The sequence below is a fragment of the Burkholderia sp. RF4-BP95 genome, assembly GCF_001521985.1.
Classification (GTDB): domain Bacteria; phylum Pseudomonadota; class Gammaproteobacteria; order Burkholderiales; family Burkholderiaceae; genus Burkholderia; species Burkholderia diffusa.
Genome location: NZ_LOSX01000092.1, coordinates 170,727 through 280,575 on the forward strand (window position 1 = coordinate 170,727; position 109,849 = coordinate 280,575).

125 protein-coding genes, 1 tRNA gene and 2 pseudogenes (2 of these 128 only partly in view) are annotated in these 109,849 nt (G+C 63.6%); 42 read left to right on the forward strand and 86 right to left on the reverse strand.

Annotation, left to right across the window (positions count from 1 at the left end; translation table 11 throughout):
• The 23 genes from WS46_RS32035 to WS46_RS32145 form a co-directional block, all read right to left on the reverse strand.
• On the reverse strand, positions 1 to 560 hold the 5' portion of the coding sequence (locus WS46_RS32035; protein WP_059693389.1) for a hypothetical protein. Its footprint begins 325 nt before the window's first position; 560 of the gene's 885 nt are visible here — the first part of the coding sequence; its start codon is at positions 558 to 560; the stop codon falls past the left edge of the window.
• A gap of 162 nt (positions 561 to 722) precedes the next feature.
• On the reverse strand, positions 723 to 1,010 hold the full coding sequence (locus tag WS46_RS32040; protein WP_059693391.1) for a cupin domain-containing protein: 288 nt from the start codon (positions 1,008 to 1,010) through the stop codon (positions 723 to 725).
• On the reverse strand, positions 1,007 to 1,570 hold the full coding sequence (locus WS46_RS32045; protein WP_059693393.1) for an aspartyl/asparaginyl beta-hydroxylase domain-containing protein: 564 nt from the start codon (positions 1,568 to 1,570) through the stop codon (positions 1,007 to 1,009). The genes WS46_RS32040 and WS46_RS32045 overlap by 4 nt, the downstream gene beginning before the upstream one ends.
• The gene (locus WS46_RS32050) at positions 1,567 to 2,010 is read right to left on the reverse strand and encodes a 3TM-type holin (RefSeq protein WP_082725434.1); all 444 of its coding nucleotides are present in this window, start codon (positions 2,008 to 2,010) and stop codon (positions 1,567 to 1,569) included. The genes WS46_RS32045 and WS46_RS32050 overlap by 4 nt, the downstream gene beginning before the upstream one ends.
• Positions 1,965 to 2,447: a glycoside hydrolase family 108 protein gene (locus WS46_RS32055; RefSeq protein WP_059693398.1), complete on the reverse strand. Its 483-nt coding sequence runs from the start codon at positions 2,445 to 2,447 to the stop codon at positions 1,965 to 1,967. Before WS46_RS32055 ends, WS46_RS32050 begins: the two co-directional genes overlap by 46 nt.
• Complete coding sequence (locus WS46_RS32060; RefSeq protein WP_156443209.1) at positions 2,444 to 2,662, reverse strand: hypothetical protein; 219 nt, start codon at positions 2,660 to 2,662, stop codon at positions 2,444 to 2,446. The genes WS46_RS32055 and WS46_RS32060 overlap by 4 nt, the downstream gene beginning before the upstream one ends.
• 9 nt (positions 2,663 to 2,671) lie before the next feature.
• Positions 2,672 to 2,860 carry a hypothetical protein gene (locus WS46_RS32065; RefSeq protein WP_059549433.1) on the reverse strand — a complete coding sequence of 63 codons (189 nt, stop codon included), beginning with the start codon at positions 2,858 to 2,860 and terminating at the stop codon, positions 2,672 to 2,674.
• Positions 2,861 to 2,908: 48 nt separating this feature from the next.
• Positions 2,909 to 3,379 (reverse strand): hypothetical protein, encoded by a 471-nt coding sequence (locus WS46_RS32070; protein ID WP_156443210.1) that lies wholly within the window; start codon positions 3,377 to 3,379, stop codon positions 2,909 to 2,911.
• Positions 3,376 to 4,029: a tail fiber domain-containing protein gene (locus tag WS46_RS32075; RefSeq protein ID WP_059693407.1), complete on the reverse strand. Its 654-nt coding sequence runs from the start codon at positions 4,027 to 4,029 to the stop codon at positions 3,376 to 3,378. The genes WS46_RS32070 and WS46_RS32075 overlap by 4 nt, the downstream gene beginning before the upstream one ends.
• Positions 4,030 to 4,032: 3 nt before the next feature.
• Positions 4,033 to 5,649, reverse strand: coding sequence for a hypothetical protein (locus WS46_RS32080; RefSeq protein WP_059693409.1), 1,617 nt, complete (start codon positions 5,647 to 5,649; stop codon positions 4,033 to 4,035).
• A gap of 3 nt (positions 5,650 to 5,652) precedes the next feature.
• Complete coding sequence (locus WS46_RS32085) at positions 5,653 to 6,357, reverse strand: hypothetical protein (RefSeq protein WP_059693411.1); 705 nt, start codon at positions 6,355 to 6,357, stop codon at positions 5,653 to 5,655.
• A 1-nt stretch (position 6,358) separates the two neighbouring features.
• Positions 6,359 to 6,781, reverse strand: a complete 423-nt coding sequence (locus tag WS46_RS32090) for a hypothetical protein (RefSeq protein ID WP_156443211.1) — start codon at positions 6,779 to 6,781, stop codon at positions 6,359 to 6,361.
• 23 nt (positions 6,782 to 6,804) lie between these two features.
• On the reverse strand, positions 6,805 to 7,320 hold the full coding sequence (locus tag WS46_RS32095) for a hypothetical protein (protein ID WP_059693415.1): 516 nt from the start codon (positions 7,318 to 7,320) through the stop codon (positions 6,805 to 6,807).
• 10 nt (positions 7,321 to 7,330) lie between these two features.
• Entirely contained in the window at positions 7,331 to 8,746 is a 1,416-nt protein-coding gene (locus WS46_RS32100; RefSeq protein WP_059693417.1) for a N4-gp56 family major capsid protein, read from the reverse strand.
• Between the two features lie 16 nt (positions 8,747 to 8,762).
• Complete coding sequence (locus WS46_RS32105) at positions 8,763 to 9,518, reverse strand: hypothetical protein (protein ID WP_059693419.1); 756 nt, start codon at positions 9,516 to 9,518, stop codon at positions 8,763 to 8,765.
• Between the two features lie 8 nt (positions 9,519 to 9,526).
• Positions 9,527 to 10,045, reverse strand: a complete 519-nt coding sequence (locus tag WS46_RS32110; RefSeq protein ID WP_156443212.1) for a hypothetical protein — start codon at positions 10,043 to 10,045, stop codon at positions 9,527 to 9,529.
• Positions 10,046 to 10,333: 288 nt separating this feature from the next.
• A complete protein-coding gene (locus WS46_RS35810) occupies positions 10,334 to 11,434 on the reverse strand; it encodes a hypothetical protein (RefSeq protein WP_156443213.1) in 1,101 nt (366 codons plus the stop codon).
• Positions 11,435 to 11,442: 8 nt separating this feature from the next.
• Positions 11,443 to 11,691 (reverse strand): hypothetical protein, encoded by a 249-nt coding sequence (locus WS46_RS32125; RefSeq protein WP_059693427.1) that lies wholly within the window; start codon positions 11,689 to 11,691, stop codon positions 11,443 to 11,445.
• On the reverse strand, positions 11,684 to 12,028 hold the full coding sequence (locus tag WS46_RS32130) for a M48 family metalloprotease (RefSeq protein ID WP_059693429.1): 345 nt from the start codon (positions 12,026 to 12,028) through the stop codon (positions 11,684 to 11,686). Before WS46_RS32130 ends, WS46_RS32125 begins: the two co-directional genes overlap by 8 nt.
• A complete protein-coding gene (locus WS46_RS32135) occupies positions 12,025 to 14,214 on the reverse strand; it encodes a hypothetical protein (protein ID WP_059693431.1) in 2,190 nt (729 codons plus the stop codon). The genes WS46_RS32130 and WS46_RS32135 overlap by 4 nt, the downstream gene beginning before the upstream one ends.
• 7 nt (positions 14,215 to 14,221) lie before the next feature.
• On the reverse strand, positions 14,222 to 14,404 hold the full coding sequence (locus WS46_RS32140) for a hypothetical protein (protein ID WP_059693433.1): 183 nt from the start codon (positions 14,402 to 14,404) through the stop codon (positions 14,222 to 14,224).
• Entirely contained in the window at positions 14,401 to 14,562 is a 162-nt protein-coding gene (locus tag WS46_RS35815) for a hypothetical protein (protein ID WP_156443215.1), read from the reverse strand. Before WS46_RS35815 ends, WS46_RS32140 begins: the two co-directional genes overlap by 4 nt.
• Before the next feature lie 2 nt (positions 14,563 to 14,564).
• Positions 14,565 to 16,568, reverse strand: a complete 2,004-nt coding sequence (locus WS46_RS32145; RefSeq protein ID WP_156443216.1) for a hypothetical protein — start codon at positions 16,566 to 16,568, stop codon at positions 14,565 to 14,567.
• A 569-nt stretch (positions 16,569 to 17,137) separates the two neighbouring features.
• Between WS46_RS32145 and WS46_RS32150 the strand changes: the two genes are divergently transcribed.
• Positions 17,138 to 17,635, forward strand: a complete 498-nt coding sequence (locus WS46_RS32150; protein ID WP_059693437.1) for a hypothetical protein — start codon at positions 17,138 to 17,140, stop codon at positions 17,633 to 17,635.
• Positions 17,636 to 17,640: 5 nt separating this feature from the next.
• Here WS46_RS32150 and WS46_RS35820 read toward each other — a convergent pair whose 3' ends face one another.
• The 3 genes from WS46_RS35820 to WS46_RS35825 form a co-directional block, all read right to left on the reverse strand.
• Positions 17,641 to 17,940 (reverse strand): hypothetical protein, encoded by a 300-nt coding sequence (locus tag WS46_RS35820; RefSeq protein ID WP_156443217.1) that lies wholly within the window; start codon positions 17,938 to 17,940, stop codon positions 17,641 to 17,643.
• A gap of 322 nt (positions 17,941 to 18,262) precedes the next feature.
• Positions 18,263 to 18,616 (reverse strand): hypothetical protein, encoded by a 354-nt coding sequence (locus WS46_RS32160; RefSeq protein ID WP_059693441.1) that lies wholly within the window; start codon positions 18,614 to 18,616, stop codon positions 18,263 to 18,265.
• A complete protein-coding gene (locus WS46_RS35825; RefSeq protein ID WP_156443218.1) occupies positions 18,613 to 18,966 on the reverse strand; it encodes a MarR family transcriptional regulator in 354 nt (117 codons plus the stop codon). The genes WS46_RS32160 and WS46_RS35825 overlap by 4 nt, the downstream gene beginning before the upstream one ends.
• Positions 18,967 to 19,046: 80 nt before the next feature.
• Here WS46_RS35825 and WS46_RS32165 point away from each other — a divergent pair, with 80 nt between their 5' ends.
• Positions 19,047 to 19,313, forward strand: coding sequence for a hypothetical protein (locus tag WS46_RS32165; RefSeq protein WP_156443219.1), 267 nt, complete (start codon positions 19,047 to 19,049; stop codon positions 19,311 to 19,313).
• Positions 19,314 to 19,321: 8 nt separating this feature from the next.
• On the opposite strand, the gene WS46_RS32170 is transcribed toward WS46_RS32165, so the two are convergent.
• The 10 genes and pseudogenes from WS46_RS32170 to WS46_RS32215 all read right to left on the reverse strand — a co-directional run bounded on the left by WS46_RS32170 (position 19,322) and on the right by WS46_RS32215 (position 25,948).
• A complete protein-coding gene (locus WS46_RS32170; protein ID WP_257130101.1) occupies positions 19,322 to 21,217 on the reverse strand; it encodes a toprim domain-containing protein in 1,896 nt (631 codons plus the stop codon).
• Positions 21,106 to 21,936 carry a helix-turn-helix domain-containing protein gene (locus WS46_RS32175; RefSeq protein ID WP_059693447.1) on the reverse strand — a complete coding sequence of 277 codons (831 nt, stop codon included), beginning with the start codon at positions 21,934 to 21,936 and terminating at the stop codon, positions 21,106 to 21,108. The genes WS46_RS32170 and WS46_RS32175 overlap by 112 nt, the downstream gene beginning before the upstream one ends.
• Positions 21,933 to 22,256 carry a hypothetical protein gene (locus tag WS46_RS32180; RefSeq protein WP_156443220.1) on the reverse strand — a complete coding sequence of 108 codons (324 nt, stop codon included), beginning with the start codon at positions 22,254 to 22,256 and terminating at the stop codon, positions 21,933 to 21,935. Before WS46_RS32180 ends, WS46_RS32175 begins: the two co-directional genes overlap by 4 nt.
• A gap of 349 nt (positions 22,257 to 22,605) precedes the next feature.
• Positions 22,606 to 22,710: pseudogene (locus WS46_RS36685) on the reverse strand (hypothetical protein); the annotation flags it as partial.
• A 109-nt stretch (positions 22,711 to 22,819) separates the two neighbouring features.
• Positions 22,820 to 23,083 carry a hypothetical protein gene (locus tag WS46_RS36690; RefSeq protein WP_059693453.1) on the reverse strand — a complete coding sequence of 88 codons (264 nt, stop codon included), beginning with the start codon at positions 23,081 to 23,083 and terminating at the stop codon, positions 22,820 to 22,822.
• 187 nt (positions 23,084 to 23,270) lie between these two features.
• Complete coding sequence (locus WS46_RS32195; RefSeq protein WP_059693455.1) at positions 23,271 to 24,380, reverse strand: hypothetical protein; 1,110 nt, start codon at positions 24,378 to 24,380, stop codon at positions 23,271 to 23,273.
• A gap of 131 nt (positions 24,381 to 24,511) precedes the next feature.
• Positions 24,512 to 24,796: a hypothetical protein gene (locus tag WS46_RS32200; RefSeq protein ID WP_156443221.1), complete on the reverse strand. Its 285-nt coding sequence runs from the start codon at positions 24,794 to 24,796 to the stop codon at positions 24,512 to 24,514.
• Entirely contained in the window at positions 24,789 to 25,304 is a 516-nt protein-coding gene (locus WS46_RS35830) for a hypothetical protein (protein WP_156443222.1), read from the reverse strand. Before WS46_RS35830 ends, WS46_RS32200 begins: the two co-directional genes overlap by 8 nt.
• Positions 25,297 to 25,584: a hypothetical protein gene (locus WS46_RS32210; protein WP_059693461.1), complete on the reverse strand. Its 288-nt coding sequence runs from the start codon at positions 25,582 to 25,584 to the stop codon at positions 25,297 to 25,299. Before WS46_RS32210 ends, WS46_RS35830 begins: the two co-directional genes overlap by 8 nt.
• On the reverse strand, positions 25,577 to 25,948 hold the full coding sequence (locus WS46_RS32215) for a hypothetical protein (RefSeq protein ID WP_156443223.1): 372 nt from the start codon (positions 25,946 to 25,948) through the stop codon (positions 25,577 to 25,579). Before WS46_RS32215 ends, WS46_RS32210 begins: the two co-directional genes overlap by 8 nt.
• Positions 25,949 to 26,282: 334 nt before the next feature.
• Between WS46_RS32215 and WS46_RS32220 the strand changes: the two genes are divergently transcribed.
• Both WS46_RS32220 and WS46_RS32225 read left to right on the forward strand, forming a co-directional pair.
• Positions 26,283 to 26,810 carry an excisionase gene (locus tag WS46_RS32220; protein ID WP_059693465.1) on the forward strand — a complete coding sequence of 176 codons (528 nt, stop codon included), beginning with the start codon at positions 26,283 to 26,285 and terminating at the stop codon, positions 26,808 to 26,810.
• Between the two features lie 27 nt (positions 26,811 to 26,837).
• Positions 26,838 to 27,167, forward strand: coding sequence for a helix-turn-helix domain-containing protein (locus tag WS46_RS32225; protein ID WP_257130102.1), 330 nt, complete (start codon positions 26,838 to 26,840; stop codon positions 27,165 to 27,167).
• On the opposite strand, the gene WS46_RS32230 is transcribed toward WS46_RS32225, so the two are convergent.
• From WS46_RS32230 to WS46_RS32245, 5 genes are all read right to left on the reverse strand, one after another.
• Positions 27,168 to 27,374 (reverse strand): DUF4224 domain-containing protein, encoded by a 207-nt coding sequence (locus tag WS46_RS32230; RefSeq protein WP_059693467.1) that lies wholly within the window; start codon positions 27,372 to 27,374, stop codon positions 27,168 to 27,170.
• Positions 27,375 to 27,379: 5 nt separating this feature from the next.
• Positions 27,380 to 27,553: a hypothetical protein gene (locus tag WS46_RS35835; protein ID WP_156443224.1), complete on the reverse strand. Its 174-nt coding sequence runs from the start codon at positions 27,551 to 27,553 to the stop codon at positions 27,380 to 27,382.
• Positions 27,554 to 27,574: 21 nt separating this feature from the next.
• Positions 27,575 to 27,907 carry a hypothetical protein gene (locus WS46_RS32235; protein ID WP_156443225.1) on the reverse strand — a complete coding sequence of 111 codons (333 nt, stop codon included), beginning with the start codon at positions 27,905 to 27,907 and terminating at the stop codon, positions 27,575 to 27,577.
• 212 nt (positions 27,908 to 28,119) lie between these two features.
• Positions 28,120 to 28,377, reverse strand: a complete 258-nt coding sequence (locus WS46_RS32240) for a hypothetical protein (RefSeq protein WP_059693470.1) — start codon at positions 28,375 to 28,377, stop codon at positions 28,120 to 28,122.
• Positions 28,377 to 29,066: an SOS response-associated peptidase family protein gene (locus tag WS46_RS32245; protein WP_059693472.1), complete on the reverse strand. Its 690-nt coding sequence runs from the start codon at positions 29,064 to 29,066 to the stop codon at positions 28,377 to 28,379. Before WS46_RS32245 ends, WS46_RS32240 begins: the two co-directional genes overlap by 1 nt.
• A 54-nt stretch (positions 29,067 to 29,120) precedes the next feature.
• On the opposite strand from WS46_RS32245, the gene WS46_RS32250 reads away from it, so the two are divergent.
• Positions 29,121 to 29,612: a hypothetical protein gene (locus WS46_RS32250; protein WP_059693475.1), complete on the forward strand. Its 492-nt coding sequence runs from the start codon at positions 29,121 to 29,123 to the stop codon at positions 29,610 to 29,612.
• Positions 29,613 to 29,711: 99 nt separating this feature from the next.
• Here WS46_RS32250 and WS46_RS34875 read toward each other — a convergent pair whose 3' ends face one another.
• From WS46_RS34875 to WS46_RS32265, 4 genes are all read right to left on the reverse strand, one after another.
• Positions 29,712 to 30,122, reverse strand: a complete 411-nt coding sequence (locus tag WS46_RS34875) for an aspartyl protease family protein (RefSeq protein WP_082725435.1) — start codon at positions 30,120 to 30,122, stop codon at positions 29,712 to 29,714.
• 17 nt (positions 30,123 to 30,139) lie between these two features.
• Positions 30,140 to 30,385 (reverse strand): hypothetical protein, encoded by a 246-nt coding sequence (locus WS46_RS32255; protein WP_059693476.1) that lies wholly within the window; start codon positions 30,383 to 30,385, stop codon positions 30,140 to 30,142.
• A gap of 217 nt (positions 30,386 to 30,602) precedes the next feature.
• A complete protein-coding gene (locus WS46_RS32260) occupies positions 30,603 to 31,811 on the reverse strand; it encodes an integrase arm-type DNA-binding domain-containing protein (RefSeq protein WP_059693478.1) in 1,209 nt (402 codons plus the stop codon).
• Between the two features lie 173 nt (positions 31,812 to 31,984).
• Positions 31,985 to 32,071 (reverse strand) — tRNA-Leu (locus WS46_RS32265).
• Positions 32,072 to 32,307: 236 nt separating this feature from the next.
• On the opposite strand from WS46_RS32265, the gene hpnD reads away from it, so the two are divergent.
• Complete coding sequence (gene hpnD, locus WS46_RS32270; protein WP_059693480.1) at positions 32,308 to 33,141, forward strand: presqualene diphosphate synthase HpnD; 834 nt, start codon at positions 32,308 to 32,310, stop codon at positions 33,139 to 33,141.
• Between the two features lie 24 nt (positions 33,142 to 33,165).
• Here hpnD and WS46_RS32275 read toward each other — a convergent pair whose 3' ends face one another.
• The 3 genes from WS46_RS32275 to WS46_RS32285 form a co-directional block, all read right to left on the reverse strand.
• Entirely contained in the window at positions 33,166 to 34,389 is a 1,224-nt protein-coding gene (locus tag WS46_RS32275) for a DUF1501 domain-containing protein (RefSeq protein WP_059693483.1), read from the reverse strand.
• Positions 34,390 to 34,456: 67 nt separating this feature from the next.
• Positions 34,457 to 35,959, reverse strand: coding sequence for a DUF1800 family protein (locus WS46_RS32280; protein WP_059693484.1), 1,503 nt, complete (start codon positions 35,957 to 35,959; stop codon positions 34,457 to 34,459).
• Positions 35,960 to 36,079: 120 nt separating this feature from the next.
• The gene (locus WS46_RS32285; protein WP_059693486.1) at positions 36,080 to 36,358 is read right to left on the reverse strand and encodes a hypothetical protein; all 279 of its coding nucleotides are present in this window, start codon (positions 36,356 to 36,358) and stop codon (positions 36,080 to 36,082) included.
• Positions 36,359 to 36,616: 258 nt separating this feature from the next.
• Between WS46_RS32285 and ompR the strand changes: the two genes are divergently transcribed.
• The 4 genes from ompR (at position 36,617) to WS46_RS32305 (ending at position 40,095) form a co-directional block, all read left to right on the forward strand.
• Entirely contained in the window at positions 36,617 to 37,351 is a 735-nt protein-coding gene (gene ompR, locus WS46_RS32290; RefSeq protein WP_004192636.1) for a two-component system response regulator OmpR, read from the forward strand.
• A 40-nt stretch (positions 37,352 to 37,391) separates the two neighbouring features.
• A complete protein-coding gene (locus WS46_RS32295) occupies positions 37,392 to 38,753 on the forward strand; it encodes an ATP-binding protein (RefSeq protein ID WP_059693488.1) in 1,362 nt (453 codons plus the stop codon).
• Between the two features lie 189 nt (positions 38,754 to 38,942).
• A complete protein-coding gene (locus WS46_RS32300; protein WP_006478563.1) occupies positions 38,943 to 39,491 on the forward strand; it encodes a peroxiredoxin in 549 nt (182 codons plus the stop codon).
• A 76-nt stretch (positions 39,492 to 39,567) separates the two neighbouring features.
• On the forward strand, positions 39,568 to 40,095 hold the full coding sequence (locus WS46_RS32305) for a carboxymuconolactone decarboxylase family protein (RefSeq protein WP_044843722.1): 528 nt from the start codon (positions 39,568 to 39,570) through the stop codon (positions 40,093 to 40,095).
• Positions 40,096 to 40,239: 144 nt separating this feature from the next.
• Here WS46_RS32305 and ispF read toward each other — a convergent pair whose 3' ends face one another.
• Together ispF and ispD are read right to left on the reverse strand one after the other, a co-directional pair.
• Positions 40,240 to 40,725, reverse strand: coding sequence for a 2-C-methyl-D-erythritol 2,4-cyclodiphosphate synthase (gene ispF, locus WS46_RS32310; protein ID WP_057925367.1), 486 nt, complete (start codon positions 40,723 to 40,725; stop codon positions 40,240 to 40,242).
• Positions 40,726 to 40,753: 28 nt separating this feature from the next.
• The gene (gene ispD / locus WS46_RS32315) at positions 40,754 to 41,464 is read right to left on the reverse strand and encodes a 2-C-methyl-D-erythritol 4-phosphate cytidylyltransferase (RefSeq protein WP_059693491.1); all 711 of its coding nucleotides are present in this window, start codon (positions 41,462 to 41,464) and stop codon (positions 40,754 to 40,756) included.
• A 108-nt stretch (positions 41,465 to 41,572) separates the two neighbouring features.
• On the opposite strand from ispD, the gene mfd reads away from it, so the two are divergent.
• The 4 genes from mfd (at position 41,573) to WS46_RS32335 (ending at position 48,044) form a co-directional block, all read left to right on the forward strand.
• Positions 41,573 to 45,043 carry a transcription-repair coupling factor gene (gene mfd / locus WS46_RS32320; RefSeq protein WP_059693493.1) on the forward strand — a complete coding sequence of 1,157 codons (3,471 nt, stop codon included), beginning with the start codon at positions 41,573 to 41,575 and terminating at the stop codon, positions 45,041 to 45,043.
• Between the two features lie 96 nt (positions 45,044 to 45,139).
• Complete coding sequence (gene argE, locus WS46_RS32325) at positions 45,140 to 46,360, forward strand: acetylornithine deacetylase (RefSeq protein ID WP_059693495.1); 1,221 nt, start codon at positions 45,140 to 45,142, stop codon at positions 46,358 to 46,360.
• Positions 46,361 to 46,420: 60 nt separating this feature from the next.
• On the forward strand, positions 46,421 to 47,440 hold the full coding sequence (locus WS46_RS32330) for a threonine/serine dehydratase (protein ID WP_059529616.1): 1,020 nt from the start codon (positions 46,421 to 46,423) through the stop codon (positions 47,438 to 47,440).
• 133 nt (positions 47,441 to 47,573) lie between these two features.
• On the forward strand, positions 47,574 to 48,044 hold the full coding sequence (locus WS46_RS32335; protein WP_059693496.1) for a DUF3574 domain-containing protein: 471 nt from the start codon (positions 47,574 to 47,576) through the stop codon (positions 48,042 to 48,044).
• Positions 48,045 to 48,132: 88 nt separating this feature from the next.
• On the opposite strand, the gene WS46_RS32340 is transcribed toward WS46_RS32335, so the two are convergent.
• Positions 48,133 to 50,652 carry a penicillin-binding protein 1A gene (locus WS46_RS32340; protein WP_059693498.1) on the reverse strand — a complete coding sequence of 840 codons (2,520 nt, stop codon included), beginning with the start codon at positions 50,650 to 50,652 and terminating at the stop codon, positions 48,133 to 48,135.
• Positions 50,653 to 51,089: 437 nt separating this feature from the next.
• Between WS46_RS32340 and WS46_RS32345 the strand changes: the two genes are divergently transcribed.
• From WS46_RS32345 to WS46_RS32360, 4 genes are all read left to right on the forward strand, one after another.
• Complete coding sequence (locus WS46_RS32345) at positions 51,090 to 51,770, forward strand: PspA/IM30 family protein (protein WP_044843730.1); 681 nt, start codon at positions 51,090 to 51,092, stop codon at positions 51,768 to 51,770.
• Positions 51,771 to 51,848: 78 nt separating this feature from the next.
• Positions 51,849 to 53,024 (forward strand): tetratricopeptide repeat protein, encoded by a 1,176-nt coding sequence (locus WS46_RS32350; protein WP_059693500.1) that lies wholly within the window; start codon positions 51,849 to 51,851, stop codon positions 53,022 to 53,024.
• A 249-nt stretch (positions 53,025 to 53,273) separates the two neighbouring features.
• Positions 53,274 to 53,705: a large conductance mechanosensitive channel protein MscL gene (mscL, locus tag WS46_RS32355; RefSeq protein WP_059693502.1), complete on the forward strand. Its 432-nt coding sequence runs from the start codon at positions 53,274 to 53,276 to the stop codon at positions 53,703 to 53,705.
• A 331-nt stretch (positions 53,706 to 54,036) separates the two neighbouring features.
• Complete coding sequence (locus WS46_RS32360; RefSeq protein WP_027784713.1) at positions 54,037 to 54,483, forward strand: hypothetical protein; 447 nt, start codon at positions 54,037 to 54,039, stop codon at positions 54,481 to 54,483.
• A gap of 77 nt (positions 54,484 to 54,560) precedes the next feature.
• Here the strand turns inward: WS46_RS32360 and WS46_RS32365 are convergent, their stop codons facing one another.
• A complete protein-coding gene (locus WS46_RS32365) occupies positions 54,561 to 55,454 on the reverse strand; it encodes an NAD(P)-dependent oxidoreductase (protein ID WP_059693504.1) in 894 nt (297 codons plus the stop codon).
• Between the two features lie 135 nt (positions 55,455 to 55,589).
• Here WS46_RS32365 and WS46_RS32370 point away from each other — a divergent pair, with 135 nt between their 5' ends.
• Both WS46_RS32370 and WS46_RS32375 read left to right on the forward strand, forming a co-directional pair.
• Positions 55,590 to 55,799, forward strand: a complete 210-nt coding sequence (locus WS46_RS32370; protein WP_006755984.1) for a dodecin — start codon at positions 55,590 to 55,592, stop codon at positions 55,797 to 55,799.
• 221 nt (positions 55,800 to 56,020) lie between these two features.
• Positions 56,021 to 56,950 (forward strand): LysR substrate-binding domain-containing protein, encoded by a 930-nt coding sequence (locus WS46_RS32375; RefSeq protein ID WP_006762467.1) that lies wholly within the window; start codon positions 56,021 to 56,023, stop codon positions 56,948 to 56,950.
• A 127-nt stretch (positions 56,951 to 57,077) separates the two neighbouring features.
• On the opposite strand, the gene WS46_RS32380 is transcribed toward WS46_RS32375, so the two are convergent.
• Positions 57,078 to 58,490, reverse strand: coding sequence for an 8-oxoguanine deaminase (locus WS46_RS32380; RefSeq protein ID WP_059693507.1), 1,413 nt, complete (start codon positions 58,488 to 58,490; stop codon positions 57,078 to 57,080).
• A 512-nt stretch (positions 58,491 to 59,002) separates the two neighbouring features.
• On the opposite strand from WS46_RS32380, the gene uraH reads away from it, so the two are divergent.
• Both uraH and WS46_RS32390 read left to right on the forward strand, forming a co-directional pair.
• Complete coding sequence (gene uraH / locus WS46_RS32385; RefSeq protein WP_011657188.1) at positions 59,003 to 59,356, forward strand: hydroxyisourate hydrolase; 354 nt, start codon at positions 59,003 to 59,005, stop codon at positions 59,354 to 59,356.
• 53 nt (positions 59,357 to 59,409) lie between these two features.
• A complete protein-coding gene (locus WS46_RS32390; protein ID WP_059529595.1) occupies positions 59,410 to 60,603 on the forward strand; it encodes a urate hydroxylase PuuD in 1,194 nt (397 codons plus the stop codon).
• Positions 60,604 to 60,705: 102 nt separating this feature from the next.
• Here the strand turns inward: WS46_RS32390 and WS46_RS32395 are convergent, their stop codons facing one another.
• The 12 genes from WS46_RS32395 to WS46_RS32450 form a co-directional block, all read right to left on the reverse strand.
• Positions 60,706 to 61,116 carry an ACT domain-containing protein gene (locus tag WS46_RS32395; RefSeq protein ID WP_059693509.1) on the reverse strand — a complete coding sequence of 137 codons (411 nt, stop codon included), beginning with the start codon at positions 61,114 to 61,116 and terminating at the stop codon, positions 60,706 to 60,708.
• A 173-nt stretch (positions 61,117 to 61,289) separates the two neighbouring features.
• Complete coding sequence (locus WS46_RS32400; protein ID WP_059529590.1) at positions 61,290 to 61,802, reverse strand: ureidoglycolate lyase; 513 nt, start codon at positions 61,800 to 61,802, stop codon at positions 61,290 to 61,292.
• Complete coding sequence (gene alc, locus WS46_RS32405) at positions 61,799 to 62,812, reverse strand: allantoicase (protein ID WP_059693511.1); 1,014 nt, start codon at positions 62,810 to 62,812, stop codon at positions 61,799 to 61,801. The genes WS46_RS32400 and alc overlap by 4 nt, the downstream gene beginning before the upstream one ends.
• A gap of 61 nt (positions 62,813 to 62,873) precedes the next feature.
• Positions 62,874 to 63,395, reverse strand: a complete 522-nt coding sequence (gene uraD / locus WS46_RS32410; protein WP_059693513.1) for a 2-oxo-4-hydroxy-4-carboxy-5-ureidoimidazoline decarboxylase — start codon at positions 63,393 to 63,395, stop codon at positions 62,874 to 62,876.
• On the reverse strand, positions 63,392 to 64,345 hold the full coding sequence (gene puuE, locus WS46_RS32415; protein WP_059529581.1) for an allantoinase PuuE: 954 nt from the start codon (positions 64,343 to 64,345) through the stop codon (positions 63,392 to 63,394). Before puuE ends, uraD begins: the two co-directional genes overlap by 4 nt.
• 150 nt (positions 64,346 to 64,495) lie before the next feature.
• On the reverse strand, positions 64,496 to 65,332 hold the full coding sequence (locus WS46_RS32420) for an aspartate/glutamate racemase family protein (RefSeq protein ID WP_059529578.1): 837 nt from the start codon (positions 65,330 to 65,332) through the stop codon (positions 64,496 to 64,498).
• A gap of 10 nt (positions 65,333 to 65,342) precedes the next feature.
• Positions 65,343 to 66,827: an NCS1 family nucleobase:cation symporter-1 gene (locus tag WS46_RS32425; RefSeq protein ID WP_059529575.1), complete on the reverse strand. Its 1,485-nt coding sequence runs from the start codon at positions 66,825 to 66,827 to the stop codon at positions 65,343 to 65,345.
• 149 nt (positions 66,828 to 66,976) lie between these two features.
• Positions 66,977 to 67,681 carry a GntR family transcriptional regulator gene (locus WS46_RS32430; RefSeq protein WP_059599950.1) on the reverse strand — a complete coding sequence of 235 codons (705 nt, stop codon included), beginning with the start codon at positions 67,679 to 67,681 and terminating at the stop codon, positions 66,977 to 66,979.
• A 309-nt stretch (positions 67,682 to 67,990) separates the two neighbouring features.
• Positions 67,991 to 68,929 (reverse strand): muramoyltetrapeptide carboxypeptidase, encoded by a 939-nt coding sequence (gene ldcA / locus WS46_RS32435; RefSeq protein ID WP_059529569.1) that lies wholly within the window; start codon positions 68,927 to 68,929, stop codon positions 67,991 to 67,993.
• Positions 68,930 to 69,034: 105 nt separating this feature from the next.
• Positions 69,035 to 69,616 carry a tRNA adenosine(34) deaminase TadA gene (tadA, locus tag WS46_RS32440; RefSeq protein WP_059693514.1) on the reverse strand — a complete coding sequence of 194 codons (582 nt, stop codon included), beginning with the start codon at positions 69,614 to 69,616 and terminating at the stop codon, positions 69,035 to 69,037.
• Positions 69,613 to 70,014 carry a DnaJ family domain-containing protein gene (locus tag WS46_RS32445; protein ID WP_009694817.1) on the reverse strand — a complete coding sequence of 134 codons (402 nt, stop codon included), beginning with the start codon at positions 70,012 to 70,014 and terminating at the stop codon, positions 69,613 to 69,615. Before WS46_RS32445 ends, tadA begins: the two co-directional genes overlap by 4 nt.
• A gap of 273 nt (positions 70,015 to 70,287) precedes the next feature.
• Entirely contained in the window at positions 70,288 to 71,505 is a 1,218-nt protein-coding gene (locus tag WS46_RS32450) for an MFS transporter (RefSeq protein WP_059693516.1), read from the reverse strand.
• Between the two features lie 308 nt (positions 71,506 to 71,813).
• Here WS46_RS32450 and WS46_RS32455 point away from each other — a divergent pair, with 308 nt between their 5' ends.
• Genes WS46_RS32455 through WS46_RS32475 form a run of 6 tightly spaced genes read left to right on the forward strand, consistent with a single transcriptional unit; the run spans position 71,814 to position 76,121 of the window.
• The gene (locus tag WS46_RS32455; RefSeq protein ID WP_059693518.1) at positions 71,814 to 72,569 is read left to right on the forward strand and encodes a GntR family transcriptional regulator; all 756 of its coding nucleotides are present in this window, start codon (positions 71,814 to 71,816) and stop codon (positions 72,567 to 72,569) included.
• 11 nt (positions 72,570 to 72,580) lie between these two features.
• Entirely contained in the window at positions 72,581 to 74,320 is a 1,740-nt protein-coding gene (locus WS46_RS32460; protein ID WP_059693520.1) for a fumarate reductase/succinate dehydrogenase flavoprotein subunit, read from the forward strand.
• 17 nt (positions 74,321 to 74,337) lie between these two features.
• Positions 74,338 to 74,583 (forward strand): ferredoxin family protein, encoded by a 246-nt coding sequence (locus WS46_RS32465; protein WP_059529554.1) that lies wholly within the window; start codon positions 74,338 to 74,340, stop codon positions 74,581 to 74,583.
• A gap of 13 nt (positions 74,584 to 74,596) precedes the next feature.
• Entirely contained in the window at positions 74,597 to 74,770 is a 174-nt protein-coding gene (locus tag WS46_RS35840; protein WP_156443226.1) for a hypothetical protein, read from the forward strand.
• Positions 74,771 to 74,787: 17 nt separating this feature from the next.
• On the forward strand, positions 74,788 to 75,783 hold the full coding sequence (locus WS46_RS32470; protein WP_059693522.1) for a HEAT repeat domain-containing protein: 996 nt from the start codon (positions 74,788 to 74,790) through the stop codon (positions 75,781 to 75,783).
• The gene (locus WS46_RS32475; RefSeq protein WP_059693524.1) at positions 75,780 to 76,121 is read left to right on the forward strand and encodes a gamma-butyrobetaine hydroxylase-like domain-containing protein; all 342 of its coding nucleotides are present in this window, start codon (positions 75,780 to 75,782) and stop codon (positions 76,119 to 76,121) included. The genes WS46_RS32470 and WS46_RS32475 overlap by 4 nt, the downstream gene beginning before the upstream one ends.
• A 424-nt stretch (positions 76,122 to 76,545) precedes the next feature.
• Here the strand turns inward: WS46_RS32475 and WS46_RS32480 are convergent, their stop codons facing one another.
• From WS46_RS32480 to WS46_RS32565, 18 genes and pseudogenes are all read right to left on the reverse strand, one after another.
• Positions 76,546 to 78,315, reverse strand: a complete 1,770-nt coding sequence (locus tag WS46_RS32480; RefSeq protein ID WP_059693526.1) for a hypothetical protein — start codon at positions 78,313 to 78,315, stop codon at positions 76,546 to 76,548.
• 11 nt (positions 78,316 to 78,326) lie between these two features.
• Positions 78,327 to 79,370 carry a hypothetical protein gene (locus tag WS46_RS32485; protein ID WP_179949207.1) on the reverse strand — a complete coding sequence of 348 codons (1,044 nt, stop codon included), beginning with the start codon at positions 79,368 to 79,370 and terminating at the stop codon, positions 78,327 to 78,329.
• Positions 79,371 to 79,471: 101 nt separating this feature from the next.
• Positions 79,472 to 79,747 carry a DUF2274 domain-containing protein gene (locus tag WS46_RS32490; protein ID WP_059693528.1) on the reverse strand — a complete coding sequence of 92 codons (276 nt, stop codon included), beginning with the start codon at positions 79,745 to 79,747 and terminating at the stop codon, positions 79,472 to 79,474.
• Complete coding sequence (locus WS46_RS32495) at positions 79,744 to 81,021, reverse strand: TrbI/VirB10 family protein (protein ID WP_059693614.1); 1,278 nt, start codon at positions 81,019 to 81,021, stop codon at positions 79,744 to 79,746. The genes WS46_RS32490 and WS46_RS32495 overlap by 4 nt, the downstream gene beginning before the upstream one ends.
• A 2-nt stretch (positions 81,022 to 81,023) precedes the next feature.
• Complete coding sequence (gene trbG / locus WS46_RS32500) at positions 81,024 to 82,013, reverse strand: P-type conjugative transfer protein TrbG (protein ID WP_059693530.1); 990 nt, start codon at positions 82,011 to 82,013, stop codon at positions 81,024 to 81,026.
• The gene (gene trbF / locus WS46_RS32505) at positions 82,010 to 82,714 is read right to left on the reverse strand and encodes a conjugal transfer protein TrbF (protein WP_059693532.1); all 705 of its coding nucleotides are present in this window, start codon (positions 82,712 to 82,714) and stop codon (positions 82,010 to 82,012) included. The genes trbG and trbF overlap by 4 nt, the downstream gene beginning before the upstream one ends.
• Positions 82,715 to 82,726: 12 nt before the next feature.
• Positions 82,727 to 84,109 (reverse strand): P-type conjugative transfer protein TrbL, encoded by a 1,383-nt coding sequence (gene trbL, locus WS46_RS32510; protein ID WP_059693534.1) that lies wholly within the window; start codon positions 84,107 to 84,109, stop codon positions 82,727 to 82,729.
• Positions 84,106 to 84,399, reverse strand: a complete 294-nt coding sequence (locus WS46_RS32515; protein WP_059693536.1) for an EexN family lipoprotein — start codon at positions 84,397 to 84,399, stop codon at positions 84,106 to 84,108. Before WS46_RS32515 ends, trbL begins: the two co-directional genes overlap by 4 nt.
• An 11-nt stretch (positions 84,400 to 84,410) precedes the next feature.
• The gene (trbJ, locus tag WS46_RS32520) at positions 84,411 to 85,148 is read right to left on the reverse strand and encodes a P-type conjugative transfer protein TrbJ (RefSeq protein WP_059693538.1); all 738 of its coding nucleotides are present in this window, start codon (positions 85,146 to 85,148) and stop codon (positions 84,411 to 84,413) included.
• The gene (trbE, locus tag WS46_RS32525) at positions 85,145 to 87,592 is read right to left on the reverse strand and encodes a conjugal transfer protein TrbE (RefSeq protein WP_059693540.1); all 2,448 of its coding nucleotides are present in this window, start codon (positions 87,590 to 87,592) and stop codon (positions 85,145 to 85,147) included. Before trbE ends, trbJ begins: the two co-directional genes overlap by 4 nt.
• Positions 87,593 to 87,605: 13 nt before the next feature.
• Positions 87,606 to 87,875 (reverse strand): VirB3 family type IV secretion system protein, encoded by a 270-nt coding sequence (locus WS46_RS32530; RefSeq protein ID WP_059529503.1) that lies wholly within the window; start codon positions 87,873 to 87,875, stop codon positions 87,606 to 87,608.
• A complete protein-coding gene (locus WS46_RS32535) occupies positions 87,872 to 88,255 on the reverse strand; it encodes a TrbC/VirB2 family protein (RefSeq protein ID WP_059529500.1) in 384 nt (127 codons plus the stop codon). Before WS46_RS32535 ends, WS46_RS32530 begins: the two co-directional genes overlap by 4 nt.
• Positions 88,252 to 89,289, reverse strand: coding sequence for a P-type conjugative transfer ATPase TrbB (gene trbB / locus WS46_RS32540; protein WP_059529497.1), 1,038 nt, complete (start codon positions 89,287 to 89,289; stop codon positions 88,252 to 88,254). Before trbB ends, WS46_RS32535 begins: the two co-directional genes overlap by 4 nt.
• The gene (locus WS46_RS32545; RefSeq protein WP_059529494.1) at positions 89,286 to 89,750 is read right to left on the reverse strand and encodes a ribbon-helix-helix protein, CopG family; all 465 of its coding nucleotides are present in this window, start codon (positions 89,748 to 89,750) and stop codon (positions 89,286 to 89,288) included. The genes trbB and WS46_RS32545 overlap by 4 nt, the downstream gene beginning before the upstream one ends.
• Complete coding sequence (locus tag WS46_RS32550) at positions 89,747 to 91,744, reverse strand: conjugal transfer protein TraG (RefSeq protein ID WP_059693543.1); 1,998 nt, start codon at positions 91,742 to 91,744, stop codon at positions 89,747 to 89,749. The genes WS46_RS32545 and WS46_RS32550 overlap by 4 nt, the downstream gene beginning before the upstream one ends.
• Before the next feature lie 260 nt (positions 91,745 to 92,004).
• Positions 92,005 to 93,166 (reverse strand): annotated as a pseudogene (locus WS46_RS32555) (enolase C-terminal domain-like protein).
• Between the two features lie 191 nt (positions 93,167 to 93,357).
• Positions 93,358 to 94,302, reverse strand: a complete 945-nt coding sequence (locus tag WS46_RS32560) for a LysR family transcriptional regulator (protein ID WP_059529487.1) — start codon at positions 94,300 to 94,302, stop codon at positions 93,358 to 93,360.
• A 224-nt stretch (positions 94,303 to 94,526) separates the two neighbouring features.
• A complete protein-coding gene (locus WS46_RS32565) occupies positions 94,527 to 95,939 on the reverse strand; it encodes an MFS transporter (RefSeq protein ID WP_059693545.1) in 1,413 nt (470 codons plus the stop codon).
• A 97-nt stretch (positions 95,940 to 96,036) separates the two neighbouring features.
• Here WS46_RS32565 and WS46_RS32570 point away from each other — a divergent pair, with 97 nt between their 5' ends.
• The 7 genes from WS46_RS32570 (at position 96,037) to WS46_RS32605 (ending at position 100,916) form a co-directional block, all read left to right on the forward strand.
• Entirely contained in the window at positions 96,037 to 96,723 is a 687-nt protein-coding gene (locus WS46_RS32570; RefSeq protein ID WP_059529481.1) for a metalloregulator ArsR/SmtB family transcription factor, read from the forward strand.
• A gap of 118 nt (positions 96,724 to 96,841) precedes the next feature.
• Entirely contained in the window at positions 96,842 to 97,726 is an 885-nt protein-coding gene (locus WS46_RS32575; RefSeq protein ID WP_059693548.1) for an NAD(P)-dependent oxidoreductase, read from the forward strand.
• Positions 97,727 to 97,804: 78 nt separating this feature from the next.
• Positions 97,805 to 98,263, forward strand: a complete 459-nt coding sequence (locus tag WS46_RS32580) for an NUDIX hydrolase (protein WP_059529476.1) — start codon at positions 97,805 to 97,807, stop codon at positions 98,261 to 98,263.
• A gap of 75 nt (positions 98,264 to 98,338) precedes the next feature.
• The gene (locus tag WS46_RS34890; RefSeq protein WP_081332273.1) at positions 98,339 to 98,806 is read left to right on the forward strand and encodes an acetyltransferase; all 468 of its coding nucleotides are present in this window, start codon (positions 98,339 to 98,341) and stop codon (positions 98,804 to 98,806) included.
• A 62-nt stretch (positions 98,807 to 98,868) separates the two neighbouring features.
• The gene (locus tag WS46_RS34895; protein ID WP_082725444.1) at positions 98,869 to 99,645 is read left to right on the forward strand and encodes an NAD(P)H-dependent oxidoreductase; all 777 of its coding nucleotides are present in this window, start codon (positions 98,869 to 98,871) and stop codon (positions 99,643 to 99,645) included.
• Positions 99,646 to 99,746: 101 nt separating this feature from the next.
• Positions 99,747 to 100,289 (forward strand): hypothetical protein, encoded by a 543-nt coding sequence (locus tag WS46_RS32600; protein WP_059693556.1) that lies wholly within the window; start codon positions 99,747 to 99,749, stop codon positions 100,287 to 100,289.
• A 129-nt stretch (positions 100,290 to 100,418) separates the two neighbouring features.
• Entirely contained in the window at positions 100,419 to 100,916 is a 498-nt protein-coding gene (locus WS46_RS32605; RefSeq protein ID WP_059529466.1) for an AAA family ATPase, read from the forward strand.
• 368 nt (positions 100,917 to 101,284) lie between these two features.
• On the opposite strand, the gene WS46_RS32610 is transcribed toward WS46_RS32605, so the two are convergent.
• On the reverse strand, positions 101,285 to 101,761 hold the full coding sequence (locus WS46_RS32610) for a hypothetical protein (protein ID WP_059529463.1): 477 nt from the start codon (positions 101,759 to 101,761) through the stop codon (positions 101,285 to 101,287).
• Between the two features lie 344 nt (positions 101,762 to 102,105).
• Positions 102,106 to 102,729 (reverse strand): LysE family translocator, encoded by a 624-nt coding sequence (locus WS46_RS32615; protein WP_059529460.1) that lies wholly within the window; start codon positions 102,727 to 102,729, stop codon positions 102,106 to 102,108.
• Between the two features lie 58 nt (positions 102,730 to 102,787).
• On the opposite strand from WS46_RS32615, the gene WS46_RS32620 reads away from it, so the two are divergent.
• The 7 genes from WS46_RS32620 to WS46_RS32645 all read left to right on the forward strand — a co-directional run bounded on the left by WS46_RS32620 (position 102,788) and on the right by WS46_RS32645 (position 108,807).
• Positions 102,788 to 103,639, forward strand: coding sequence for an AraC family transcriptional regulator (locus tag WS46_RS32620; RefSeq protein WP_059693616.1), 852 nt, complete (start codon positions 102,788 to 102,790; stop codon positions 103,637 to 103,639).
• 54 nt (positions 103,640 to 103,693) lie between these two features.
• A complete protein-coding gene (locus tag WS46_RS32625) occupies positions 103,694 to 104,266 on the forward strand; it encodes a GNAT family N-acetyltransferase (RefSeq protein WP_059693558.1) in 573 nt (190 codons plus the stop codon).
• Positions 104,263 to 104,433 (forward strand): hypothetical protein, encoded by a 171-nt coding sequence (locus WS46_RS35845; protein WP_155771103.1) that lies wholly within the window; start codon positions 104,263 to 104,265, stop codon positions 104,431 to 104,433. The genes WS46_RS32625 and WS46_RS35845 overlap by 4 nt, the downstream gene beginning before the upstream one ends.
• Before the next feature lie 270 nt (positions 104,434 to 104,703).
• Entirely contained in the window at positions 104,704 to 105,093 is a 390-nt protein-coding gene (locus tag WS46_RS32630) for a BlaI/MecI/CopY family transcriptional regulator (protein ID WP_059529454.1), read from the forward strand.
• Positions 105,090 to 106,799 (forward strand): M56 family metallopeptidase, encoded by a 1,710-nt coding sequence (locus WS46_RS32635; RefSeq protein WP_059693560.1) that lies wholly within the window; start codon positions 105,090 to 105,092, stop codon positions 106,797 to 106,799. Before WS46_RS32630 ends, WS46_RS32635 begins: the two co-directional genes overlap by 4 nt.
• 40 nt (positions 106,800 to 106,839) lie before the next feature.
• The gene (gene blaOXA, locus WS46_RS32640; RefSeq protein WP_059693562.1) at positions 106,840 to 107,667 is read left to right on the forward strand and encodes a class D beta-lactamase; all 828 of its coding nucleotides are present in this window, start codon (positions 106,840 to 106,842) and stop codon (positions 107,665 to 107,667) included.
• An 18-nt stretch (positions 107,668 to 107,685) separates the two neighbouring features.
• Complete coding sequence (locus WS46_RS32645) at positions 107,686 to 108,807, forward strand: acyltransferase (protein ID WP_059693564.1); 1,122 nt, start codon at positions 107,686 to 107,688, stop codon at positions 108,805 to 108,807.
• Positions 108,808 to 108,975: 168 nt separating this feature from the next.
• Here WS46_RS32645 and WS46_RS32650 read toward each other — a convergent pair whose 3' ends face one another.
• On the reverse strand, positions 108,976 to 109,849 hold the final stretch of the coding sequence (locus WS46_RS32650) for a relaxase/mobilization nuclease and DUF3363 domain-containing protein (protein WP_059693566.1). The gene runs 1,085 nt beyond the window's last position; only the last 874 of its 1,959 coding nucleotides appear in the window; the start codon falls outside the window, past its right edge; it ends in the stop codon at positions 108,976 to 108,978.

The following is a 109,849-nucleotide window of genomic DNA, read 5'->3' on the forward strand; positions in this document are numbered from 1 at the left end:
CTGCCCGGCACACTGGCGATCGACTGAGCTACGCTATACGGCGTCGAGCCTCCAGCCAGCGTGTACCCCGGCACCGAACCGAGCTGCGACGTGCCGAGCTCACCGAATCGGCCCGCGGTGTTCGCTGCACCGGCATACGCCTGCAGTCCCTGTGCGGCGCGCTGGAGCTGGTTGTTCTGCCAGTCGATGTTGAAGTTCGACAGCGCTTGGTTCGTCAGGCCGGCGCCCGCGCCAGACGAGCCGAGCCCATACATCGAGTTCACTGCGTTCGACTGATCCGTGACCTGCTGCCGCGTACGGTTGTACAGCGCGCTCTGCGGATCGAGGCCCATATTCATCAGATTCTGACCACCACTCAGCAACGAATTCTGCGTCGCGATATTTTCAAGTCCGAACTGATTCATCAGGCCGGCCAGGTTACCGTACTGCGCGCCGGCAGCACCGGCTGCGTTCTGGTAGCCGTTCCTGTAGTAGTTGTTCGCGTTGATCCCTTCCTGCAGAGACTGCTGACCGTACTGGTTCAGGTTGCTCGAACCATACGCGCTATTGAGACCCGACAACAAGTTCTGCCAGGTTGTATCAGCACTGTTCAGCCCGCTCGGGATGTAATAGGATGGGCCGCCGCCTCCGCTCCCCCCAGACGTGCCAGGAGACATTGCGCCCGAAACCAGCGAACCTGCGATCGAGCCACCTACGGCAGCGGCAACACCCCATGGCATGATTCACCCCTTCTTCAACGTTTCAGGATCCGCAACGCTCTCTGCGTGGATGCAGAGCCACGTCAGATCCGTCAGCGCGGTGATGCGATGCACGCGCCCCGCTTTCACTTCCAGCATGCACGGCCCGTGCAGCACCTGCAGTTCACCGTCGACATCGAGCATCGCCGTGCCATGCGCGAGATAGCTCAGATGGTCGTAGTCGTGCACATGCTTCTGCACTTCCTCGCCTGCGCGCAGCGTCTGCTCGCGTGCGTATACCCCACCGGCCGTGAAGTGGTGCTTGATGGTCATTTCTCGCACCTGATCGACACAATCAGCGTAATCCGATCGTCGTCACCGTCGTTCACGACCTCGTGCTCCTTCGTGTTATCGAAGTACCAAACATCGCCCGGCGCCATCACGACCACGTCATCCTCGACGCGATTCATGCATTTCGGGTTCGTCTGAAGCGGCACGTACAGCTTCGTGTTGTAGTGCCGTACATGCCAGGTATCGTCCGCGTGCGGAAGAATGCGTTTCCCGGCCGGCACCTTCGTGATGAGGACACCGCCCAGGCGCGTCCCCTCGACGCGCGCCATCAGGCCGAACACGATCGGTCGCACCTGCGGCAACGCATACCACTCCGGATAGAAGATCGCGTCGTGCGCGTCGTTGAACCCGGTGTAGTCGCCGGCCGCCTTGTACGGCTTCTCGTCGTTGTAGCGGAGCCAGATATCCGATACGTCGGCGTGCGGACTTCCCTCGCGATCCGTGCGGAACACGTGGCGATTCCACAAGCCCGGCTGTCGCGCGATGGCGAGCAGCAGAGGCGCGGTATCAATGCCGGCAGCGATGCGGACGAGATTGTTCATTTTCCTTTGACCTGCTGATAGACGTGCATGCCGCCCAGGCCGAGCATGCCGATCGTGATCGTCGCGAGCTGCGTGAGGTCCATTTCCGTCAGGACGATGTGATGCCCGAACAGCGCCGAAATATCGCTTATCGCCGGGCGCAACACGAAGTTCCACGCGTAGCCCGCAACGCACACCCAGCCCATTCCGCCGCGCCAGTGCTGCAGCGGATCGGTGCTCTGCGCTTCGGCTTGGTTGATCTGCATCTGACCGGTGATCTGCGCGAGTTCGCCCGTCTGCTGGAGCTGGAGCAGTTGTAGCTTCGCGGCGGCGGCTTGCGCCGGGTCCGGCCAAACGCGGTCGATGATCTTGCCGACCACGTCGGAGACTGCGGAAATCGGATCGAGGAATCCCATCACGCGGCACCCTTCAAAAGGTTGTTGGCGATGCGGTTCGCCCATCCGTGGCTGAACGCCGGCCAGTTGTGCAGGTCGGCCAGATACTTCAGCCGGTACGCAAGGAACCGCGCGACGATCCGCACCGTGTCGTCCGAGTTCACCGCGGCGATCGTCACCGGGCCGATCCGGCCGTCGGGCTTCAGGCCTGCGGCTTGCTGCAGCCAGGTCACCGGCAGTCCACCGTTGTACGCAGCGTCGAACACCTGGAACGCCACGCGCGGATCAAACTGGTCGCAGTAGTACGGGTCCCAATAGACCCGCTTCGCGATGTGCTTCGCGATCTCCTGCGACAGTGCATGCATATCGCCGCCATATCCATGCGCACGCGCGACACGGGCCGTGATGCCCCACATCGTTTCACCGCCAGGATCGGCAGGGTTGTTCGAATACCCACCCTCGTTGCCCATCAGGGCCTCGAAGGCGTCGTCGAAGCTGCTCACAGCTTGCCCACCGCGTGCAGGATCTGTTCGACCTTCTGCTCGGCGGTGGCCTCGGCGTCGTTGACGATCGAGGTCATGCGCGATTCCAGATCGGCGAGTTCCTTCGCAGCATTGCCGAGACCCACGATTTCCTCAACTTTGTCGACGAAGGCACGGCCGTCGTTTGCAAGCGCCTGAAACCGAGCCTCGATAGCGGATTTGATCGATTCGAGCATGTTCATCTCCTAGAAGAACTTCTTGAGGCCGCCGCCTGCCCCGTAGGCTGCGACGGCGACCAGGGCGTACATGAAAACGCGCCATGCCAGACCGAGGATTCCGCGTCCGACGTTAAGCTGAAAACGCTGGGTAATGCCGCTTTCGATCTGTTCAGCGATCGCCTTGACGTCGTCTTCGGTGAGTGTCCGGTTTCCCATGTTTTCCCCGATAGTTGGTGCAGATGGTAGTTTTGTTTCCCGCTGCGCCTAGGCCGACGGCGCGATGGTGAAGTTGTCGGTAAAGCCCGGGCGCAGGATATTTCCCGGATTGCTATTCACCTGCCAGGTGGTTGAACTGAACTTGGGGAGCACGATCGAACCGCCGGTCGTGTTGTTCTTCAGCAGGATGTTGCCGTTCCAGTTCGGCGCCACCGAAAACTGAATGGCAACGGTCAGCCCCGGAGGGCCCCCGTTCGTCGAGCCCAGCAGCGAGATCTGTCCGCTGAACCATGGCGACGAGAACGGTGCATTGACGCCTCCGCCGCCGGACGTCGCGGTCGCGTTTCCGGTAGCCGTGCCGGTCTGGCCGTGCAGTTGGTTCATGTTGAGCGTGCCGCTGGCCCCGACATTGGCGAGCGCCCGCACCCAGCTGTGATTCAGATTGATGCCGCTCTGGCTGACACCGAGTTCCGTCGCCACCTGCGACATGCTGATCGCTCCGGATGCAGGAAGCGTCATTTCGTCAACTCCAGTGCGGCAAGGCGCTCTTCCAATTCCAGCACCCGTTCTGCCAGCTTGATAACCGAAACCAGTGCAGCATTGCCGTACGCCACAGACAGCAGTTCGCCTTCGACCACGGCTTCGGGCAATACTTCACGAAGCGACGCCGCGCCGACGCCGGCCTGACGCACCCCGATGTCGATACGCGTGTACGTCCCGTACTTCACGCGCGCAAGACGCTCGATAAAATCGACCGGGAGGCCGCTCCAGTCTCTCTTCAGGCGCTCATCGGAATACGCGGTGACGTTGGCCGCCGCCGCGAAATTCCCACTGTCGTCCAATGACATGAGGACACTTGTGTAGCCATCGTTCATCACCTGCAGCGCGCCGTTGAACGCCCGGAATGTCTTGGAGGGGGTCGTCGCGCCATTTCCAACCAGCTTAAGGTTGGCCCCGTTGGTATCGTTCGTGCCGTTGATTGTCAGCGTCGTACCGCTATTTCCGGGCTCATTCAGCACCAAGCCGGAAAACGACGGAATAGCGGGCAGCAAAGGCTGACCGTTGGCATTCACCTGGGTAACGATGTAGTTGAAGTCCGCCATCACTTGCGTGGCGTCGGCCGTCGTCCCGTTGTTCAGCGTATTCGGCAAGTTTCCGATGATGGACATGGCCTACCCCTGTGCGATGTAGCCGGTATCCTGATACCGGGCGTAGAAAGTACCGATCTGGAATGGATTTCCTGAGTTCGTGAAGATGTCGATCGCGATCTTCGCGAACACCAACGCATTCGGCCAACCTAGGGGGTTCACATCCGGGATCGCATTCAATGCGGTCCACGGCGCATACCCCCAGTTGAAACTACCCCAGACCGAACCGCCACCGGATTTCGTCACGGAGGTGGTTCCAAGCGTCGTGTTCTTTTCGTTGAGAGCCGTGATGCTGAAGTTCGTCGACGTCGATCCGGATGTGCTCAGTTCGATGTTGGATTCGACCACCTGCAGTTGCGTCATCCTGTTGTTCTTCGGGAACGTCGACGATCGAAGGTGACACTGATACGTCGAGCCGGCGTCCATATAGGACGTGATCGATGTCGGCAGAGTCGTGCTGAGAAATAGCGCGGCGCCTTTTGCAATGCCCGACACCACGAAAAACGAACCGTATTGGGCGGCGCAGTCGTAAATGAACGAGTGCGGACCATTCCACCGCCGTCGGCGCATGTCGAACCAGTAGTCGTTGGTTTGGTTCTGCCCGAATAGCTGCGTCGGGATGCAAACGCGATACACACTCCCGGAATAGGCTGCGGCCACGCGCGTCGGCTGCGTCACGTTCAGGAACGGTGTCTGCACGTCGGCAGTCGTTCGGCCGTCTGGGGCCAGTTGCTGAACCGCACCGAGCTGCGTCACCACGTACGGCGCATCCGAGCCCACGAAATGCGTGCCAAGTGGGCTCTGCGCGACGCTGCGCGGCGACGTGGTGCCGATCGTCAGAGACAGATAGTTCACGCCCAGATTGTTCGTCACGGGATCGCCCGTTACTTGCCAGATCTGCGATGCCTTGAACACAATCAGCGCGGCGGTGACGCCGCCCGATGTCGTCTGCACCGGCAGGCCTGCGAACACTGTGATCGGCGTCGTATCACCGAACGTGACGGACTGGGATGCGTTGGTGCGCGTCGTCGGAGCGAGCACATCGCTGAAATAGCTGACGTTCCCGATCGCGAACCACGCACGGTTGTTGAAATTCGCGACTGATGTCGGCACGCCGGGGAGCGCATTCGTCGCTGTGTTGGCAGCACTCCACGATGGCGCGGCCGGGTTCGAGATATTGATAACGCCGAAGAAGTTCGAACCGGTGCCCGAGAACCCCGGATGCGTGACGATTACGTTCGGGCCAACCACCGCCATCGTCGGCGGAGTCCACGCGCCACTCGACGGCGGGGACGACGGCACGTTCCCGGCTGTCACGCCGGAGATCGTAACGAACGAGTTCGTCGACAGGTTGTAGGCGAACGGTTCGTCAAATCCTGCGGTGCGGCCGGTCGACACCATGCCGTAGGCGACGTTCCCGATCACGATATAAACGGACACGAACGTCGGCGATGTGAACCCGGCAAAGGTCGTCAGCGCGGCACCGACACCCGGCCGCGGAACAATTAGCTCCGGATTACCCTGATCGAAAACGAGATTGGAGAGCAACGCGCATGCGCCCGGGAACGCATCGGTCGCATCCAGTGCATCACTGAGCCCTTTCGGCGTGAACCGGACCGGGTATCCGTTTCGAATGCCCATGGCTCAGTCCGTGATCTTCGTCGGCTTCAGCGTGCGATTCGTATGGAAGCGCCGCGGATCCAACCGCACCGACTTGACGACCTGCTGCTCGTCGCCTTCCATGATCAGATGCGTGCGCAGCATTGCCTCACATTGCGCGCGCCATACCTCCTGTCGCGTATCGTCCGTCTCCCCCATCAGCTCGACAGCTGTCGCCTTGATGAGATATTGCTGATCCGGAAACCACGGGATCACTGTCGACGTTTCGGGCGTGGTGATGTCCGGCTGCTTCACCATGTAGCGATGCGTCAGCGTGATCTGCCCGGACGACTGCGGGTAGATGAAGAGCTGCCCCGCCGAGTTGTTCGCCTGCGCCGTGGTTTCGTCGTACAGGATCGTCATGAACTCGTACGGATAGTTCGCGATCGACGGATCCTTGAACTCCTGGTCCCACTCCTCCGTGGAGATCGGGTGCAAGAAGTACGGCAGGTTGTTCTGTTGGAAGAACAGATCGTACGGGCGCAAGTAGTTCAGCGGCAGAGTGAACGGACCGTAGTTGTTCGCCTGCACGGTGACGAATTCGGTGACCCGGTTGACCTTCAGGTCACGATGCAGCCAAAGGTCCTCCAGGACCATGTTCAGATAGATGCCACCCTGCTGGATGAAGCCGGGGCATTTTGCGACGGCGCATGCGCGCGCGACGATCTGCTGGGCCTGGAGGTAGGCCATTTCATGCCCCTGCGCGCGCTTCCGCGATCTTCTTGCGTGCCTTTTCGAGCTCGGCGTCGATGCCCTTCAGCTGCTGCGGCGCGTTCTTCAGATTGGCCTGCTCCTGGCTCGACAGTGCTTTTGCACCGGCCTTACCGGCGGACTTTGCGTTCTGGCGCTCGAGCAGATCCGCGTACGCGCGCGCGACGTCGTCCCGCGCCTTTTCCCACTGCTCGATGTGCGCTTCGAGGACCGGGATCTCGAGCATGCGCTGCTGACGCTGGAGCGCTTCGCGCGCCATATCCATGCGGCTGTCGAGGGAGTCCTTCGATTCACCCTCGACCAAATAACCGCTGGCCGAGAGCTGCGCCTGGTTCGGCGCCGGGAGGGTGATCGTGAAATTGCCGATCACCGTTGCAGCCGTAGCTTCCTGAGAGGCTTGCATTGTCTTCCTTTCGGGGTGGGGAATTACGATCTCGCCCAGGCCGGCACGGGGCCGCCTCCGAGCACCTTGTTCTGCGCTTGCCGGTACGGGTTGAACGCGTGGCCGTTGATATCGTTCTCGTGCACCCAGGTGCGCGCGACCATCTCCTTGATCGAGCGCAGGGTGTCGGTGTCGAACTTGTACGTGTGGCCGTGAAGATACGGCGTGCCGTTGATCTTCAGGTGCTCGCCACCGCACGGCGCGAGATCGATGCGATACCACCAGAGATCCGTCTCGCCGTCCTCGGCTTTGCCGGCAAAGCGCTCGACGACGCCCGACGTCAGCAGCGCAGATTGCGCCTGAGCGGACAGGCGCGCCGATTCTTCCTCGGCGATTTCCTTCGCAGCGCCCAGCTTGGCGTTTTCGGCTTCGAGCGCCTTGATGCGTTCGAGCAGCGCTTCGCGGCTCTCGTCGACCGGTGCGGCACCGCCGAGCAATTCGTCGGCGTCAGCCGACTCCGGAGCCGGTTTTGCCGGCTCCTGCGAGTTACGTGCGGCCATCAGTTACTCCTTACGGGGTGGTCACGGTACCGCCCTGATAGCCCGGCGCGAATGCGGAGCCGCATTCCACGCGAGCCAGGAAGGCCGTGTTGAGCAGGATCGAGCCGTAGAACACCTTCCACGACACGACCCGGGTTTGGTTCAGCGGATCCGACTTATCGGCGCCGGTCAGGTAGTGGAACTCGGGGTTCTCGAGCAGCACCTGTCCGTAGCTGTGGTTGCCGATGAAGAGCACCGGGAACACCGATACGCCGGTCGCCGGCGCAGCCGGCGGAACCTGCGAGACGCCGACGCCCGTCAGCGTGATCGTCTGGTTCGGCTGCAGTTGCGTCGCCTGGCCGGCGAGCACGCCGGTCACCGGCACGCCGTTGCCGATCGCCGTGGCGAGGTTCGCGGGGCTGGTGGTCGTGCCGATATACACGTTGAACACGTAGTTCGGAAACGACGGCAGCGTCACCGAGATCGAGCCAGTCGGGCCCGTCACGCTGATCGACGAGGAAACCTGGTAGATCGTCTGCTCGACCGACGTCAGCGCCGGCGCAGCGGTAACCTGGATGTAGTACGTGCCGGTCGCCAGCTGGCCGCCGGACGTCGACGCGGTGCCGTTGATTGCGGCCGCGCCCGTCCAGTACGGCATCATGTTCGTTTCGCAGAAACGAATGCCGCCGAAGTCGCCGAGCTCGTTGTTGTAGAGCCGATTGACGTCGCTGTAGGCCCAGGCTTGCTGGACCGACGAGTTCTCGCGCATGTCCTGCGCCGAGAACGGGCTGATCAACGCGACGTAGTGCTGTTTCACGCGCGGTGTCTGCGACGGGTCGCGATACGCGCCCGCCTCGATCATCATGTCTTCGCGCTCGTCGCCGTTGAAGCGCGGCACGCCGTAGGCGGCCATCGACGCGAACAGGCGGTTCGATTCGTGCGGAGACATCACGTTGGATGCCGTCAGGGCGGCGCGGTTTGCGGCGCCGCCGGCGTAGTTCACCTGCGGTGCGGACAGCAGCGTGTTGAGCGTGTTGCGCTCGAGCGTTTCCGGCATCTGCAGCGACACTAGCTCGCAGGCTTGCTGGAACAGCGGGTGCTTGATCGTGAGGTTCGCCACGTCGGTGATAATGACGCGGTCGCCCCACTGCTGCGCAGTTGCGCTGACCTGTTGCAGCGTCATCGCTTCGCCCGGGGGCGCGACACCTTCCTGCAGCGGCGCGTACGGCAGCGGCAGGCGCTGGTAACGCGACGCGGTGTACGTCGTGCCGCGGTTCGTGTCGAGCTTCAGCGGCTTGCCGAACTGGTACGCAACCAGTTGGCGGCGTGCGAGCGGCTCGACCTCTTCCTGGATGTACGCTTCGACGTCAGCCGTGAAACTCGACGACTGGTTCGTCACCCCTGGGAACATGAAGCCCGTCAGGAGGGCCAGAATTTTCGTCAGCATGGTGTCCTCGTGCTGGTCAGATGTTCACGTCGGCCAGACGCGCGGCGCGCTTCTGGTGTTCGGTTTGTCCGCGGCCAGCCGGCACCGTCGAACGTACGCCGGGCGTCTTGCCGCGCGGCACGTCGGCGGCGGGCGCTTTCGCCTTTGCCTTCGGCTTCAACTTGCCGTCCGCGATGTCCTTTCCGAGCATGTAGTAGTAGACCGACTCGCGCGAGGCGTTGCGGCCCGCACGGCGCTCTTCCTGCACTGCCGCTTCGACGCGATCGCGATAGCGCGCGCGGTGCGGATCGCTGGCGATCTTCGATTCGAACAGCGTCTGATCGCGAAGATCCTGCGCTTGAAACAACGCCGCTTGCGCAGCCTGTTGGCTCTGGCGCAGCGTGCGGTTCGACTGGATCTGCCAGCGCTCCATCGGATCCAGATTCGGATCGCGCAGACGCGTTTCTTCGGCTTCGAAATCGCGGTCAGTGGCGGGCGACGTGGTCGTGCGCCCGGCATCGACGAGACGCCCGCGACGCTCTACCTCTGCTTCGAGCGCGGCGAGCCGATCGGCGTCGGAACTCGTTCGGCGCGACGGCGCGGTGGGTTCGACGAAATCGAAGTCGAAATCGTCATCCGGAGTATCAGCGCCGGGATCGCCAGCGCCAGGATCAGCGCCGCCAGCAGCATCATGATCAACGCCACCGTTCCCAGCATCACCGCCAGGATCCGCCGCATCGTCGTCGACGCCGGGAAACAGAAAACCGAGAAGTCGCTGCAGGAGCTTGCTCATGGCCGCCCTTACGATTGCGTGCCCGTACCGACCGCCTGAAGCGTTGCGGTCGTCGCGCTGGTGATAGTGACGATGAAATCGCGCCAGGTGTTCTGTGCGATCGTCATGGTGCCGCCGAGGGTCCAGCCCGTGTTCGTCGTGACGGTCCATGCAAACGCACCGCTCGAGCTGTTGATGACGCGCAGTTGGAAGCTGAGGCCGATCGGGGCGATCTGCACGACCGTCGGCAGTTGCGCGAGCAACGCAGCGACGGTCGGCAGCTGCGCGTTCGCGCCTGCCGCGAGCGCACCCGTGAGGTTCAGGAAGTTCTGCGCTGCGCCGGCGATCTGCGCGGCGCCGAGGGTGAAGCCGGAGGTGTTCGTCGCGACGTTATAGCCGGTTTCCTGGAACGGGTTCATGCCCAGAACCGCGTTGTACAGGCCGATCTGATCGGGCATCGCGCCGTTGTCCGGAATGCTCGGCGGGTTGCCGGCACCGATCGCCGGGAAGACGAGGCCGACGAGACGGGCCAGAATGGTTTTGCGCACGATGATCTCCTGATCAGGGTTGCGCAAATTTATATATCGGTTTCCCGACTTCTCAAACGCCTCGCACGAAGTAGCCAACAATCTGAATACTCGACCAGTCGATAATATCGATCTGTTGGAGTTGCCCGTCAGCCGAAACGACCGGCTCAAACCCGTTTGTAAATCCAGACGGCACGCAGCGAAGTAGGACGTCCCCAGCATTGAGCCCAGAAATTGACACAGGACCAGGGCCCGACACACCATTAAAGGTAGCCTTTACGATCGTGGCAGATGCTGTTGTGGTCGTCATTATCGAACCCTCCGAGCGCGAATGTATCCCGCTGCAGATAGCGTGCCGCCGCTAAATGTAGAGATGCCCACTAGATATGCCGTAGTGGTCGACGCCACACTAATTCTTTGTATCGGGGCGATTTGGCTATATGTAGTCCCGGCGTTGAAAGTCACGCCATTCACGACTGTCGTATTCGGCGACGCGGGCAGCATCGCGCTTGTCGTGCTAATACCCGTATTAAAGTTGCCAGGCGTCGCACCAACTGCTGCGCTATAGGTCACATTCCCTACGACGTCCCAATCGCCAGCCGTCAGACTGATGCTTGTGATGTTTGTATTGGTGGAGCTCGTCATGCTGACGCTGCTAGCGCTGGAGGAGACGTATTCCCCCCAGCTACCCGCGTTCGCATTGTCATTTGTCGCGGTACCAACGATGCCACCCGTGCTCTGCGGCGTAATCGCAGCGGTGAATGTCAGGCCGCCGACCGTTGTTCCGAAGACCGGATCAGCGCCAGTCGATCCCACAAGCACCTGACCGGTCGTGCCGACTGCGAGTTGATTGATCGCGGCTGTTCCTTCGCCGACCAGCACACCATGCGCGGTGAGCGTCTGTCGGCCCGTGCCGCCCTGCGCGACAGATAGGGCAGTCGTGAGTCCCGACAGACTGGTGATGTTGGCGTTGGACCCGGAAGTCGCGATCGACGAATTGCATCCGAATCCTGATCCATTCGTCCACTGAAGCGCTTGCGCGGCGCCGTTGCATCCGGTCACCGTCACCGCAGTGACGTTGGCAGTTGAGCCCGTCGTGTTGCCGAGCAATGTGTTCGAGGCGATCTGAGCGATGTTGGAGAGCGCAATGCCGTTCGTCAGGCTCTGGAACGAATACGCTCCTGCGCCCGTCCGCGTCAGGAAGCCAGTGCTCGAAAAACCCGTGATGTTGTCGAGCGCCGTGCCGCTGGGGGTTGCGGCGTTGGTACCTCCCGACGAGACCGCCAGCGGATGGGCGGTGAGCGTCGCCGTGCCCTGCACCGTCAGGTTGTTGTACGTCGGTGACGGATAGCTCTGGGCGATCGCGGCCGAGCAGACCAGCGCGAGCAGTGCTGCGAAGACTCTCTTCATGGGGTACCTCACGATTGAGCGAGCGTGCCGCCGTTGTTCCAGAGCACGCCAGGTGTTGCCGGCAGCGTGGTGGGCAGGCTGTTGAACCAGGCAAGCATCGCCGCCGAGAACTGCGGGCTCGCGCCGTTGCCGAGCACGTTCAGCGCGAACGTCATCTGGTTTGCGAGCGAGTTGATCGCGCTCTGGATCTCGTTCGGCGGGACGTCTTTGCCTTCCGCTTTGACCTGGTAGGGGGTAATGAAAAATGCATCAGACATGGAGCGCCTCCAGCCTTTCCTGTGAGCTTGGATGCAGCGCGCTGCCGGGATGCGGATGACGGCGCAGGAACATGCGCATGCCCACGGCGAGCCCCTGCTCCTTCACGTACTGATCAGCTGCCAACTCCTGCTCGTGCACGCGCGCGAAGACCCATTCCGGACGGAAGATCAACTGCAGCGTCAGCAGCCACCAGAGCCGGCGCAACGGATCGTGACGAATCAGGTGTGCGCGCTCGTGCGCGATCACGGCGTCTTTCTCGATCGCTGACAGCGATCGGAAGAAGATGCCGGTCTGGATGGTTCCCCACGGCGTGCACCGGGCCACGAAGCGCTTCATCGCGGCCCCGCCATCGGAGATGCGAGTTGGTCCGGATGGATCATGCCGGCCGGGCCCTGCGGTCGAGGTTGCCCAGGCTGCGCGCCGGCGCGCGGTGTGCCTGCAACGCCCGGAGCCGCGCCGCCCGGTACGCCCGGCTGTCCTTGCAGCGGTTTCGGCGCCTGTTGCGCCTGGAGCTTCGCCTGCATGGCCTGCTGGTGCTGCTGAATGTGCGCACGGAACAGGCCCGCGGCGTCGCCCGTGAGCTGCGCGGCCTGCAGGTGCGAAGCAATATGCGCGCGGTCGTCATCGGCCTGATGAATCTCGGCCGGCAGGCCGTTGTGCATCATCAGGTTCTCGTCCTGCGGATCGAGGTGAAACAGGTTCCGCTCGTCGATCAGGATGCGCGGCGCCACCTCGGGCCCGAAGATCTGCTCGGTGCCATACTCGAGAATCGGCCCGATGTTCAGGCGTCGGCCGTCGAGCTGCTGCGGCGGGATGCCGCGCAGGACGTTCATCCACGCGATCATCTGCTGCATGCGCTGCAGATTCTGCTGGTACGACGTGCCGCACCAGCGGAAGAAGTAGCGTTCGCCGAAGGCCTGCGGTGGGATCACCTGCAGGTTCGCGCGTGCACCGAGCTCGCCGAGCACCTCGACGGTCAGTTCTTCAGTGCGGAACTGCCGGTCGAGTTCGAACATCCATTCGACCAGCGGATTGAGGATGACCTCCTCGTACCGTTTCGCGTTGTCGATGATGTTCGATTCCTGCTGCTGCGCCATGGCGGCCATCTGCGCCTGGTTTTTCCGACCGGCCGGCATCTTCCCGAGCATGGCGTCGTTGACGTCCATCGACTCGTTGATTTCCTGCTTGATGCCCTGGCAGAGCATCATCGCGTCCTTATAGATCGCCGGGAAGTTCGCGAACTTCGTCTTGCTCGGGTCCGTCAGCCACACTGCGGCGAGCCCCACCACCATCGACTGGTAGTTCGGGTTCGACAGCGGATCGACCATGGTGATCGGCAACAGGCTGTACTGCGCCGAATCCTGCCCCATGTTCCAGTAGTCGTTCAGGTTCCACTGCAGGAACTTGACTGGTTCGATTTTCGAAATCCCGAAGAACGAGCCCGTGATGCGTTCGATCGGCGCCGAGATAATCGGCCGTTTGCCCGACCAGAACGGATTGCGGATGATCCCAAGGATGACATCCTGACCGGCGAAGTACACGAAGCACGGCTCCTTGCCGTTTCCGAGATCCAGGTTCGTGTGAACCTCATAGATCAGCGCGTACTTGAACGTGCCTTCGGTGCGAATGCCGGCGTCGCCGGTGCGCTTCTTCGGCGGCACATATTTCTCGCGCCCGCCGTCCGGCTTCGCGAGGTTGTCGATCAGTTCCTTCGCCTCGACGCCGACGAAGACGCCCTCGTCGACGAACCGTTCCACCGCATCGATCGTCAGGCGCAGCCGGATCGCGGTCGCAGTGGCCTTCTCGATATCGTTGCAGGTCGGCGGATAGACGGCCAGGTCCTCGGTGGCGAATTGAACGATGTCCGGCCCTTCCGTCGTAACGTCTTTCGATTCCTTTTCCCAGTCCCAGTCGTCCTCGTCCGCGGCCAGGTCTTCGACCTCCCCGCCCAGCTCATGGTCTTCGAGAATCGGCGGCTTCTTGATCAGCTCGGTGATCCGGCGCTGCGTGCGTGACCAGTCGACGTAGAGGTTCCATTGCCCCGTCACGTCGCCCGCGATCAAGTCCGCGCGGACGACATCCTTGATCGCGGCCGAGCGGATGTAATGCTCGAGGAGGCTGATCTGCGCGAACGGGATATTTCCGTCCGGGCCGGTCGCGCCGACATGCTTGTGGTTCACGGGGAAGAGTTGTGCCAGCGTGCGCTTCACGCGCGCGTTGACGGCGTTGCGCACGGCCGGGATGTAGCACTGGGAGTTGCCGGAATACTGCTGGTTCTCGTCCGGCTGAGCGTTGTAGATGGACCAGTACTCCTCGCAGCGGTCCATCTGCTCCTGCTTGTTCTGGTAGCACTTCGCGATCTTCGGGTACAGCTTCGCCGCTTCGGTATAGGCGTCGGAATCGGGCTTGTCGGCCCAGTTCTCGATCTCTTCGCCTGTCTTCTCAGCGTCGAGCGCCCGCGCGTCCAGTGTTTCGACCGCGGGCTTGTCGTCCTGCTTTTTCGGCTTCTTCGGGCGAGCCATGGAGGGATCAGCCGATCACCTTGCCGCGGAGCTTGCGCTCGAGCGACGTGCCGGTACTGCGATCACGCGGCGTGCGCTTCGGTCGATCGTCGACGTTCGGCTTCTTCGACGTCTTCTCGGCAAAGAAGTCACCGACCGGACGCGACTCGGAGCGCGTACCCTGAAATTCGCGGCGCTTCTTCACGATCACAGACCCGGCTTCGACATCTTTTCGCGCATCGGACCGCCCGACATGCGTTCGCCGACCTTCTCGGCCTTGCCGTACGCGCCGCCCTGCTGCTTGCCCTTGTAGAAGTCCGACGGGTGCTGCGACGGCGCCTTGGGCGTGATTTTGCGATCGACTGCCATGTTCATCTCCGCGGCAAAGTAGTCAGATAGCTCACACCCTGCGGGTTCACGCCCATGTTCACGCCTTCCGGCAGGACGTCCGCTTGCTGCGAGCAGATCACGTACACGGCCGCTTCGAGCCCCTCGATGAGGGTACGGTGCGGACCAGTCTCGGGGAGCGTATTCCGGTTTCCCGCGCGGTCGACGGGATAGTTGTAGCCCCCGGCCATTGCGTTGAGCGTGTGCTTGGCGCCGTCCTGGTCGACCTGAAACAACCGTCGAGCCTTGGCCTCAGTGCGGATGAGCGAAGAGAGAGCACCGCGCGAGACGTTCGCGTACGAGCCGCGCATCGGGTACATGTTCGCGGCGCGAAGTGCGGCCACGATCGGCATGCGATCTGCCTGGTCGAGCACATCGGCCGGCAGCCATGTCGTCACGCGTGCGCGTGGAAACGCGGCGCGCACGAGCTGCGTGATGTCGGATACCGCTTCCTTGGGAGGTACTGGCGAGATCCAGTCAGCCACGACGACAATTCGCTGACCCTCGATGCAAACCAGAGCCGCGGTTGTCTCCGTGCCGTTCGAATTGAACGCCAGAGCAAGGGGATGCTGCTGACTCGGCTGGTACTCGGACACGATGTTCCACTGCCCGAAGTCCTCGTACACTGGAGAACCCGAGAACACGCGTTGGAAGTACGCGAGCGCGTTGAGGATGTCGCGCTTGCCACTGGGGAAGTTCAGGATCTCGGCGACAAGCTTCGGGTGCTGGCCTTGCCCGCCGACCAGCACGATGTCGCCGGCCTCGAAGAACGGCTGCATGCCCATGATGAACTGCACCTTGTCCCGATCCTGCGGGGCAGTGAGCGGGCGAAGCGCGAGCGTCACGCCGCGGCGGAGCATTTCCGCGCGCATCGGCTGCAGCAGCCATTCGTCGAGTGAGTTCTTCTCGATCGCGACGGCCGCGTCGCCATACCGAGCGGAGGTCTTGAAGGCGTCTTCGATCACCTCGTCCGGCTTCCAGAATTCACCGGACGAGGCATGCACGTAGATCTTAGTGCCGAGCCGACTCACCACGACGCGCCCGGTTCGATCGCTCTTCTTCACGTCCGTCGTTCGTGCGGGGTCGGTGATCACGACCTTCGGCAGCCACGGCGCCGGATCGACCGCGCACTCCCGGATATGCTCACTCTCGAACGGCTTGTCCTGCGAGCCGATCGCCATGAGCATGTACTCCTGCATAAAGCCGCGCAGTTGCCCGGCCCGCTCCATCTCGTCGCGCTTCCGACGGACCCAGTCCATCGGATAGCGCTCGGGCCACAATGCCTGCGTCTCAGGATCGTCGATGTCACCGTTGCAGATCGGATAGCGCCGGCTCGTCCAGTCCTGGTTCTCGCGAAGCCGGGTGATCATGCAGTCCTCGGCCAGCGGCGTGCCGGTGACCCGGATCTTGCCCTTGACCTTGTCCATCGCCGGGATCAGCTCGAGGTAGAGCTTCCTCATCGACGCGTCGACCGCAGCCTTGTCCTTGACCCGCTCCTTGTTCTCGATGTCGTCGAGGTACGCGCGATCGGGACGGATGTCGCGCCACTTGAATCCGCGGAACTCCTCTTCCCAGCCGTGAGCCTCGAGCAGGACGCCGTTCGAAAGCTCCATCTGGTGCTCGTTCCAGACCCGCCCCGATTCCTTCAGCCGGCCGAAAAGGCCCTGCAGCTTCGTATTTCGGGTCGCCTCGAACTTGATCGCCTCGAGACGCTGGCATGCCTTCGTGTACGTCTCGCCGATGATCAGGCAGTACCCGAAGTTGCCGAAGCACGCCTCGATCAGCAGGTGCTCCTCCGACAGCGTCGATTTCGCGCCCTCCCGGAACGCCTCGATCAGCACCCATTCGTCCGCGCATCGCCAGAGGTCCATGACCTCGACGTGGAACGCCGGAGACGCCTGCGGATGCCGATGCGGAAACAGCATCGCGGAACCGAGCGCCCGATCGTCCGAGATCGCCGTTAGCAACGCTCCACTGGTCAGGGCCATGACTTTCCTCCTCGCGGAGGATCATCAATGTTTTTCCCTTGCGCAGATTGGCGAGAGGGTTCGCGAAATTTCGTCACCCCCGTCCGGAGGGCCCCGGGTGGTCCCAGTGTTAGGTTTTCGTAAGACCAAGACGAGAATCGATCTCATTATGATCTGATAACGCCCCGTTTCGACCGATAGCGACCATTATGTCAAATATAGATGCACCGCACCAATCGTTATAAATCAATTACTTATGCCATTCCTCGACCTCGTCGATGCAGTGGTCACGGCAAATGCGACGCAGCATGAAAGCTTTTGAATATGACAGAAAGGAAATCGAATGGATGAAGGCGATGCAGGAAACGAGCATTTTTGAGGCACGCAGGACACCCTTCTCCTCCACCTTTCCTCCCTTTCGTCTCTCCTCGCCTGAGCCTTTCCTCGCGCGTACGTGCGCGCACGCGAGGAGGTTCGTGTTCGGAAACTACGAAGATTGCCGGCGGGGACGGATGTGTTTTAATTCCTGCGCAGGAAGAGCGGTCGCTCTCACGCGATCAACACACAAGACCATGGGCCACGGGGCATAGATGAAAAGGTATAGCGAGCTGTTGCAGGCTAAGGCCGATCAGGAGAAGGCTGACTTCGAGATGCGGCAAGCCGAAATTAATCGCCTGAACAAGCTTATGCGCGAAAGTCGCATGCGGTTTGAAGGGATGATGAGTGCGTACTTTAGGCCGGAGTTCACGAATTTCGTGAAGGAGATCACGGAGCATAAATTTTTCGCCGAGTACTCAGAGGTTCAGGACGCAGGTCTGACGAAGCGAGCCCAGGTGCTGTTTCGACTTCATCATGACGAAGATGAAGTTCCTCTGAATCGTACCGACTGCTGCGTATGGATCGAGCTCGACGCGGCCAATGGAATCGTGAACTGGGACTACCATGGCGATCTGCAGGTCCACGAAGATCACAAACTGCCGACCGGCAAGCTTGGAGACCTTGATGCCGAATGCATCGTCGCTCTTCCCAACCGCCTTACGGAATGTCTTGCGGCCTGCCTAGAAGGCCGCCGCGTCACGACTTATTGACAGGATCAGTGGACAGGCGCGTACGCGATGCCGTCGATGCGCGCCTCGTACATCCATTCGTCGCGATCGGCGAACCCGTGGATTTCCGCGCAGTAGTCGGCCATCTGCTCGAGCGTCGGCGGGATGGATGTCGAGATCGTGGCAAGCAGTGTGCCGTCAGGCGTGAAGATGGCGTACGCGATCATGTTCAACTCCGGACCGATTGAACGGGCGCAACCTCCCACCCGCTTTTTTTGAAGCGTTGCTAGGTCGCGGCGGGTATATCCGGCTTGGTCGACCTGCTGCGCCTTGGTGCGTTCAGCCATTCCGGTCGGTCCTGGCGGTGCGTCTCCGCCATTCAGCCACGTTTATCGAGCTGGCGCGACACCAGTTGTTCGGGCCTGGGCTAATGGGCCCCCGTCGGCCATTTCTTCTGAGTCGCGCTGCCTATTTGCGACGTCTGCTTCGTTGGCGATCTGGCAGACGCGACACACCCACCTCTTCCCTTTGGCTTCACGCAGCATGGCGACGATGTTCAGTCGCCAGAGGCGCTTGCATTGCGGGCAAATGGAGGACTCGAGTCGCATTCCAGAAAAGAATGCCCGGACGAGCCGGGCAAAACACCGTAGTGAAGGAGACGCGACCACGTTAAATCTGTTTCCCGCTCTGAACGATGCCGCACATGATCTGGTGCAGTTCGGTTGCGGTCAGTTCTTCTTGGTCTCCGCGAGCAATCGGCAAGGGCTTGCTGGTCCTTGCATAAAGCAGGATCACGCCACGTCTTATCCCCTTCGACGCGCTCGGCTTCGAATAGGCGATGCTGTTGGCAATGTACGTATAGCCTTCATCCGTCAGCGCCGTGAGGTACTTCGAGATCGTCCCGCGCGGCACCCCGATCTGCAAACCGAGACTCGCTTGAGTAAGCATCCCCTGCTGCTCGAGCAGATTGCAGATGCGATGCCCGACGAGGTCCGGATTGGACAGGTTGCGCAGCGAGATCATGCTTCTACTCCAACCCAGGACAACATCACGCGATCGAGTTCCGTCGGTGCCGGAATCCGGAACGGCATCGAAACACGCTCCGCGTCGCGCCGCCGGCTCTCGGCTATACGCGCGGATTTCGGCGTAAGCGGGATAGCGGCCGGGATTGGCTTCGCGGTGCGGGTGTAGCGCTTGGGGCTGCCCGCGGCGGAAACGAATCCTGCTTCGGCCAATGCATCGAGCTGACGAGCCGTCGCCCGCGGATGAATTCTCCGCACCTCGGCTATCTCATTAATCGTCATCGCACCGCGCCGTTCCAGCAGTTCGCAGATGCGTCGCTGCGCGGATCCTTGCCGCTCGATTTGCTTCATTGGCGCCCTCCTAAAACTGGTACGTTGCCGTTCCTCAGCGGTGTTACGATCTGCGATTGCGACAGCATCAGGAGGACGCGATGAGCACCCACGATTTTTCGGAGTTCCCTTCTGACGAACAGGAAGACGCTCTTCAAGTAATCAACCAGGCCAAGCTCGATCCGCGAGAATTCAAGATCACGGACAACGAGGACTATCCAGCGGGCGGCCGTATCGGCGCCATTCGCAGACAAGTGACGGTGACAAGAATCACGAACGACACCGTGCGGATTTATGAGGCCGGTGATCGGACCACCTGGGTAGCCGACATCGGTTCCGACATCAAGGCCGGTGCATTCAGTGACTGAGATCGTCGTCATGCGTCTTGCTCCGCCACCACCCAGCTAAACGGCAGATACACATACGGGCGGCGACTCTCACTAGGTCCGAACTGCATGCACTCGCGGTTGAAGAACAGCGCGAGCGACCGGCGTTGCGTTTCGCCGTTGCGCGCCTTTAGCAGCGTCAGGAACGCGTCCGGTTCGTCGACGCTCTCGTCGTCCTGATCCTTCTGCGCCGACCATACCGAAAACACGTTGTCCGCGGCGTCGGTGATCTTTCCGCTGCCGCCGACGTCCATCTTTCCGGGGCTGCGCTTTTCGTCCTGACCTTTGCGCGGGTGCGCAACGAGGTGCACGTGCACGTTGTACTGGCGCGCGAAGTTGGCAAGCAACCGCATTGCCTCCTTCTGCGCCGTCATCGCACCGTGGCCGTCTTCCGGGACGTCCGTCATCATCAGGCTGTCGATCACGAAGTGGCGGATCCCGTAGCGCTTGAAGCCGTACGTGAACACCGTCACGAGACGTTCGATTGCCGCGACACCGACAAGATCGAACACCCACATCCGATCGCGCAGCCACGCGCCCATATGGTCGAGGTACTCCGGTGCGGGGCGATCAAGGCCGCCCAGCTGCTTCGCGATCCGCTTGCCCTGCATCTCTGGCCGCATCTCGCCCGAGAAGACGCATGCTCGCTCGCCCTGGCACATCAGGCCGATGAGCACCTGCCCTAGCAGCAGCGACTTGCCGTGCCCGTTGATGCCAGTCCAGACCGTCACCTCGCCCGGGCGGAATTCAAACCACAATTCGTTGCGGCCGCAGAACGAGAGGTACGGGCAATTTGCGTCCTCGTGCACCGGGTAGAACATCGATTTGACGTTCGACCAGAAGCGCTCGATCGACTTGAGCTCGTCCGGATCGAAGCCCGATGCCTGATCGCAGCACCGGCGAAAATCCTCAGCCTTGGCACCAGACAGCAGGTATTCGTTCGCATCCTTCGATTCGCCGAAGAACACGACGCGGCAACGCTCGATACCGAGCCGATTTGCGACCTCCTGAGCTCCCTTCCGACCGGCCTCATCGTTGTCGTAGCAGAGCAGGATCTCGCTGAAGCGCTCGAGGCGCTCCCAGTCGCTGTCGATCCACTGGTGGTTGCCGGCACCTGCGTTCACCGACAGCGCCGGGATCCCGACCTGGTGCAGCGTCATGGCGTCGATCTCGCCCTCAGCGATCGCGACCACGCGCTGGGCCGGGTCGATCAGGTTCCAGCCGAACAGGCACGGCTCAGCACCGGCTTCCTGCCGCATGTCCTTCTTGTCCGCGATGTTCCGGTACTTGGCGTTGATCAGCTCGCCGCCGCGGAGGTACGGGAAGACGATGTGCGTCTTCGGCCCGTTGGTCTGCTCGGCGATCTGGAATGCCTTCACGGTTTCGGGCGAGATGCCGCGGCCGCCGAACCACTCGTCCAGCAAGCTCGTCGGGCGCGTCGCCTTCGGCCGCGCCGGACGCTGATACGTCGGCGCCTGCCGCTTCGGAATGTCGTCGCGGACGCCGAGGAACTGCTTCGCCTCGCGCATCGCGTCGGCCACCGACAGCGACCGGCACGCACACCAGAGATCGAGCAGATCACCAGCCTCGCCGCTCGCAAAATCCTTCCAAATACCCCGCTTGGCGCCGCTGAGGCACACCGACAGGCTCTGCCCCTTCTCGCCAGCCGTGCTGCCGGATTTCCACTCCTTGCCCGACTTGCGAGCGTTCGGCAGGAGGTGTTCGGCGATGGTCTGCGCGTTCTGCGCCATCAGCTCGGCCAGTTCTCGCGCGTTCATGCCCGAGCTCCCTGACGGACGCCGTTGGCCCAGAGGTGCGCCGATCGTTCGCTGCAGCCTGCGTTGGTCGCCTGCCACTGGTACGTGAAGCCGGCGGCCTTCCACCACGGAACCGCCGTGCCGCCGTCGAAGAGATCACCGTCAGCCGGACGAGGCTTCGCGAATTCCTCGAAGTGCCGATCACGACCGAAGAACGTCGACGCCTGCTTGACGTACGGCGTACCGATGTTTCCTGCCGCCTTCATCGCCGCAGCGTAGGCGACCACTGCTGCGACCAGCCCCCCCGGATCGATGCCTTCACGGATCCGAGCGTTCCAAGCCCGCTGAGCTGCCTGCTTCGAATTCGAGCCTTCGCGTTTCGGATACTGCTGCCACGCTTCATCGAATTTCGAATCGCACGAACGAGTAGGTTTACTTCCTGGTTTAACTTCCTGTTTTGTGGTGCTGTCAGCACCTACCCCTCCCTGCTGTGAGCACCTACCCCCGGTGCTGTCAGCACCTACGGTAGGTGCTGTGTGAACATACCCGTCGGTGCTCTCAGCACCTACTCCCCCCATGGATGCACCCACCCTCAGAACGTACTGATTCGGGAGGTTGACGCCGTTTTGCGTCTGGCGGCGGATCTCGATCAAACCCTTCTTCTCGATCTCGGCGATCGCTCGACGCACGGAATCCCGGCTCATACCGCATTCCTTGGCGAGAGTGTCGTGTGACGGGTCGCAACGTCCCGTGTGCGCGTTGCAGCAGTTCGCGAGCATCAACAACACGAGCTTCTGAAGGGCCGGCAAGTCCTGCTCGACGGCCCATGTCATGGCTTGGAAGCTCATCGCATCGACTCCTGGATGGCCAGTTCCATGACGAGTCTCTGGTCGACGCTGCGTGCACGGATCTCGTCGTACATAGCCTGCTTGCAGACGCGCCGCCAGAGCGGCGTTGCGGCCGGCGATTCGAGCAGCTTGCCGATCGCGCAGATACGGAGCTCGCGCTCGTAGTCGGCGCGGGCCTGCCCGGTCACTTCGGTCACGTCCGCCTGCTCGATCGACCAACCGGCGAGATTCGGCACGCTGAATCGTCGCAGGCGCAGCGGCGCCGAAAACACCTGACACGGCGGAGTCGTAACGACCACATCATCTTCAATGGCTTTCATGCTTACCATCCTTGCCAACAATCCATTAAGGATTACTAAACGGCAATAAAAAAGCCCCGTACTTTGGGCGATGGGCTGGTTAGGCCAACGTCTTGCCGAGTGGGCCGGCGCGACTCATCGCCCAAAAAACGGGGCACCCACTTTCTTTATGTCGATGACCAATCGACGCACATAATCTAACCCGGATTCCCGGCCATTTCTGGTCCAGAGGGCCACTGACACCACGAATGAGTGATAGTGGTTCGTCCGAGCCTTACCAGAAGCGCCGCCACTACCAGAAAAGAAGTCGCCTAAGGCCTTGTCGCAGACAGCGATATTGCGCGAACTGTGTCGCCCCAAGCGCCGCACGGCGAGCGGCCCTGGCGAAGTTCACCACCACATGCTCGATCACTTTCTCCATTCCGTAGAGCTCACAGAATGCCGGATACACCTTCATAACCTTGTTCGCGAAGATCACCATGTTCTCGAACAGTCCGAGTTTCTGTTTGCTGACGTTCTCAGCGATCTTCGGCGGCTCGCTGCCCTGAATGATCGGTTCCATTTTTTGATTTTCGCAAGACCACTTACGCAGCCTTGCCGAGGCCAGGATTAGCTCGATAACCGAGCGGATCCGCCAGCCATCGATGCACTTCGGCGTTGCTGTAGCAGGAGTGCGTGCGGCTCATCCGGATCGGTTGGGGCGCCTTGCCGGCGAGCCCCAGTTTCCGCCAGGACTCGCGGCACATCGGAATAAAGGGCGCGATCTGAGCCCATTTGGAGAGGCCGACCCGCGGGAGGATCGGCTCGGTCGGCTTGCCGGAATCGGCCCGCGCTGCTGTCTTATTCATATTCCCTCACTTGGTAACCAGTGAGTGAATATTGGTAGCAATTCAGCCTAGGTAATAGGCGCGAACGTCGCGGAAAGTTGGCGCGGACAATTGGGTAGTCGGTCGAAAACCCGCTTCCGTATTGGGACTCCTTGGCGCGGACAACCAACCCATTAGTGCGTTTCGGCGTTGAACCAACTCGATCCAATCACTTTCCGCGAGGCCCCGTTGGTAACCCATCAGCTCGCAGAATTTGTGCCATCACTTCAGCTACGCGAGAAGATGTGCCTTGCCCGACGAACCAGGCAATGACATCATCCGATTTTGGAGCAGTGGACCGGTCATTGGGATCGTAACTGCTCCACCACTGGACCGCCCCTTTGACTAACAGCTTAAGCAACATAGTTTCGTGACCACCACAAAACTCGCGCAGCGTCTTTACAGTTTTATTTGGGACGGATTGGTCTTGGGGTACGGGCCGCTTCAGCAGATTTTTTTCGATTGCCCATTCCATCCACGATGGAGGCTTCAGCTTTGCGACGGCCCAGTCCACAAAGTACTGTGGGGTTGCTCGCGATGGATGATCGCCGCTATCCCAAAGAGACTCATACAACGCCAATCGCTTCTCGTATGTGTAGCCCTCATCTGGGTCGTGCTCGAGCCCATCGAGCGTTTCAAGATACGAAATGAAGCGCACTCTGTCGTCCATCGAGCGATATTCGTAATCAAACTTCGTGCTTGGGCTCAGATCAGACATCAGCATCAGGCCCTGACTACGGGTCCATGTATCGTGCAAGAACCAAAGCTGCAACAGCGTCGGAACTCCTCTCCGTTCGTTAAGATCGGCCTCGATCCTCGACAATGATGCCGCTAGGTCTTTTGGTGCGTCCTTGAGAACCACTCGCTCTGCGGGTGAAAACCAAAACGAAGGTAGTGTGCGTCGCTGTTTCGTAAGATACTGAAGGAAATCGGTTTTCCGGATGCACAGATGTCGACAGGCTTCATCGAGTTGCATCGTGCTCACTGACTTGGGGGATCCATACTCAAGGTACTCGGTGATTGCAGTCATGAAATCTCGACGGAAAATCACCTCGGCACCGCTAATCCAATAGCAGCGTTCGTAGTCACTATGTTCTGCAAGGAATTGGTTCTCGTCGCTCTCCGTATCCAATATGGCTGCATCTACTATTGGTTCGGTGACGACGAGCAGCCCGTTCGCTATCGCATGAAGCAATTCGAACTGACGATCTCCCGGCTCCTCTTTCGCCCATTCCCTCGCCAGCTTGGCAATGCTGTGAGACTTTCTCAAATGCTCCACGGCGCTCCCTCATGCCCCCTTAAAGAAAGCCGCGCCAGCAGGGTAAGGGAGCCCTGCGTTCGCCCCGTCGAGCTAGGCGCGGTTGAACCGATTATGCCGTACCGAATTGGCGCGGCATGTTGCGACGCAACTTACTGTTGAGCAAGCCAGTAGTCCGGATCCTCCAGCTCTGGGATCGGGTTCCAGCTTTCGAAGCACGGCCCGCATCCCTCGAACGCATACATGTGGAAAAGCAGGGACAGAGATTCCTCAAACCCGGTCCGCTCGTCGCCGTCCAGACTCGTCACGGCCTCGCTCATCTTCGCAGCAGTCTGACGAGGATAGTTGTGCTCCGGATCTGCCCGCCACTCGCGCATCTTTGACACGAAAGTCTCTACGCCGGCCCGGTACGCCGGAGACAAATAGCGCTTAGTCATGATCGCCCTCCCCGCTTGCTTGCTCGGCCCTACGCCGCCGACTCTTCGGCTTTTCGAGTTCTGCCAGCGCGGTCACCTTGTCACGGAACTCCTGGAAGCCTTTGTCCTCGAGAGCCACGAAATACAGATTCCTGAGCTTTTTTCCTTCAGGCGTTTGCGCGAAGAGCGCCTCGCGAAGTTCTCGAGCCTTCGTGCGAATATAGGAATCGCGATGGTCTCGGCCGACCGCATGCATGCGCAGGCACCAGTTGTCGCAGTCTTCGAACTCTCGTCGCGGACCTTTGGCACCCTTGGGACGTGCTCGCTGTAAGGCGAAGCTAATGCCGTTTTCGTCCCAAAAAATCGATCGATATCCTCGTCGCCATTCGGTTCCTGCAGGAATGACACCTTCAGCTTCCAGATGCGCGCGGGTGCCAACGTAACATGCATAGGCAAGAGTTCTGTCCATGACGATGGACAACTCGCCGGCGGACGGAACAACTGCGTTGGGATTGATTTTCTCAGTCATGACGCACCTCGTTGTCGGCGACCTGGATGGCACCAACGGCAGAATCGAGCAACCCTTTGGCTATCCCCACCGATGTGAGTACGGCATACAACGCGCTTGATTTTTCAGTGCTATTGGCCGCGGTTTCGCTCAGCACGTCGAGCGCAACCGTCAGATGGCACGACGATGCTTCCAAGGCATCTAACAACGGTAGACCGCCGGTGATCGACAAGAGGCTGGTCATCACGCTGACGTTCGGAAGCGTCTCGGGCAGCGTCTTCAGCGCGCGAATGTCAGTCATGGCGCACCTCCGCAGACTCGTTCACGCGCTTGGCCAGTTGCATGCCTTCCAGCATCCGGTCCGCAACTTCAGTCAGGTACTGACCGACGATTTCCGCAGCGTTCAGCAGGCCAAGGTGAGCCGCATGTCCGAGCGGTTCGGCGTTCGACATTCCCGGTTCGCAGCTGCTGTTATGAACCAATCGAGCGATTGTCGTGATCGCATCAGACGCGCGGTACACGTCGGCGATGAGGTTCGCCGGAACCATGGCGAATTCGCTGTCGTCGCCGGTGACCCAATGGTCACTCATCATCGCGCCGCGAAACGTCGGATCGGTGTAGTCGAGTCGGGAAGTGGAAACTGCGGGCGCGTTTGAACCAGGCATTTCGGCCTCCTATGGATGTGGAGACCCGCGCCCCATCGCCAAATGGGGTGGGCGGGCGAATGACAGGGTTGGCGAACCGGCCCATAGGAAACCGGCAGACCCGAAGGTCTCCCCACCATCGCCCACCCGTAAATTGTACAGGCGTGCTGTGGCCTACGGACGTAAAAAAACCGCACTTCGGCGGTTGTCCGCCTATGGAGTCAGGTCGCCAAACCCGATCACTGTTGTTTCAGCGATGAAACCAGAGTAGCCCCGCAGAAACCCTTGGTCAAGAGGAATTTTGTAAACTGTTCGCCACGGTGGGAACGTATGGTCAACAGCTTGGGAGACGCCAATGACGAAACAAGAAGACGACCGATGGATTCCGTTGGAAGAAGCCGCGAAGATCATGAACCGCAGCCTGCCTCGGATCAGGAGCCAGATGCGGAATGGCCGGCTCCAACGCGATCGGCACTTTCGCCGCGTAGGTGACGGCGAGTTCGAACTCAATGTTCCGGAGTACCTACGATGGCTTGACGAAGAAAAGGAAGCGCGGAAGCTCCCCTTGGTCGAACGAGTGGTTCGTCAAATCGAGAGAGATGAGAAGCAAATCAAGGAAGCGCTCGACAATATCGCCAAGAAATCCTCTCCACCGCAACTTACGCCAAAGTCAAAATCCAAACCCAAGCTGATACCTCTTAGTGTGTGGGCCGAAGAAACGTTTGGCGAATATGCTCCCCCGCTACGCACAATTCGAAATTGGGTCAAGAATGGGATGATCCACCCTACCCCGAAGAAAATTGGAAGCAAGTACTACGTCAGCCCGGACGCAGAATACATGACGGCATCCGACCTAAGGGTTCGCCGGATGGTTGGATACTGACGAGCGCGACATCGACCAGGAGGAGACATGCAACGCAACCAGCACGACGATCTCTCGATCAACTTCGACGAGTGGCTACGGTCAAGGATCGGGACCATCAAGAGAAAAGGCGTCGATCACGCAGGCGCCCACGGCACCGACGAGGCTCGCGAATTGCGCATTGCTTTACGAGCGGTTGAGCTATATGCGGACCGACATCCCCGCCCTGCTCAGGTCAACCAGAAGCAGGCGGCCGAGATGCTCGGGGTGAGCGCTCGGACCGTGCACAACATGATCAAGTTCGGGACGCTGCGGCTGAACCGCTGCGGTCTCATTCCGATCGAGGAAGTGGACAAGTTGCTTGCCATCGGATCATAGCTACTTCGTCCAGTTGATCCCACGGCTGCGGTCTGACCGATCGGGGTTTAGAGCGTTGTTGATCTGCTCCCACGTGATCATCGGCGTTCCGTCGATGCGCCGCGGCGCTTTGATGCCGAGAGCGCGTTCGATCCAGCGGATCTGGGCTGCCCCTTGCTTTAGGCCGCCGGTCAGTTCGATCAGTTCTTCCTTCGACAAGATCGTCATAGGACTCAACTCGGATCGCTGTCGACGATAGCGAAGAGACCATTCAGTCGATCGCTCCACACGACGCCATTGCTGAACTCCTCGAGTTCTTCATCGGTGACCTCATACTCGCTGGGAGCGCCAAGCGGATACGATTCATCCTCTGCTTCATAGTATTTCTGAAGAAACACTCGCTTCACGATGCGACCTCCAATATGAGGTTAGTAGCGGGGAAGATTCGCTTGCAGCTTGGCATGGAGCGTCACGAGAAAGTTTTCGACGAATCTCATCGTGACTGACTCGTTAATGTCTATCGACCAACCGAACGAACCGGAGGTATCGAGCGCGACCTCGCTGCCCTCGGTAAACAAGATAGCCCAGACTTCCGTCGCGACAACCTGCTCGCCCGGCAGTCTCTCAACCGCAAAAAATCGATACCGCCCAACAAGCTCATCGTCTTTGAATGCTTGATCAAACACACACTCCACCATCCCGTGCGGCGTAGAGATTGCGAAGTTAAGTACAACATCCGTGTTGGAATCGTGAAGAGACAAGCTCAGGCTCGAGCATATTCCTGCCTCGATACCTTGTCTTAATGCTTCTCGAATACATATAGCAACAGGCGAAAGTCGATTGGCCTTCGTTGCAATGCGCTGCACCTGGACTGTAGATCTGGCAGACTCGTATGCCGTCGACATTGATATTGATCCCCCGTTTTGTGGCCCGACGATCGTAACACGCACTCAGATAGTTGGTTTCCGCTTCTTCAAACGTTCAACATACCTTCGGGAAACATCGCACTCAAGCGCTCCTGATCAGCCATGTATCTGTCCACCTCACCGATCTTCATTGCGGTCCGATATGCAAGGCCGGACCAGAGAACAAGCGCACCATGCGCGAGATCTCGAAACTTCCCGGCTGCGTCCTGATCGGGAATTGCGGTCGCCCGCGCAAGCAGCGAACTGATCACCAGTTCGGCCTGAGCAGTAAGTTCGCCGTAGCTCAAACCTTCGAGGATCGGCATTACACGGTCTCAGAAGTTGTTGCGGATTCCGCCAGCATATCGTCAGCTGGATAAAGCTGCAGCATCGCACGCGCAGCCTCGACGTTCGACGTCGTCAACCACTCTTCCCAGTCGCCCGGATGCAGGATCACAACGGCTCGCTTCTCGTCCCCGAGTTTGTGCATGCGGGAGAAGATCGGGTGCACCTCGCCGTTCACGGTGATCATCGACATCGTGTGATGGTCGACGCCGTCCGGGCCCGTCAGCGTCCGCCAAATGCCCGCGACACACATCGTGCGCCATTCGGCCAGTCCGATCCGGTGCCACACATTCTTCCCCGTCTCGTAGCACGACTCATAGATCCACTCGGCCGGGATTAGGCAGCGGCGCCCGGCACGCCACGCCGGCCCGTACAACGGAGACTTGCCGAGGTTGTCATCGCGCACGTTCATCGTGCTGCGCATAATCGGCGGCTTGCGCCCCTGCTCCTTCGCCTTCTCGACGTTGGCCTTCTGTAGTGCCCGAGGCCAAAATCCGAAGCCCGCAGCCAACGGTTTGAGCTTTCCATCGACGTTCGCAACGATCGGCGCGAGATAGTCCTGGTAGATCTCGGGCTTCCAAGGGAAGTCCCGATACAGGTCACTGAACGGCTCGATCCTCAACTCTCGGATCTCGATGTCCTCATGCGGCGCTCGGTAGTGTGTACACATGCCCGTCTCCCCCGATTTTGGTCTTGACCGCAGCAGCTTATCTCGAAATATACTGTGTTTTTATACAGTATTTCAGCCGTGATCAAGCCACAGTGGGCATACATCTGGGAGTACGGATTCCAAGGCGAGAAGAATCGCCTGAGGACCCCGATCGAGCTCACAAAACGTGAATTTGAGTTTTGGATCGACAAGGACCCGCGGTCGACGTTCCTCGGCCCATGCGAGCCGATCGAAGCAACCAGGATCGATCGCAACCGCATCCCGCTCACGGATCCGCGGTTCAAGCTGAAGCCGGCGGTCCCGGAGTTCGACGCCCCGACAGAGGACGAGCTTCGCGCGCTATGGCGCGAATACACCGATCTTCAGGTGCGGTGGCTCATCCTCGAGATCCGCGCGCTCAGGAACTCGCTCGAGCGCATCGAGGAGTGGTACGTCTATACCGACAAGAACGTCAAAAACAAGGGCGATCTAGCCGGCGCACAGGGACAGTTGCATCGATTGATGCATCTGCTTCGCGAGGAGATGAGGCGTGCTGGGATGCGATAAGTTACCGTCGCGATCATTCCGAGAAAGTAACGTTCTACAACCACGGGAATGAGAAGCCCCGCACGGTGCGGGGCTTCGTGATTCATCGGTGGCACCAGCTCAATAGCAGAGCGTATACAGCCCGGTAACACCGTTGTAGATAAACGTGCAGCGTGACAAAACGTCTCGACCGATCAGACCAAAGATGCCTTGCGCAGCAAGATTTGCTTCTGTCACTGGAAGAGCGGGCACGGTAAAAGGCAGCCCGTTTGGGGCGCCAATCGCGAGTTCCACGTCATATTGATTGCATGAAACCGGTGCACCGTTTGTCGATGAAGTGTGCACCGGAATCGTTCCCGTCGGCTGCAACTTCAACGGCGCAAGCAGGCTTGGATCTACAGACGTATGGCTTGCACCTGTGTCGATAAGGAAGATACCCTGCGTCGGTGCCGGCAACGCTACCCCCGCGGCTGTCAAAGCAGCCTGGCGCGGAACGCTACTGGCAAGGACAACATGGACCAATGGTCCCATAGGACCGATCTGGAGATTTATGCTGGGCACGGGACAATATAGCGACGCGTAAAGTTTGCGGCTGGTTCGAGACGGCTGATTTGCTTGACCAAAAATGGTTCCAACCCGAATCGCTGGTAGCCAATTTTCAAGGCGTCTTCATAGGAGTCGAATTTCTCGACGACCTCATTCTTCTTGATCAGTACAAACTTCCCTTCGTCGTTGAGCAATTCCGGCAGCAGGCGCTTGTATGTCGCAAGCTCCTGTTCAAGTTCAGCGGCCATGACGAACTCCCAAAGTGATGTGCCCCGTCCCGCAGTGATGTTCCATCCGTCACTATCGACGTGATGTTAACACTGGACAATAGCAGACGAATGTAGGAAAAGACGCGGATTTTAACCCTATTTCATGATTCCAGCCCGGTTCTTGTCAGGTTTTCGGACGGGGCCTACAACGCATGCGGTGGCCGTTTCGTTACAAGCAACGACTGTACCGACGCGATCAACGCCCACTCGATATTCGATCCGCGCGCATCGTGGACGCGCGCGTGTCCAGATAGTCACCCCACCATTGCATCATCTTCCGGCGTTCGGGCAGGTACTCGGCGTGGTTGTACGCCGCTCGGACGCCGTCGCGCTCGCTGTGCGCCAATTGGCGCTCGATCCAGTCACGGTTGAAATTGTGCTCGTTCAGGATAGTCGATGCCAGGCCGCGGAAGCCGTGCCCGGTCATCCGTGAGTGGTAACCCATCCGGTACAGCGCGTACAGGATCGTATTCTCGCTCATCGGTTTCTTCGAACTCGAACGGCTGGGGAACACGAACTGGCTTTGGCCGTTCAGTTCGCGCAGCTTCGCGATTACCTCGAGCGCCTGCTTTGACAGCGGCACGATGTGTGGCGTGCGCATCTTCATCTTCTCGGCCGGGATGCGCCACTCCTTCTTCTTCTCGTCGATCTCGGTCCACTCGGCGAACCGCAGTTCGCTCGTCCGTACAAACGTCAACGCCATGAACTGCAGCGCTAGGCGCGTCTGAAAGTCGCCGTCGTACGCGCTGATCTTCTGCATGAGCTCCGGCAGCTCGGCCTCGCTCACGCGCTTCATGTGCACGACGGTACGGGTCTTCAGCGCACCGCGAAGATCGGGAGCCGGGTCACGCTCTGCCCGGCCGGTGGCAATCGCGTACCGAAAGATCTGACTCGTTGCCTGGATGGCCTTGTGCGCCAGCTCGATCGCGTCGCGGGCCTCAATCTTTCGAATCACCGCGAGCAACTCGGGCGCCGTGATCTCGGCGATCGGCCGCGCTCCGAGCACCGGAAACAGTTCGCGTTCGAGAAGCTTCATGATCCGATCCGCGTGCCGAACGCTCCAAGCGCCCTTCTTCTGCTCATGCCACTCCCTCGCGATCGGCTCGAACGAGTTCGCTCGGTCAAGGCTGCGCTGCGCCTTCACGCGCTTCTTTTCATGCGAGGGATCGAGGCCACCGCGTAACTGATCTTTAATCTCGTCACGGGCCTTCCGAGCGGCCAGCAAGGTCACCGCCGGATAGACCCCGAGGGCCATCCGTTTCTCCTTGCCGTCGATGCGATACTTCAACCGCCAGTACTTCGAGCCGCTCGGCATGACCTCGAGGTACATGCCTTGGCCATCGGCCAGCTTGTAGGACTTTTCGCGGGGCTTCGCCGCACGGACAGCGACATCGGTAAGGGGCATTTGAGCGCGGGGGCATTTCGATGCCCCTGATCGGAGGAAACTGCCCCCTACGATGCCCCCGGGTTACGTGGGTGTCAATGGGAAACGCTGGGCAACGCTGGCAACAAAAAGCCCCGTAAGTGCTTGACTGACGGGGCTTTTTGGCCAAACATTGGATTGCTTGGGAGTATATGTGGTGCGTGAGGCCGGACTCGAACCGGCACACCCTTGCGGGCGTCAGGACCTAAACCTGGTGCGTCTACCAATTTCGCCACTCACGCGGATTTCTGTCGCCCAATCGCATGGCACGCAAGATGCGTTCTCCACGCGCCCGGGGCTTCATGCCGAACTGAAAACCGGCACACCCGATCAGGCGAGCGCGAGATTCTACCCGATCTGCGCAGCGTTGTCTCGCCCCACCGGCGCCCGTCGAAGAGCGGTGCTAGAATGCCGCGCTCGACGTGCCGGCCATGCGCCGGCGCGCGTCCCCGAACCCGCCTCCGCCACGATCCCACCCGTGAACTTCGACGACTACTGTCAGCAAAAGGCCGCCCCCGCAGGCTCCAGCGTCTACTACGCGCTGCGCCAGGCGCCGCTCGCCGCCGAACCGCGGCTGACGGCCCTGTTCGCGCTGCGCCGCGAACTCGAGGAAACCGTCAAGGAAACCAGCGATCCGACCGTCGGACACACGAAGCTCGCGTGGTGGCACAAGGAACTCGCGGCGCTCGCCGCCGGCGAACCGTCGCATCCGGTCACGAAGGCGCTCGCGCAACACCACCCGGCGATCGAGGCCGAATCCGACGCGCTGCGCACGCTCGTCAACGGTTACGGGATGGATCTCGAACAGGCACGTTATCTGGATTTCGCGAACCTGCAGCGCTACATCGCGCAGGTGGGCGGCACCTTCGCGTCGCTGGTCGCGCGCGCAAGTGCCGCGAATCCGGCCGACCCGCAACCGTGGGCCGCGGATGCCGGCCGCGCGCTGATGCTCGCGCAATTCGTGCAGGAACTCGGCAACGACGCGCGGCACGGCCGCATCTATCTGCCGATCGACGAACTGCAACGCTACAACGTGACCGCTGCCGACCTGCTGAACCGCCGCTACAGCCCGGCTTTCACCGAGCTGCTGCAGTTTCAGACGGGCCGCGCACGCGACGCGCTGGCCGCCGCCGACGCAGCGGTCCCCGCATCCGAGCGCCGCGCGCAACGCACATTGCGCGCGCAGATTGCACTGGCCGGTGCGCTGCTCGACGAAATCGAGCGCGACGGCTACCAGGTGCTGCACCAGCGCATCGCCCTGACACCGATCCGCAAGCTGTGGATCGCGTGGCGCGCGGCGCGCCGCCGCTGACCCGCGCCGTCACCCTCCCCGGCATCACACCTTCAGCAGCGGCAGCGTATCGAAGCGCTGCTGCAGCACGTGCGTCGCATCGAGCCCCCACCACGGCCCGAGCACGGTCGCATACAGCTGGCGGAAATCGACGGCGACCGGCAGGTTGCCGTTGCCGTCGAGATGCCCGAGTGCCGGCGCCGCGCCGTACAACCCGCCCGCCACGCGCCCGCCCATCACGAAATGCGGCGCGGCGGTGCCGTGATCTGTGCCGTTGCTCTGGTTCTCGCGCACGCGCCGCCCGAATTCCGCATACGTCATCACGAGCGTCTGGTTCCAGCGTCCGAGTTCGATCAACGCGCCGCGCATCGCACTCATCCCTTCCGCGAACTGCTTGAGCAGCGCAGCCTGCTGCCCCGGCTGGTTCTGGTGCGTATCGAAACCGTTGAGCGTGAGCCGCAACACCGCGACGCCGTCCTGCGCGCCGGGCCCCGACGCCTCGCATGCCGCGAGCACCTGCATCGCGGTCTTCACCGATGTACCGAACGTACCGGCCGGAAAGGCGGTCCTGAACTCGCGCATGCCGCCGCGCGGGCGCAGCCGGTCGGCCGCCTTCACGATGTCGTTCTCGACGTCGATGATGTGCGCGAGCGCCGGGTTCCGCTCGCGCAGCGACGACGGTTCGGCCAACCGCGCCGCGCGGATGAACTGCGCTGGATTGACGAGCGCGATCGCGCGCGCGCCGTTCGCGAGCGGCCCCATCTCCGCGCTGCCGAGCACGACGCCGTCGGCCGCGAAGCCCGGCGGCACCGGCGCCTGCGCGAACGTGCGCGTGAGCCAGCCTTCGTGCAGGTACTGGTCGGAGCGCGACGCGGTATCCCAGATCTCGATCGAGCGGAAATGCGACAGGTTCGGCTGCGGATAGCCGACGCCCTGCACGACCGCGACCTGCCCGTCGCGCCACAGCGGCATCAACGGCGCGAGCGACGGGTGCAGCCCCGTATGCGCATCGAGCTGCAGCACCTGATCGCGCTTGATGCCGATGCTTCGGCGAAACTGGTAGTAGAGCGGATCGGCATACGGCACCACGGTGTTGAGGCCGTCGTTGCCGCCCTTCAGCTCGACGAGGATCAGCACGTTCGCATAGCCGGCCGCCGGCTGCCGCCCCGCCGCGGCGATCGATGTCGCCGCCTGCGCGGGCGGCTGCCACAACGACACGCCCGCCGCGGCCGCGGCGCCCGTCAGCGTCAGAAAATCACGTCGGTTCATCGTGCATCCTTCGGTTCGCCGCGCGGCATGGCCACCGCGGCAGCGCGCCTGTTCGTCGTCGTTTCGGTCATTTCAGTTGATAGGCCGGATCCATCAGCAGCGCCTCGAGATACGCGCCGCCGGCCGAGTCCGTATCGATGGCCGCGACCGGCGACACCGGCAGCACCGCGTGCTGCAGTTGAAGCTCGGTCGACAATCCGGCAATCGCCTGCGGCCGCGCACGATACTGCGCAAGCCAGCGTTCGAGGTCGAATCGCAGGCCGCCGCGCGCGGGCCGGGCCGGCGCGCCACGCATGCCGGCAACCGACGCGGCGTCGGCAACCGGTATCGCGTGCGCACGCGCATTCGGCGACGGTGCCGCCATTGCATGCGCCGGCGCCCGCATGCCGGCGGTCTCGGTCGCGCGGAACAACTGCTCGACGAACTGCTTGCGCGCAAGCAGCGTCGTGCTGTTGATCCACATCGCGCCGCCCGGCCAGCCCTTCACGTTCGGCGGATAGAACAGGTTCTGCCCGAGCGTGCGCACGGTGTTCGCGAGCATCTGCGGATCGCCGTACGCGACGTCGAACAACCGCACCGATCCGACGACGAACTCGGCCGGCGACTTCACGAGCACGCCGCGATTGCGCGGATCCCAGAATTCGTCGGTCGACCAAAGGGCGGCGAGCGCCGCGCGTATGTCGTAGCCGCTCGCGCGAAACCGTTCGGCGACGATATCGAGCGCGCCGGCCTCGGGCGTATCGGATACGAACTCGCGCCACAGCTTGCCGGCGATGAAGCGCGCGGTGTCGGGCCGCTTCAACAGGATGTCGAGAAAGCCGTCGCCGTCGAACGCACCGGTCTCGCCGAGTATCGTCTTGTCGCCCGCGTCGTGCCATTCGGGCCGCACCACGAAGCGCAGCGTATCGGGATCGACGCTCCAGCCGGTCATCGCGCGCGCGGCCTCGGTGACGTCGTGCTGCGTGTAATGCCCTTCGCCGAGCGTAAACAGCTCCATCACCTCGCGCGCGAAGTTCTCGTTCGGACGGCCCTTGCGGTTGCTCGCGCCGTCGAGATACTGAAGCATCGCCGGATCTTTCGCGACCGCATGCAGGAGCGCGCCGAAGTTGCCGAGCGCCTCGCGGCGAAACAGCGCATTCTGCGCGGCCATCGTCTGCGGATACGGGACCTTGTCCTGCCCGGACGTGAAATGCCCGTGCCAGAACAGCGTCATGCGCTCGGTGAGCGGCGACGGCGTCACGACCATCTCGTTGACCCACGCCGCACGCAACGCATCGTAGCGGCGATTGCGTTCGCCCTGCTCGTCGCGCCGCATGTCGGGCGTCAGCGCCTGTCGCTGCGCGCGGGTCGGCGGCAACTCGGCGAGCCAGTCAGGCCAGGGTGTCACGGGGTCGCGACGCACGTTGCCGAGCGTGTCGGCCACGACTTGCGCGCGCGTCATCCCGACGATGCGGGCGACCTCGGCCGGTGCGGGAGAAAAGCCGGTGCGGCTCAGGAAGAACAGCGCATCGTCGGCGTCGAGCGGCGCCTGCATCGCGGGCGATGCCGGGGCGGCAGCGTTCGCTTTCATCGTCGTGGACTCCCGGAACGCACCGGCGGTGCGGATGCCGGTACAACGGCAGCAGGCATCCGAAAGTTGACGGAAAAATTGCTACGGAATCTTTCCGCGCGGCGCGTGGGCGCGTGCGGATCAGCGCTTGTACAGCTCGCGAACGGCGTCCTCGATGTGCTGGCGCAACAGGTGGCGCTCCTCGGGCGTCATGTGCCCGTCGCGGCGGCGCTGTTCGAGATCGGGAGGCACGGCGGAACGGACCGCCATGTCGGCGGTGCGGTCGGGCTGCGGCGCTTTGCCGCGCGGCAGCTTGCGCGACGGGGCGCCCTGCTCGGGGCGCTGCGCATACGCGAAGTTCGACGCATATGGACCGGCAAGTGCGATCGTCAGCATCAGTGCAATCCGGGCAGATCGCATGACCGTCCTCGCTTCTTTGGTCGATTTGTTCCCTTCGTCACGCGGCAACCGGTTACCTCTGGTACTTGAAAAACCCTGCGGAATTCGGGCGTACAAAGATGAAAGATGGAGTGCAGGGGAGTATCTACCGAATTTCGGCTTCGAGTAAAGGAATCTCTATAGCCTGCCTTTACTCCGCGCGACACTACGGGTAAATTTTGTAACGGACTGTAACGCGCGAAAATACGCGACCGTGCGTAATTTCCCATTCGCGATAAGATGCCGCTCATGGAAACGAAAAACCCCTCCAAGATTCTCGTCGTCGACGACGACCCGCGCCTGCGCGATCTGCTGCGCCGCTATCTCGGCGAGCAGGGTTTCAACGTGTACGTCGCGGAAAACGCGACCGCGATGAACAAGCTCTGGGTGCGCGAGCGCTTCGACCTGCTCGTGCTCGACCTGATGCTGCCGGGCGAGGACGGCCTGTCGATCTGCCGCCGCCTGCGCGGCAGCAACGACCGCACGCCGATCATCATGCTCACCGCGAAGGGCGAGGACGTCGATCGCATCGTCGGCCTCGAGATGGGCGCCGACGACTACCTGCCGAAGCCGTTCAATCCGCGCGAACTCGTCGCGCGCATTCACGCGGTGCTGCGCCGCCAGGCGCCGGCCGAGCTGCCGGGCGCGCCGTCTGAAACCACCGAGGTGTTCGAGTTCGGCGAGTTCTCGCTGAACCTCGCGACGCGCACGCTGACGAAGTCCGGCCAGGAAATTCCGCTGACGACCGGCGAATTCTCGGTGCTGAAGGTGTTCGCGCGTCATCCGCGCCAGCCGCTGTCGCGCGAAAAGCTGATGGAGCTCGCGCGCGGCCGTGAATACGAAGTGTTCGACCGCAGCCTCGACGTGCAGATCTCGCGCCTGCGCAAGCTGATCGAGCCGGATCCGGGCAGCCCGCGCTTCATCCAGACCGTCTGGGGCCTCGGCTACGTGTTCATTCCGGACGGCGCCGCCTGATCTTTTTCCTTTCCGGTTTCGCCCGTCCTCGGCCCGTCCCATGCGTATCGACCGGCGCCTCCTGCAGCTCGCGTTCGGCGGGCTGTTCTGGCGCACCTTCCTGCTGATCGCGCTGCTGATCTCGGTCAGTCTCGCCGCGTGGTTCCAGAGCTTTCGCGTGATCGAGCGCGAGCCGCGCGCGCAGCGCGTCGCGCTCCAGCTCGTCGCGATCGTGAAGCTCACGCGCACCGCCCTGCTCTATTCCGATCCCGATTTGCGGCGCGCGCTGCTGCAGGATCTCGAGAGCAACGAGGGCGTGCGCGTGTACCCGCGCGAAAAAACCGACAAGTTCAAGCTGCAGCCCGACGAATCGCTGAACCGCCTGATCGAACACGACATCCGCAGCCGTCTCGGCGACGACACCGTGATCGCGCAATCGGTCAACGACATCCCGGGCGTGTGGATCAGTTTCAAGATCGACGACGACGACTACTGGGTCGCGCTCGACCGCGACCAGCTCGACAGCGTCACCGGCCTGCAGTGGGCCGGCTGGGGCCTGTTCGCGCTCGCGCTGTCGCTGTTCGGCTCGGCGTTCATCACGAGTCTCGTGAACCGGCCGTTCTCGCGGCTGGCGCTCGCCGCGCGGCAGATCGGCTCGGGCCAGACGCCCGAGCTGCTGCCCGAGCGCGGGATGGGCGTCGCGGCCGAGACCAACCGCAGCTTCAACCAGATGGTGCGCGATCTCGAACAGCTCGAGGCCGACCGCGCGCTGATGCTCGCGGGCATCTCGCACGACCTGCGCACGCCGCTCGCGCGGCTGCGCCTCGAGACCGAGATGAGCCCGTCCGACCAGGCGACCAAGGACGCGATGGTCGACGACATCGAGCAGATGGACCGCATCATCGCGGCCTTCATCGATTACGCGCGCCCGTCGCAACGCAAGCCAGAGCCCGTCGACCTGTCGTCGATCGCGCAGGAAGTCGCCGCGCGCGTGGCGGGCGAGGACGGCGTCGAGATCCGCACGCGGCTCGCGGCGACCGCCGTGATCGAAGCCGACGAGACCGACATGCGCCGCGTGATCGGCAACCTCGTCGAGAACGCGCGCAAATACGGCCAGAGCCGCGACGACGGCGTATCGCGCATCACGCTCGAGACGCGCGTGACGCACGCGCGCGTCGAGCTGTCGGTGAGCGACGAGGGCCCCGGCATCCCCGAGGACCAATTGCCGCTCGTGATGCGGCCGTTCTACCGCGTCGACACGGCGCGCACCAAGGCGGACGGCACGGGGCTCGGCATGGCGATCGTGCTGCGCCTGGTCGGCCGCTATCGCGGCGCGCTGCGCCTGCGCAACCGCAGCCCCGAAGCGGGCCTCGAAGTCACCCTCGAATTCCCCGGCGCCGGCAAGGCGCGTGCGACGGCGTGACGCGTTCGCGCACGCTTCTTGCGCGTCACACTATCGGCGCGGTTGAAAAAAACTATGGGAATCGTTAGCCAAAATCTATTGAAGCGATTTGTTAATAGTGTTATAGTCCTGCCCATGCTGTCACACCAACGTTGCAGCACCGAGGTAGCTTGACTCAGTCTTCTTCCCAACTCACACAGGAGTATCCGCATGAAAACCGTGGGCGATAAACTCGAAGCATTCACCGTCGTAGCCGCGAAGCCGGGCTTCAACAATCACGAGGAAAACGGCCAGTCGGCGTTCGAGACCGTCACCGAAGCGTCGTTCCCGGGCAAGTGGAAGATCATCTACTTCTATCCGAAGGATTTCACGTTCGTGTGCCCGACGGAAATCGTCGAGTTCGCGAAGCTGACGAAGCAGTTCGAAGAGCGCGACGCCGTCCTGCTCGGCGGCAGCTCGGACAACGAATTCGTGAAGCTCGCATGGCGCCGTGAGCACAAGGACCTGGACAAGCTGAACCACTACTCGTTCGGCGACGTCAAGGGCGAGCTGATCGACCAGCTCGGCGTGCGCGACAAGGAAGCCGGCGTTGCCCTGCGCGCGACGTTCATCGTCGATCCGGACAACACGATCCAGCACGTTTCGGTGAACAACCTGAACGTCGGCCGCAGCCCGGAAGAAGTCCTGCGCATTCTGGACGGCCTGCAAACGGACGAACTCTGCCCGTGCAACCGTGCAGTCGGCGGCGCAACGCTGTAAGCGCATCGATGCACGAAGCCCGCGGCGCACGTCCTGCCTGCGGGCTTTTTTAACGGCCAACCCATAGGAGATATCAATGGAATTCATCGACTCGATTAAGGCACGTATCCCCGACTACGCGAAGGACATTCGCCTGAACCTCGACGGCACGATCTCGCGCTCGTCGCTCGAAGGCACCGATGCAGTCGGCGTCGCGCTGGCGGCGGCGGTCGCGGCGAAGAGCACCGTGCTCGTGAAGACGATCCGCGAAGCCGGCGTGCTGTCGCCCGAAGAGACGAACGCCGTGCTGACGGCGGCCGCGCTGATGGGGATGAACAACACCTGGTATCCGTATGTCGAGATGGCCGACGACGCCGACCTGAAGACGCAGCGTGCCGAGCTGCGGATGGGCGCGTATGCGTCGCACGGCGGCGTCGACAAGCGCAGGTTCGAGATGTACGCGCTCGCCGCATCGATCGTCGGCAAGTGCCACTTCTGCGTGAAGTCGCACTATGCGCTGCTGAAGAACGAGCAAGGCATGACGACGACGCAGCTGCGCGACGTCGGCCGTATCGCGTCGGTGATCAACGCCGCCGCCCAGGTGATCGCCGCCGAAGGCGAATAAGCCGTCGCGCACGCGGCAGCACGGTGCACTGCGGCGGCCACGCGCGCCGCACCGCACCGCAAAAACGAAAATGCCACGCAAACGCGTGGCATTTTCCATTCCGGCGGCGCGACCCGCGCGCCGCTTCGGATCGGCTTCAGGCGCTCACGCGCCCTGCTTCACCAGCAACGCGGCGGCCTGCGCCTCGATGCCCTCGCCACGGCCGAGATAGCCGAGCTTCTCGTTGGTCTTCGCCTTCACGTTCACGCGCTCGAGCGGCAGCCCGAGATCGGCCGCGATGTTCGCTCGCATCCCGTCGATGTGCGGCGCGAGCTTCGGCGCTTGCGCGATCACCGTGCTGTCGACGTTCTGGATCGTGAAGCCGGCCGCCTTCACGCGGGCGACGCACTCGCGCAGCAGCACGCGGCTGTCCGCGCCCTTGAACGCCGCGTCGGTGTCGGAGAAATGGCGGCCGATGTCGCCCAGCGCCGCCGCGCCGAACAGCGCGTCGGTGATCGCGTGCAGCAGCACGTCCGCGTCCGAATGACCGAGCAGGCCGCGCTCGTAAGGAATCGTCACGCCGCCGATGATGAGGGGGCGCCCCGGGACGAGCTGATGCACGTCGTAGCCTTGTCCGATTCTGAAATCCATGCGTATTCCGGTTGAGATGAGGTGAAAGTCAGGAAGCGTTCGTGGAGCGCGCGAGGATCGCTTCCGCAAGCGCGAAATCTTCCGGGTACGTGACCTTGAAGTTGCGCAGGCTGCCCTGCACCACGCGCGGCGTATGGCCGGCCCATTCGATCGCGCTCGCCTCGTCGGTCAGGTCGTGCCCTTCGCGCTGCGCGCGCAGGATCGCGTCGCGCAGCATGCCGATGCGGAACATCTGCGGCGTTTGCGCCTGCCACAGCGCGTCGCGCGATTCGGTGCGCGCGATCGCGTCGCCGCCGGCCGGCACGCGCTTGAGCGTATCGGCCACCGGCAGCGCGACGATGCCGCCAACCGGGTCGTCCTTCAGCGTCGCGACCAGCGTGCGGATCAGCTCGGGCGTGATGCCCGGGCGCGCGGCGTCGTGCACCAGCACCCAGTCCTGGTCGGTCGCGCCGAATTCGGCCAGCTCGAGCAGCCCGTTGAGCACCGACGCCTGCCGCGAGCCGCCGCCGCAGCGGCGCACCGCGAAACGCAGGCCCGCGAAACGGCGCGCGTCGAAGTGCGTGTCGTCGGGTGCGAGGACGACGAGCGTCTGCGCGAATTCGCTGCACGCGTCGAACGCGGCGAGCGTGTAATGCAGGAGCGCGCGGCCGGCCAGCGTGCGGTATTGCTTCGGCACGGCAGAGCCGGAACGGCTGCCCGTGCCGGCGCAAGGAATCAGGGCGAAAAGTCGGGGAGTCACGAAGGGGAAACGCCGGAAAGATGAAATCGAGAAGCGGATTTTATAATAGGTCTTTCGTCTCGACCGGCGCACCGCGATGCGCCCGTGCCCGCCACCCCTGCCGTCCCTATGCCAGACAACGCTTCCACCCCGTTCGCCTCGCCCGTCGCCCGCGTCAAACCGGGCCAGCGGTTCGCCTTCGACGGCGCGCACGGCTCCGCCGACGCACTCGCCATCGCCCGCTATCTCGCCGACAACCGCGACGCGGTCCCGCTCCTCGCGGTGATCTGCGCGAACGCGGTCGACGCGCAGCGGCTGTCGCAGGAACTCCGCTATTTCTCGCCCGACGCGCGCGTGCGCCTGCTGCCGGACTGGGAAACGCTGCCGTACGACACGTTCTCGCCGCACCAGGATCTCGTCTCCGAGCGCCTCGCGACGCTGCACGACCTCGGCGAGGGCCGCTGCGACATCCTGCTGGTGCCCGCGACCACGGCGCTGTACCGGATGCCGCCCGCATCGTTCATGGCCGCGTACACGTTCGCGTTCGCGCAGGGCGAGCGGCTCGACGAGGCGAAGCTGAAGGCGCAGCTCACGCTGGCCGGCTACGAGCACGTGAGCCAGGTCGTGCGCCCCGGCGAATACTGCGTGCGCGGCTCGCTGCTCGACCTGTACCCGATGGGCTCGCCGCTGCCGTACCGGATCGACCTGTTCGACGACCAGGTCGACTCGATCCGTGCGTTCGATCCCGATACGCAGCGCAGCCTCTATCCGGTGCGCGACGTGCGCCTCCTGCCCGGCCGCGAGTTTCCGTTCGACGAAGCCGCGCGCACGGCCTTCCGCAGCCGCTGGCGCGAAACCTTCGAAGGCGACCCGAGCCGCGCGCCGATCTACAAGGACATCGGCAACGGCGTGCCGTCGGCCGGCATCGAGTATTACCTGCCCCTCTTCTTCGACGAGACGGCCACGCTGTTCCACTACCTGCCGCAGGATGCGCACCTCGTGTTCACCGGCGACCTCGAAGCGTCGATCCGACGCTTCACGGCCGATACGAAGCAGCGTCATGCGTTCCTCGCACACGATCGCGAGCGGCCGATCCTCGAGCCCCAGCGCCTGTTCCTGTCCGACGAGGATTTCTTCGCGTTCGCGAAGCCGTTCGCGCGCGTCGTGCTGCCCGCGCAGCCGGCGGGCGGCTGGGCGACGGGCCTGCCCGAGCTCACCGTCGACCGCCATGCGGACGATCCGCTCGCCGCGCTGCGCACGTTCGTCGAATCGTCGGGCAAGCGCGTGCTGCTGACGGTCGAATCGGCCGGCCGCCGCGAAACGATCCTGCAACTGCTCGCCGAGCATCACCTGCGCCCCGCGTCGAACGACCACTTCGCAGGCTGGCTCGAAAGCGACGCGCCCTTCGCGCTCGGCGTCGCGCCGCTCGCGAGCGGCTTCGCGGTGCCGGGCGAAGGCTACGCGATCGTCACCGAAACCGAGCTGTACGGTGCGCTCGGCCGCCGCGCCGGGCGTCGCCGACAGGAACAGGCGAGCAACGTCGATGCGATGGTGCGCGACCTGTCGGAGCTGAAGGTCGGCGATCCGGTCGTGCATGCGCAGCACGGCATCGGCCGCTACATGGGCCTCGTGTCGATGGATCTCGGCGAAGGCGAGACCGAATTCCTGCATCTCGAATACGCGGGCGAGAGCAAGCTCTACGTGCCGGTCGCGCAACTGCACGTGATCTCGCGTTACAGCGGCGCCGATCCCGACAGCGCGCCGCTGCACGCGCTCGGCTCGGGCCAGTGGGAGCGCGCGAAGCGCAAGGCCGCGCAGCAGATCCGCGACACGGCCGCCGAGCTGCTGAACCTGTATGCGCGGCGCGCGGCCCGCGAAGGCCATGCGTTCGCGCTCGAGCCGCGCGACTACGTGAAGTTCGCGGAAAGCTTCGGCTTCGAGGAAACGCCCGACCAGGCCGCGGCGATCGCGGCCGTGATCGGCGACATGACGAGCGGCAAGCCGATGGACCGCCTCGTGTGCGGCGACGTCGGCTTCGGCAAGACCGAGGTCGCGCTGCGCGCCGCGTTCATCGCGGTGATGGGCGGCAAGCAGGTCGCGCTGCTGTCGCCGACCACGCTGCTCGCCGAGCAGCACACGCAGACCTTCGCCGACCGTTTCGCGGACTGGCCGGTGCGCATCGTCGAGCTGTCGCGTTTCAAGACCGCAAAGGAAGTGAACGCGGCGATCGCGCAGATCAACGAAGGCAGCGTCGACATCGTGATCGGCACGCACAAGCTGCTGTCGTCGGACGTGCAGTTCAAGCGCCTCGGCCTCGTCATCATCGACGAGGAACACCGCTTCGGCGTGCGCCAGAAGGAAGCGCTGAAGGCGCTGCGCGCGGAGGTCGACGTGCTGACGCTGACCGCGACGCCGATCCCGCGCACGCTCGGCATGGCGCTCGAGGGGCTGCGCGATTTCTCGGTGATCGCGACCGCGCCGCAAAAGCGGCTCGCGATCAAGACCTTCGTGCGACGCGAGGAAGAAAGCGTGATCCGCGAGGCGATGCTGCGCGAACTGAAGCGCGGCGGCCAGGTGTACTTCCTGCACAACGAGGTCGAAACGATCGAAAACCGCAAGGCGATGCTCGAGGAACTCGTGCCCGAGGCGCGCATCGTGATCGCGCACGGCCAGATGCACGAGCGCGAACTCGAACGCGTGATGCGCGATTTCGTCGCGCAGCGCGCGAACGTGCTGCTGTGCACGACCATCATCGAGACCGGCATCGACGTGCCGAGCGCGAACACGATCATCATGCATCGCTCGGACAAGTTCGGCCTCGCGCAGTTGCACCAGTTGCGCGGCCGGGTCGGCCGTTCGCATCACCAGGCGTATGCGTACCTGCTGGTCCACGACCCGCAGTCGCTGACCAAGCAGGCGCAGCGCCGGCTCGAAGCGATCCAGCAGATGGAGGAACTCGGTTCGGGCTTCTATCTCGCGATGCACGACCTCGAGATCCGCGGCACCGGCGAGGTGCTCGGCGACAAGCAGTCGGGCGAGATCCACGAGATCGGCTTCCAGCTTTACACCGACATGCTGAACGACGCGGTGAAGGCGCTGAAGAACGGCAAGGAGCCCGACCTCACCGCCCCGCTCGCCGCGACGACGGAAATCAACCTGCACGCGCCCGCGATCCTGCCGGCCGATTACTGCGCGGACGTGCAGGAGCGGCTGTCGCTGTACAAGCGTCTCGCGAACTGCGAACACGGCGACGCGATCGACGGCATCCAGGAAGAGCTGATCGACCGCTTCGGCAAGCTGCCGCCGCAGGCGCACGCGCTCGTCGAGACGCACCGGCTGCGGCTGGCCGCGAAGCCGCTCGGCATCGTCAAGATCGACGCGAGCGAGGCCGCGATCGGGCTGCAGTTCGAGCCGAACCCGCCGATCGATCCGATGCGGATCATCGAGATGGTGCAGAAGCACCGGCACATCAAGCTCGCGGGCCAGGACAAGCTGCGCATCGAGACGCGCTCGCCCGACCTCGCGATCCGCGTGTCGACGATCAAGGAGACGCTGCGCGCGCTCGCGCCGCGCGCCGACGCGGCGAGCGCGGCACGCTGACCGCACGACCGCGATGCTGCACCGCATCGCGGCCGGCGAAGGCGGGCGCGCGCGTTTTTGAGTATGATTTTCCCATTCATCAGACGGAGTTTTGCCATGTCCACACTCGACGCGCCCGCGCCGTCCGCCGCCCCGCAAGGCGACGCTTCGCTCGTCAGCCTGCCCTGGATCGAGCGGCTGGTGTCGATGGACACGACGAGCCGCGTGCCGAACCTCGGGCTGATCGAAACGGTGCGCGACGCACTGGCCGCGAAAGGCATCGTGTCGACGCTCACGCACGATCCGCGCGAAGGCTGGGCCAACCTGTTCGCGACCGTGCCCGCGCACGACGGCTCGACCGACGGCGGCATCGTGCTGTCGGGGCACACCGACGTCGTGCCGGTCGACGGCCAGCAGTGGGACAGCAACCCGTTCGCGCCGGAGCTGCGCGACGGCCGCCTGTATGGCCGCGGCACGTGCGACATGAAGGGCTTCATCGGCGCGGCGCTCGCGCTGCTGCCGGAGATGCAGGCGACGAAGCTCTCGAAGCCGATCCATTTCGCGCTGTCCTATGACGAGGAAATCGGCTGCGCGGGCGCACCGCTTCTGATCGCCGATCTCGTCAAGCGCGGCGTGAAGCCGTCCGGCTGCATCGTCGGCGAGCCGACCAGCATGCGGCCGATCATCGCGCACAAGGGCATCAACGCGTACCGCTGCTGCGTGCGCGGCCACGCGGCACACTCGTCGCTGACGCCGAAGGGCCTGAACGCGATCGAATACGCGGCGCGCCTCATCTGCCACATCCGCGACATCGCCGAGCGCTTCCGCGCCGAAGGCCCGTTCGACGAGCTGTACGACGTACCGTTCACGACCGCGCAGACGAGCACGATCCAGGGCGGCAACGCGATCAACACGGTGCCGGCCGAATGCCGGTTCGACTTCGAGTTCCGCAACCTGCCGACGCTCGATCCCGAGCAGATCTTCACGCGCATCGAAGCGTATGCGCAGGAAACGCTGCTGCCGCAGATGCGTCGCGAGCATCCGAACGCGGCGATCGAGTTCTCGAAGATCGCCGCCGCACCCGGGCTCGATGCGACCGAACAGGCCGCGATCACGCAGCTCGTGCGCGCGCTGACGGCCGACCAGGACAAGCGCAAGGTCGCATACGGCACCGAGGCCGGCCTGTTCGAACGCGCGGGCATCCCGAGCATCGTGTGCGGGCCCGGCAACATCGAACAGGCGCACAAGCCGAACGAGTATGTCGAACTCGCGCAGCTCGCCGCCTGCGAGCAGTTCCTGCGCAAGTTCATCCGCAGCATGTCGGTCGACGCACACTGACTGCCCCCCGCCACGCCGGCCTGCGTGCGCGGGCCGGCCCACCCCGCCATCCGCCACGTCATGTCGACTGAACAACAGGGCACCGCCCATACGACGATCGACGGCGAGCCGATTCCGACGCTCGACGAAATCGCCGCGCAGCATTTCGCGTTGTCGCCGTGGGTCGCGCGCACGCCCGTGTTCGAGCGCGCCGACCTGCCGTCCCTCGAGGGCACGCACGTCAACTTCAAGTTCGAGCTGCTGCAGGTGAGCGGCAGCTTCAAGGCGCGCGGCGCGTTCACGCACCTGATGGCCCTCGACGAAGCGCGCAAGAACGCCGGCGTCACGTGCGTGTCGGCCGGCAATCACGCGGCAGCCGTCGCGTACGCGGCGATGCGGCTCGGCAGCAGCGCGAAGGTCGTGATGTTCCATACCGCGAGCCCGGCGCGCATCGCGCAGTGCAAGCAGTACCGCGCGGAAGTCGTGCTCGCCGGCAGCGCGTCGCAGGCATTCGACCTCGTGCGGCGGATCGAGGCCGAGGAAGGCCGCTTCTTCATCCATCCGTTCAACGGCTATCACACGATTCTCGGCACCGCGACGCTCGGCTACGAATGGGCGACGCAGACGCCCGATCTCGACGCGGTGATCGTGCCGATCGGCGGCGGCGGGCTCGCGGCCGGCATGGCGACCGCGCTGCGGCTCGCGAATCCGCGCGTGCACGTGTATGGCGTCGAACCGGAAGGCGCCGACGCGATGAGCCGCAGCTTCGCGGCGAATCACACGATCAAGATGAGCGCGATGCAGACCATCGCCGACTCGCTGATGGCGCCGCACACCGAGGAATACAGCTACCAGCTGTGCCGGCGCCACGTCGACCGCATCGTCACGGTGTCCGACGACGCGCTGCGCGCGGCGATGCTGTTCCTGTTTTCTCACCTGAAGCTGGCGGTCGAACCGGCGTGCGCGGCCGCGCTCGCGGCGCTGCTCGGCCCGCTGCGCGAAACGCTGCAGGGCAAGCGGATCGGCGTGTTGCTGTCGGGCACGAACACCGACCCCGCGACGCTCGGCATGCATCTCGCGCACGCGAAGCTGCAGCACTGACGCCGTGCACGGCACCCCGGGTTATCCCCAGTTTATGTTGACAGCCCTGTTGATAACCCGCCGGACATGCACGCAAGTGGTTGAGCGCGCAGCGTTTTACGCGCGCGAAGCACGCCGGACGCGAAATAGGCAGATGCCGCCTTCGAACGCCCGTCCCGCGACGTGGCGGCGTCGCGCGCACCACGCGATCGGCACCGCCGCCATCGCGCTGCTCGCCGGTTGCGCGGCGCCGCCCTCGCCCGTCGTCGACACGCCCACGGCCTGCGTGCAGCCGGACGCGCACCGGATGCTGCAGGCCGACCTGCTGTTCGGGCGCGATATCGCCGGACGCGGCCCCGTCACCGATGCGGAAAGCGCGGCGTTCCTCGCCGACGTCGTCACGCCGCGCTTTCCGGACGGCTTCACCTACTGGGACACCCACGGCCAATGGCGCGACCGCGCCACCGGCCGGATCATCCGCGAAGCGAGTTTCGTGGTCCGCATCGTCGCCGACGATACGGCCAACACGCACGCGCGGCTTGCCGAGATCCGGCAAGCGTACCGCAAGCGCTTCCGGCAGGAGTCCGTCGGCATCACGCTCGTGCCGGCCTGCGCGTCGTTCTGATTCGTCCTCATCGGCCGGCGCACGGCGACACGCAAAAGAAAACGGGCGCCCGAAGGCGCCCGTCGCATGCGAAACATCCGCGTATCGCTTACTTGTTCTGGAACATGTCCATGATCTGCTGCTTCTCCTGCTGCGTGACGGGCGGCGGCGCGAGCCCCTCCGAGCCGGCCGAGCCGAGCGCGTCGTTCGCGCTGATCGCGTTCGCGGCCGGGTTGATGTCCACGCTCGCGACGAAGCCGTTGCCCGGCGTGCGATCCGCGTAGTAAAGCTCGCCGTCGATCGAGGTCAGCCCGTCCGGCATCGGCATCTGCTGCTCGGGCACGCCGTTCAGCGCGGTGCGCATGTAGTTCACCCAGATCGGCAGCGCGAGCTGCGCGCCGAATTCGCGGCTGCCGAGGCTCTTCGGCTGGTCGAAGCCCATCCACGCGACGGCGACGAGCGACTGCTGGTAGCCGGCGAACCAGCCGTCCTTCGCATCGTTCGTCGTACCCGTCTTGCCCTGCAGGTCGCTTCGGCCGAGTGCGTTGGTGCCCGCGCCCGTGCCGGCCGTCGCGACCGTGTGCAGCAGGCTGTTCATCACGTATGCGTTGCGGCCTTCGATCGTGCGCGGCGCGGTGCCGCCGGCGATCACCGGCTGCGACTTCTGCAGCGGCTGGCCGCGCGCGTCGTCGACTTCGGCGATCAGGTACGGATCGACCTTGTAGCCGCCGTTCGCGAACACCGCATAGCCGGTCGCGAGCTGCAGCGGCGTCACGAGGCCGGCACCCAGCGCCATCGGCAGGTACGGCGGCGTCTTCGCCGGATCGAAGCCGAAGCGCTGCGTCACGTACTCCTGCGCGTACTGCGTGCCGATCGACGCGAGGATCCGGATCGAGACCAGGTTCTTCGAACGCTGCAGGCCCGTGCGCATCGACATCGGGCCGTCGGGCTGATCGTCGTCCTTCGGCTCCCACGCGGTGCCGCCCGGCACGCTCGGCGGGAAGTACAACGGCGCATCGTTGATGATCGTCGCCGGTCCGAGGCCCTTGTCGAGCGACGCCGAATAGATGAACGGCTTGAACGACGAACCCGGCTGGCGCCACGCCTGCGTCACGTGGTTGAACTTGCTCTTGTTGAAGTCGAAGCCGCCGACGAGCGAGCGGATCGCACCGTCCTGCGGCGCGATCGCGACGAGCGCGCCTTCGACCTGCGGCAGCTGCACGACCTGCCAGCCCGTCTTGCCGTCCTTCAGCACGCGCACGATCGAGCCCGGCTTGATCCGCAGTGTCGCGTTCGCGCGCGGGCTCAGCGCGGCCGACACGAAGCGCAGCCCGGCCGGGCCGATCGTCGTCGTCGCGCCGCCGACGAACTGCACCTCGACCGCGTTCGGCGACGCGGCCAGCACCACCGCCGACTGCAGGTCGCCATTGTCCGGGTGATCGGCGAGCGCATCGTCGATCGCCTCGTCGCGATCGTCGCCGGCCGCCGGCAGGTTGATCGAGCCTTCCGGCCCGCGATAGCCGTGGCGGCGCTCGTAATCGAGAATGCCGCGACGCACGGCCTGATACGCCGCTTCCTGGTCGGCCGAGTTGATCGTCGTCGTGACGGTCAGCCCGCGCGTATAGGTTTCGTCCTTGTATTGCTGGTACATCATCTGCCGCACCATCTCGGCGACGTATTCGCCGTGCACCGCGTACTGGTTGCCCGGCGTGCGCACGTGGATCTCTTCCTTCACCGCCTGGTCGTACTGCGGCTGCGCGATGTAGCCGATCTCGAGCATGCGCTTCAGGATGTACTCCTGACGCACCTTCGCGCGCTTCGGATTGACGACCGGGTTATACGCGGACGGCGCCTTCGGCAGCCCCGCGAGCATCGCCGCTTCCGCGAGCGTGATGTCCTTCAGGTCCTTGCCGAAATACACGCGCGCGGCGGCCGCGAAACCGTACGAGCGCTGACCCAGGTAGATCTGGTTCATGTACAGCTCGAGGATCTGGTCCTTCGTCAGGGCCTTTTCGATCTTGTACGCGAGCAGCATCTCGTAGATCTTGCGCGTATACGTCTTCTCGCTCGACAGGAAGAAGTTGCGCGCGACCTGCATCGTGATCGTGCTCGCGCCCTGGCGCGCGCCGCCGTGCATCAGGTCGGCGACGCCCGCACGCAGGATGCCGAGGAAGTCCACGCCGCCGTGCTCGTAGAAGCGGTAGTCCTCGATCGCGAGCACCGCCTTCTTCATCACGTCGGGAATGTCCTGGAAGCGCACGAGGCTGCGGCGCTCCTCGCCGAACTCGCCGATCAGCACGTGATCGGCGGTAAACACGCGCAGCGGCACCTTCGGCTGGTAGTTGGTCAGCGCATCGAGCGACGGCAGCTGCGGCGCCATCACGACGAGTGCGTAGCCGACGATCAGCGCACCGACGATCGCGAGCGTCGCGAACAGGCCGACGAACCACAGCGCGACGCGCGAGCCGAACGAACGGCGATCGCCGCCCCCGCCGCCGCGACGCTGCGCGCGCCGGTCGTCGCCGCGGTCGTCGTCATCGGGGTAATAGGCTCCCGATGGCGAACGGCGCAACGTGTAGTGAGGTTCGTTCCGATCGGAAGAAGAAGACGGTCGTTTGATAATTGGCATGTCGGAATGGCGGGCGGCGTGGCGCCCTCGGACGCATGCGGAAAATGCAAGCGGATGAATCAGAGTGGGTGCATCGTGGCAACTGTCACGTCGACAGACCCCGCCGCGCGGCGATCCGTTCCCGCGACGTGACAGCGCATTTTAATGAAATCGACCGATCGGCTTCGCGATTTTTTGTAAAAATTCCCGCACAAGCGTGAATTGCGGAACGTATTGGCGCCATGCTCCGCCTATCATGGACTCGCAACCCGGTGCGTGCCGCGCCGTTTCTTTCAGATGCGAAAGGTGGAAGTCCGCACACGCCTCGCGCTTGAACTCCGGCACTTAAGCCGTATTTAAGGGGCCGGCGGTGTAATATCCGCCAGCTCACGCGGGTCGGAACCGATTCGCGACGGGCATTGCCGCTGACGCGGCACCTTTCAACCACGGAGGATTTCATGTCGCTTTTCGACTCTGTTTCGCGCACGATCAAAGGCCTGCTGAACGATGCGGCCGACTCGGTACAGGATCCGTCGCGCGACGCACGGCAGATCGTGCGGGAGCTCGACGACAGCATCGGCCGTGCCGAGAATTCGCTGATCGAGATCGAGGCACAAGTCGCGACCCAGCGCAGCAAGCGCGATGCGGCCGACGACAAGGTGAAGAAGTACGAGGACGGCGCGAAGCGCGCACTGCAGGCCGGCGACGAAGCGCTCGCACGCGAGGCGCTCGCCGCGCAGTCGAACGCGGAAGCCGAGCGCGATGCGCTCGCGGCCGAACTGACGACGCTCGAGCCGTCGGTCGACAAGCTGAAGGGGCAGATCGCCGACATGCGTCAGCGCCGCAACGACCTGAACGCGCGCTCGAACATCCTGCAGGCCAAGCAGGAAATCGCGCAGGCGAAGGACGTCGCGGCCAGCGCGCTGGGCGGCATCGGCGGCAAGAACCTGTCCGAGGACTTCCAGAAGCTCGAGGACAAGGTCGCGCTGCAGAACGCGCGCTCGGACGCCCGCCTGAATTCGGCCGACACGTCGAGCGGCAAGGCGCTCGACGACAAGCTCGCCGCGCTGAACAAGGGCCCGTCGGTCGAGGACCGCCTCGCCGCGCTGAAGAAGCAGCTCGACACGCCCGCGCAGTAACGGCAACCGCGCCGCGGCCCGCCGGGCCCGCGGCGCGCACCGATCGTCAGGAGACGGGCGCTCGCGCCCGGTTCGACCATGAAGAAATCTCTCGCCGCTCTCGGCCTTTCGCTGATGCTGCTGTCGTCCGCCGCGTTTGCGGTCCCGTCGCTGCAGCAGGTCGAGCAATCGATCGCGCAGCGCAACTGGCAGCAAGCCGACACGCAGCTGTCGCAAGTCATCGACGCGCATCCGAACAATGCGCATGCGCGCTACCTGTACGCCCAGGTGCTGGACCGCGAAGGCCGCGCGTCCGACGCGCTCGCGCAACTGCAGCGGGCGAAGTCGCTCGATCCGCAACTGCGCTTCACCGACGCGTCGCGTTTCGCGCAGACCGAATCGCGCATTCGCGCCGACGCCGCGCGCACCGGCGGCAACGCACCGTCGGCCACCCAGGCCGGTTCGTTGCAGTCGTCGCTCGCGCCCGCCGCGCCGGTCGAGAAACACGGTCCGTCGACCGGCATGTGGATCGGCCTCGGGCTGATCGTCGCGATCATCGCGCTGGTGCTGCGCTGGACGTTGCGGCGCGCGCGCTCCGCCGACAACAGCCGCGCCGACGACGAACGCCGCACGCAATTGAAGCGCGCGACCGACGTGCTGAACGACATCCGTCCGCTGAAGCTCGACGCGAAGCTGTCGACGGCGCCGGGCGCCGCCGCGCTCACCGGCGAACTCGAAGGCATCGAGACCGATGCACGCACGCTCGTCGAGACGCTGTCGAACGGCAAGAACCCGGTGCCGCCGTATCGCATCGACGAACTCGAACAGCGCCATGCGAGCGTGAAGGCGCGCGTCGAGGGCCGCCCCGATCCGAGCGCGCAGCCCGCGGCGCCCGCGAACGGCGGCGGCTCCGTGTATGCGCAGGAAGCCGATCGCATGACCGGCATGCAAGGCCAGCCATATCAGCAGCAACCGTACCCGCAGCAGCCGTATCCGCAACAGCAGCCGCCCGTCGTGGTCCAGCAAGGCGGTGGCTTCGGCGGCGGCATGGGCGGGCTGCTGACGGGCGTGCTGCTCGGCGAGGCGATGTCCGGCGGCCGCGAACGCGTGGTCGAACGCGACGTGATCGTCGACGACCAGCGCCGGCGCCAGGAGAACAACGATCCGGGCTTCGACTTCGGCCGCGGCGACAGCTCGAACTGGAGCGACGGCAACGGCGGGGGCGGCGTCGATCTCGGCAGCAACGACGACGGCTGGACCGACGACAACACCTGAGCCGTGCACACGCGGGCGTCGACGCATCGCGCCGCGCCCGCCCCCCTCACACCGCGCTTCCTTTCATTTCCGCTCGCGCCGGCCCATTCGTGATTTGTTAATCATTTCAAGATGGGCTACCGGCAATGGGGCACGTTCGCTATCATGCGGCCATCGGCGTGCCTCCGATCCCCCTCCGACCCGCCAGACGCTTCGCAGCCCTGCGTGTCGCGGCACGCCTCCCCTCGCCCAACCAGGAGAAAGCCGCTCATGAGCATAATCAAGGAATTCAAGGAGTTCGCCGTCAGAGGCAATGTGATGGATCTCGCCGTCGGCGTGATCATCGGTGGCGCATTCTCGAAGATCGTCGACTCGGTCGTGAAAGACCTCATCATGCCGGTCATCGGCGTGCTGACGGGCGGTCTGGATTTCTCGAACAAGTTCGTTCTGCTCGGCACCATCCCACCGTCGTTCAAGGGTAATCCCGATTCGTTCAAGGACCTGCAGGCCGCGGGCGTCGCCGCATTCGGCTACGGCTCGTTCATCACCGTGGCGATCAATTTCGTGATCCTCGCGTTCATCATCTTCCTGATGGTGAAATTCATCAACAAGCTGCGCAAGCCGGAAGAAGCCGCGCCGGCCGCGACGCCGGAAGACACCGTGCTGCTGCGCGAGATCCGCGATTCGCTCAAGCAACGCTGAGCACCGCGCGACGCAGCATCCGCCGGGCCCGCCAAGTGCGGGCCTTTTTCATGGGCGCGCGCCGTGCGCGGCCTGTCTCACTTTTTTGTGACGCGCGAATGCACGCGCGGGAAAAGCAGGTCTATGATGGAGACTAAACGACAGTACGGGCGCCAAGACGCTGGCTGTGTCGATCATCGTGGCAAGCGGGTCGACGGGAGACATTGATCGTCGTACCGCACGAGTGCAGCATTTTCGTGTGCTATAAAGGATCGACATGCGGCGTACATAGCCGGGAGTGGGTCGCATGAAAGTGCCGCATTTCTTGCAATTGTTTTTGAGGCGAGTGTTTATGTCCTTCCCGAAAAAACGTCGACGTGCGCAACAGGACGGCCAGGAGTCGTTCCTCGCGGTATTGCGCCACTCGAAACCGTTCGCGCAGCTCGACACCAAGATTGCCCGCGCCCGTGCGCAGGACGAGCCCGTCCTCTACGCGCATGTGCTGCCCGGCCTCGACGTGCTCCTGTGCAGCGTGCGCGGCGCTCAGCCGCCCTATCCGGCCATCGCCGAACTGCGCAAGCGCTGCATCGAATCGATCGCCAACGCACTCGAACAACCGCTCGACGGCCTCGAGAACGGCGGGTACTGGTACGAGGCGAACGGCTTCGGCTTCCTCGTGTTCGCGAGCCGCGCCCGCGCGCGTATCCTGCCCGAATTTGGTGCAGGCACGAAGGCGAGCCTGCGCGGCGGCCTCGGACGCCAGAACGCCGGCGATACGACACCGCGCTCCCTCGGCTGAACCGACACCGACACGATGGGCCGCCTCCGGGCGGCCCATCGGCCATTCAGGCTTCCCGCTTCACCGTCGCCGCGCGATCACCGCGCCGTCGCACGCCCGTTGCCGGGCCGGACGATGTCGATGAACGCGGCGAAATCGGCACCGGCGAGCCCCTGCGCGGCGCCCAGCCGCAGCACCTGCTGTACCGTGGCCGATACGGGCATCACCGCGCCGGTGTCGCGCGCGGCGTCGGCGATCGCGTCGACGTCCTTCTGGAACGTGCTCAGCGCGCCGATCGGCGGATGACCGCCTGACGTCATGCGCGGCACGAAGGTCTGCAGCAGCACCGAATCGGCCCACCCGCCCGCGAGCGCGTCGGCCAGACGCGCGGCGTCGATGCCGCTCGCCTGGGCGAGGCCGACCGCTTCCGCGATCGCGGTCACCGTCGCGGTGACGATCGCCTGGTTGCAGAGTTTCGCGGTCTGACCCGCGCCCGCGTCGCCCATGTGCGTGATGCGCGACGCGTAGGTATCGATCAGCGGCCGCACCGCGTCGAGGTCGGCCGCGCCGCCGCCCGCCATCACCGCGAGCGTGCCAGCCTGCGCGCCGGGCACGCCGCCCGACACCGGCGCGTCGATCCAGCCGACGCCGAGCGCGGCCGCGCGCGCCGCGTAGTCGCGCGTCGCCGCAGGCGGAATGCTCGAATGATCGACGATGCGCTTCAGGCGGCGCGCATGCGCATCGCCGGCAAGGAGCCCGTGCTCGCCGAACGCGACGTCGCCGACCGCGCGGCCGTCGAGCACGCACACGAACACCGTGTCGACGCGCTCGGCCAGTTCGCGCGGCGTGTCGACCACCTGCGCACCATCCTTTTCGAGCGCCTCGGCCTTGGCGCGCGTCCGGTTCCATACGCTGACCCGATGGCCCGCCGCCAGCAAATGCCGAATCATCGGCGCGCCCATCAATCCCGGTCCGCAAAATCCGACTTCCACGATGTTCCTCGTCTCCAATTGGGGTTGCACTTGCCGCCCATCATACCTATCACTCAAGAAGCCGGACACGCACGGCGCCGTCTCGGGCCCGCCGCTTGCGCCGGCCGCACATACCGACAACCCAGGGAGCGCATCATGAGCGACCACGTCTACAAGCTGATCGAACTGACCGGTTCGTCGCGGCAATCGTGCGACGACGCCATCCGCAACGCGATCTCGAAAGCCGGCAAGACGCTGCACAACCTGCACTGGTTCCAGGTCACCGAAACGCGCGGCCACATCGAAGGCGACCAGGTCATCCACTGGCAGGTCACGCTGAAAGTCGGCATGCGCATCGACGACTGACGCCCGCGCGTCACGCGCGGTGCCTTAGCCACCGGATGCGCGCAATGCGCATCCGCGCGGTGCCGCGCCCACCCGCATCACGCCCCGTTCAGCCCCCTTCGCGAGGCCCGGCCGGCGCGCGTGTGCGGGTATCCATCTCTTGACGCTGACTTTCGTTCATATTAAAAACCATATACTCACATCACCCCTCGATCAGCCCAGCCATATAAACTGGAGAAATCATGAGTCAGCAACGCGAGGCGATCGACACGTACCTCTTGCGCGTCTTGCACACCTTGTTGATGGAGCGCAGCGTCACGCGCGCGGCCGTCAAACTGAACCAGTCGCAACCGGCGATCAGCGCCGCACTGCGGCGCCTGCGCGACATCACCGGCGACCCGCTGCTCGTGCGCGGCAAGTCCGGCATGGTCCCGACCGAATACGGATTGCGCCTGCTCGAGCCGGTGCAGAACGCACTGCGCGAAATCGAGCGCATCAAGTTCCAGCAGCACAATTTCGACCCGGCCACGTCGATCCGCTGCTATCGGATCGGCTGCCCCGACTACCTGAACGTGCTGTTCGTGCCGACCGTCGTCGAACGCTTCCGCCAGGCGGCGCCGAACGCGACGCTCGAGTTCCACTCGCTCGGCCCCGCATTCGACTACGAGCTCGCGCTGGAAGACGGCAAGCTCGACATCGTCGTCGGGAACTGGCCCGAGCCGCCCGAGCAATTGCACCTGTCGAACCTGTTCGTCGACGAAATCGTCTGCCTGATGAGCAACACGCACCCGTTCGCGAAGCGCGGCGGGCTCACGCTCGACCAGTACCTGAACGCGCCGCATCTCGCGCCGACGCCGTACTCGGTCGGTCAGCGCGGCGCGATCGACGTGCATCTCGCGCGCGAACGGCTCAAGCGTCACGTGGTCGTCACGCTTCCGTACTTCAACCTCGCGCCGTACGTGCTGGTGAAGTCCGACCTGATCTTCACGACGACGCGCCTGTTCGCCGATCACTACGCGAAGTTCCTGCCGCTGTCGGTCGTGCCGGCGCCGCTCGACTTTCCGCCGATGCAGTATTACCAGCTGTGGCACGAACGCTGCCACTACTCCGACGAGGTGCGCTGGCTGCGCAGCCTCGTCGCCGAAGCGACCCGCACGCTGATCGAGGCGTAAGCGCGCACGACGCACGCGCCGGCCATGCCGTCGCGGTGCGGCCCGGTGCGATGCGCGGCGTGTGGCGGCCGCCACCGCCACCGCGCGCCCGATCCGCGGCGCGCGGCGCGGCCTTCAAATCGATGCGTCAGCGCGACGCCTCCACGAGTGCCTGCGCCAGCGCGTTGTGACGCTCGATGACCGGCGGCAGGTCGAGCGTCGCGAGCCGCCCGTCCCGCACCACCACCTTCCCGTTCACCACCGTGTACGCCGTCTGCGACGGCGCGCAGAACACGAGCGCCGCGACTGGATCGTGCAGCGCGCCCGCGAACAGCGGCTGGCGCAGGTCGAATGCGGCGAAGTCCGCGGCCATGCCGGGCTTCAGCGCGCCGATGTCGTCGCGGTTCAGCACCTTCGCGCCGCCCAGCGTCGCGATCTCGAGCGCCTCGCGCGCGGTCATCGCGTCGGGCCCGAAACCGACCCGCTGCAGCAGCAGCGCCTGCCGCACTTCCGCGACCATCTGCGCACCGTCGTTCGACGCGGAACCGTCGACGCCGAGCCCGACCGGCACACCCGCGAGACGCATCTTCTTCACCGGCGCGATACCCGACGCGAGCCGCATGTTCGAACATGGACAGTGCGCGACGCCGGTGCCGGTGCGCGCGAACAGGCCGATGCCCGCATCGTCGAGCTGCACGCAGTGCGCGTGCCATACGTCGTGGCCGACCCAGCCGAGATCTTCCGCGTATTCGGCGGGCGTCATCCCGAACTTCTCGCGGCTGTACGCGATGTCGTTGACATTCTCGGCCAGGTGCGTGTGCAGCGACACGCCGTAGTCGCGCGCCAGCACGGCCGCGTCGCGCATCAGGCCGCGGCTCACCGAGAACGGCGAGCACGGCGCGACCACCACCCGCAGCATCGCGTAGCGACCTTCGTCGTGATAGGTCTCGATCAGGCGCTGCGCGTCGCGCAGGATGTCGGGCTCGCGCTCGACGACCGAATCGGGCGGCAGCCCACCGTCGCGCTGGCCGACGCTCATCGCGCCGCGGCTCGCGTGAAAGCGCATGCCGATTCGCTGCGCGGCGCCGATGCTGTCGTCGAGTCGGCTGCCGTTCGGATAGATGTACAGATGATCGCTCGACGTCGTGCAGCCCGACTGCAGCAGCTCGGCCATCGCGGTCAGCGTCGACACCTCGATCATCTCGGGCGTCAGGTGCGCCCAGATCCGATACAGGTTCGTGAGCCAGCCGAACAGCTCGGCGTTCTGCGCGGCCGGCACCGCGCGCGTGAGGCTCTGGTACATGTGGTGATGCGTGTTCACGAGCCCCGGGATCACGAGGTGGCCGCGCAGGTCGAGCACTTCGTCGGCGGTATCGGGCAACTCGGCGCTCGGGCCGACCGCGACGATCCGGTTGTCTTCGATATAGAGGCCCGCGTCGCGCAATTCGCGGCGCGTGTCGTCCATGGTCACGAGCACGTCGGCGTGCTTGACCAGCAGGGTCGTCGGGCGGGATGAGGATGGGTGCGGCGCGCGTGCGCCGGCGTGCTGCTCGAGGTTCATGCGTTCTCCGCGTCGTTCTGCCCCCGGGAGCCGCTCCCGGAGACCGTCACAAGGCCGTTCGAACGCTGATTCGCGGCACGCCCCGGTGCCTGCGTCCGTTCGAACGCGCTGGCCCGGTTACCCGGCGTGAATGCCGTCTTCGGGGTACGCGCGGGCCCACGGCCCGACGCGCACGGCCGGAGCATCGCCCAATCGCGCGCAACGCACAATGCGCGATCCGGAATACCGCGCTTCACGGTTTCGATATGGTACGCCGCACGCGGCCCCGGCAGGCGCCGGAATCCCGGGCCGCCGGCGGCTTCCGGCGGGGCGTCGACAGCGGTTCATGCGCGGCGCATTATCTTTGATATCGCGCCCGTATTTGCACGGGGAACCTTTTTACAATGCCTGCACGGCGCTCGCTTCACTCTCGCCGACGGGTATGTAGCCACGTGACGTGGAGCCTCGATCCGCCGCACAGTCAATGGATCGAGTCGCCGCCGAACCTCGCATTCACACAAGGACAATTGCGAATGGGAAAGCTCACTACCCACGTACTCGATACGGCACACGGTCGCCCCGGCGCTGCCATCAAGGTGGACCTCTACGCGCTGGACGGCGAATCGCGCCGCGCGATCAAGACCGTGCTGACCAATAGCGACGGCCGCTGCGACGAACCCCTGCTCGAAGGCGCCGCGCTCGCCGCCGGCGAATACGAACTCGTGTTCCATGCCGGCGACTACTTCGCGTCGCTCGGCGTGAAGGTGCCCGAACCCCGCTTCGTCGACCGCGTCGTGCTGCGCTTCGGCATCGCCGACACCGCATCGCACTACCACGTGCCGCTGCTCGTGTCGCCGTGGTCGTACAGCACCTATCGCGGCAGCTGACACACGCATCGGCGCCCGCATCAAAGACAACGATCTGAGTCTGGAGGAGTTTCATGGAAGGCTTCATCACCGACTGGCTGAACCTCGCGCTGCGATGGCTGCACGTCATCGTCGCCATTGCGTGGATCGGCGAGTCCTTCTATTTCGTCGCGCTCGACAACAGCCTGAAACCGCCGACCGACGCGAACCAGCGCAAGCGCGGCGTGTTCGGCGAGCTGTGGCACGTCCACGGCGGCGGTTTCTACAACATGCAGAAGTACACGGTCGCCCCGCCGGAAATGCCGGATGACCTGCACTGGTCGAAGTGGCCGTCGTACACGACCTGGCTGTCGGGCTTCTCGCTGTTCTTCGTGCTGTACCTGCTCGCACCGAACACGTATCTGATCGACAAGAGCGTGCTCGACATGGGCCCCGTGGTCGCCGTCGCGTCCGCCCTCGGCTTCCTCGCGGCCGGCTGGATCGTCTACGACTCGCTGTGCCGCATCCTCGGCACCAACGATCGCGTGCTGGGCATCTGCGTCGGCCTCTACGTCGTCGTCGCCGCGTACCTCGCGTGCCACATCTTCTCGGGCCGTGCGGCGTACCTGATCGTCGGCGCGATGCTCGCGACGATCATGTCGGCGAACGTGTTCTTCGTGATCATCCCGGGCCAGCGCAAGATGGTCGACAAGATGCTCAAGGGCGAAGAGCCGAACCCGATCTACGGCAAGCGCGGCAAGCAGCGTTCGGTGCACAACACGTATTTCACGCTGCCGGTCGTGTTCGCGATGCTGTCGAACCACTATGCGATGACGTATACGAACAAGTTCAACTGGGTCGTGCTCGTGCTGATCATGCTGGCCGGCGCGCTGATCCGTCAGTTCTTCGTGATGCGTCACCGCGGCAAGCAGCTGTGGTACCTGCCGATCGGCGGCGTCGCGCTGCTGTCGGGCGCACTGGTGTGGACGATGCCGAAGCCGGTCGCACCGGAAGCGCAGGCGGCGAACGCACCGAAGATCGTGATCAACGACATCATGCCGATCCTGCAGCAGCGCTGCGTCGAGTGCCACTCGGCAAAGCCGACGCTGATGGGCAGCGCGCCCGCCGGCGTGATGTTCGACACGCCGGACGAGGTGTCGAAGAACGCACAACGCATCTACGAACAGGCCGTGCGCCTGAAGGCGATGCCGATCGGCAACGTCACGCACATGACCGACGACGAGCGCGTGAAGCTCGCCGCCTGGTTCGAGGGCGGCGCGGTCAAGTAAGCCGCCCTGCGCCGGCCGCCGCTTGGTTGGTCGGTGCAGTCCTCTCCGTTCGCGGGCCCGGAAACGGGCCCGTTTTTTTGCCCGCGCGGAACGTGTCTCCCGCTAGCCCCGCATCGCGTCGCGCTGCAGCGCGACGAGCGCATCGAGCGCGCCCGGGCCGTCGTCGAACGGCACGAAGATGTGATCGTGATACGCGGCGGCCATCACGTTGCAGCTGATGCCGGCCGCGCCGAGGGCGCTCGCGAACGCGGCCGTCAGGCCGACCGCCGCGAGGTCCGAATGCACCGTCAGCGTGATCCACGCGGCGCGGAACAGCACCGGCCAGCCGCGACGTGCGGCCGTTTCCTCGTCGACGACGACGGTCATGCCTTCCGTTTCGCGGAACGTTGCAATCGCTTCGGATAACGATATGTCGGCATCGGCCGGCAGTGCGACGAACGCGAACGCACCGCGATGCAGTTCGGGCTGCATCGTGCGCAACAGGATCGCGAGGTCGTTTTCAGGTTGGCTCATCGTGGTACGGCCCGGGAACCGGGCGTCGTGCGGTGGCGATGCGGGCACGATAGCACGCGATCGACGCCTTCGACGTAGGGGCAACGTCATGGGCCTGTGCGCGCGGCGAGCATAAAAAAACCCGCGCAGATCGCGCGGGTCTCTTCGATGAAACGGTACTGCCGAAATACGGCTCAGGCCGTCAGTGCATCCAGCGCGTCCTCGGTGAGCCACAGCGATTCCTGCAGGTCCTGCTCGTTCAGATTCAGGCCGTCGCCGCCGCGATCGACGACGATGAAGTCGCTGACGCCGCCGAGCGCGATCAGCGGGTGATGCCACACGCCCTTCGCATAGTTCACGCCCTGCCACCCGCTCGTCACGAACGCGCGGATCTTCGACGGATCGAGATCGCCCGCCGGCGCGACGACGACGAGATACGGCTGGTCGTTCAGCGGCACGAACGCCTGGCTGCCGAGCGGATGGCGCTCGAGCATCTTCACCTCGAACGGCAGCGTGCGTGGCTGGCCGCGGAACAGGTTGACGAGCGTGCGGCCGTCTTCGTCGGTCACGTCGACCTTCGCGAGATCGTGAAAGCGGATCGTCGTGCCGAGGTTGATCGGAATCTGCTTCGCGCCGTCCGTTTCGATCACGTCGCCGAACGGCGCGAACGCGTCCTTGGTCAGCGGTTCGATTGCGAGCGTCTTCATTTGTCGAGCGTCCCCCACAGACGCAGGCGCGACACGCCGCCGTCCGGAATGATGTTCAGGCGCACGTGGGTCACCGGGCCCAGCGATGCGATCTCGTGCTCGAAGTAATGCTGCTTGTCCATCTGCAGCTTCTGTTCGCCGAGCAGCACCGGCCAGAACATCGACTGCGTGATCAGCGAGCTGTCGGTGCCGCCCGACACGTACGCGGCCTGGATCGAGCAGCGGTCCGGGTAGTTGCCCTTGAAGAACGCGGTATCGACTTCGATCTTGCGAATCACGCCGGGCTGCGCGAGCGCGATGATCGCCCAGTCGTTGCCCGGTTCGCGGCGGCGCCGGGTTTCCCAGCCATCGCCCATGTTCACGCCGCGGCCCGGCAGCAGCAGGTTCGACGCGACGCCGAAATGCTGGTTGTTCGCGGCCACCACGTAGCCGCCGTTTTCCATCGCCGCAAGGTCGAACTGCTCGGTCGCGCTCGCGCCGGCCCAGTCGAGCTGCGGCTGGCCATACACGCGCAGGCGCGCGATGCCGCCGTCCGGATAGATGTTCACGCGCAGATGCGTGAACGCACGCGCGTCGCGCGCTTCGACATAGTGATGGCTGTTGCCCTGCAGCGTCGTCGACGGCACGATCTCGACCCATTCCGTCGCATGCGTCGGTGCGCCGTCGGCCACGTATGCCGCCTCGATCGATGCAGCCGGCGGGAAGTTGCCGGTGAAGTGGCTCGTGTCGATGTCGAAGCCCTTGATCACGCCCGGCCGCGCGAGCTTGACGATGCACCAGTCATAGCCCGTCGTACGCTTGCGGCGCGTCTCCCAGCCGTCCATCCACTTGCCGTGGTCGTCGTACTTGCCGGGGATGAACACCGCCGGCTCGGGGTTCAACATTCGGTCCTTCGGCGCGAAGAAATCGTCGCTGGCCTCGAGCGCCTGCGCACCGAGGCGCGGGTCGGCGAGGTTCACGTAGCGCCGCGTGAAGTCGGGGGCGTCGGGATCGAGAAGCGGAACAGCCATGATGTTTCCTTGTTTCAGTGATGCGATCGGCCGCCGCGACGCAGCAGGCCGTCGTGAGGTGTCAGGCGTCGATCAGGTCGTCGAGGCGAAAGCGCGCGATCCGATAGATCTGGTCGAGGCTCGCGCGCAGTTCCTCGGTGCGCGAATGATTCACGCGCGACTCGAAGTTCGCGATGATGCCGTGCCGGTCGTAGCCGCGCACCGCGAGGATGAACGGGAAGCCGAACTTCTCGCGATACGTGCGGTTCAGCGTCAGCAACTTGTCGAACTCTTCCTGCGTGCACTGGTCGAGACCTGCGCCGCTCTGCTCGCGCGTCGACTCGGCCGTCAGCTCGCCGCGCACGGCGGCCTTGCCGGCCAGCTCCGGGTGAGCGTTGATCAATGCGAGCTGGCGCGCTTCGCCGCCCGTCTCCACCGCGTTCGACATCGTCTCGTGCAGCGCGTCGATGCTCGCGAACGGCCGCTCGCCCGCAGCGACCTCGGCCACCCACGGCGAATGTTCGAAGATCCCCGACAGCGCCGCGACGAATGCGCTCGGCGCCATCGTGTTCAGTTGCTCCAACGTGTAACGCATCGCCTTCATGCTTTCCCTTCGTTTCGATGATTGGGCTGATACGGATGATGTTCACGCCAATGACGCGCGATATCGACACGGCGCGTCACCCATACGCGATCGTGCTTCTCGATGTGATCGAGGAAACGCTGCAGCCCGCGGAAACGCCCCGGCCGGCCGAGCAGACGGCAGTGCATGCCGATCGACAGCATTTTCGGCGCGTCGTCGCCCTCCGCGTACAGCACGTCGAACGCGTCGCGCAGGTAGTCGAAGAAATGATCGCCGGTGTTGAAGCCCTGCGGCGTCGCGAAGCGCATGTCGTTCGTATCGAGCGTGTACGGGACGATCAGCTGCGGCGACGTCCCGCCGCCCGACACCTCGACGTCCATCCAGAACGGCAGGTCGTCGCCGTAGTTGTCGGAGTCGTACAGGAAGCCGCCGTATTCCGCGACGAGACGGTGCGTGTTCGGGCTGTCGCGGCCGGTGTACCAGCCGAGCGGACGCTCGCCCGTCACGCGCTCGATCGCTTCCATTCCGAGGCGCATGTGCTCGGCCTCGAGCTCGGGCGTCATGCTCTGATAGTGGATCCAGCGCCAGCCGTGGCACGCGATCTCGTGGCCCAGTTCGACGAATGCGCGTGCGAGTTCCGGATGACGCTCGATCGCCATGCCCACGCCGAACACCGTCAGCGGCAGCCCGCGCTTCTCGAATTCGCGCAGGATGCGCCACACGCCGGCACGCGACCCGTATTCGTAGATCGATTCCATGCTCATGTGGCGGTCCGGATACGCGGCCGCGCCGACGATTTCGGACAGGAACTGCTCGGAGCCCGGGTCGCCGTGCAGCACGCAGTTCTCGCCGCCCTCCTCGTAGTTCAGCACGAATTGCACGGCGACGCGGGCACGCCCGGGCCAGTTCGCCTGCACGGGATGGCGGCCGTAGCCGATCAGGTCGCGAGGATAGTTGGGATCGAGTGACATGGGTTCGAAGTGCGGCGAAAGCTTGCTGAAGTAATGGGTTCGCATCGACCCGCGCGGGTGCCGGAGGCCGGCCGCACGGGCCGATGCGATGACGGCCCAGTGTAGCGAAAACGTTCATACGCGCCCATACAGCGGCGCAGATAGTGCATGTCAGACGGCGTGTATGTGCGGTTGCGGCAAATTCGGGACCGGTTCCGACGCGGCGCTCCCGCTTCGCGCCGTGGCGGCGGCCGACGCGGGCGCGGGCGCGTCCTCCGGCGGGCTGAAACGCGCGAATTCGCCGTCGTAGCGCTTCGGTAGCGGCCGTGCATAGTCGCCGCGCTTCGCGGTCGCGAGGCGCAGCGCGACGAGCGCCTCGGCCCACTTGACGGCCGCCGTGACGCCTTCCACGACCGGCGCGCCGATCTGCTGCTCGATCTCGTGCGCGAATTCGGCCATCCCCGCGCAGCCGAGGACGATCGCGTCGGCGCCGTCCTCGTCGAGCGCGCGCCGGCATTCGTCGACGATGATCCGCCGCGCGGCCGAACCGGGCCGGTCGAGTTCGAGCACCGCGACGTCGGTTGCCCGCACGTTGCGGCAGAACCGCTTCATCCCGTAGCGCTCGGCGAGATGCCACGCCATCCCGCAGGTGCGCGCGAGGGTCGTGACGACCGAGAAGCCCGGCGCGAGCACGCTCGCCGCATGCATCGCCGCCTCGGCGATCCCGATCACCGGCCCGCGCGCGAGTTCGCGCGCCGCATAAAGGCCCGGGTCGCCGAAACACGCGATCACGTACGCGTCGCAGCCGTCGCGCTCGCCCTGCGCGACCTCGGCCAGAAGCCCGGGCGTCGCGAGCGCCTCGTCGTAATAGCCTTCGATCGACGGCGGCCCCATCGGCGGGCTCACCGCGACGATCTCGGTGCCTGCCGCCGCGATTTCACGCGCGCAGCGGCCCATCGCATCGGTCATCCGCTGCGTCGTGTTCGGATTGATCAGCTTGATCTTCATCGCGCGCTCCTCAGGCCTTCGTACGCACGAGCAGCCGGTAGAACACGAAGCCGAGCCCCGCGCCGATGAACCACGAGAAGTTCGCGGCGGCCTGCCAGCCCGGCACCATCACGCAGATGACGGCGATCACCGCGGCCGGCAGCAGCGCGGCGAGCGCGCGGCGGTTCACGCCGCCCGTGTACCAGTAGGTGCCGCGCTCCGACATCGTGTACAGGTCGTCGCGCACGAGCCGGCCGCGCTTGACGAGGTAGAAGTCGGCGATCAGCACGCCGTACAGCGGGCCGATGAACGCGCCGAGCACGTCGAGCGTGTAGTGGATCACGGCCGGGTTGTTGAACAGGTTCCACGGCGTGATGAAGATCGACGCGACGGCCGCGAGCATCCCGCCCGCGCGCCAGCTGATCAGCCGCGGCGCGACGTTCGAGAAGTCGAACGCGGGCGACACGAAGTTCGCGACGATGTTGATGCCGATCGTCGCGATCGTGAACGTCAGCGCGCCGAGGATCACGGCGGTCGGATGGTCGATGCGGCCGACCGTCTCGACGGGATCGGTGATGAGTTCACCGAACACCGGAAGCGTCGCGGCGGTGGTGATCACCGTGACGAGCGAGAACGCGAGGAAGTTGACCGGCAGCCCCCAGAAGTTGCCGCGCTTCACGTCGCCGAACGAGCGGCAGTAGCGCGAGAAGTCGCCGAAATTGAGCATCGGCCCGGAGAAGTAAGACACGACGAGCGACACGGCCGTGATCATCACCGGAATCACTTCCGCGCCGTGATACTTGACGCCGCCGAGGTTGATGCCGATGTTGCGCCAGCCCGCGCGCCACACCATGTAGCCGGCCAGGATGAACATCACGACGTAGACGGCCGGGCCCGCGAAGTCGATGAATTTCTTGATCGTCTCCATCCCGTTCCAGAACACCAGCGCCTGCAGCACCCACAGCAGCATGAAGCCGGCCCAGCCGACCGCCGACAAGCCGAGGAAGCCATAGCGATGGACGTCCGCGTACGGCAGCCATTGCGGAAAGAACTTCAGCACGACGATCACGAGCGCGCTGGATGCGAGATAGGTCTGGATGCCGTACCACGCGATCGCGATCAGCCCGCGGATCACGGCCGGCACGTTCGCGCCGAGCACGCCGAACGTCGCGCGGCATGCGACCGGATACGGCACGCCGATCTGCTGGCTCGGCCGCGCGATCAGGTTGCACAACCGGTTCACGATCGTGATGCCGACGATCAGCGCGATCAGCACCTGCCAGCTCGTCAGCCCGAGCGCGAACAGGCTGCCCGCGAACACGTAGCCGCCGACGCTGTGCACGTCCGACATCCAGAACGCGAAGATGTTGTAGGCGCCCCACGTCTGATTCTTAAGGGGTGCCAAATCTTCGTTGTACAAACGTTGACTGTAACCGTCCGGCAACACGGGCCCGCCGCCCTCGCCGCCTTCTTCCGCCGGATACGCGCTGTCGTGCGCCACACTGAACTGAGCCATGACTTCTCCTTGACGCGGCCAACCAGCCGCTCCACCGTCATCGATATCGCTCCGGATCATCGCCCGGAGTCGGACTGGCGGCCGGCGGTGCAAACCGCCGGCCTGCATTGCTCTCGTCGTGTGGCGCGCGGCCGGATTCGCGTCGCCGTTCAGGCGCCGCCGAACACTTCGCGCAAATCGACCTGCCCTTGCGCGGGCCGGTCCAGCATCTTCAGTTCGACATGCTGCAGGTGGTGCGCCATCAGCGTCACCGCCCGCTTCGAATCGCCCGCCTCCAGCGCGGTCAGGATCTCGTCATGGTCGTCGCACGAGCACGGGCTGCGCCCGTGCGATTCATACAGCGCCGACATCAACGTCGAGCGTGCGACGAGCCCGTCGAGGCACTCGCAGAGCGTCGCATTGCCCGTCAGCGCCGCGAGCGCCGTGTGGAATTCGCCCGACAGGCGGATCCACGCCGCGAAATCGTGCCGCTCGAACGCCTTGCGTTCCTTGTCGATCAGCGCCGCAACGCCCTTCAGGCGCTTCGCGCCCGGCCCCGTCGCGAGCCGCTCGACGACGGCCAGCTCGATGATCCGGCGCATCTCGAACACCTCGTGCACGTCCTGCAGCGTCGGACTCGCGACGAACGCACCGCGATTCGGCTCGAGATCGACCAGCTTGTCGGCCGCGAGCTGCGAGAGCGCCTGCCGGATCGTGCCGCGCTTCACCCCGAACACGTCGCAAAGCTGCGCCTCCGTCAGCTTCGCGCCGGGCGCGAGCCGATGCTCGAGGATCGCCGTGCGGATCCGCTCGGCGATCGCTTCGGGACCGGCAGCGCCGGACGGATGGGTATCGGAGTCGTTCATGTTCTGCATCGCGTGATGGTCCTCATCCTAGGACGGACATAAAGATTGTCAACAATTCTTTTCCCGGAATGCGCACAATCTGCGTGCATTCCCCTGTATCAGAGCGGTGCGCGGCACACCAAATCCAGGCATGACAAGCCTCTGCTGCTTTTCCATCGCGGCTCACGGTGTATACCCTTCCGGTCATTTTGTTGACAAAACTGGTGCACGCGCTGCCGCCAACCCGATCGACGGCGACAAAAAATTTATGACCGTTAGTTGCGCGTTTACTTAAAGAAAAAGGCGGGAAGCCCCGCCTTTCGATCGTCCCTGCCCGGCTCAGCCGAGATGCGGATAGTCCGACAGCGTGAGCCGGAAACCGTGCGCATTCGCGACGAGCTGCGCCTGCGCACCGAACGGCAACGTCAGCAGGTCGGGAACGTGGCCGAACTGCAAACCCGTGACGACCGGAATGCCGACCACGGAGCGCACCTGGTCGATCATCGCCTGCATGTCGTAGCCGTTGTCGTACTCGAACGGCCGCGCACCCGTGAACTGGCCGAGCACGAGCGCCTGCTGGCGCGCGAGCACGCCCGACAGGTGCAACTGGTAGATCATCCGTTCGATCCGGAACGGCTGCTCGTTGACGTCCTCGACGAACAGGATGCCGCCCTCGATGTCGGGCATGTAAGGCGTGCCGACGAGCGAGGTGAGGATCGCCAGGTTGCCGCCCCACAGCGTGCCCGTCACGTTCACGGTCTGCACCTGCGGCGCCTCGGCGATGATTGTCGTGGTCGGCTGCGACAACGTCCGCCAGAAGTGCTGCATCGTGAAATCGCTCGGCGTTTCCGCGCCGAAATCGGCCGACAGCATCGGGCCGCCGAACGTCTTGATGCGCGCCTTCGCGTACAGCGCGAGCTGGATCGCGGTGAAGTCGCTGTGGCCGACGAGCGCGATCGGCTGGTCGCGCAGGCGGCGCTCGAGCCCGCGATAGTCGAGCCCGTGCAGGATGCGTGCGGCGCCGTAGCCGCCGCGCACCGCGAGTGCGATGTCCGGCAGCGCGCGCTCCGGATCCGCGAGGCGGTTCAGGTCGCCGGCCCGCTCGCCGTCGGTGCCGCCGAATCGCTGGAAGCGGCGTTGCGTCGCCTCGATGTTCTCGATGCGATGTTGCGAGCCGCTCAGGCGCTCGAGCGCGCGGTTGATCGCATCGGGGTCGTGCGGGTAGCCGGACGGCGCCAGCAGGCGGATGGTGTAGGACGCAGCGGGCTGGAGGGACATGGCGAAAGGTATCGGGATCGTCAAACCTGCTTAGAGGGTCCGAACCGTCTCCGGTTCACGGAACCGTGCTGCCCGCCCCGCTCCGGGCGACGGGCGCGGCAGGGGTTACGGCGCGCCGGATTCGGCGTCGCGTGCGAGCCGCGCCTCACGCAGCGCGCGACGGCGCTCCGCGAAGAACGACTTCAGCGCGGCGCCGCACTCGTCGGCGAGCACGCCGCCGGTCACGTCGGTATGGTGGTTGAGCTGAGGATTCGCGAACGCGTCGATCACGCTGCCGCACGCGCCCGTCTTCGGATCGGCGGCGCCGTAGACGACTCGCGCGATGCGCGCGTGCATGATCGCGCCCGCGCACATCAGGCACGGCTCGAGCGTCACGTACAGCTCGCAGCCGGGCATCCGGTAATTCTGCAAGTGCTGAGCGGCCATGCGCAACGCGGCCATTTCCGCATGGGCCGACGGGTCGTGCCCGCCGATCGGATGGTTGAAGCCGCGTGCGATCACCTCGTCGCCACTCACGAGCACCGCGCCGACCGGCACTTCGCCGGCCGCGCGCGCCTCTTCGGCGGCGGCCTGCGCGAGCCGCATGAAATGCAGGTCGCGCGCCGATACGGGCACGGCTTCGGGAACGGGAGAATCGGGAGCTGCGGCCGATCCGGCTGCGGCGTCGTGCAGCGCGTCGGCGCTCACATCGGCCCCGCTTCGGCGGACGCGTCGTCGAGCCCGCGCTCGCACAGACGTTCCGCGATGCGCCGGCAATAGTCGCGCGGCATCACCATCGGGCCGCCGCGCAGCGATTCGAGCGCCATGTCGAGGGCGAGGATCTTCGCCTGCAGCCGGCAGCGCGCGGCACGATCGCTGACCGCCTGCAGTTCGTCCTGCAGGTTGCGCAGCGCGCGCAGTTGCTCGACGGCCGGCGGCACGAAGCCCGCATTCTTCAGGATACGGTTGGCCACCCGCACCTCCTCGGGTACGAGCAGGTCGTCATCCAGCGCCTGCGGCGCGCCGGTACCCGGCAAATCGTCGAACTCGCCCCGCGCGGCGGCGGCGGCAATGCGTTGTTCGACCAGTGCGTCAAGCAATCTCATCAGTCAATCGGAACAAATGCGGCAGCCGAATTCTAGCAGGGTGACGTGCGTATGACAGGCCCTTCGAAGGTATGCTCGATATTGTGTTTTTAGGGGCCGAATCGGCTCGCATGCGCGCCGATCGCCACGACTTGCCGCTGTGCTGCGCCGCAGCAGGCTCCGCGCCGATTTGGCGTCGTCCGCGCGGGCGACGTCCGGCCCTGTTTTTTTATTTTCGCCCGGGTCGGTCGGCGTTCGTCATCCCGCAGAAATCGCCGTTTCGCGACTGCCGGGTCATGCGGCGACCACGTGCGACCGCGCCTTCGGAAACGGCCGGAACATCATCGCGACGAGGAACGCGCCGATGCCAATCGCGAACGATCCGAGGTACAGCCAGCCATAGCTGCCCAGCGCATCGACGATCAAACCGCCCGCGACCGGCCCGGCCGCCATCCCGAGGCTGCCGGCCATCGCGCAGCCGCCGATCACGGTGCCCATCATCCGCAGCGGGAAGTTCTCGCGCGCGAGCACCGCATAGAGCGGCATCACGCCCGCATAGATGAAACCGAACAGCATCGCGACCGCGTAGAACCCGTCGAGCGTGCGCACGAAGTAGTAGCCGAGTGCGCCGAGCGCCTGCGCGAGCAGCCCCGCCACCAGCATGCGTTTCGCACCGAGGCGGTCGCCCAGCAGCCCGAACGCGATGCGCCCGCCCATGCCGGCGAGCCCCTCGACGCTGTAGATCGACACCGCGACGATCAACGGAATCCCGCACGTCACCGCGTAGCTGACCGTATGGAAGATAGGGCCGGAATGCGTCGCGCAGCAGAAGAAGTTGGTCAGCAGCAGCACGATGAACTGCGGCGAACGCAGCGCGCCGCCGACCGACAGCGGCGCGGCCCCGGGCCCGCCGGCGGGAGCCGGCTCGGCGTGCGGCCCGTCGAGTGCGGGGGCGCGGCGCACGAGCAGCGACGCCGGAATCATCACGGCGGCCGCGAGCGCGGCGATCAGCAGCATCGACGTGCGCCAGCCGTGGCCCGACACGAGCCACGCCGCCAGCGGCGACATCGTCATCGGCGCCATGCCCATGCCGGCCGACACCAGCGACACCGCGAGACTGCGGTGCGTGTCGAACCAGCCCGTCACGCAGGCCATCATCGGCGCGAACACCGCGGCCGTCGCGCTGCCGACGGCCAGCCCGAAAATCAGCTGGAACGCGAGCAGCGACGGCGCTCGGCTCGCAAGCGCCAGGCTCGCCGACAGCAGCATGGCGCCCGTCACGACCACCGCACGCGTGCCGATCCGGTCCGACAGGCTGCCCCAGCCGATGCTCGCGAAGGCCATCGCGATGAAGCCGATCGTCATCGCGGCGGAAATGCCGGTCATCGACCAGCCGGTGTCGCGTGCGATGGCCCGCAGGAACACGGGCAGCGAAAACATCGCGCCGATCGCGATGCAGCCCATCAGGCCGCCCGCGGCGACGATCACCCAGCGATAGCGGGAATCAGGCATCTGGCACCTCCTTTCGCTCTGTCGGTCAGGCATCGATGCGGAACCGGACTGCGGACGCCGTCGCGAATCCGGTCGACATCGATACGACGAACGACGCGGCGTGAAATCGACATGCGTGGCACATGCGAGCGCGAATCTCCGATTGTCTGCCGATTCGGGCTGCCGACAAGCGGCAGATCCGGACGAAGCTCGGCCACGCAGCCGCCCCCCGCTTTTCCGGAATCGGAAAGTCGAAATCAGAAATCGTTGGTTTGGGCGCGCGAGCGCGGTCACTACACTCGAGTCCTCTTGTCATGACAAGTTGACCGATGACCTCATCCAACGTCGTGCCGCTATCGGCGGCCCCGCTCTACGTGCAGATCAAGGACACGCTGCGCACGCGCATCCTCGACGGCACTTATGCGCCGCACAGCAGGATGCCGTCCGAGCACGAACTCTGCGCGATGTTCGACGTGAGCCGCATCACGGTGCGCCAGGCACTCGGCGACCTGCAGAAGGAAGGCTTGCTGTTCAGGCTGCACGGCAAGGGCACGTTCGTGTCGAAGCCGAAGGCGTTCCAGAACGTGACGTCGCTGCAGGGCTTCGCCGAGGCGATGTCGTCGATGGGCTACGAGATCGTCAACCAGCTGCGCAGCTTTCGCACCGTGAAGGCCGACCGCCATCTCGCGACGAAGCTGAACGTGCCGGAAGGCGCGCCGCTCGTCGAGATCCGCCGCGTGCGGCTGCTGAACCGCGAGCCCGTGTCGCTCGAGCAGACGTGGGTGCCCGCGGCGCTCGGCAAGCGGCTCGCGGGCGCCGATCTCGCAACCCGCGACATCTTCCTGATTCTCGAGAACGACTGCGGCGTGCCGCTCGGTCACGCCGACGTGTCGATCGACGCGATCCTCGCCGACGATGAAATCGTCGATGCGCTGCGCGTCGAGGAAAGCAGCCCCGTGCTGCGGATCGAGCGCCTGACGCACGACGCGTCCGGTGCGCCAATCGACTACGAACACCTGTACTTCCGCGGCGACGCGTTCCAGTACCGGCTGCGCATCGACCGGCAGAAAACGCACCAACCCTGAAGGAATCCGCAATGAACACCCATGTACTCGAATACGACATCGTCGTGGTCGGCGGCGGCACGGCCGGCCCGATGGCGGCGATCAAGGCGAAGGAGCGCGACCCGTCGCTGCGCGTGCTGCTGCTGGAGAAGGCCAACGTGAAGCGCAGCGGCGCGATCTCGATGGGGATGGACGGCCTGAACAACGCGGTGATTCCCGGCCACGCGACGCCCGAGCAGTACACACGCGAAATCACGATCGCCAACGACGGGATCGTCGACCAGGAGGCCGTTTATGCGTATGCGACGCACAGCTTCGCGACGATCGAGCAACTCGACCGCTGGGGCGTGAAGTTCGAAAAGGACGGCACCGGCGACTACGCGGTGAAGAAGGTCCACCACATGGGTTCGTACGTGTTGCCGATGCCGGAAGGTCACGACATCAAGAAGGTGCTGTACCGGCAGTTGAAACGTGCCCGCATCGCGATCACGAACAGGATCGTCGCGACGCGCGTGCTGACCGACGCGCAAGGCCGCGCGAGCGGCGTGCTCGGCTTCGACTGCCGCACAGCCGATTTTCACGTGATCCGCGCGAAGGCCGTGATCCTGTGCTGCGGCGCCGCCGGCCGTCTCGGGCTGCCGGCGTCCGGATACCTGATGGGCACGTACGAAAACCCGACCAACGCGGGCGACGGCTACGCGATGGCGTACCACGCCGGCGCGGCGCTCGCGAACCTCGAATGCTTCCAGATCAATCCGCTGATCAAGGACTACAACGGCCCGGCGTGCGCGTACGTGACCGGCCCGCTCGGCGGTTTCACCGCAAACGGCAAGGGCGAACGCTTCATCGAGTGCGACTACTGGAGCGGCCAGATGATGTGGGAGTTCTACCAGGAGCTGCAAAGCGGCAACGGCCCGGTGTTCCTGAAGCTCGACCACCTCGCGGAGGAAACGATCCAGACCATCGAGCAGATCCTGCACACGAACGAGCGGCCGAGCCGCGGTCGCTTCCACGCAGGACGCGGCACCGACTACCGGCATCAGATGGTCGAGATGCACATCTCCGAGATCGGCTTCTGCAGCGGCCATAGCGCGTCCGGCGTGTACGTGAACGCCCGCGCCGAAACGACCGTGCCGGGGCTCTACGCGGCCGGCGACATGGCGGCCGTCCCGCACAACTACATGCTCGGCGCGTTCACCTACGGCTGGTTCGCCGGGCAGAACGCGGCCGACTACGTGGCCGGCCGCGATCACGCGCCGGTGGACGACCAACAGGTCGCGGCCGAACGCACCCGCGTGCTCGCGCCGCTCACGCGCGAGCGTGGCCTCGCGCCGGCGCAGGTCGAATACAAGCTGCGCCGCATGGTGAACGATTATCTGCAACCGCCGAAGGTGACGCGCAAGATGGAAATCGGGCTGCAACGTTTCGACGCCATTATTGAGGATATCGAAGAACTCAAGGCGAACCACCCTCATGAACTGATGCGCGCGGCCGAAGTGCGCGCGATCCGCGACTGCGCCGAAATGGCCGCGCGTGCATCGCTGTTCCGCACCGAGAGCCGCTGGGGGCTATATCACCATCGCGTCGATTTTCCGCATCGCGACGACACCGAATGGTTCTGCCACACATGGTTGCGCAAGGATGCCGACGGCACGATGCGCAGCGAGAAGCGGCCGGTCGAGCCCTATGTCGTGCCGCTCGCCGACGACGAACGCAGCGCCTACGCGCACCTGCGCATCCGCGAACCGGCCGCCCTCGCGGCCGCCCTCTGACTCCGAGGAGCCTGACCGTGCCCCATACCCCGCAAGACATCTTTCTGCGCAGCAGCGCGCCCGTGACGATCGACGAGGACCGCTGCATCGCCGACAAGGGTTGCACCGTCTGCGTCGACGTATGCCCGCTCGACCTGCTCGCGATCGACGTGACCAAAGGCAAGGCCTACATGCAGTTCGACGAATGCTGGTACTGCATGCCGTGCGAACGCGACTGCCCGACCGGCGCGGTCAAGGTCGACATCCCATACCTGCTGCGCTGACCCGGCGGACCGCGTGTGCATCGACATCGCGCGTGTGCCGATCATCCGGCCGCGCATGCTGCCGATGGATGAATCGTTCGGCGTGCTCGACACGCAGAGGCGCCGCACGATGCAGACGCTGCTGCGCGCCATTGGGTCGCGGATCGGCGCGACCGTGTCGTTCGTCACGCCTCTTACGCATCGTTAATGCTCCGGATTTTGCCCATGACCGCTTCCTCCCCTGCTTTCCCGCTACCTGACGCGCACGCTTCCGACCTTGCCGCGCTCGTCGCGCGTGTTGCGGCGCCCGACGCATCCGTGCGCCGCATCGCGCTGCTCGAACTCGCCGATCTCGAGGATCCCGATCTCGTGCCGATCTTCGTTGCGGCACTGCGCGACGATCCGGCCACCGACGTGCGCGGCGAAGCGGCGCGCGTGCTCGCCGCCTGGGAGCAGCCCGACGTCGTCGACACGCTGTGCCACGCGCTGCTCGATCCGGACGACGACGTGCGCGCGACCGCGGCACGCAGCCTGTCGGAACTGAAGGATGTCGCGTCCGGTGCGGTGCTGTGCCGCTGGGCCGAACACGCCGAGCCGTTCGTGCGCGGCGCCGCGTTGCGCGCGCTGCGCGAACTGCGCGACCCCGCCGCGTTCGCGCCAGCATTGCACGCGCTCGACGCGCCGCAGGCAGCCGTGCGCGCCGAAGCCGTCGCCGTGCTCGGCTGGCTCAGGGACGTCCGCGCGTTGTCGCCGCTCGCACGCATCGCCACGACCGACGCTGATGCGGACGTGCGGCGCATCGCGGTCGGCGCGGTCGGGTTCGCGGCGTCCGGCGACACGGCCGTCGTCAACGCGTTGCTTGCCGCACTGCGCGACGCCGAATGGCAGGTACGCGAGGAAGCGGCCGCGACGCTCGGCAAGCTGCGTGTCTCGATCGCACGCGCGCCGCTCGTCGCCGCGCTCGATGACGATTACTGGCAGGTGCGCCTGCGTGCCGTGCGCGCACTCGGGCAATTGCGCGACGCCGCCGCGGCGCCGGCCGTCGCCGCGCTGCTGTCGCATGCGATCAGCAACCTGCGCAAGGAGGCCGCACTCGCGCTCGGCGAACTGCGCGATCCCGCGATGCTGCCCGCGCTGCGCGACGCACTGGACGATCGCGATCCCGAAGTCCGCAAGGCCGTGCGGATTGCCATCGCGCAAATTGGAGGAGATGCACGATGACGCCGCCTGCCGAGATTCGTCTCGATCATGCGACTCGTGCGTTGACGCTGTGCTGGCCGGACGGCAGCACGCAGCGTATCGGCTTTGCGAGGTTGCGCGGCGATTGTCCATGCGCCGCGTGCCGGAAGATCCGGCTCGACGGCAGGCAAGTCGACGCGCCGCCCGACCTGACGCTGAACGGCGTGGAAGCGGCCGGTTACGGCATCCGCCTGCTGTTCGGCGACGGTCACGCGCGCGGCATCTATCCGTGGCCATATCTGGTGGAACTGGGCAGAGACGAGCCGGATGCCGGCATCGCATCGTGCGATGTGCTCGCGTTTGGACGACCAGCGGACTGAGCGTCGACGAATCGACTCGCATCGGGCCGCCCGCTTCGGCCGCGTATCAGACAGCGACTTACACCGCTTCCGTGCGCCCGTCACTCGCCGATCGCACAAACGACAACGCCCGGCAGGTCATCCCTGCCGGGCGTCCGCATCGTCAGATGCCGTGGTCCGCTACCGAGGCGCGCCCCGGCGCCGGATCACTCCCACTCGATCATCAACAGGGCTCGCAAGCCCACGTGGTTAAAGGGATTTGCGATGATCGACCTGGTCACTACCGTCGCTTTTACCGTCATGGCCGCAGACCTTTTACTGGCGCGGGAGATGGAGCAATTTGCGGGGCGACGACTCTAGCGACGACATCATCGATCACTTCAGGAGAATACAACAGACAGCGAACCTTGTCCCCGACGTCTCCCCCGATCTTCGATAGGTCCACCTACGCCGGCCCTAGTAGCTTCTCGATGGCTGCGACTACTGCATCCAGGGCATCGATAACTCCGTCCATGACGAAATCGAGCGCGCATCCGTAACCTGCATTGACGTTAGCTGTGTCGAAGCCAAGCTGCTGCAAGGTCAGCAGACACCGCTCCACCGCCTCGTGCGCATCGGCAATTCTGAGATCATTGTTCAAGAACAAGGGTGCCATGTACTCATTGCGCTCGTTCCAGTCCTCTGGTTCTGCGCCTGAGGCAAAGGCATCGATTGCCTCCTCGTGAGCATTTAGCCTTTCGATGACGTTCAGAAGTGCCTGCAGCAGCCGGATGCTTCCAAGTTCCTTGACAGCCAGCCTCGGACAGCCGGCGCGCTCCAACAATAACTTGAGGTAGCCGTTTGGAACACGCTGCCACACCTCATGCAAGCTCTTGCAGCGAGCCAGGAACATCTGCTGCGTCATATTCAACGGTGTGACCTGGGCCAACCTACCAAGTGCCGGATAGGCTAACCAACCATTGGCCGCCACCTCTGCACGATCAAAGCCAGTCAGCTCTACTGCCGACTTGTTCAACCCCACTGTTGCACCGAGTGCGGAAAGGCCGTCCCCCATTCGTAGAAGTACATTGAGTAGCCGCTGCACCTTGGCAACCACATGTTCTTCATCAAGATCCACATGCGCCAACCCGGCCGGATCGACAGCAAATTGCCGGGCATGGACGATCTCGCGATCCGGCTTTGGCTTGTACAACTCACGCATCGGCACCTGGATAAGATTTCTTCCTACCCGCCGACATTCAGTGAAACTCCACTGTCCTCTGTATGACGGACTGCAGTACCACTGCCCCCATACATGGACAGGGGTTGAGTCGTAGAACGCACTCTGTTCGTACTTCTGGAGAAATCGATCGTCGAGATAGACCGGATCTTGACCGATTAGGGCATTCGCGCGTGCATGGGTCATAGGGTGAGCGTCGCCAGGCCACTGAATGCCTTCAGCAGTCTGCTCTGGACAGAGTTCAGGCATCACCGCCTCGACCGAAGCCCAGAGCTGGAGCAGAAGTCCGCCCTCGTGCTCGCGGATGTCCAGCTCATACCAGGCGACTCCGTCGGCAGGCTTGCGGGCCACATGGGACTCTCCTCCCATGATCGCGCGGATTTCCGGGACATCTGGCAGCTGGGCTGAGTAGTAGAAAACTCGCACGCCGCGGGCTCCACGCAACCAAAGGTAGCGACGGAGATACTCGTTCGACATACGCCAACTGACGGCTCTCTTCAACTCCCAGTGGTAGTCGCTGGACACTTCTCCCTCAGCCACACCGATCTCTGGAAGTCCCAAGTCATCGTAGATCAGACGTTGCTGCTCGTTGCCGACGCAGCGGGGTGTCAGCCCAAGAGTCATCCAGACCTTCTCAGCTAAGTTGAAGGTATAGAACGAACCATTGCCCCACGCCGCGACGATGTAGTCATGCCCAGATATCGACGGTGAGAAATTGGCCGAGCAGCCTCTCTCATCGCCGGCAGGAACCGAGAACGCGACTACGCCATCGCCTGCTTCAGAGAGGACTTCCATGGGACCATCATCCAGCCCAGGAACCACAGCCATCAGCAAATGCAGATGCTCGGCATGCTCCCCATGCGGATCGGATTCCTGCATAGACGCCACCTCAACGAATTGGCTTGGCGACAAGCCAACAGGCTCCAGCAAGCCGCGCAGCCTTGGCGGCATGACATGAACCGGAATGGGAAAGGCTGCCAGGTAATCAAACGGCATGATTCTTCTCGTTACGTTTCAAAAGCGCCCCCCGGTTCCGATGCACCTTCCGGTGCTTGGACCAATAAGTTAAGGATCTGCTCGTACTCATCAGGGCCTTGCTCCGTATCTCCTTCCGTATGGCTTACCGTCACCCGACGCTTGGTCGCGAGGTCGGTCAGAAGTTCTTCCAGCTTGACACTAACCTCAATCCGACTTTCGTAGGCATCTCCCTTTTGCTCATGCTTCACGGCCTTTGCCTCAAAGCATTTGAACACGCCGACGAGTCCATCATCGTCGGTGAGGAACTCCGAGCGCATGTAGCTGCCACCTTGGCGCCCAATGTGCTCAACCTCCAACTTGAGGCTCGCAAATCTTGATATCGCCATGATGTCAGCCAACGCATTCTCGGCATTGAATTTTTGCGGGTCTGCCTTGAATTTCATAAGCTTCCTCGCCGCTTGGTTGCCGTAGAGACAAGCGAGCGTTAGCAGAACCACCGGATGTTGTCTTGATATTGATAACGCATCTGCCTCTCTCAATATCTCTGCGGCTTTCTGGAATCTGAGTGCTGGTGCCACCGGGTCCTTGAGCCCGGATTGATTATTGATAGTCTCAAGGAAGCTCAAATAGCCAGGCCTCGCAAGTTCGTGGGGGGCACGCCTCAACTCTCGAAGGTAGCTGATCACGAAATCATCAGGCTCATACACACGGGCGCTCTTGAAGAATGCCCGTAATGCGGTCATGTCATTCAAGACTTGCTCTTCCAGCTCAGCATCAGAGGCACTTCCCCGTGTGTCGCTTACTTTCTCAATGAGAGCACAAAGGTACGAGAAACAATGCTGGGGTCTATCCAAGCTTTGCAGGCGTGAGACGTAGCTTGCCTTACGCGCGTCGTTCTGAAGAGCGGCTGCAGAGAGCTTTGTTGCATTGACGACGCAAATATCTAGGAAGTGCAAGGTGGGAATGCTTGCCGACCATTCCTTCATGGCAGCATATTGCTCAGCAGTCATCTGCATTTGAACCGTCATTTGCGGCCCGCGATGAAACTCTTTGGGGGGATTGTCCTGGGTCACACGTTATCTCTTAGAAAATAGTGTTATTGAAGCGCCATTCAAGGCAGCCGAATCCTTACTAGGATATCAGGCCCATGTGCTTGGTGAGCTGGCTTAAATGGTCAGCCTTTCAACTCAGAATCCTGGTTATTCTTTGAAGGACGCGCCAGCGCCCCATTCACAACTGTGCCACGGCGAAATCCCCGATCTGCTGCCATGAACGCCTCGAGCATGTACGGAATCAACGTCGTTGCATCGACGGATTCACCATACGTCTGCGCATGCAGCGCGGCGTAGCGATCAAGGTTTGCTTTCAATCTGGCCGGGCACGCGAAGATCAGCTTGATGCTTTCGGTCTTCGGCAGCGGCCCCAGCCGCAGCTTGCGCGTCGTGCTCATCGTGAAGTCCTCCGGTTAAAGAACAGCGGCTGGTATGGCCGCAGCACCAAGTCGCGGTTGACGATGATCCGTACCGGCAGACCCGGCCGCTCGGTCAAGGTTGGCTGGATGTTGAGGTTGCGCCGGGTCATCTCCTGGCCGGCCTGGTTCACGCTGTCCTGCAAACTGTCGCGTCCGGCGATGATGACGCGATCACCGTTGCGGTTCTCCGGCGCGGCCAGCTCGGCGTCGACGCCCAGCAGCGTCGTCAGCGCCGCGCCGGCGACGATGCGATCCCAATGCCAATCGACGCCATCCTCCAGGCCGGCGTAGCCGGCCGGGTCGGTGCCGGCAAGGTTGTCAAGCGTCAGGGAAGACGTGTCCGGCAGGATGATGCGATTCCACACCACTTGCACGCGGCTTTGCCCGTAGGCGACCTGGCTGTTGTATTTGCCAAAGATGCGCGACCCCTGCGGGATCAGCAGATAGCGGCCGGTTGCGGTGTCGTACACCGGCTCCGTCACTGTGCCAATCACGTCGCCCGGCAAGTCCGACTTGATGCCTGTCACCAGCGCCGCCGCGATCACTGTCCCGGCCATCACCTGATACGGCGAGGTCGGCATTTGCAGGTTGCCGGAATTTCGGGTTTCCGTGGTTCCGGCTTTCTGGAACGCCTCTTTCTGGTCTTGCCGGTTCTGCACGGCGGTCGGGTCGGCAGGCTGCGCCGCTGTCGAGGCCGGCCCCGCTGCCTGCGGATCGAAGCCCGCCAAGCCAGATGTCGGACCGGCAGCAGCCACCTGCGCCGGCGCGGTAGCGGCGTGCTGGTTGCTGGAGCGGAAGAACACCGTCGATCCCGCAGCCGCTTCCGCCTCCTTGCGCCGTGCGTCACGCTCGGCCGCGCCGGGGTCTTGGCCGGGCGGCGTGTAGCTGGCCACCGCCGGTTGTGACTTCACAATTGCCGGCCCCAGGTCGCCGGGCAACGGCGGCCCCAGCTCTGGCACCTTGGGCGGTAGCTTGGAGTAATCGGCGGGAAGCTGGTCCAGTCCTTCGGAGCGCGAGACGCGATCGACGTTATAAAGCTCGGTCGGTTCGTTGCCGCCACGCCGATGCGTCGGCTGCAACGACCACATGGTTGCGCCCAGCACGGCAACGCCGAGGCCGCCGGTCAGCAGCGCCAGCGTGCGACGATTGAGGCGGGTTACCGGGCGTGGCTGCGCCCGCAGCGCCACGTTCTCCGGCGCGACCTTTGGCGCAGCGTTGGGGATGGGCACGTCCGGGGTGTCGTCCTGGCTCATGGTCATTTCCCCTTCGTACCGTCCGTGCGCTCGATGCGCACCACGTCGCCCTTGTCGCCGCCCAGGCGCAGTTCGGCTGCGCCGAACAGCCGGTCCACGATGTAGTACGGGGCGCGGAAGCGGTAGTTCACCAGTTGCCCGTCACCCTGCGCGCCGATGACGAACAGCGGAGGCAGCTCGCCTTGCGCGATGCCAGGAGGGAACTGGATATAGACCTTCTCGCCGTCATCGAAAGCGCGCAGCGGCTTCCAAGGCGGATTACTGCCGCTGACCGCGTAGCGAAAGCGGATCTTCTCCAGCGATAGGCCAGTGTCGACCGGCGCTGCCGCTTGCGCGGCCTGATCCTGACGCTGCAAGGCAAGCATCTGGTCTTTCGGATACTCCCATGACACTGACGCCATCCACGCCTTGTCCGTCGATGTCAGCTCGATCAGGTAAGTGCGCCGGCTGGTGGTGATGACCAGATTCGTCTTGAGGCCCGAGCGGATCGGCTTGACCAACACGCTGACACGCAGCGAGTTGCCGGCGCCGCTGGACGTGTCGCCGACAATCCAGCGCACCGTATCGCCGGCGGCGACCGTCACCAACTCCTCGCCGGATTGGAGCGAAATCACCGTGACGCGCCCCGGCGCCGCATAGACCTGGTACAGCGCGCCATCGGCGAAGGGCCAGACCTGGATCGCATTGACATAGCCCTCGCGCGTGGGTGCCATGCGCGCTTCGGCGTTCGCACGCGATACGCGCAAGGTTTCGTCGGCAGGTTCCGGCGCTGGCTTGGCCTCGTCCACTTCCGGCAGCGGCTTCATCTGCGCCGGCAGCGGCAACACCTTCGGCACCTCCACCACTTCAACAGGCTTCGGCGGTTCGGGCAGCGGTTGCGCCTGCACCGGCTCGTCGAGAGAAATGCGCGGTGGTGGCTTGCCCTGCGAGGCGCAGCCCGACAGGGCCGCCAAGGTCAGCACGAAAGCGTAAAAGCGGAAAGACTGGTTCATGGCTTGGCTCCTTCGGACGCATCGAGTTCACGGCTCCACGACAGGCCGTTGACGTAGATACCCAGCGGGTTCTTGCGCAGGCGCTGCTCGGTGCGCGGGGTTTGCAGGACGATGGAGACCACGGCGTTCCAGCGTTCGGCACCGGCCGGCGCGCCGTTGACGAATCGCTGCTCGGTCCAGCGCACGTTGAACGACGAGTCGCTGGCACGAACGACGCTGGTGATCTGCACCGTCACCGACTCCTTGCCGACGCGCGCAAACGGGTCATTGGTGCGCGCGTAGTCGTTGAGCACGGCCGCGCCTCGGTCGGTGGTGTAGTCGTAGGCGTCGAGCCAGTTCTGCCGCAGCACGATCGGGTCGATGGACAGCGAGCGAACCAGCGTGATGAAATGCGCGAGGTGGTAGGCGATCTGCGCATCGGCCGGCCGGTACGGCGTGGCTGCTTCGCCGACCGCGCGCACCTGACCGGACTTGTCCACCTCCACTACATAGGGCGTCACGATGGACTGCGCCGAACGCCACACTAGACCGCCGGCCATCAGCAGCGCGAGCACGAGGCAGCCGAAGGCCATCAGCCGCCAGTTCTTCGCTTGCACGCGGGCCGAGCCGATGCGCCCGTCCCACGCCTGCGCGGCGGATTGATACGGAGTGGCAGGCTGCGGCGTATCGGCGTAGCGCACCTGCGGTCGCTTGAATCGCATGGTTCTCTCTCCTCAAGAATCGGAATCACCCAGGCTTGGGCCTTGCGCCGAGCCACCGCCGTCTCCCCCGCGCAGCGTGTGCGCGGCGGTGGTCGCGGCATGGGCGATTTGCTGGCGTCGATGTAGCCGCTTGGCCCACGCGGGCTGCGCCTGTTCGGCGGTGTTGGCTGGCGCTTCGCCTGCCGCCTGGCTTGGCGCGGCGGCGGCGCCGCTGCCTGTCGCAGCGGCATTCGCCCCGTCGGCGCGGAAGGCAGCGGCTGCACGTTGACCGAATGAGCGCGCCCCGGCGGCGACCTTCTGACCAACCGCTTGTGCGCCGGTCTTGGCAACGTTGCCCAAGCCCGCCATCGCGCCCTTCGCCCCGCCGCCGGCTGTGGCGGAACCGGCCTGGAACGCTGACCGCGCGCTACTCGCGGTCGAGGCAGCGGCACGCGCGCCGCTGCCGATCGCGCTTGCAGCGGCGGGTGCCATGCGCGCCCCAGCCGCGACAGCGCCGCCGGCGCCGGCGCCGGTAGCTGCCGCGCCGACCGCGACGGCGGTTCCCGCCGCGCCCAAGGCCGCACCAGCCATCGCACCAGCACCGAGTTGTGGGCCGCCAGAAATCAACCCTGTGGCGATGCCCGGCCCGAAGATGCCGAGCGCCAGCATGGCGAGCGAGGCCAGCATCACGACCAGCGCGTAGTCGATAGAAGGTTCGTCGGGCGTAAACTGGAACTCGGCGAACAAGCCCGTGCCAATGCCGACAATGACCGCCAGCACCAATACCTTGATGCCCGACGACACCACGTTGCCGAGCACCTTTTCTGCGAGGAACGCGGTCTTGTTCCAGAGGGCGAACGGCACCAGCACGAAGCCGGCGAGCGTGGTCAGCTTGAACTCGATCAGCGTGATGAATAGCTGCACCGCCAGTACGAAGAAGCAGAGAATGACCACCAACCACGCGAGGAACATGACGACGATGGGCGTGAGGTTGATGAACACCTCGGGAAAGCCGGTCATCTCGCTGATCTGGTCGAGGATCGGCGCGGCGGCGTCGATGCCGGTCTTGGCGAGATGCCCCGGTTGCAGGAACGTCTCCATGCTCAAGGTCGAGCCGGTGGCGGTCAGGCCCAGGCCAGCGAACGAGCGGAACACAATGCTCGCCAGCATGTTGAAGTTGCCGATGATGTAGGCGAAGGCGCCGACATAGAGCACCTTGCGGATGAGCTTCGCCATCACGTCTTCGCCCTGGCCTGTGGCGTGGCCGAGCGCCCAATACAGCCCGGCAAGCGTCATGTCGATCGCCACCAGCGTCGCCGTCAGAAACGCGACTTCGCCGCGCAGCAATCCGAAGCCAGAGTCGATGTAGGTGGAAAAGACGTTGAGGAAATGGTCGATGATCGAGACGTCGTTCATGGCCGCTCCTCCTTCGGCACATCAGGGCCGTCGAAACTCGCCGGAATCGGCGGCAGGTCGGCGAGCGTCTGGTATTCGTCAGGCCGGGTATGCCCGGAGAGGAAACGGCGCAGGTCGGCTTGCGCGGCCCGCGCGCAAACCGCTCCGTCCTGTTCGCCACGGCGGCACTGCGCGACGAGCGCATGCAACCGCGTCGGGTCGGCGGCGAGTGCATCGACCGACAACGCCCGCGGCCGGTCGCAGCCGGCCAGCAGGGACGCGAAGGCAAACAGGATGGGCGCGCGGTTCATGGCCGTGTCCGTCAGTTGCCGTAGAAGGTCACGGGCTGCGGCGTGTACGCCGTGCCGGCGCCCAGGAAGCGCCGCGTCATCTCGCGGCCACGTTCTACCGCGGCAGCTTGACGTGCCAGTTCCAGCGCCGTCGCCCGCCCCTGCGTGAGCTGGAGCTGTTGTGACTGGATGGACTGCTTCGCCTGCAAGGCCAGAAGCTGATTGGTCGCCTGCATCGCTTGCAGTGCGCCGGTCGCGGACTGGCTCTGGCTCACGAGATCGGTCAAGACGCCTTCGTCTTCGGTCAGGTTCTGCGAAACCTGGGCCTGCATCTGCATCGCTATCTGCAGGCCCCTGAGCGAGTTGCGCCAACGCTGCTGCGCATCGTGGTACATCTGGTTGCCGCTGACCGTCGCGGCGTACTGCTCCGGGTACAGGCGTGCAAACTCGGAGTTCATGCCTTGAACCTCGAACGCCAGCCCCTGGGCCTGCGCGATCAGCCGTTCGGTGGTGGCGAGCGTCGAGCGCAGCCGGTTGACCACGTTGAACGGCAGGCTCGCCAGATTGCGCCTCTGGTTGACGAGCATCTGCGCTTCGTTCTGGAGCTGGTTGATCTGGTTCTCGATCATTTCCATCGTGCGAACCGCCGTCAGCGTGTTTTGCACGAGGTTGGTCGGGTCGATGACCGTGATGGCCACCGCCGGCTGCGCGAGCATCAACGAACCGGAGAGCACGGCAGCAAGCGCCGCAGAAAGAACACTGGTTTTCATAGCGAAACCTCCAGCGGTTGGGAAGCAAGGAAAGAAGCCGCCGGTGCGGACGGCAGCAGGTCGGCGGCCCAATCGAGGCCGCTATGGCGCAGCCACGCGCCGGCGAAGCCGGGTACGCCGGCCTGCGTCAGCACGCGGTCGATGTCGCGTTGGTCTTGAGGTGTGGATGCGCCCGCGAACGCGAGCGCGACTGGCCCCAGGTCGAGGTCGAACAGGCGATTGCCGAGGCGGGACTGGAAGTAGTAGTCCCTCTTGGGTTGCGCAGTAGCGACGATCTCGATTTGCCGGCTGTTGAGGCCAAAGCCTTCGTAGATCGTGCGAATCTGCGGTTCGGTCGCTTGCGGGTTCGGCAGGAAGATGCGGCTCGCGCAGCTTTCGATGATGGCCGGCGCAATGCTCGAATCCTTGATGTCCGCGAGCGATTGTGTGGCGAAAATCACGCTGACGTTCTTCTTGCGCAGCGTCTTGAGCCATTGCCGGATGCGCGCGGCAAATACAGGGTCGTCGAGGAACAACCAGGCTTCATCGAGGATCAGCAGCGTCGGCGCACCGTCGAACCGTTCATCGAAACGCACAAAGAGGTAATGCAGCACGGCCATGACGGCGACCTTGCTGTGCATCAGCTCCTCCATCTCGAAGCCCTGCACGTCGGCCAGCCCCAGCCTGTCGCGGTCGGCGTCCAGCAACTTGCCGTGCGCGCCGCCGAGCACATAAGGCGCGAGCGCCTGCCGCAGCGCATTGGATTGGAGCAGCACCGAGAAGCCGGTGAGCGTGCGCTGTTCCATCGGTGCGCCGGCGAGGCTGCCGAGCGCCGACCAGATCGCCACCTTCTCGTCGGGGCCGATGGCAACGCCTTCGTGGCGTAGCCGACCCTCGATCCACTCGGCGGCCCAAGTGCGGTAGCCCTCCTGGTCGATGCGTGCGAGCGGTTGGAATGCGATGCCGCCATCGGCGCCGAGGTCGTAGTGCTCGCCGCCGAGGCCGAGGATGGTGGCGCGCATCGAGCGCCCCATGTCGAAGGCGAAGATCCGCGCGCCGCGATAGCGGCGGAACTGCAAGACCAGTAGCGCCAGCAAGACGGACTTGCCCATGCCGGTCGGGCCGGCGACCAGCGTGTGGCCCACGTCGCCGATGTGCGTCACCAGCCGGAACGGCGTCGAGCCCTCGGTGCGGGTGACGACCAGCGGCGGGCCGTCGAGGTGATCGTTCTTCTCCGGCCCGGCCCATACCGCCGATTCCGGCATCAGATGCGCCAGGTTCAGCGTCGAGACGATGGGCTGGCGCACGTTGGCGTAGGCATTGCCCGGCACCGACGACAGCCACGCCTCCACAGCGTTGAGCGTTTCGGGGATGGTGACGTGGCCCCGCCCCTGAATCACGCGCTCCACCATGCGCAGCTTCTCGTCGGCGGCGTTGGCGTCCGTGTCGAGCACGGTCACGGTCGCGGTGATGTAGCCGTAGGCGACTTGATCGCTGCCCAACTCCTGCATCGCAGCGTCCGCATCGGCGGACTTGTTGCTGGCATCGGTATCGACCAGCGGCGATTCCTGTTGGAAAATGGTTTCGCGCAGTAAGGCTATGACATTCTTGCGCTTGGCGAACCACTGCCGGCGCAGGCGGCCGAGTTCCTTCTCGGCCTCAGACTTATCCATGCAGAGGAAGCGCGTGCTCCAGCGGTAGGCGAAACCGAGCCGGTTGAGGTCATCCAGAATCCCCGGCCAGGTTGAGGTCGGGAAGCCACGCACGGTCACGACGCGCACATGGTGATCTCCGAGCATCGGCGCCAGCCCGCCGATCAGCGGCGCGTCGGCCAACAGCGCGTCGAGGTGGAACGGCACTTCGGGCACACCGACGCGATAGCGTCGCGTCGAGATGGTGCCGTGCAGGTAGGTCAGCACCTCGCCGTCATCGAGCCATGCAATTTCCGGCATCACGCCGTTGAGCAGGTCGTAGAGGCGATCCGTCTCCGCAATGAACGCCGTCAGACGTTCGCGCCAATCCACGCCCTCGGTCGACCGGTTCTCGTACAGTAGGCCGGCGGCGCGTGCGCGCGATTCCTCCGGCGGCAGGTATTGCAGCGTCAGGTGATAGACGCTCTCGAAATGACTGCCGGATTCCTCAAACGCGGCGCGGCGTTCTTCATCGATCAGCCATGACAGTGGTTCGGGAAAGTCGGAGTGTGGGTAGTCCGCCGCTGGCCGGCGCTCGGCTTCGATGTAGAAGGCCCAGCCGGAACCGCAGCGGCGCAGCGCGTTGTTCTGGCGAGCCGCCGTGGCGATCAGCTCGCCTTGCGTCGCGCTGTCCAGATCGGGGCCACGAAACCGGGCCGTGCGCTGGAAACTACCGTCCTTGTTGAGCACGACGCCGGACGCGACCAGACCGGCCCACGGGAGCCAGTCGGCAAGCAAGGCCGGACGTTGGCGGTATTCGGCAAGGTTGAGCATCGCGGCGCCCTCCTCACACGTCCAGCAGCGGCTTGTGCTTGAGGTGGCGTGCGAACACCTGCATGAACTGCGCATCGACCCGCGCGCCCCACACGGCGAGCGAATGGCCGACGATCCAGAACACCAGCCCCGGAATCCACATTTGCAGGCCCAGCCCCACGGCAGCGGCCAGCGTGCCGTTGGCGATCGCCACGGTGCGCGGTGCGCCCCCCATCAGGATCGGTTCGGTTAGCGAGCGATGCAGCGGCACCTCGAAGCCCGGCAGGTCGTTGGCCGTGCTCATACGACGGCCCCGCCGGAGAAGCTGAAGAACGACAGGAAGAAGCTCGAAGCCGCGAACGCAATGGACAGGCCGAACACGATCTGGATCAGCTTGCGAAAGCCGCCACTCGTGTCGCCGAAGGCCAGCGCGAGGCCGGTGGCGATGATGATGATGACGGCGACGATGCGCGCGACCGGCCCCTGTATGGATTCGAGGATGGATTCGAGCGGACCCTCCCAAGGCATCGAGGAACCCGCGGCCTTCGCCGTGCCAACCGTCATCAGCATGGCGGCGGCCAGCAGCAGGCCGTGATGCACAGGCTCGGCCAGACGGCGCAGGCGTGCAAAGGCGAGAGCCGGAATTACGGAAATACGGAAAGCATGGGTGTGCATCTGCGTCATGGCAGTTCTCCAGGGTGGTTGGGGGACGGGGAAGAAAGCGGTAGCTCTGGAAGCAATGGCTTCAGTGCATCCGCGAGGCGATAGCCCATGCCGTCGAACCCAAGGACGCGGGCGATGGTCTCGATGCGGCGGCGCCGGCCGCGGCCGGCGATGTGAATGACGACGTTGACCGCCTCGGCGACGAGCGCACGCGGCGGGTTCACGGCGACTTCGAGAATCAGTTGTTCGAGACGCAGCAGCGCGCCGAGCACGGAACCGGCGTGGATCGTGGCGATGCCGCCCGGATGGCCGGTGCCCCACACCTTGATGAGATCCAGCGCCTCGCCGCCGCGCACCTCACCAACGATCACGCGGTCGGGGCGCAGGCGCATCGTGGCGCGCACCAGTTCGGTCATCGACACAACGCCGGCGCGCGTGCGCAGAGGTACGTGGTCGCGCGCCGCGCATTGCAGTTCGATGGTGTCTTCGAGCACCAGCACGCGGTCGCCGGTGGCGGCGATTTCCGCGAGCAAGGCATTGGCGAGCGTGGTCTTGCCGGTGCTAGTGCCGCCGGCGATGAGGATGTTCTGCCGTTCGCGCACTGCGCCGCGCAGGAACGCGGCCTGCTCGACGGTCATCATTCCATCGGTGACGTAGCGATCCAGCGGAATGACGCCGACGGCGCGTTTGCGCAGCGCAAAGGCCGGCCCAGGCGCAGCAGGCGGCAGGATGCCCTCGAAGCGTTCGCCGGTTTCCGGCAGCTCAGCGGTCAACAGCGGCTGGCCGCGATGCACTTCCGCGCCGACGTGGGCGGCGACAAGGCGGATGATGCGTTCGCCGTCTTCCTCGGACAGCTCCGCCCCCATCGGTGCGCGGCCCGACGACAGGCGATCGACCCATAGCGTGCGATCGGGGTTGAGCATGATTTCGACCACATCCGGGTCTTCCAGCGCGGCGGCGATCAGCGGGCCCATCGCCGTGCGCAACATGCGGATGCGACGGTCGAGCGACGTGGAGGCGAAGGACTGCCCATCGGTCGAAATGCGGGCGCTCATGACGCACGCTCCTGCGCTTCGGCCTGTGTCGCCGCATCGTCCAGCCGTGCGGCGTCGGGGTTTAGTTCTTCCACCACTTCACGCACCAGGCTGCGCCCGCGCATCAGATGACGCCCAAGCTGTTCAACGAACTGCTCAAAACGCGCCTTGCCCTGTGCGCGAGCCGCTTCCTGGTGGGCTTCTGGAACTGGCGTGCTGACCGTCAGGTAGTAGCGGACGAACAGCGCCAGTGTCTCAATCTCGATGTTCTGGTCGCGCTCCAGCCGCTCGAACTGGCGCGACAGCCGATCAAGGCGCTTGGCGATGGCTGCCTCGCGCTGGTCGCCTGCATCAGGCGATAGCCAGGACGCAAGCGCCGCCGCGACGATGGACGACTTGGACACGCCTTTCTTGGCGGCCAACTCGTCGAGGCGCTTGGCGTGTTCGTGCGGAATAAACAGGTTGAGGCGGTACTGGCTCATAGCTCGATCCCGTCGTGTTGGTCGAGGGACGCCAGCCGGGCCGTGCGTTGCATGGCCGGATCTAGCTGACGGGGAAGCAGCAACGGCAGGTCGTCGTCATCGAGCAACGCCAGGTCGTTGTCGGCGGTCTGCAGTTCGGGGATGTATTCGGACACCTCGGATAGCTCCGGCTGCCGGCGCGGGCCGCCGTCGTCAGCAGTAACGGCATCGCCGGCAATGTCAGTGACAGGCGATGCGGGAACAGCGGGGATTGCGAGTCCGCCCCAGTCATCGGGCCGCAGTGGTGGCGCATCGGCGTAGCGGCCAGCCGCGAGCGCAGGCGGCGGCAGCACACGCCGCTTGAAATTGGCGTCGGTGTAGTAGCGGAGCTTCTTCGCCTTGATCGGCGCGACGCTGGACACCATCACCACTTCGTCGTCGGGCGGGAGCTGCATCACTTCGCCCGGCGTCAGCAGAGGGCGTGCCGTTTCCTGGCGAGACACCATCAGGTGCCCAAGCCAAGGCGCGAGCCGGTGCCCGGCGTAGTTGCGCTGCGCGCGCAGCTCGGTTGCGGTGCCGAGCGTTTCGGAAATGCGCTTGGCGGTACGTTCATCGTTGGTGGCGAACGTCACACGCACATGGCAATTGTCGAGAATGGAATGGTTTTGGCCGTAGGCTTTGTCGATCTGATTGAGCGACTGCGCGATGAGGAAGCTGCGGATGCCGTAGCCGGCCATGAACGCCAGCGCCGTCTCGAAGAAGTCGAGCCGGCCGAGTGCCGGAAACTCGTCGAGCATCAGCAGCAGCTTGTGACGGCGCGCGATGCCGTCGCTACCATCGAGTGATTCGGTGAGCCGCCGCCCGATCTGATTGAGGATCAGGCGCACCAGCGGTTTCGTGCGGCTGATGTCCGATGGCGGCACGACGAGATAAAGCGAGACTGGATGCTCGAATGCGATCAGGTCGGCGATACGCCAGTCGCAGCGCGAGGTGACTTCGGCCACCGTGGGATCGCGGTACAGGCCAAGGAACGACATGGCCGTGGACAACACGCCAGACCGCTCGTTGTCCGACTTGTTGAGCACTTCGCGCGCAGCGGACGCGACGACAGGATGCGGCGCGTCGCCTAGGTGGCGCGTCATCATCATCCGGTGCAGCGTCACCTCAAACGGGCAAGCCGGATCCGAGAGGAAGTTGGCGACGCCGCGCAGCGTCTTGTCCGCACCCGCGTAGAGCACATGCAGAATGGCGCCAACCAGCAGCGCGTGACTCGTCTTCTCCCAATGATTGCGGCGTTCAAGCGCCCCTTCGGGATCAACCAAGATGTCCGCGATGTTCTGCACGTCGCGCACTTCATGCGCACCGCGTCGAACCTCCAGTAGCGGGTTGTACGCGGCCGATTTCGGATCGGTCGGATTGAACAGCAGGCAATGCGAGAAGCGCGAACGCCAGCCGGCCGTGATCTGCCAGTTCTCGCCCTTAATGTCGTGGATGACGGCGGACGCAGGCCAGCTCAACAGCGTCGGCACGACGAGGCCGACGCCTTTGCCGGAGCGCGTCGGCGCAAAAGTCAGGACGTGTTCCGGGCCTTCATGGCGCAGGTATTGGCCGCGATGCAGACCGAGGAAAACGCCGGCGGGCTTGTCGAGGCCGGCCTTGTGAATGTCGGCGACCTCGGCCCAGCGGGCAGAACCATAGGTGGTGACGAGGCGCGATTGCCGCGACCGCCACACCGACATGACGATAGCGACCAGCACTGCGACCAGGCCGCTGCCGCCTGCGATGGCGCCGCCCATGTCGAATACGCGCGGTGCATAGGCGTCGTAGAAGAACCACCACTCGAACAACCGCCAAGGGTGATAGACCGGCGTGCCGAAGAAGTCGAACCAAGGCGAGCCAAGGCGTAGTTGGTAGTCCAAGGCGGCGGCCGTCCATTGCGTGGCGGACCACACTCCGGTGAACACGATGCCGAAAACGACGGCAATCTGTCCGAACAGCACGTCTTGACCTTGCATCCCGGCCTCCGCTTTCCCCTGTGCGACACGCGACACAAAGGTGTGCCGCAGTCGCAAGGATTGGCGTCAGGCCAAGAGGCGGTCAAAGACCGTTATCGGAAGGAATATCGAGGAAAAAGCAAGATTTCGTGCAGGGACAAGGGAAGTAAAGACGCCGCAAGCTGCGGCGCAGTGCGGCGTATCGAGTTAGGAAGACAAAGTTTTGTGCGAATCGGAACAATGAGAACGTCGACTGCTCCTTCGGCGGGTGGCCTGATCACTCACACAAATGCTTGCTGAAACATCTTCCACGCTTCGGTATGGGCCTCGAAACCGATGCCGGGCATCTGAGGCAACGCGGCACGGCCCGCCTCGATACACGAGCCATCCGGCAGTCCGCGAAACGGTGCAAACGCGAACGGGCTGATCTCCGCGCCACCCAGGTCAAGCGCTGCCACCAGATGCAACGCGAAGAGATGCCCACCATGCGGCCAGAACGCGTGTTGCGGCCAGCCATCGGCGGTCATGGTTTCGATAATGCGTAGGTAACCTAGCACTCCATAACAGTGCACCGGATCGAAGACCAGCACATCACGCGCGCTGCGCAAACCACCGTATTGGGCAAGCAGGCGCGCCTCTGCTTGCGAGAAGAGTGCCTCGCCCGCTGCGATGGGCGGCCTGTACGCCTTGGCCACCCGTGCGTGTGTAGCGAAATCCAACGGGTCGCAAATATCCTCGAGCCACCAAAGCCCATATCGCGCCAGCGCGGCAGCGGCCTGCAATGCGGTATCTTGGTCGTACAGATTCATCGCATCCACAGCGAGGTGATCCGCGCCGGGCAACCGCGCAGCCGCGGCCTCGATGCGCCGACAATCTGCGTCGAGCCCGGTTCCGCCTACCTTAATCTTGGCGTGCGTAAAACCGAGATCAATGCAACGGCGCATCTCGTCGGACAAACGTGCAAGATCGTCCTGCGGATAGCGATACCCGCCGCCCGCATACACCCGCACACATGCCTGCGCGGTGGCGCCCAACCGCTGCGCGAGGAAAGCGTATAGCGGCAGACCGGCGATCTTCGCGGCAGCATCCCAAATAGCCATGTCGAGCGTACCGACAGCCACGCAGCGCTCACCATGGCCGCCCGGTTTTTCGCCAGCCATCATCGTATGCCAAGCGCGAAACGGGTCGAGGTTGGTGCCCTTTTCGTCGGCCAAACTGCCGCTTGGCGACGTCAGCAGGCGCATTGCAAATGCGTTCACGGATCAGCCCACCCTGTGCGAAGCGACCGACCGACGCATAGCCGTAGCCGACCACCGGTTTGCCGTTGCGCATAACATCGGTCGTGATGGCTACAAGGCTAGTCGTCAGTCCACCGGACGGGATGGACGGATCTTCATATCGGGAAACCGGAATGGATTTCTCTCGGATATCGATAATGTGCATGCTATTTCAACACATGACGTGTAAGGGAGGCGGAGTTCCGCAATAGATAGCCGCCTCGTCTCTCGCTTAGCTTGCTTTCAAGACCGTAGCCACCGTTTGGGATGAGCAGCAAGCGTTTCCACGGTCTCGATGGGTTCGGACGTGCCGCAGGCGCGTCAATACCGCAGCAAGCAAAAGCAGCACGAATTTGTTCATGTCTCGATCGCCTCTGAAGCGTCGAGGTCGGATAGTATGGACGACTTCTTCTCGGCAGATGCTTCGAGGGTGCCTGTCCGTTCGATAAAACGTGCCAACGTCTCCGAAGGTTCGTTATCCAGACGTAGAATGTACGTGGTAAGCATGAGCTTTTGGCCTGCCAGTGGCCGAGCAACCACACCCGGTTCGCGGCTGTTGACGATCTGCGAGGCACCAGCCAAACCCAAAGCAAAGCCTGCTGCCACCAGTGCCATCATCAAGTCAACGGATGCCACCCGCTCCGCAATCAACGGTTCTCGGTCGACTCGCCGCAGCACTCGTTCAATCTGCCGAGAGTAGCCTTCGCACGCATGGGGATCTCCGAGTACCAGCGGATAGCGGAGCACCTCCTCCAAAGGGATTCTCTTGTACGTCAGCAAAGGATGACGAGCAGGCACAGCGATCATCAAGGGATCGCTCCAAACTGCTTCAGCGATGATGCCGTCGTCGACCTCATCCGAGCGTGCAAACCCTACGTCGTACAGGTCGTCATGCAGCCCTTTGATCTGCTGTGTCAGTGGAACCTCCGATAGGCGTATCTCGATCTCCGGTTCTTCCTGACGACACAGCGCCAGGAAGGTGGAGAAACGCGACGGCGGGATGCCATCCGAAAGCGCGACCCGCAACTGGCTGTGAAAGCCATTGGCGGCCGCCTTCACACTGTCTCGCGCTTGCTGCAACGCAGTGAAGACACGCGGCACGTGCTCCAAGAATAGCCTACCCGCTCGGGTCAGGCGGGTGCTGCGCGTGGTGCGCATAAAAAGCTGGGCACCAAGATCTTCTTCCAATTCCTTTATCGCGCGTGATAGCGGAGATTGCTCGATATGCAATCGCTCCGCAGCCCGGGCGAAATGGAGTTCTTCAGCAACGGCCAGGAAACAGCGAAGGTGGCGAAGTTCCATATGTCTTCCTTCCTGACGACCAGCCTTGCAGCCTTCACGATCGATGTAAAGCGCAACGGCAAACCGATGTTCCTCAAGCCACTTTCCATCAGGTCGCGACGCAAACACCGAGCATCATCGGCTTCGTTCAGGCACAATGCAGCCCTGATAGGAAAGAGTCAGTACATCGACGCGTACGAGGGCTACACCACACCGCGTGACTCCACAGATGATTTCCAAATACTTCAGCGTCGCACGCGTGCAGACAGCAACGCCGCGAGTAGCGGGGCAACGGCAAACGATGCGAACAGCGTCAGCGCTGCAGATCGCGCCCCTTCGACGCCACCAGGATCGGTCAGTCCACCAGCATTGGCTGCCACACCGGCCAGTGCGGCGGCGAGCGCCGTTGCATAGAGTTGTACGGTCGTAATGGACGAAGACGCGAGCGTTTCTTCTCCTGAAACAGCCGCGGAAAACACTCGTGTCAGGAGATGTGGCCAGCTCAAACCGATACCGAATCCGACCGCTGCAAGAACGAAGCAATACACCGCACTACCCACCAGAGCGCCACCCCATGCAGTGATGGGCATTGCGACCGCCAAAACGAGTAACGCCATCAGCACGATGAGCGGGCTGATCCTAATGAATCGGTACGTCAGCCCAGCTTCGCCACGCCCCGCGCTGTACAACGAAGCGAGGGTCCACCCTCCCGCCATTATCGCCGTCATATAGCCAGCCGCGAGCGGCGTCATCCCGTGGATCACCTGCAAGAAGTACGGCACGAAAATCTCGGTCGTCATCCCAGCCACCAGCAGCCCCATCATCGCGTAGATCACGCCGAGTTGCGTTGAAAGCGACCAGGCGCCGGATGGCAGCAACTTCGCGTCGGCTCGCATATCGATGCGTGCGATGACGACAGTGATGACTACGCCGATGAGGATGCCGATGACATTCCACGCGAGCTGCCGTGACAAGCTGCCAATGGAAATCGTCAAGACCGAGAGTACCAACAGCACCATTGAGCGCAACGGCACGCGAGTGCTTGCCGCCGAGCCAACAGTACGTCCGCCAAATTGCACAAGGACGATCAACGCCAACAACAGAGCAACGGGCAGCAGTGACCAGAACGCCCATCGCCAATGCCCTGTTTGGGCAAACACCCCGCCGACGGCTGGGCCGCAAAGCGTAGCCACGCCCCACATACCCGAAACGAGCGCCATCGCCCTGGGCCAAAGACGCGGATCGAACACCACTCGGATTAGCGCATAGCTGAGCGCGAACAGCACGCCACCGCCCAACCCCTGCACCGTCCGGCCTAACAACAAAATGGGCATCGACGCAGCTGTCGCACACACGACCACCCCCAGCGAAAAGCCGGCGAGTGCGAGCAGATAGGCCAGGCGCGGCCCCATCGTGTCGATCAGCCTTGCTGACAGCACCGATCCCACGATCGACGCCACAACGAACAAGGTGGTATTCCATGCGTAGTACCCGAGGCCACCGATCTCGTCGATGATGGTTGGCAAGATCGTCGTGACCACATAGATGTTCACCGCATGCAGCGCGACGCCACCGGCGAGCGCGATGGAGCGGAGTCCGTTGCGTCCTTGAAGCAGCTCGCCCCATGAAGTTTGTTGCCGCGTTTCCGTTGACCTCATTTTTCGTCCTCTGCACAAGAAACAAACATCATTCCAACTATTGATGGAATGTTAGATCGATGATATCTTGCTGTCAACGAGATCCTGATTTGCCGTCATGAAAACAATCGCGCGCCCCACCGAACCTTTAGATGATCTAGCGGATGTCGCCAAGACCCTTGGGCATCCTCATCGCTTAGCGCTTCTGGAGGCCATCTTCCAGCGGGAGAGCTCAGTGGAGCGGCTGGCCGAACTTTCGGGACTGTCGATCACCAACGCATCGCAGCACTTGCTGCAACTGAAGCGGGCTGGGTTCGTCCAGTCCCGACGCGACGGCAAGCACGTGATGTACCGCATCGGCAGTGGACCGGTGGCCAATGTGGTCGCTGCACTGCACGACTACGTTGCCCATCAGCGCACCGAAATGCGACGCGTGATCGCGGACAGCGTTCATCACCCGGAACACCTCGATGGCGTGTCAATCGAGGAACTGATCGACAGACTAAAAGACGGCGCTCTGCTACTGGATGTCCGTTCGGCAGAAGACTATGCAACGGGGCACATTCCCGGTGCTATCAATATCCCGACAGAAGAGCTAGAGCGCCATCTGGGCGAACTGCCGCGGAATCAGAACATTCTCGCCTACTGTGGCGGCCGCTACTGCGTGCTCTCTATCCAGGCTGTCGCGTTGCTGCGTGCCAAGGGATTTAGCGCGGACCGCGTGAGCGACGGGTTTCCCGGATGGTGGGCCGCTGGCTTGCGCGTGGAAGCCGCGGCGCAGGCGCAGCACACTCGCCGCTTGTAAAGGCACAAACCACAGTACCTGCTCGCACGAGGCGCCGGCAGGACTTCTGCACAATCGTTCAAGACACTCTGCTGCGGTATGGATATAAAGGACTGTCTATTCACCCGCAAGGTGCAATATGCAAGAACAAATCGGATTCATCGGGCTCGGGGTCATGGGTACCCCGATGGCGCTCAACCTCGCCCGCAGCGGTGCGCCTGTCGCGGTCTGGAGCCGCTCCAAGGATAGATACGCCGAGTTGGGTGCAGCCGGCGCATGTACGGTCGAGAAAGTTGTCGACGTATTCGCACAATGCCGCGTTGTCATTCTCATGCTGGCCGATGACGACGCAATCGATACCGTGCTTGGCCGCCATACCGCCGATTTTTCCGTTCGCGTGCGCGAACATGTGATCGTCAATATGGGAACGACCTCGCCCAGCTATTCACGAGCGCTCGCAACTGAGATCGAATCCGCCGCTGGCCATTACGTTGAAGCCCCTGTGTCTGGTTCGCGCAAGCCCGCGGAAGCAGGTCAACTCGTCGTCATGCTGGCCGGTGCGCCTGAGGACATGCAGGAGGTGCGCAACATCGTCAAACCTCTGTGTCGCGAGAGCATTATCTGCGGCGCAGTCCCTTCCGCGCTGACGATGAAGCTCGCTGTCAATCTGTACCTCATCACGATGGTCACCGGCCTGGCGGAAGCCACTCACTTCGCCCAGCGCCACGGCATGGACCTCGCGCAATTTACCAGCGTACTGAACAACGGCCAGATGGCCAGCGATATTTCCCGCGTGAAGCTGGATAAACTCACGACGCAGGACTTTACTGTGCAAGCCGCCATCACCGACGTGCTGAAAAACAGCCGGCTGGTAGCGGAGTCTGCGAGAAGCGCAGGTCTCGCCTCGCCTTTGCTTGACGTCTGCCACGCACTTTATGGTGAAACCGTGGCCTTGGGGCATGGGTCATTGGACATGGCGGCGGTCATCCGTGCGATTGAGTGGCGGACCGGAACAGTGCAATAGCCCTATTGCGCCGTGTGCCATGGTTACGTTGCCCTGCAAGGGCCTTAACAGACGGGCCCTTCTCCTTCGTCCTTGCAAATGAACGTCACGTCGTCCGTACAGCCCGTTCCAGCCGTGATTGGTGTCGTCCTAAGGAAACAAGAGGTCCTGCTCGTTCGACGTGCCAATCCACCCGACGCTGGTCGCTGGGGTCTTCCTGGAGGGAAGATCGAGGCCGGCGAGACAATTTTGGAAGCTGTCGTCCGCGAGGTACACGAAGAAACGGCCATTAGCGTCTCCCCACGGAACGTCTTCACCGCGTTGGAGGCCTTAGACCACAGCTCCGAGGGCGAATTGCGCCAGCACTTCGTGCTCATTGCCGTCTTGTGCGAATGGCTGCAGGGAGAGCCCGTGGCCGGCGACGATGCGCTCGATGCCCAGTGGGTCAACCTCATTGAGCTTGAACGGCAAAATCTGGTCATGAGCTTCGGCGTGCGCAGCGTAGTGCGCCGCGCCGAAGAGCTGACGACAGCGCATACGAGGCAGCCGAGCCAATAGGAATTCAGTTCACCACGGTGCACACCACATGGCGCATCCTTTAAACGGAAAAATTTAATCGACACCAAAAACGCTATGATCACGATACGAAAGTCAATGCCAATGGACAGTTTTCGAGTAATGGAAATTTGGCGAAGCTCCGTTGATGCAACACATCATTTCCTTGCTGCGGCGGATCGCCGGGATATTGAGTCCGAGGTCGCCGCATTTCTCCCTGAGGCGCCGCTGGATTTGGCGGTTGATGAGTCAGGTCGTGCCGTTGCTTTCATGTTACTCAATGGCGATCACATGGAAGCTCTATTTGTCGACCCGGATCACCGCGGGCGGGGCGTTGGCCGGGTCCTCGTGCGAGAAGCCATAAGGCGCCACCCTAGCCTTTCGACTGATGTCAACGAACAGAATCACCAAGCGGTCGGGTTCTATGAAAGGCTGGGATTCGAACCGTGCGGCCGATCCAACGTGGACGGTCAAGGACGACCATATCCCCTGATACACCTTCGGTACAAGTCGACAAGACATTCTTCGGAATTGACTGAAGACTAGTATCTGCTTCATATCGCGGGAATTGTTCCGTTGCAATGGCAACTAGTGCAGAGGGAGGCCGCATGCATGCGCTCATTGTATTGGCTCACCCTGAGCAGAGGTCTTTTAATGCGTACCTGGCTGAACTCGCCAGACAGGCATGGGGTGTTCAAGGACATGACGCCACCGTCCTTGATCTCTACGCAGAGGATTTCGAACCACGTGAAGCGTCCTGGCATTATTCTTCGCTGAAGAGCGGAGAGAAATTTGATCCGATGCAGGAGCAACGTCATCATTGGAGCTCCAATACTCTGCCACCCGTAGTCGCACAACACATTGAGCTTTTGCAGAAATCCGACGCCTTGATACTTCAATTTCCATTCTGGTGGTTTGGGATGCCCGCCATTATGAAAGGATGGATGGACCGAGTTTTCGTTTACGGCGGTTTATATCGGAGCCAGCATCGTTACGAAAGCGGCGTGATGCGCGGGAAAAAGGCCCTGATTGTGTCCACGGCCGGCTCTTCGGCCCAAGCTTGTGCACCGGATGGACGCGACGGCGATATGCGTCTGCTTCTGTGGCCCGTCATGCACGCGCTGCACTACCTTGGCTTTACCGTGCTGGAACCCTATCTCATCCATGGCGTTCGTGGCGGTTTATCGGGTAAGGAGGCTCAACAGCAACGCCACTTCCTTGAGCAACGAGCCATCGACTATCGCGTAAGGCTGCAACATTGGTCGACATGGCCTTCGATTCCCTTCAATCATGGAGACGACTTTACTGACGGGGTAAGCCTGAAGCCAGACGCTCCAGTATATAGCCCGTTCGTTCGCCATCGATTAGGTGACGAAAGTCGATAACGCATGGAGTTATCGGAATAGACACCGCGGGATGCTTTGTTATGGAGTGGCCCTCTCCTGCAGCATGCGATTTCGGAATTCATTTCTAACAGGAGGTTCACATGAGCATGACCTATTCGGAAGCTCTCAAGGTAAACGCCGAGAAGGGGGAGACTGGCGCTTACAGCGCCGGGTTCTCGGATTTCATTGCTATGAAAATACTGGCAAGTAAACGCACAGAACGCTTTGGGAACGTCTATGGCGCGAATGCTTATCTCATGGCGTTTTCACAGCGCAAAGAACTGGTTTGCGATCTTGACATTCGTATCGATGCGATTCGCCTGGCCGAACTGGATGCGGTGACGGAAATTCTAAACTGCAACAAGCAGGAGTTTGCACTGGAACTCATTGTCGCCGGCATAGAGCAAGCAAAGCAGGCGCTCACCGCTGCAGGACTTCAACATGCCTACGATAAAGCAGTTGACAAAAAAATTGCGGAGATAGGTATCTCGATCGCACCCTCAGCATCCCAAGGATGCTGGACACTTCACCACAATGGCGAGCCCATCGTGAACCAGGACGCCGATCGGCATGGCAAAGCTGCGAATACAATTTCCGATATGGTCCAGGAGGCTGCCACTGGGCCTACGAATCCGGTTGCGTGAATAAACAGGGCTAATGCTAGCTCATTCATCAGGTTTGCAAGGGGCGCCTAGCCTTTGCAGAGTAGGCGAAAGCCGCACCGAGGCATCGTATGCGATTCGCTGCGCCCCTCTTTGAATGGATTAACTGAAATGGCGAAGATTCACTTGGTTGAAGGTCCCGTTGGAGCCGGTAAGTCCACGTTCGTTGCTACGCTCCGAAAGCAATACGCAGCACCAGGGTTCATCCTCGATGCGTGGTTCGTCAGACTCTACAGTCCTGATCGTCCTGCGGTGAATGTGATGGACTGGTATATAACTAGGAAAGAGCGCTGTCTGGAACAGATCTGGGCAACGGCTAAGGAAGTCCTTGATGCTGGTCATGACGTAGTCCTTGAGCTAGGACTGGTGGAGAAGATCAACCGCGAACGTTTCTATACTCAGGCCAGTGAGGCCGGCTACGAGTTGGCAATTTACTTAGTCGATGCCCCGCGAGAGGTTCGGCGGGAACGCGTCCGCAGGCGCAATCGGGAACGTGGCGCGACATATGCCATGGAAGTGCCGGATACATTTTTCGAGCTAGCAAGTGATCATTGGGAACCCATCGATGAGATCGAGCGCGAAATGTACGGCGTACATGTGGTGACTTGAGGACAAAGTTCCGTCATGGTGGTGAAGTTGCCCTCAATCGCCTTCATTTGGTTGATAAGGGCATGTGATGATGCTCGTTCTATTGGCCTCGACCTGCCTTGACGCACGCAGCGGCAACGCACACGTTACCAGGCTGAAATGGCACAAAAACTGTCAATACGGGGTTAGGCCGCCCCATAGTGCTACCGAGCACGCAATTGCCTCATCTGACCACGGGCATCCTTATCCCTTTGTCTCGCGAGGGGAACATCAACGCGGAAGGGCAGCAATCCAGCCGCGCGCTCCCATCACCGAGTCTCTGGCGCACCGCCTCGCCTGGCACAAACGTCCGGCACTCGTCCGGAAGTAACCGAGGCGGCAAGCCGTCCCTACGCTGACTCTTCCTCTCGCGGCGCCAGGAAGGCCATCACAAGGCGGACCGGCAACTCCTTGTCCTCGTGGCGTAGCTCAAGAGTGAGCTGATTTTCTGGGTCAATGTGCCAGCTAACTGCACGCAGGGCATCGCGATAGGGGTTCTCGGATACTACACCGGTGTTTCCGAGGATTCTGCCTAGGTCCGCCCAGACGTTATCAAAATCGTCATTGAAGCTAGTGATAACGGCTTCATATTCGTTCGGCCCGTCTAAGCTGTCCATATCTGTTGATCTGAGGGTCATCTCGACCGAATTGATTTTGCCTTTAACACCACTGTACACACTAAACTTGTTTGATCGACTGTCTCGATAAGTCTTCCTTCGGCCGACCTCTTGGGTGAGTTGCAGCCCCGAGCGCTCGACGGCTTCGCTCTCTGGGTAGATCCCGAAAGACTTCAACGTATCGATAAAGACATCGAGTGCATATTGCATGTCTGGCGCTCCGACATCGGCTCCTAGTGATTAGAATCTGATTCTTAGTTTAGTACCCACGATGCCTTCTGATCCGTTGCCGACTTTGGGCAGCGGCGTCCAACCGTTGCAGAACCTTTCTTATATATATCCGGCACAGGTTGTGGCATCCGAATGCAAAACCATACGGTTTCAGTCTCGACGTATCGAATACCGCATCGTGATCTTGCCGCCCACTGGCTCAGGCGCGCCGCTTGCACGGGTGATGCCGGGCGATTATCAAGAAAGATGGGATCATCGAAGATATGGCAACGGCATCTTCCCCGCAATGATCATCGATTTAACGTATTACATTACTTGTTCCATTACTTGATCAGTTCAAAGACGGTCATCCCCACTAGGAGAAGGGCCATGAACACGTTCACGACACGTGAGGTCAAAGGATGGCGTAATAGCCTCGACAGCATCGTTCCCGCCAGCAACCATCCAAAATGAATCACAACGATCATGAGACTCAAGATCAATGTCTTCATCCAAGCATCAATGGCGCTCTCGGTGTAAATCGTAGCTCCCGCAAATACAGCGGCAATTGCGAGATAGGCCTTGGGATTGGCAACCGCAAGGACAAAACCCGCCACGAACGGAGGGGCGGCGGCTTGGTCCGGAAGGCTCGACAAAGGTGGAGAGGTCGCGATCTGGTAAGCGAGATAGCAGATATAGATTGCCGCAACGATGCTCAGAGCACGCGCCCCGAACGGAAACGACGTCACGAAAGCCATAACGCCGAACGCAACCAACACTAGCGCAGCTATCGTTCCTGCAATCAAACCCCATGTATAGCGGAGCGAGCGACCAACGCCATAAGAAGCCGCGACGGCTGTTACACTGACGGTTGAGGGCCCAGGGCTACCCATAATAAGCAATGATTGGAGTACGAAGAGCAGAATCGGCTGCCAATTGCCCGGCATCCACGCCACTGAATCATGCATGTAAGCTCCGTCAAAATGATCACGATCTTGACGTTAGATGAGCGATGGAGAGACTGTCTTGAATGATTGTGCGGAGCTGCCCTGCAGCGGTAGCCATGGACTGATATTTGGACCCGATGCCAAGGGTCTGCAGCTTGCGCAAGCAAGCTTCTCCAGGGAAGCCTTTTCCGCTCATCGTCACGATACCTATGCCATTGGCATTACTGTGAGCGGGGTTCAGGCATTTCGTTATCGCCGCGAGCAACACCACTGCCTACCGGGGCAATGCCACATCCTGCATCCCGATGAACTCCATGATGGCAAGGCTGCGACGGAAGCAGGATTTGCCTATCGCATCGCCTATATCGATCCCGCTCTCGTTCAAGCCGCCTTGCGCGGCCGCACGCTACCCTTTGTTGGCTCGCCGGTAACAGACATATCTCGTTTGCCAGACGACATCACTGGAAGGCTGATGCGTTTCGATGAGCCGTTCGACGATCTGTCGCGAACCGAATTCATCGTCTCTATCGCTGATTTTCTCGAAGAAGCGGCTGGAAATCGTGGCATCCGCAAAACAGAACCTCTGGCACTTCCGCAACTTTCCCGAGTGCGAGACATGATTACAGCGGAACCGATCAGGCAGTTCAAGATGACTGAACTGGAACAAATTGCCGGAATGGATCGATGGACCATCGCCCGGCAATTCCGCCTGTTGTTCGGCGCCAGCCCCCGCCGGTTCCGCACTTTGCGCCAACTCGATATCACGCGGAATCTGCTCGAGAAGGGAGCATCGCTTTCGGTGGCCGCCGCCGAAGCCGGCTTCGCTGACCAAAGCCATATGACGCGACACTTCAAAGGGGCCTTCGGTTTCACACCCCGGAGGTGGATTGAAACAACGCGCAGTGTCTCAAACGCACACGAGTCACGATAGTGCGCACCTCCCGGTGCCCTGCGCGCGTCTGGATTCCGCAACGAAGGAACCCGCATGACCACTTTTCCCATTTCCACCGAACGCCTCGTCCTGCGCCCGTTCAAACGCGGCGATCTTGCCGCGTTCACCGCATACAGGAACCATCCTGACGTCGCGCGCTATCAGAGTTGGTCGTCGTACGCGGATGCCGACGCGGCGGCGTTCTTCGCCGAGCAGCAGACGCTTGAGTTCGACACCGACGGCACGTGGTTCCAGATCGCGGCCGAGCACCAGGCCGACGGCGCGCTGATCGGCGACGTCGCGGTGCATTTCTTCGACGAAGGGCGGCAGGCCGAGCTGGGCGTAACGTTCGACGTCGCCGCGCAGCAGCATGGCTTTGCGCTCGAAGCGGTGTCGCGGGTGATCGAACTGCTGTTCGCAGATTTTGGCAAGCACCGCATCGTCGCGACGGTGGACGCGCACAACGTACGCGCGCAGCGTCTGTTTGAGCGACAGGGCTTTCGCCGCGAAGGGCATTATCGCGAGAACATCTTCTTCAAAGGTGCGTGGTCCGACGAGTACGGCTATGCGTTGCTGAGCCGCGAATGGCGGGCTCTACGGCAAGCGGCGACGGGAGGCGCGCAATGACGGCGTTCGGGAATTTCGTCGAGCTGTGCACGCACCGCACCGCCGCGAATGGTGACGCGCTCGCCTACCGTTATCTGAGCCGTCACGGCGAGGACTGCACGCTCAGCTTCGGTACGCTCGATTTCGCGACGCGTCGCTACACGGCGTTCCTGCCGACCGAAAACTGACCACCTGCTGGTTATCAATTTTCAACCTGCGGCAGGCAGCCCATACCTCACACGTCAATGCTAGCGCTGCAGGCCGCAATAGGAAGGTGCCGTTCTCGAAGCGGCGCTGCGCGGCTCCCGACATCGATGTTGCCTCCTCTGTCGCGGGGTCTAGAAGTTCACTCAAGTTTGCGAACTTCCGAGGGCGTCGGAGGTGCCGTCATTGTCGTAGACAAACTGTTCTAGACAATTTATTCTAGACGCACATTTTGCCTTGTACCGTCCTTTTTCATGGCCAACAGGAACCAGCCCAGCGCCAAGCCGACCGCCGCCGAACTCGACGTGCTGCAGACGTTGTGGGAAACCGGCCCCGCCACCGTCAAGCAAGTCCACGCCGCCATGGCCGCCCGGCGCGACGGCATCACCTACGCAAACGTGCTGCGACTGATGCAGATCATGCATGGCAAGGGCGTGTTGACACGCGATGAAAGCCAACGCTCCCATGTCTATGCCGCTGCGCAAAGCCAGAGGGCGACGCAGGGCCGCCTGATCAAGGATCTGATTGGCAAGGCTTTCGCCGGCTCGGGCAAGGCACTGGTTCTGGCCGCCCTGCGCGGAGGTTACGTCAGCAAGAAAGACCGCGCGGAAATAGAAGCCCTCCTGCGCGACGACAAACTGTGAGCGACCTTCTGCTTGCCACCGCCTGGGCCATTGGCGGTGGCCTGCCGGCGCTGGCTTGGAAAATCCTGTGCCTCCACGCCGCCACGCTAGCGCTACTGTCACTTACGCGGCCAGACGACGCGAAACTGCGTTATGTGTTGCTCGGAACAGCGCTTTTCTCCAGCGTCGGTGTTGGCGTGGCCGACGTGGCGTTGGCGTGGCGCGGCCTGCCGCCCACCTCGCCCGACGCCCCGGCTGTAGCCGACAGCGCAACGTTGGCCTGGCCGTTGTGGCTAGCGTTGGCCTGGCTAGTCGGCAGTGCAGTCGCGGCGCTGCGAGTGTGTCTCGGACTGACATGGCTGCGTGGCATTGTGCGTGCCAGCGCCCCGTGGATCGATCCCGCCTGGCAGGCGCGTGTGGCCGACATGGCGCGCCGCCTGCGGCTCTCGCGCACGGTTGGGTTGCGGGTAGTGCGAAACCTGTCCACGCCCGTCACGGCCGGATGGTTTAAGCCGGTGATCCTGGTACCGGCTTCGCTCGTCACCGGAATGCCAGCGGACCTGTTGGCGGCGCTGCTGGCGCATGAGTTGGCGCACGTACGACGCCATGACTATCTGATCAACCTGTTGCAACATGCGGCGGAGGTTCTACTGTTCTTCCACCCGTCCATCTGGTCACTGTCCCGCGCTATTCGTATCGAACGCGAGCGCATCGCCGACCAGATTGCGGCAGCGTTGATCGGCAGTCCCATGCCGCTGGCGCGCGCCCTGCACGCCCTGGACAACTCCGAGATCGGCACGCCGGTGCCGGTGGCTCCCGGCGCGCGCGACGGTGAATTGCTTGACCGCATCCGCCGTCTGGTGCGGCCCGAGAGTCTTTCCGCTCGGCGCGCGGTGGCCCTACCTGTCACGACCCTATCAATTGCGCTGGCAGGCTTTGGCGCCTGGTCAGCGCTGACCTCCGGACGAACGCATCCCTTGTCGGCGCAGGAAGAGCAACGCCTCATGGCACAGCTACCGGGGATACAGGCATTGGTCGAGGCGAGCGGCGCGTCCCACGTGCTGGTGCTGGATGCCCGCTCCGGCGCCACGCTGCTCGGCCGCGCCGAGAACGAGGCCGTGCCGATCGCGTCGCTGACTAAACTGATGACGGCCATGGTGGTTCTGGATACGGTGCCGGACTTGTCGCGTCGCATTCTCATCGACGAACGCGATGCGAGCGCCACGGCCTCGGGCGCGGCCTCGCCGCTGCCAGTGGGCGCCAGCGTGACGCTGGAGACCCTGCTCAAGCTGGCGCTGATGGCGTCGGACAACCGCGCGGCCCACGCCTTAGCCCGCACCTATCCGGGCGGTGAGCCAGCCTTCGCGCAAGCATTGCGGCGCAAGACCGCGGCGCTACACCTCGAACACACTACGCTCGAAGAAGCTACCGGCTTGTCGACCGCCAATCGCGCGAGTGCCGCAGACATCGGCAAGATTGTTGGTGCGGCCGCTGCCTACCCGCAAATCGCGCGCGACACCACTGCGCTCGCCGAGACCGTCGACGCGGCTGGCAATCGGCTGCATTACCACAACACCAACCCACTGGTCGGCGCGCAGGGCTGGAATATCCGCCTGTCCAAGACCGGCACTTCCGCCGAAGCTGGGCGCTGCCTGGCCATGCGCATTCATATCGAGGACCGCGACCTGACGCTGGTCCTGCTCAACGGCCGTTCTGACAACGCGTGAGCCCTTCCTCCCGCTTTCCCCCGACGCCATTTCATCGATCATGACCATTCGACTCTCTTCGTTCGCTGTCGGCACAGCCCTTTCCCTGTTCGCGCTGGCCGCCGCCCCGGCCCGTGCGACCGTCCTATGCACCGTCGTCGCCGACGCCGCCGACGGCCGAATCGTCTTCCAGCAAGGCACGCAGCAGGCTTGCGCGGAACGCTACACGCCCGCCTCGACCTTCAAACTGCCCATCGCCCTGATGGGCGCGGATGCCGGCATCCTGCAAAGCCCGCACGAACCGGTCTGGAACTATCGGCCAGGCTACCCCGACTGGGGCGGTGACGCCTGGCGCCAGCCCACGGATCCAGCGCGCTGGATCAAATACTCGGTGGTCTGGTATTCGCAGTTGGCCGCCAAGGCATTGGAACAAGAGCGCTTCCAGCGCTATACCTCGGCGTTCCACTACGGCAACGAGGATGTCTCGGGCGAGCCAGGCAAGCACAACGGCACGGACGGCGCGTGGATCATCTCGTCGCTACGCATTTCGCCGTTGGAGCAGCTGGCCTTCCTGCGCAAAGTCGTCAACCGGCAATTGCCGGTCAAGGCTGCGGCCTACGAGTTGGCGGAAAGCCTATTCGAGGTTGGCGAGGCCGGCGGCTGGCGCCTGTACGGCAAGACCGGCACCGGCTCACCCGGCAGTAACGGCGTCTACAACGCTGCCAACGCCTACGGCTGGTTCGTTGGCTGGGCCCGCAAGGACGGCCGCCAGTTGGTGTTCGCCCGCCTGGTGCAGGACGAGCGCGCAACCAAGCCCAACGCCGGCTTGCGCGCCCGCGACGACTTGATGCACGACTGGCCCGCCATGGTCGGCACGCCCCGCAAGTAAGCCTGGCAACGCCCGATCATGAACGCCTCTGATACACGCGACGACGCCATCGACCTCCTGCGCGGCCTGTCGATCCTGCTGGTACTGCTGCATCATTTCAATATCGCCTATTCCCTTGGCGATACCACGCTTGCCGGCCTGCTTGGCTGGCCGCTGTTGCGCGCCATCGCGCGTAACGGCAACTACGGCGTAACGATTTTCTTTGCGATATCGGGCTTTCTGATCACCCGCAACTCGCTGGAGCGCTGGGGCCGACTCGACGCCATTCGGACGGTATCGTTCTGGCGACTGCGCTTCGCGCGAATCCTTCCCATGCTGGTCCTGACGCTCGCGGCGGTCGACGCGCTCGCGCTGGCCGGTCTGCCGCTGTTCGGCAACCGGGCGGCGAGCACGGTGCCGCTGTGGACGACCAACGCCGCCGCGCTAGGCGCCTGGATGAATGTACTGGTCATCCGCGAGGGATGGATCAACTATCCGCTGGGCGTGATGTGGTCGCTGTCGGTCGAGATGGCCTTCTACCTGCTGTTTCCATTGGCTTGTGTGCTGTTGCGGCGTAGCACGCGACTGGCGCTGCTGGCCGCCGTCCTGGTTGTTGCCGGCCCGCTCTACCGCCTCGCCAACCAGGGAAACGGTGAGGCCTATCTGTATGGCTACCTCGCCTGCTTCGACGCCATCGCCATCGGTTGCTGCGCTGGTGTCCTTGCGCGGCGGCGGACATGGCCGGCGTTGCAGCGGCCATACGTCCGTCCATTGATTGGCATCGCCATGACACTGCTCTACCTGATGTGGCCGATCAGCCAGAGCAACATTCTCGGCGTCAGCGCCATGGCACTAGGATCCGCCTTGCTTCTGCTCGGCCGCGCCGCGGCGAGACATAGTTCGCCCGGCTTGGCGCGGCGCATCCTGACACGCTGCGGCCGCGACTGCTACGAGATCTACCTGCTGCACCTGCTGGTGCTGGGCCTGCTGCGCACGTGGCTGCCACCGGCGCAGCTCCTAAGCGACGCCAGGCTTGGGTTGTTGCTGGCCTATTTCGCCGGATCATGCCTGCTGGGCACGCTGGTGTCTCGCGGCTACTCCACGCCCCTGAATCGCTGGCTACGGCAACGTTCTGGCGTTGTATTCCGGGCTACGCGCTAACGCTGGGTCGCGGTTCGAAGCGGCAGCGCGCCGGAGTAACGCGGCAAGCCCACAAAATTCCCAGTTAAGTGACGCTTTCTTGGATGCGGCGCTGGCCGGCCAGGCATTGCTCTGGTATCCGACTGGCTAATGGCCGAACCTTTGAGAAGCGCCGTGGAAGATGCGCGCCTAAATTTCCAGGCCACGTTGTCGCCCAACCTCCCACGACACTCCGCCGGCTCGCACCGTAGCGGTGAGCTGCTGCCCCAACCGCTGTTCGATCACCGGCTTCCACGGCACGAGCGAGAACCCCATGCCATCATCGAGCATCGCGTAGCGCCCGCTGGCGAGCATGACGGAGCGCCGGTAGATGCCGGCCACGCGCTGCCCCTCGGCGACGGGGCGATGTCCCAGACCGGTTGTGGCGGTAATGTCCTTGGCAGCCTGCGCCAATTCGCGCCGGCGCAGCGTTGCCAACAGGTTGCGCGCGAGAACGACACGCTGCCCGCGACGCTCGGCCAGTCCCTGTTCGGCCAGGAACTCGGCTCGCTGGCGCAGCGCGTCCTTGACCTCGGCCCCAAAGCCAAGGTCGCCCAGGCCTTTGCCGCCGCCAATCAACTGCTGGTCGAGCCACGTGGCTCCGATCACGCGGGTCTGTCGCTCGATGGGTAGGTGCGATTTCAACTCCACCATCACGCCGCCACCAAGGCGTTGCGCGTCGTACTGGCGACCTTGCTCGGCCAGGTCGTCGGGCAGGCGCCAGACGCCTTCGGCCTCGCGCTCCACGATGCCGACGCGGCGCAAAGCTTCGAGCCGGCGCACATGGGCGGCCACCACTTCGCGCGGATCGCGCTCGGGCGTCGCCTGACCTTGGGCGACGGCCAGGTGATGATCGGTGCGATACACGCCATCAACAGCCAGCGCGGCGATGTTGCGGTCAGCCGCGCGCACGTCGGCCGCCCCTTTCACTTCCACCACGGCCCCGGTCGGATACTTCTCCAGTTCGGCGCGCGGTGGCAGCGCGATATAGTGCGCCTTGCCGTCCGTGCCATCCACGATCAGA

Bases quoted from the DNA above. Each gene is read 5' to 3' on its own strand.
- WS46_RS32040 (WP_059693391.1), bottom strand. From the start codon at position 1,010: ATGACCATCAAGCACCACTTCACGGCCGGTGGGGTATACGCACGCGAG.
- WS46_RS32045 (WP_059693393.1), bottom strand. From the start codon at position 1,570: ATGAACAATCTCGTCCGCATCGCTGCCGGCATTGATACCGCGCCTCTG.
- WS46_RS32050 (WP_082725434.1), bottom strand. From the start codon at position 2,010: ATGGGCGAACCGCATCGCCAACAACCTTTTGAAGGGTGCCGCGTGATG.
- WS46_RS32060 (WP_156443209.1), bottom strand. From the start codon at position 2,662: ATGCTCGAATCGATCAAATCCGCTATCGAGGCTCGGTTTCAGGCGCTT.
- WS46_RS32065 (WP_059549433.1), bottom strand. From the start codon at position 2,860: ATGGGAAACCGGACACTCACCGAAGACGACGTCAAGGCGATCGCTGAA.
- WS46_RS32070 (WP_156443210.1), bottom strand. From the start codon at position 3,379: ATGACGCTTCCTGCATCCGGAGCGATCAGCATGTCGCAGGTGGCGACG.
- WS46_RS32075 (WP_059693407.1), bottom strand. From the start codon at position 4,029: ATGTCCATCATCGGAAACTTGCCGAATACGCTGAACAACGGGACGACG.
- WS46_RS32080 (WP_059693409.1), bottom strand. From the start codon at position 5,649: ATGGGCATTCGAAACGGATACCCGGTCCGGTTCACGCCGAAAGGGCTC.
- WS46_RS32085 (WP_059693411.1), bottom strand. From the start codon at position 6,357: ATGGCCTACCTCCAGGCCCAGCAGATCGTCGCGCGCGCATGCGCCGTC.
- WS46_RS32090 (WP_156443211.1), bottom strand. From the start codon at position 6,781: ATGCAAGCCTCTCAGGAAGCTACGGCTGCAACGGTGATCGGCAATTTC.
- WS46_RS32095 (WP_059693415.1), bottom strand. From the start codon at position 7,320: ATGGCCGCACGTAACTCGCAGGAGCCGGCAAAACCGGCTCCGGAGTCG.
- WS46_RS32100 (WP_059693417.1), bottom strand. From the start codon at position 8,746: ATGCTGACGAAAATTCTGGCCCTCCTGACGGGCTTCATGTTCCCAGGG.
- WS46_RS32105 (WP_059693419.1), bottom strand. From the start codon at position 9,518: ATGAGCAAGCTCCTGCAGCGACTTCTCGGTTTTCTGTTTCCCGGCGTC.
- WS46_RS35810 (WP_156443213.1), bottom strand. From the start codon at position 11,434: ATGAAGAGAGTCTTCGCAGCACTGCTCGCGCTGGTCTGCTCGGCCGCG.
- WS46_RS32125 (WP_059693427.1), bottom strand. From the start codon at position 11,691: ATGTCTGATGCATTTTTCATTACCCCCTACCAGGTCAAAGCGGAAGGC.
- WS46_RS32130 (WP_059693429.1), bottom strand. From the start codon at position 12,028: ATGAAGCGCTTCGTGGCCCGGTGCACGCCGTGGGGAACCATCCAGACC.
- WS46_RS32135 (WP_059693431.1), bottom strand. From the start codon at position 14,214: ATGGCTCGCCCGAAGAAGCCGAAAAAGCAGGACGACAAGCCCGCGGTC.
- WS46_RS35815 (WP_156443215.1), bottom strand. From the start codon at position 14,562: ATGGCAGTCGATCGCAAAATCACGCCCAAGGCGCCGTCGCAGCACCCG.
- WS46_RS32145 (WP_156443216.1), bottom strand. From the start codon at position 16,568: ATGGCCCTGACCAGTGGAGCGTTGCTAACGGCGATCTCGGACGATCGG.
- WS46_RS32150 (WP_059693437.1), top strand. From the start codon at position 17,138: ATGAAAAGGTATAGCGAGCTGTTGCAGGCTAAGGCCGATCAGGAGAAG.
- WS46_RS35820 (WP_156443217.1), bottom strand. From the start codon at position 17,940: ATGGCTGAACGCACCAAGGCGCAGCAGGTCGACCAAGCCGGATATACC.
- WS46_RS32160 (WP_059693441.1), bottom strand. From the start codon at position 18,616: ATGATCTCGCTGCGCAACCTGTCCAATCCGGACCTCGTCGGGCATCGC.
- WS46_RS35825 (WP_156443218.1), bottom strand. From the start codon at position 18,966: ATGAAGCAAATCGAGCGGCAAGGATCCGCGCAGCGACGCATCTGCGAA.
- WS46_RS32165 (WP_156443219.1), top strand. From the start codon at position 19,047: ATGAGCACCCACGATTTTTCGGAGTTCCCTTCTGACGAACAGGAAGAC.
- WS46_RS32175 (WP_059693447.1), bottom strand. From the start codon at position 21,936: ATGAGCTTCCAAGCCATGACATGGGCCGTCGAGCAGGACTTGCCGGCC.
- WS46_RS32180 (WP_156443220.1), bottom strand. From the start codon at position 22,256: ATGAAAGCCATTGAAGATGATGTGGTCGTTACGACTCCGCCGTGTCAG.
- WS46_RS36690 (WP_059693453.1), bottom strand. From the start codon at position 23,083: ATGAATAAGACAGCAGCGCGGGCCGATTCCGGCAAGCCGACCGAGCCG.
- WS46_RS32200 (WP_156443221.1), bottom strand. From the start codon at position 24,796: ATGACTAAGCGCTATTTGTCTCCGGCGTACCGGGCCGGCGTAGAGACT.
- WS46_RS35830 (WP_156443222.1), bottom strand. From the start codon at position 25,304: ATGACTGAGAAAATCAATCCCAACGCAGTTGTTCCGTCCGCCGGCGAG.
- WS46_RS32210 (WP_059693461.1), bottom strand. From the start codon at position 25,584: ATGACTGACATTCGCGCGCTGAAGACGCTGCCCGAGACGCTTCCGAAC.
- WS46_RS32215 (WP_156443223.1), bottom strand. From the start codon at position 25,948: ATGCCTGGTTCAAACGCGCCCGCAGTTTCCACTTCCCGACTCGACTAC.
- WS46_RS32220 (WP_059693465.1), top strand. From the start codon at position 26,283: ATGACGAAACAAGAAGACGACCGATGGATTCCGTTGGAAGAAGCCGCG.
- WS46_RS32225 (WP_257130102.1), top strand. From the start codon at position 26,838: ATGCAACGCAACCAGCACGACGATCTCTCGATCAACTTCGACGAGTGG.
- WS46_RS32230 (WP_059693467.1), bottom strand. From the start codon at position 27,374: ATGACGATCTTGTCGAAGGAAGAACTGATCGAACTGACCGGCGGCCTA.
- WS46_RS32240 (WP_059693470.1), bottom strand. From the start codon at position 28,377: ATGCCGATCCTCGAAGGTTTGAGCTACGGCGAACTTACTGCTCAGGCC.
- WS46_RS32245 (WP_059693472.1), bottom strand. From the start codon at position 29,066: ATGTGTACACACTACCGAGCGCCGCATGAGGACATCGAGATCCGAGAG.
- WS46_RS34875 (WP_082725435.1), bottom strand. From the start codon at position 30,122: ATGGGACCATTGGTCCATGTTGTCCTTGCCAGTAGCGTTCCGCGCCAG.
- WS46_RS32255 (WP_059693476.1), bottom strand. From the start codon at position 30,385: ATGGCCGCTGAACTTGAACAGGAGCTTGCGACATACAAGCGCCTGCTG.
- WS46_RS32260 (WP_059693478.1), bottom strand. From the start codon at position 31,811: ATGCCCCTTACCGATGTCGCTGTCCGTGCGGCGAAGCCCCGCGAAAAG.
- WS46_RS32275 (WP_059693483.1), bottom strand. From the start codon at position 34,389: ATGAACCGACGTGATTTTCTGACGCTGACGGGCGCCGCGGCCGCGGCG.
- WS46_RS32280 (WP_059693484.1), bottom strand. From the start codon at position 35,959: ATGAAAGCGAACGCTGCCGCCCCGGCATCGCCCGCGATGCAGGCGCCG.
- WS46_RS32285 (WP_059693486.1), bottom strand. From the start codon at position 36,358: ATGCGATCTGCCCGGATTGCACTGATGCTGACGATCGCACTTGCCGGT.
- ompR (WP_004192636.1), top strand. From the start codon at position 36,617: ATGCCGCTCATGGAAACGAAAAACCCCTCCAAGATTCTCGTCGTCGAC.
- WS46_RS32295 (WP_059693488.1), top strand. From the start codon at position 37,392: ATGCGTATCGACCGGCGCCTCCTGCAGCTCGCGTTCGGCGGGCTGTTC.
- WS46_RS32300 (WP_006478563.1), top strand. From the start codon at position 38,943: ATGAAAACCGTGGGCGATAAACTCGAAGCATTCACCGTCGTAGCCGCG.
- WS46_RS32305 (WP_044843722.1), top strand. From the start codon at position 39,568: ATGGAATTCATCGACTCGATTAAGGCACGTATCCCCGACTACGCGAAG.
- ispF (WP_057925367.1), bottom strand. From the start codon at position 40,725: ATGGATTTCAGAATCGGACAAGGCTACGACGTGCATCAGCTCGTCCCG.
- mfd (WP_059693493.1), top strand. From the start codon at position 41,573: ATGCCAGACAACGCTTCCACCCCGTTCGCCTCGCCCGTCGCCCGCGTC.
- argE (WP_059693495.1), top strand. From the start codon at position 45,140: ATGTCCACACTCGACGCGCCCGCGCCGTCCGCCGCCCCGCAAGGCGAC.
- WS46_RS32330 (WP_059529616.1), top strand. From the start codon at position 46,421: ATGTCGACTGAACAACAGGGCACCGCCCATACGACGATCGACGGCGAG.
- WS46_RS32335 (WP_059693496.1), top strand. From the start codon at position 47,574: ATGCCGCCTTCGAACGCCCGTCCCGCGACGTGGCGGCGTCGCGCGCAC.
- WS46_RS32340 (WP_059693498.1), bottom strand. From the start codon at position 50,652: ATGCCAATTATCAAACGACCGTCTTCTTCTTCCGATCGGAACGAACCT.
- WS46_RS32345 (WP_044843730.1), top strand. From the start codon at position 51,090: ATGTCGCTTTTCGACTCTGTTTCGCGCACGATCAAAGGCCTGCTGAAC.
- WS46_RS32350 (WP_059693500.1), top strand. From the start codon at position 51,849: ATGAAGAAATCTCTCGCCGCTCTCGGCCTTTCGCTGATGCTGCTGTCG.
- mscL (WP_059693502.1), top strand. From the start codon at position 53,274: ATGAGCATAATCAAGGAATTCAAGGAGTTCGCCGTCAGAGGCAATGTG.
- WS46_RS32360 (WP_027784713.1), top strand. From the start codon at position 54,037: ATGTCCTTCCCGAAAAAACGTCGACGTGCGCAACAGGACGGCCAGGAG.
- WS46_RS32370 (WP_006755984.1), top strand. From the start codon at position 55,590: ATGAGCGACCACGTCTACAAGCTGATCGAACTGACCGGTTCGTCGCGG.
- WS46_RS32375 (WP_006762467.1), top strand. From the start codon at position 56,021: ATGAGTCAGCAACGCGAGGCGATCGACACGTACCTCTTGCGCGTCTTG.
- WS46_RS32380 (WP_059693507.1), bottom strand. From the start codon at position 58,490: ATGAACCTCGAGCAGCACGCCGGCGCACGCGCGCCGCACCCATCCTCA.
- uraH (WP_011657188.1), top strand. From the start codon at position 59,003: ATGGGAAAGCTCACTACCCACGTACTCGATACGGCACACGGTCGCCCC.
- WS46_RS32390 (WP_059529595.1), top strand. From the start codon at position 59,410: ATGGAAGGCTTCATCACCGACTGGCTGAACCTCGCGCTGCGATGGCTG.
- WS46_RS32395 (WP_059693509.1), bottom strand. From the start codon at position 61,116: ATGAGCCAACCTGAAAACGACCTCGCGATCCTGTTGCGCACGATGCAG.
- WS46_RS32400 (WP_059529590.1), bottom strand. From the start codon at position 61,802: ATGAAGACGCTCGCAATCGAACCGCTGACCAAGGACGCGTTCGCGCCG.
- alc (WP_059693511.1), bottom strand. From the start codon at position 62,812: ATGGCTGTTCCGCTTCTCGATCCCGACGCCCCCGACTTCACGCGGCGC.
- uraD (WP_059693513.1), bottom strand. From the start codon at position 63,395: ATGAAGGCGATGCGTTACACGTTGGAGCAACTGAACACGATGGCGCCG.
- puuE (WP_059529581.1), bottom strand. From the start codon at position 64,345: ATGTCACTCGATCCCAACTATCCTCGCGACCTGATCGGCTACGGCCGC.
- WS46_RS32420 (WP_059529578.1), bottom strand. From the start codon at position 65,332: ATGAAGATCAAGCTGATCAATCCGAACACGACGCAGCGGATGACCGAT.
- WS46_RS32425 (WP_059529575.1), bottom strand. From the start codon at position 66,827: ATGGCTCAGTTCAGTGTGGCGCACGACAGCGCGTATCCGGCGGAAGAA.
- WS46_RS32430 (WP_059599950.1), bottom strand. From the start codon at position 67,681: ATGCAGAACATGAACGACTCCGATACCCATCCGTCCGGCGCTGCCGGT.
- ldcA (WP_059529569.1), bottom strand. From the start codon at position 68,929: ATGTCCCTCCAGCCCGCTGCGTCCTACACCATCCGCCTGCTGGCGCCG.
- WS46_RS32445 (WP_009694817.1), bottom strand. From the start codon at position 70,014: ATGAGATTGCTTGACGCACTGGTCGAACAACGCATTGCCGCCGCCGCC.
- WS46_RS32450 (WP_059693516.1), bottom strand. From the start codon at position 71,505: ATGCCTGATTCCCGCTATCGCTGGGTGATCGTCGCCGCGGGCGGCCTG.
- WS46_RS32455 (WP_059693518.1), top strand. From the start codon at position 71,814: ATGACCTCATCCAACGTCGTGCCGCTATCGGCGGCCCCGCTCTACGTG.
- WS46_RS32460 (WP_059693520.1), top strand. From the start codon at position 72,581: ATGAACACCCATGTACTCGAATACGACATCGTCGTGGTCGGCGGCGGC.
- WS46_RS32470 (WP_059693522.1), top strand. From the start codon at position 74,788: ATGACCGCTTCCTCCCCTGCTTTCCCGCTACCTGACGCGCACGCTTCC.
- WS46_RS32475 (WP_059693524.1), top strand. From the start codon at position 75,780: ATGACGCCGCCTGCCGAGATTCGTCTCGATCATGCGACTCGTGCGTTG.
- WS46_RS32480 (WP_059693526.1), bottom strand. From the start codon at position 78,315: ATGCCGTTTGATTACCTGGCAGCCTTTCCCATTCCGGTTCATGTCATG.
- WS46_RS32490 (WP_059693528.1), bottom strand. From the start codon at position 79,747: ATGAGCACGACGCGCAAGCTGCGGCTGGGGCCGCTGCCGAAGACCGAA.
- WS46_RS32495 (WP_059693614.1), bottom strand. From the start codon at position 81,021: ATGAGCCAGGACGACACCCCGGACGTGCCCATCCCCAACGCTGCGCCA.
- trbG (WP_059693530.1), bottom strand. From the start codon at position 82,013: ATGAACCAGTCTTTCCGCTTTTACGCTTTCGTGCTGACCTTGGCGGCC.
- trbF (WP_059693532.1), bottom strand. From the start codon at position 82,714: ATGCGATTCAAGCGACCGCAGGTGCGCTACGCCGATACGCCGCAGCCT.
- trbL (WP_059693534.1), bottom strand. From the start codon at position 84,109: ATGAACGACGTCTCGATCATCGACCATTTCCTCAACGTCTTTTCCACC.
- WS46_RS32515 (WP_059693536.1), bottom strand. From the start codon at position 84,399: ATGAACCGCGCGCCCATCCTGTTTGCCTTCGCGTCCCTGCTGGCCGGC.
- trbJ (WP_059693538.1), bottom strand. From the start codon at position 85,148: ATGAAAACCAGTGTTCTTTCTGCGGCGCTTGCTGCCGTGCTCTCCGGT.
- trbE (WP_059693540.1), bottom strand. From the start codon at position 87,592: ATGCTCAACCTTGCCGAATACCGCCAACGTCCGGCCTTGCTTGCCGAC.
- WS46_RS32530 (WP_059529503.1), bottom strand. From the start codon at position 87,875: ATGAGCACGGCCAACGACCTGCCGGGCTTCGAGGTGCCGCTGCATCGC.
- WS46_RS32535 (WP_059529500.1), bottom strand. From the start codon at position 88,255: ATGACGCAGATGCACACCCATGCTTTCCGTATTTCCGTAATTCCGGCT.
- trbB (WP_059529497.1), bottom strand. From the start codon at position 89,289: ATGAGCGCCCGCATTTCGACCGATGGGCAGTCCTTCGCCTCCACGTCG.
- WS46_RS32545 (WP_059529494.1), bottom strand. From the start codon at position 89,750: ATGAGCCAGTACCGCCTCAACCTGTTTATTCCGCACGAACACGCCAAG.
- WS46_RS32550 (WP_059693543.1), bottom strand. From the start codon at position 91,744: ATGCAAGGTCAAGACGTGCTGTTCGGACAGATTGCCGTCGTTTTCGGC.
- WS46_RS32560 (WP_059529487.1), bottom strand. From the start codon at position 94,302: ATGGAACTTCGCCACCTTCGCTGTTTCCTGGCCGTTGCTGAAGAACTC.
- WS46_RS32565 (WP_059693545.1), bottom strand. From the start codon at position 95,939: ATGAGGTCAACGGAAACGCGGCAACAAACTTCATGGGGCGAGCTGCTT.
- WS46_RS32570 (WP_059529481.1), top strand. From the start codon at position 96,037: ATGAAAACAATCGCGCGCCCCACCGAACCTTTAGATGATCTAGCGGAT.
- WS46_RS32575 (WP_059693548.1), top strand. From the start codon at position 96,842: ATGCAAGAACAAATCGGATTCATCGGGCTCGGGGTCATGGGTACCCCG.
- WS46_RS32580 (WP_059529476.1), top strand. From the start codon at position 97,805: ATGAACGTCACGTCGTCCGTACAGCCCGTTCCAGCCGTGATTGGTGTC.
- WS46_RS34890 (WP_081332273.1), top strand. From the start codon at position 98,339: ATGATCACGATACGAAAGTCAATGCCAATGGACAGTTTTCGAGTAATG.
- WS46_RS34895 (WP_082725444.1), top strand. From the start codon at position 98,869: ATGCATGCGCTCATTGTATTGGCTCACCCTGAGCAGAGGTCTTTTAAT.
- WS46_RS32600 (WP_059693556.1), top strand. From the start codon at position 99,747: ATGAGCATGACCTATTCGGAAGCTCTCAAGGTAAACGCCGAGAAGGGG.
- WS46_RS32605 (WP_059529466.1), top strand. From the start codon at position 100,419: ATGGCGAAGATTCACTTGGTTGAAGGTCCCGTTGGAGCCGGTAAGTCC.
- WS46_RS32610 (WP_059529463.1), bottom strand. From the start codon at position 101,761: ATGCAATATGCACTCGATGTCTTTATCGATACGTTGAAGTCTTTCGGG.
- WS46_RS32615 (WP_059529460.1), bottom strand. From the start codon at position 102,729: ATGCATGATTCAGTGGCGTGGATGCCGGGCAATTGGCAGCCGATTCTG.
- WS46_RS32625 (WP_059693558.1), top strand. From the start codon at position 103,694: ATGACCACTTTTCCCATTTCCACCGAACGCCTCGTCCTGCGCCCGTTC.
- WS46_RS35845 (WP_155771103.1), top strand. From the start codon at position 104,263: ATGACGGCGTTCGGGAATTTCGTCGAGCTGTGCACGCACCGCACCGCC.
- WS46_RS32630 (WP_059529454.1), top strand. From the start codon at position 104,704: ATGGCCAACAGGAACCAGCCCAGCGCCAAGCCGACCGCCGCCGAACTC.
- blaOXA (WP_059693562.1), top strand. From the start codon at position 106,840: ATGACCATTCGACTCTCTTCGTTCGCTGTCGGCACAGCCCTTTCCCTG.
- WS46_RS32645 (WP_059693564.1), top strand. From the start codon at position 107,686: ATGAACGCCTCTGATACACGCGACGACGCCATCGACCTCCTGCGCGGC.